The organism is Klebsiella sp. Shm-1, assembly GCF_040804525.1.
GTDB classification, from domain to species: domain Bacteria; phylum Pseudomonadota; class Gammaproteobacteria; order Enterobacterales; family Enterobacteriaceae; genus Klebsiella; species Klebsiella pneumoniae.
In genome coordinates this window covers 2,167,587-2,278,313 of record NZ_CP161823.1, presented here as the reverse complement: position 1 = coordinate 2,278,313, position 110,727 = coordinate 2,167,587, and the positions used below count along the sequence as shown (strand labels likewise).

General features: G+C 58.1%; 110 protein-coding genes, 3 tRNA genes and 8 pseudogenes (2 of these 121 running past the window's edge). 76 read left to right on the top strand and 45 right to left on the bottom strand.

What is annotated here, in order from left to right; all coding sequences use genetic code 11:
- Together AB1E37_RS11130 and cybB are read right to left on the bottom strand one after the other, a co-directional pair.
- Positions 1-273, bottom strand: partial view of a metal/formaldehyde-sensitive transcriptional repressor gene (locus AB1E37_RS11130; protein WP_002907563.1) — the 5' portion only. Its footprint begins 3 nt before the window's first position; only the first 273 of its 276 coding nucleotides appear in the window; its start codon is at positions 271-273; the stop codon falls past the left edge of the window.
- Between the two features lie 105 nt (positions 274-378).
- Positions 379-906: a cytochrome b561 gene (cybB, locus tag AB1E37_RS11125; protein ID WP_002907640.1), complete on the bottom strand. Its 528-nt coding sequence runs from the start codon at positions 904-906 to the stop codon at positions 379-381.
- A gap of 259 nt (positions 907-1,165) precedes the next feature.
- Here cybB and AB1E37_RS11120 point away from each other — a divergent pair, with 259 nt between their 5' ends.
- Positions 1,166-1,528, top strand: a complete 363-nt coding sequence (locus tag AB1E37_RS11120; protein ID WP_004143806.1) for a hypothetical protein — start codon at positions 1,166-1,168, stop codon at positions 1,526-1,528.
- A 9-nt stretch (positions 1,529-1,537) separates the two neighbouring features.
- On the opposite strand, the gene AB1E37_RS11115 is transcribed toward AB1E37_RS11120, so the two are convergent.
- Both AB1E37_RS11115 and AB1E37_RS11110 read right to left on the bottom strand, forming a co-directional pair.
- Positions 1,538-1,723 (bottom strand): hypothetical protein, encoded by a 186-nt coding sequence (locus AB1E37_RS11115; protein ID WP_002907644.1) that lies wholly within the window; start codon positions 1,721-1,723, stop codon positions 1,538-1,540.
- A 243-nt stretch (positions 1,724-1,966) separates the two neighbouring features.
- On the bottom strand, positions 1,967-2,350 hold the full coding sequence (locus AB1E37_RS11110; RefSeq protein WP_004143807.1) for a helix-turn-helix domain-containing protein: 384 nt from the start codon (positions 2,348-2,350) through the stop codon (positions 1,967-1,969).
- Between the two features lie 274 nt (positions 2,351-2,624).
- Between AB1E37_RS11110 and AB1E37_RS11105 the strand changes: the two genes are divergently transcribed.
- Entirely contained in the window at positions 2,625-3,779 is a 1,155-nt protein-coding gene (locus AB1E37_RS11105) for an MFS transporter (RefSeq protein ID WP_004898591.1), read from the top strand.
- 157 nt (positions 3,780-3,936) lie between these two features.
- On the top strand, positions 3,937-4,938 hold the full coding sequence (gene add / locus AB1E37_RS11100; protein ID WP_004151209.1) for an adenosine deaminase: 1,002 nt from the start codon (positions 3,937-3,939) through the stop codon (positions 4,936-4,938).
- Between the two features lie 35 nt (positions 4,939-4,973).
- On the opposite strand, the gene AB1E37_RS11095 is transcribed toward add, so the two are convergent.
- The gene (locus AB1E37_RS11095) at positions 4,974-6,014 is read right to left on the bottom strand and encodes an oxidoreductase (protein WP_002907650.1); all 1,041 of its coding nucleotides are present in this window, start codon (positions 6,012-6,014) and stop codon (positions 4,974-4,976) included.
- Positions 6,015-6,204: 190 nt separating this feature from the next.
- Here AB1E37_RS11095 and blr point away from each other — a divergent pair, with 190 nt between their 5' ends.
- The 13 genes from blr (at position 6,205) to gstA (ending at position 18,221) form a co-directional block, all read left to right on the top strand.
- The gene (gene blr / locus AB1E37_RS11090) at positions 6,205-6,342 is read left to right on the top strand and encodes a division septum protein Blr (protein WP_004898594.1); all 138 of its coding nucleotides are present in this window, start codon (positions 6,205-6,207) and stop codon (positions 6,340-6,342) included.
- Between the two features lie 115 nt (positions 6,343-6,457).
- On the top strand, positions 6,458-7,828 hold the full coding sequence (locus AB1E37_RS11085) for a GH1 family beta-glucosidase (RefSeq protein WP_032447627.1): 1,371 nt from the start codon (positions 6,458-6,460) through the stop codon (positions 7,826-7,828).
- A 216-nt stretch (positions 7,829-8,044) separates the two neighbouring features.
- Positions 8,045-8,260, top strand: a complete 216-nt coding sequence (ydgT, locus tag AB1E37_RS11080; protein WP_002907652.1) for a transcription modulator YdgT — start codon at positions 8,045-8,047, stop codon at positions 8,258-8,260.
- 75 nt (positions 8,261-8,335) lie between these two features.
- Positions 8,336-8,776, top strand: coding sequence for a DUF2569 domain-containing protein (locus AB1E37_RS11075; protein ID WP_002907654.1), 441 nt, complete (start codon positions 8,336-8,338; stop codon positions 8,774-8,776).
- 78 nt (positions 8,777-8,854) lie between these two features.
- The gene (rsxA, locus tag AB1E37_RS11070) at positions 8,855-9,436 is read left to right on the top strand and encodes an electron transport complex subunit RsxA (RefSeq protein WP_002907658.1); all 582 of its coding nucleotides are present in this window, start codon (positions 8,855-8,857) and stop codon (positions 9,434-9,436) included.
- Positions 9,436-10,014 (top strand): electron transport complex subunit RsxB, encoded by a 579-nt coding sequence (gene rsxB / locus AB1E37_RS11065; RefSeq protein ID WP_004143816.1) that lies wholly within the window; start codon positions 9,436-9,438, stop codon positions 10,012-10,014. The genes rsxA and rsxB overlap by 1 nt, the downstream gene beginning before the upstream one ends.
- A complete protein-coding gene (rsxC, locus tag AB1E37_RS11060) occupies positions 10,007-12,370 on the top strand; it encodes an electron transport complex subunit RsxC (RefSeq protein WP_048332658.1) in 2,364 nt (787 codons plus the stop codon). The genes rsxB and rsxC overlap by 8 nt, the downstream gene beginning before the upstream one ends.
- On the top strand, positions 12,371-13,423 hold the full coding sequence (gene rsxD, locus AB1E37_RS11055; protein WP_004898599.1) for an electron transport complex subunit RsxD: 1,053 nt from the start codon (positions 12,371-12,373) through the stop codon (positions 13,421-13,423).
- Between the two features lie 10 nt (positions 13,424-13,433).
- Complete coding sequence (gene rsxG, locus AB1E37_RS11050; protein ID WP_002907731.1) at positions 13,434-14,054, top strand: electron transport complex subunit RsxG; 621 nt, start codon at positions 13,434-13,436, stop codon at positions 14,052-14,054.
- Positions 14,055-14,056: 2 nt separating this feature from the next.
- Positions 14,057-14,755 carry an electron transport complex subunit E gene (locus tag AB1E37_RS11045; RefSeq protein ID WP_002907733.1) on the top strand — a complete coding sequence of 233 codons (699 nt, stop codon included), beginning with the start codon at positions 14,057-14,059 and terminating at the stop codon, positions 14,753-14,755.
- A gap of 1 nt (position 14,756) precedes the next feature.
- Entirely contained in the window at positions 14,757-15,392 is a 636-nt protein-coding gene (nth, locus tag AB1E37_RS11040) for an endonuclease III (RefSeq protein ID WP_002907734.1), read from the top strand.
- Between the two features lie 607 nt (positions 15,393-15,999).
- A complete protein-coding gene (dtpA, locus tag AB1E37_RS11035) occupies positions 16,000-17,505 on the top strand; it encodes a dipeptide/tripeptide permease DtpA (RefSeq protein ID WP_004151206.1) in 1,506 nt (501 codons plus the stop codon).
- Between the two features lie 110 nt (positions 17,506-17,615).
- Positions 17,616-18,221 carry a glutathione transferase GstA gene (gstA, locus tag AB1E37_RS11030; RefSeq protein ID WP_002907736.1) on the top strand — a complete coding sequence of 202 codons (606 nt, stop codon included), beginning with the start codon at positions 17,616-17,618 and terminating at the stop codon, positions 18,219-18,221.
- A gap of 42 nt (positions 18,222-18,263) precedes the next feature.
- Here gstA and pdxY read toward each other — a convergent pair whose 3' ends face one another.
- From pdxY to AB1E37_RS11005, 5 genes and pseudogenes are all read right to left on the bottom strand, one after another.
- A complete protein-coding gene (gene pdxY / locus AB1E37_RS11025; RefSeq protein WP_004898602.1) occupies positions 18,264-19,124 on the bottom strand; it encodes a pyridoxal kinase PdxY in 861 nt (286 codons plus the stop codon).
- 61 nt (positions 19,125-19,185) lie between these two features.
- Complete coding sequence (gene tyrS / locus AB1E37_RS11020; RefSeq protein ID WP_002907740.1) at positions 19,186-20,460, bottom strand: tyrosine--tRNA ligase; 1,275 nt, start codon at positions 20,458-20,460, stop codon at positions 19,186-19,188.
- Positions 20,461-20,584: 124 nt separating this feature from the next.
- Positions 20,585-21,241, bottom strand: coding sequence for a pyridoxamine 5'-phosphate oxidase (gene pdxH, locus AB1E37_RS11015; protein ID WP_002907742.1), 657 nt, complete (start codon positions 21,239-21,241; stop codon positions 20,585-20,587).
- 57 nt (positions 21,242-21,298) lie between these two features.
- Positions 21,299-21,622: a C-type lysozyme inhibitor gene (gene mliC / locus AB1E37_RS11010; RefSeq protein ID WP_002907744.1), complete on the bottom strand. Its 324-nt coding sequence runs from the start codon at positions 21,620-21,622 to the stop codon at positions 21,299-21,301.
- Positions 21,623-21,714: 92 nt separating this feature from the next.
- Positions 21,715-22,248, bottom strand: a pseudogene (locus AB1E37_RS11005) (anhydro-N-acetylmuramic acid kinase); the annotation flags it as partial.
- A gap of 16 nt (positions 22,249-22,264) precedes the next feature.
- On the opposite strand from AB1E37_RS11005, the pseudogene slyB reads away from it, so the two are divergent.
- Positions 22,265-22,582: pseudogene (slyB, locus tag AB1E37_RS11000) on the top strand (outer membrane lipoprotein SlyB); the annotation flags it as partial.
- A gap of 222 nt (positions 22,583-22,804) precedes the next feature.
- Positions 22,805-24,166, top strand: coding sequence for a GGDEF domain-containing protein (locus tag AB1E37_RS10995; protein WP_004898607.1), 1,362 nt, complete (start codon positions 22,805-22,807; stop codon positions 24,164-24,166).
- Between the two features lie 33 nt (positions 24,167-24,199).
- On the opposite strand, the gene slyA is transcribed toward AB1E37_RS10995, so the two are convergent.
- Positions 24,200-24,640, bottom strand: coding sequence for a transcriptional regulator SlyA (gene slyA, locus AB1E37_RS10990; RefSeq protein WP_004143833.1), 441 nt, complete (start codon positions 24,638-24,640; stop codon positions 24,200-24,202).
- Positions 24,641-24,812: 172 nt separating this feature from the next.
- Here slyA and AB1E37_RS10985 point away from each other — a divergent pair, with 172 nt between their 5' ends.
- From AB1E37_RS10985 to AB1E37_RS10975, 3 genes are read left to right on the top strand one after another with little or no spacing between them, the layout of a single operon-like run.
- Positions 24,813-25,049 carry a DUF1656 domain-containing protein gene (locus tag AB1E37_RS10985; RefSeq protein ID WP_004143834.1) on the top strand — a complete coding sequence of 79 codons (237 nt, stop codon included), beginning with the start codon at positions 24,813-24,815 and terminating at the stop codon, positions 25,047-25,049.
- 10 nt (positions 25,050-25,059) lie between these two features.
- Complete coding sequence (locus AB1E37_RS10980; RefSeq protein ID WP_004143835.1) at positions 25,060-25,956, top strand: HlyD family secretion protein; 897 nt, start codon at positions 25,060-25,062, stop codon at positions 25,954-25,956.
- Positions 25,956-27,980: an FUSC family protein gene (locus AB1E37_RS10975; RefSeq protein WP_004898611.1), complete on the top strand. Its 2,025-nt coding sequence runs from the start codon at positions 25,956-25,958 to the stop codon at positions 27,978-27,980. Before AB1E37_RS10980 ends, AB1E37_RS10975 begins: the two co-directional genes overlap by 1 nt.
- Here AB1E37_RS10975 and sodC read toward each other — a convergent pair.
- The 3 genes from sodC to AB1E37_RS10960 form a co-directional block, all read right to left on the bottom strand.
- Positions 27,973-28,494 (bottom strand): superoxide dismutase [Cu-Zn] SodC, encoded by a 522-nt coding sequence (gene sodC, locus AB1E37_RS10970; protein ID WP_004898612.1) that lies wholly within the window; start codon positions 28,492-28,494, stop codon positions 27,973-27,975. The two genes, AB1E37_RS10975 and sodC, sit on opposite strands and share 8 nt — an antisense overlap.
- A 69-nt stretch (positions 28,495-28,563) precedes the next feature.
- Entirely contained in the window at positions 28,564-29,460 is an 897-nt protein-coding gene (locus tag AB1E37_RS10965) for an aldo/keto reductase family oxidoreductase (protein ID WP_284302548.1), read from the bottom strand.
- 48 nt (positions 29,461-29,508) lie between these two features.
- Positions 29,509-29,751: a DUF1289 domain-containing protein gene (locus tag AB1E37_RS10960; RefSeq protein ID WP_004189722.1), complete on the bottom strand. Its 243-nt coding sequence runs from the start codon at positions 29,749-29,751 to the stop codon at positions 29,509-29,511.
- A gap of 139 nt (positions 29,752-29,890) precedes the next feature.
- Between AB1E37_RS10960 and AB1E37_RS10955 the strand changes: the two genes are divergently transcribed.
- The 4 genes from AB1E37_RS10955 to rnt all read left to right on the top strand — a co-directional run bounded on the left by AB1E37_RS10955 (position 29,891) and on the right by rnt (position 32,912).
- Positions 29,891-30,490, top strand: coding sequence for a TetR/AcrR family transcriptional regulator (locus AB1E37_RS10955; RefSeq protein ID WP_004175857.1), 600 nt, complete (start codon positions 29,891-29,893; stop codon positions 30,488-30,490).
- 53 nt (positions 30,491-30,543) lie between these two features.
- Positions 30,544-31,641, top strand: coding sequence for an alkene reductase (locus AB1E37_RS10950; protein WP_002907763.1), 1,098 nt, complete (start codon positions 30,544-30,546; stop codon positions 31,639-31,641).
- Between the two features lie 78 nt (positions 31,642-31,719).
- Complete coding sequence (gene gloA / locus AB1E37_RS10945; RefSeq protein ID WP_002907764.1) at positions 31,720-32,127, top strand: lactoylglutathione lyase; 408 nt, start codon at positions 31,720-31,722, stop codon at positions 32,125-32,127.
- 137 nt (positions 32,128-32,264) lie between these two features.
- Positions 32,265-32,912 carry a ribonuclease T gene (gene rnt / locus AB1E37_RS10940; RefSeq protein WP_004898618.1) on the top strand — a complete coding sequence of 216 codons (648 nt, stop codon included), beginning with the start codon at positions 32,265-32,267 and terminating at the stop codon, positions 32,910-32,912.
- A 47-nt stretch (positions 32,913-32,959) separates the two neighbouring features.
- Here the strand turns inward: rnt and AB1E37_RS10935 are convergent, their stop codons facing one another.
- Positions 32,960-33,307 (bottom strand): Grx4 family monothiol glutaredoxin, encoded by a 348-nt coding sequence (locus AB1E37_RS10935; RefSeq protein WP_002907768.1) that lies wholly within the window; start codon positions 33,305-33,307, stop codon positions 32,960-32,962.
- Positions 33,308-33,647: 340 nt separating this feature from the next.
- On the opposite strand from AB1E37_RS10935, the gene AB1E37_RS10930 reads away from it, so the two are divergent.
- Entirely contained in the window at positions 33,648-34,520 is an 873-nt protein-coding gene (locus AB1E37_RS10930; protein WP_004898621.1) for a C40 family peptidase, read from the top strand.
- On the opposite strand, the gene AB1E37_RS10925 is transcribed toward AB1E37_RS10930, so the two are convergent.
- Positions 34,475-34,960 (bottom strand): AraC family transcriptional regulator, encoded by a 486-nt coding sequence (locus AB1E37_RS10925; RefSeq protein ID WP_004184275.1) that lies wholly within the window; start codon positions 34,958-34,960, stop codon positions 34,475-34,477. The two genes, AB1E37_RS10930 and AB1E37_RS10925, sit on opposite strands and share 46 nt — an antisense overlap.
- 469 nt (positions 34,961-35,429) lie before the next feature.
- Between AB1E37_RS10925 and sodB the strand changes: the two genes are divergently transcribed.
- On the top strand, positions 35,430-36,011 hold the full coding sequence (sodB, locus tag AB1E37_RS10920) for a superoxide dismutase [Fe] (RefSeq protein WP_002907771.1): 582 nt from the start codon (positions 35,430-35,432) through the stop codon (positions 36,009-36,011).
- Positions 36,012-36,073: 62 nt separating this feature from the next.
- On the opposite strand, the gene AB1E37_RS10915 is transcribed toward sodB, so the two are convergent.
- Both AB1E37_RS10915 and AB1E37_RS10910 read right to left on the bottom strand, forming a co-directional pair.
- Positions 36,074-37,240, bottom strand: a complete 1,167-nt coding sequence (locus AB1E37_RS10915) for an MFS transporter (protein WP_002907773.1) — start codon at positions 37,238-37,240, stop codon at positions 36,074-36,076.
- A 167-nt stretch (positions 37,241-37,407) separates the two neighbouring features.
- Complete coding sequence (locus tag AB1E37_RS10910) at positions 37,408-37,500, bottom strand: YnhF family membrane protein (RefSeq protein ID WP_002907776.1); 93 nt, start codon at positions 37,498-37,500, stop codon at positions 37,408-37,410.
- A gap of 292 nt (positions 37,501-37,792) precedes the next feature.
- On the opposite strand from AB1E37_RS10910, the gene purR reads away from it, so the two are divergent.
- Positions 37,793-38,818 carry an HTH-type transcriptional repressor PurR gene (gene purR / locus AB1E37_RS10905; protein WP_002907778.1) on the top strand — a complete coding sequence of 342 codons (1,026 nt, stop codon included), beginning with the start codon at positions 37,793-37,795 and terminating at the stop codon, positions 38,816-38,818.
- On the opposite strand, the gene punR is transcribed toward purR, so the two are convergent.
- Positions 38,745-39,749: a DNA-binding transcriptional activator PunR gene (gene punR, locus AB1E37_RS10900; RefSeq protein ID WP_002907780.1), complete on the bottom strand. Its 1,005-nt coding sequence runs from the start codon at positions 39,747-39,749 to the stop codon at positions 38,745-38,747. The genes purR and punR overlap by 74 nt on opposite strands.
- A gap of 112 nt (positions 39,750-39,861) precedes the next feature.
- Here punR and punC point away from each other — a divergent pair, with 112 nt between their 5' ends.
- Together punC and cfa are read left to right on the top strand one after the other, a co-directional pair.
- Entirely contained in the window at positions 39,862-41,043 is a 1,182-nt protein-coding gene (gene punC, locus AB1E37_RS10895; protein WP_002907785.1) for a purine nucleoside transporter PunC, read from the top strand.
- A 292-nt stretch (positions 41,044-41,335) separates the two neighbouring features.
- Complete coding sequence (gene cfa / locus AB1E37_RS10890; protein ID WP_002907788.1) at positions 41,336-42,484, top strand: cyclopropane fatty acyl phospholipid synthase; 1,149 nt, start codon at positions 41,336-41,338, stop codon at positions 42,482-42,484.
- Positions 42,485-42,520: 36 nt separating this feature from the next.
- Here the strand turns inward: cfa and AB1E37_RS10885 are convergent, their stop codons facing one another.
- Entirely contained in the window at positions 42,521-43,156 is a 636-nt protein-coding gene (locus tag AB1E37_RS10885; protein WP_002907792.1) for a riboflavin synthase, read from the bottom strand.
- Between the two features lie 229 nt (positions 43,157-43,385).
- Between AB1E37_RS10885 and mdtK the strand changes: the two genes are divergently transcribed.
- Both mdtK and asr read left to right on the top strand, forming a co-directional pair.
- The gene (gene mdtK / locus AB1E37_RS10880; RefSeq protein WP_004148609.1) at positions 43,386-44,759 is read left to right on the top strand and encodes an MdtK family multidrug efflux MATE transporter; all 1,374 of its coding nucleotides are present in this window, start codon (positions 43,386-43,388) and stop codon (positions 44,757-44,759) included.
- A gap of 175 nt (positions 44,760-44,934) precedes the next feature.
- On the top strand, positions 44,935-45,273 hold the full coding sequence (gene asr, locus AB1E37_RS10875; protein WP_004175849.1) for an acid resistance repetitive basic protein Asr: 339 nt from the start codon (positions 44,935-44,937) through the stop codon (positions 45,271-45,273).
- 139 nt (positions 45,274-45,412) lie between these two features.
- Here asr and AB1E37_RS10870 read toward each other — a convergent pair.
- Positions 45,413-45,990 (bottom strand): annotated as a pseudogene (locus AB1E37_RS10870) (TIGR00730 family Rossman fold protein).
- A 254-nt stretch (positions 45,991-46,244) separates the two neighbouring features.
- Between AB1E37_RS10870 and AB1E37_RS10865 the strand changes: the two are divergent.
- The 3 genes from AB1E37_RS10865 to AB1E37_RS10855 all read left to right on the top strand — a co-directional run bounded on the left by AB1E37_RS10865 (position 46,245) and on the right by AB1E37_RS10855 (position 46,483).
- Positions 46,245-46,321: transfer RNA gene (locus tag AB1E37_RS10865), tRNA-Val, on the top strand.
- Positions 46,322-46,325: 4 nt separating this feature from the next.
- Positions 46,326-46,402: transfer RNA gene (locus tag AB1E37_RS10860), tRNA-Val, on the top strand.
- A 4-nt stretch (positions 46,403-46,406) separates the two neighbouring features.
- Positions 46,407-46,483, top strand: a tRNA-Val gene (locus tag AB1E37_RS10855).
- A 584-nt stretch (positions 46,484-47,067) separates the two neighbouring features.
- Here AB1E37_RS10855 and AB1E37_RS10850 read toward each other — a convergent pair.
- Positions 47,068-47,358 carry a hypothetical protein gene (locus tag AB1E37_RS10850; protein ID WP_004898633.1) on the bottom strand — a complete coding sequence of 97 codons (291 nt, stop codon included), beginning with the start codon at positions 47,356-47,358 and terminating at the stop codon, positions 47,068-47,070.
- A gap of 825 nt (positions 47,359-48,183) precedes the next feature.
- Positions 48,184-48,936 (bottom strand): SDR family oxidoreductase, encoded by a 753-nt coding sequence (locus AB1E37_RS10845; RefSeq protein WP_004898636.1) that lies wholly within the window; start codon positions 48,934-48,936, stop codon positions 48,184-48,186.
- Positions 48,937-49,034: 98 nt separating this feature from the next.
- Between AB1E37_RS10845 and AB1E37_RS10840 the strand changes: the two genes are divergently transcribed.
- Positions 49,035-49,961: an AraC family transcriptional regulator gene (locus AB1E37_RS10840; protein ID WP_004898638.1), complete on the top strand. Its 927-nt coding sequence runs from the start codon at positions 49,035-49,037 to the stop codon at positions 49,959-49,961.
- Here the strand turns inward: AB1E37_RS10840 and AB1E37_RS10835 are convergent.
- Positions 49,958-50,842, bottom strand: a complete 885-nt coding sequence (locus AB1E37_RS10835) for a LysR substrate-binding domain-containing protein (protein ID WP_004898640.1) — start codon at positions 50,840-50,842, stop codon at positions 49,958-49,960. The genes AB1E37_RS10840 and AB1E37_RS10835 overlap by 4 nt on opposite strands.
- Positions 50,843-50,998: 156 nt before the next feature.
- On the opposite strand from AB1E37_RS10835, the pseudogene AB1E37_RS10830 reads away from it, so the two are divergent.
- Positions 50,999-51,513 (top strand): annotated as a pseudogene (locus tag AB1E37_RS10830) (hypothetical protein).
- A gap of 7 nt (positions 51,514-51,520) precedes the next feature.
- The gene (locus AB1E37_RS10825) at positions 51,521-52,357 is read left to right on the top strand and encodes an MBL fold metallo-hydrolase (RefSeq protein WP_029884586.1); all 837 of its coding nucleotides are present in this window, start codon (positions 51,521-51,523) and stop codon (positions 52,355-52,357) included.
- A gap of 87 nt (positions 52,358-52,444) precedes the next feature.
- Here AB1E37_RS10825 and AB1E37_RS10820 read toward each other — a convergent pair whose 3' ends face one another.
- Entirely contained in the window at positions 52,445-52,594 is a 150-nt protein-coding gene (locus tag AB1E37_RS10820) for a hypothetical protein (protein ID WP_004210118.1), read from the bottom strand.
- A gap of 401 nt (positions 52,595-52,995) precedes the next feature.
- On the opposite strand from AB1E37_RS10820, the gene AB1E37_RS10815 reads away from it, so the two are divergent.
- The 3 genes from AB1E37_RS10815 (at position 52,996) to AB1E37_RS10805 (ending at position 54,486) form a co-directional block, all read left to right on the top strand.
- Positions 52,996-53,430 (top strand): winged helix-turn-helix domain-containing protein, encoded by a 435-nt coding sequence (locus AB1E37_RS10815; RefSeq protein ID WP_004898643.1) that lies wholly within the window; start codon positions 52,996-52,998, stop codon positions 53,428-53,430.
- Positions 53,431-53,475: 45 nt separating this feature from the next.
- On the top strand, positions 53,476-54,192 hold the full coding sequence (locus AB1E37_RS10810) for a hypothetical protein (protein WP_004898645.1): 717 nt from the start codon (positions 53,476-53,478) through the stop codon (positions 54,190-54,192).
- An 84-nt stretch (positions 54,193-54,276) separates the two neighbouring features.
- A complete protein-coding gene (locus AB1E37_RS10805; RefSeq protein WP_002907807.1) occupies positions 54,277-54,486 on the top strand; it encodes a YdgH/BhsA/McbA-like domain containing protein in 210 nt (69 codons plus the stop codon).
- Positions 54,487-54,796: 310 nt separating this feature from the next.
- Here the strand turns inward: AB1E37_RS10805 and AB1E37_RS10800 are convergent, their stop codons facing one another.
- Positions 54,797-55,432 (bottom strand): carbonic anhydrase, encoded by a 636-nt coding sequence (locus AB1E37_RS10800; RefSeq protein WP_002907811.1) that lies wholly within the window; start codon positions 55,430-55,432, stop codon positions 54,797-54,799.
- A gap of 249 nt (positions 55,433-55,681) precedes the next feature.
- On the opposite strand from AB1E37_RS10800, the pseudogene AB1E37_RS10795 reads away from it, so the two are divergent.
- A pseudogene (locus AB1E37_RS10795) lies at positions 55,682-56,312 on the top strand (LysE family transporter).
- Between the two features lie 4 nt (positions 56,313-56,316).
- On the opposite strand, the gene AB1E37_RS10790 reads toward AB1E37_RS10795, so the two are convergent.
- A complete protein-coding gene (locus AB1E37_RS10790; RefSeq protein WP_004180180.1) occupies positions 56,317-57,087 on the bottom strand; it encodes a DeoR/GlpR family DNA-binding transcription regulator in 771 nt (256 codons plus the stop codon).
- Between the two features lie 91 nt (positions 57,088-57,178).
- On the opposite strand from AB1E37_RS10790, the pseudogene AB1E37_RS10785 reads away from it, so the two are divergent.
- From AB1E37_RS10785 to AB1E37_RS10745, 9 genes and pseudogenes are all read left to right on the top strand, one after another.
- Positions 57,179-57,560 (top strand): annotated as a pseudogene (locus tag AB1E37_RS10785) (VOC family protein).
- A 31-nt stretch (positions 57,561-57,591) separates the two neighbouring features.
- Positions 57,592-58,275, top strand: a complete 684-nt coding sequence (locus AB1E37_RS10780) for a CatA-like O-acetyltransferase, family 1 (RefSeq protein ID WP_032436488.1) — start codon at positions 57,592-57,594, stop codon at positions 58,273-58,275.
- 344 nt (positions 58,276-58,619) lie between these two features.
- Positions 58,620-60,323, top strand: a complete 1,704-nt coding sequence (locus AB1E37_RS10775) for an ABC transporter substrate-binding protein (protein ID WP_032436490.1) — start codon at positions 58,620-58,622, stop codon at positions 60,321-60,323.
- Between the two features lie 43 nt (positions 60,324-60,366).
- Entirely contained in the window at positions 60,367-61,326 is a 960-nt protein-coding gene (locus AB1E37_RS10770) for an ABC transporter permease (protein WP_004175825.1), read from the top strand.
- Positions 61,323-62,273 (top strand): oligopeptide ABC transporter permease, encoded by a 951-nt coding sequence (opp4C, locus tag AB1E37_RS10765; protein WP_074187645.1) that lies wholly within the window; start codon positions 61,323-61,325, stop codon positions 62,271-62,273. The genes AB1E37_RS10770 and opp4C overlap by 4 nt, the downstream gene beginning before the upstream one ends.
- Positions 62,270-63,250 carry an ABC transporter ATP-binding protein gene (locus AB1E37_RS10760; RefSeq protein WP_004210098.1) on the top strand — a complete coding sequence of 327 codons (981 nt, stop codon included), beginning with the start codon at positions 62,270-62,272 and terminating at the stop codon, positions 63,248-63,250. Before opp4C ends, AB1E37_RS10760 begins: the two co-directional genes overlap by 4 nt.
- Positions 63,247-64,218, top strand: coding sequence for an ABC transporter ATP-binding protein (locus AB1E37_RS10755; protein ID WP_032436491.1), 972 nt, complete (start codon positions 63,247-63,249; stop codon positions 64,216-64,218). The genes AB1E37_RS10760 and AB1E37_RS10755 overlap by 4 nt, the downstream gene beginning before the upstream one ends.
- 286 nt (positions 64,219-64,504) lie before the next feature.
- Positions 64,505-64,765 (top strand): annotated as a pseudogene (locus tag AB1E37_RS10750) (anti-virulence regulator CigR family protein); the annotation flags it as partial.
- A gap of 117 nt (positions 64,766-64,882) precedes the next feature.
- A complete protein-coding gene (locus AB1E37_RS10745) occupies positions 64,883-65,371 on the top strand; it encodes a DinB family protein (RefSeq protein ID WP_032436493.1) in 489 nt (162 codons plus the stop codon).
- Between the two features lie 36 nt (positions 65,372-65,407).
- On the opposite strand, the pseudogene AB1E37_RS10740 reads toward AB1E37_RS10745, so the two are convergent.
- Positions 65,408-65,503 (bottom strand): annotated as a pseudogene (locus AB1E37_RS10740) (transcriptional regulator); the annotation flags it as partial.
- 13 nt (positions 65,504-65,516) lie between these two features.
- On the bottom strand, positions 65,517-67,049 hold the full coding sequence (locus AB1E37_RS10735; protein ID WP_048332659.1) for an MFS transporter: 1,533 nt from the start codon (positions 67,047-67,049) through the stop codon (positions 65,517-65,519).
- Between the two features lie 116 nt (positions 67,050-67,165).
- On the opposite strand from AB1E37_RS10735, the gene AB1E37_RS10730 reads away from it, so the two are divergent.
- Entirely contained in the window at positions 67,166-68,083 is a 918-nt protein-coding gene (locus tag AB1E37_RS10730) for a LysR family transcriptional regulator (RefSeq protein WP_004898663.1), read from the top strand.
- Positions 68,084-68,144: 61 nt separating this feature from the next.
- Here the strand turns inward: AB1E37_RS10730 and AB1E37_RS10725 are convergent, their stop codons facing one another.
- A complete protein-coding gene (locus AB1E37_RS10725) occupies positions 68,145-69,671 on the bottom strand; it encodes an APC family permease (protein WP_004898666.1) in 1,527 nt (508 codons plus the stop codon).
- Between the two features lie 14 nt (positions 69,672-69,685).
- Positions 69,686-70,456 (bottom strand): SDR family oxidoreductase, encoded by a 771-nt coding sequence (locus AB1E37_RS10720; RefSeq protein ID WP_004898667.1) that lies wholly within the window; start codon positions 70,454-70,456, stop codon positions 69,686-69,688.
- Positions 70,457-70,884: 428 nt separating this feature from the next.
- On the opposite strand from AB1E37_RS10720, the gene AB1E37_RS10715 reads away from it, so the two are divergent.
- From AB1E37_RS10715 to AB1E37_RS10705, 3 genes are all read left to right on the top strand, one after another.
- On the top strand, positions 70,885-71,940 hold the full coding sequence (locus tag AB1E37_RS10715) for a phosphotransferase enzyme family protein (protein ID WP_223203120.1): 1,056 nt from the start codon (positions 70,885-70,887) through the stop codon (positions 71,938-71,940).
- Positions 71,930-73,267 (top strand): aspartate aminotransferase family protein, encoded by a 1,338-nt coding sequence (locus AB1E37_RS10710; RefSeq protein WP_004898670.1) that lies wholly within the window; start codon positions 71,930-71,932, stop codon positions 73,265-73,267. Before AB1E37_RS10715 ends, AB1E37_RS10710 begins: the two co-directional genes overlap by 11 nt.
- Positions 73,268-73,359: 92 nt before the next feature.
- Positions 73,360-74,142, top strand: a complete 783-nt coding sequence (locus AB1E37_RS10705) for a DeoR/GlpR family DNA-binding transcription regulator (protein ID WP_004898673.1) — start codon at positions 73,360-73,362, stop codon at positions 74,140-74,142.
- A 15-nt stretch (positions 74,143-74,157) separates the two neighbouring features.
- Here AB1E37_RS10705 and AB1E37_RS10700 read toward each other — a convergent pair whose 3' ends face one another.
- From AB1E37_RS10700 to AB1E37_RS10685, 4 genes are all read right to left on the bottom strand, one after another.
- Complete coding sequence (locus AB1E37_RS10700; RefSeq protein ID WP_004898677.1) at positions 74,158-75,147, bottom strand: isopenicillin N synthase family oxygenase; 990 nt, start codon at positions 75,145-75,147, stop codon at positions 74,158-74,160.
- A 20-nt stretch (positions 75,148-75,167) separates the two neighbouring features.
- Positions 75,168-76,586, bottom strand: a complete 1,419-nt coding sequence (locus AB1E37_RS10695; RefSeq protein WP_029602310.1) for an amidohydrolase family protein — start codon at positions 76,584-76,586, stop codon at positions 75,168-75,170.
- An 11-nt stretch (positions 76,587-76,597) separates the two neighbouring features.
- The gene (locus AB1E37_RS10690; protein WP_023285233.1) at positions 76,598-77,587 is read right to left on the bottom strand and encodes an ABC transporter substrate-binding protein; all 990 of its coding nucleotides are present in this window, start codon (positions 77,585-77,587) and stop codon (positions 76,598-76,600) included.
- A gap of 294 nt (positions 77,588-77,881) precedes the next feature.
- Entirely contained in the window at positions 77,882-78,781 is a 900-nt protein-coding gene (locus tag AB1E37_RS10685) for a LysR family transcriptional regulator (RefSeq protein ID WP_032447631.1), read from the bottom strand.
- A gap of 206 nt (positions 78,782-78,987) precedes the next feature.
- Between AB1E37_RS10685 and AB1E37_RS10680 the strand changes: the two genes are divergently transcribed.
- Genes AB1E37_RS10680 through AB1E37_RS10645 form a run of 8 tightly spaced genes read left to right on the top strand, consistent with a single transcriptional unit; the run spans position 78,988 to position 86,673 of the window.
- Positions 78,988-79,956 (top strand): PDR/VanB family oxidoreductase, encoded by a 969-nt coding sequence (locus AB1E37_RS10680; protein WP_032447632.1) that lies wholly within the window; start codon positions 78,988-78,990, stop codon positions 79,954-79,956.
- Between the two features lie 11 nt (positions 79,957-79,967).
- The gene (locus AB1E37_RS10675) at positions 79,968-81,251 is read left to right on the top strand and encodes a hypothetical protein (protein WP_032447633.1); all 1,284 of its coding nucleotides are present in this window, start codon (positions 79,968-79,970) and stop codon (positions 81,249-81,251) included.
- Positions 81,241-81,720, top strand: coding sequence for a RidA family protein (locus AB1E37_RS10670; RefSeq protein WP_002908128.1), 480 nt, complete (start codon positions 81,241-81,243; stop codon positions 81,718-81,720). The genes AB1E37_RS10675 and AB1E37_RS10670 overlap by 11 nt, the downstream gene beginning before the upstream one ends.
- Positions 81,717-82,598, top strand: a complete 882-nt coding sequence (locus tag AB1E37_RS10665) for a creatininase family protein (RefSeq protein WP_004151186.1) — start codon at positions 81,717-81,719, stop codon at positions 82,596-82,598. The genes AB1E37_RS10670 and AB1E37_RS10665 overlap by 4 nt, the downstream gene beginning before the upstream one ends.
- Positions 82,598-83,581, top strand: a complete 984-nt coding sequence (locus AB1E37_RS10660; RefSeq protein WP_023286532.1) for an ABC transporter substrate-binding protein — start codon at positions 82,598-82,600, stop codon at positions 83,579-83,581. Before AB1E37_RS10665 ends, AB1E37_RS10660 begins: the two co-directional genes overlap by 1 nt.
- A complete protein-coding gene (locus tag AB1E37_RS10655; RefSeq protein WP_032418872.1) occupies positions 83,578-84,408 on the top strand; it encodes an ABC transporter ATP-binding protein in 831 nt (276 codons plus the stop codon). The genes AB1E37_RS10660 and AB1E37_RS10655 overlap by 4 nt, the downstream gene beginning before the upstream one ends.
- Before the next feature lies 1 nt (position 84,409).
- On the top strand, positions 84,410-85,225 hold the full coding sequence (locus tag AB1E37_RS10650) for an ABC transporter permease (protein ID WP_004145364.1): 816 nt from the start codon (positions 84,410-84,412) through the stop codon (positions 85,223-85,225).
- Positions 85,226-85,251: 26 nt separating this feature from the next.
- The gene (locus AB1E37_RS10645) at positions 85,252-86,673 is read left to right on the top strand and encodes an FAD-binding oxidoreductase (RefSeq protein WP_032411686.1); all 1,422 of its coding nucleotides are present in this window, start codon (positions 85,252-85,254) and stop codon (positions 86,671-86,673) included.
- Between the two features lie 54 nt (positions 86,674-86,727).
- On the opposite strand, the gene chrA is transcribed toward AB1E37_RS10645, so the two are convergent.
- From chrA to AB1E37_RS10625, 4 genes are all read right to left on the bottom strand, one after another.
- Positions 86,728-88,095 (bottom strand): chromate efflux transporter, encoded by a 1,368-nt coding sequence (chrA, locus tag AB1E37_RS10640; protein WP_032447634.1) that lies wholly within the window; start codon positions 88,093-88,095, stop codon positions 86,728-86,730.
- A complete protein-coding gene (locus tag AB1E37_RS10635) occupies positions 88,064-89,023 on the bottom strand; it encodes a chromate resistance protein ChrB domain-containing protein (protein WP_077254972.1) in 960 nt (319 codons plus the stop codon). The genes chrA and AB1E37_RS10635 overlap by 32 nt, the downstream gene beginning before the upstream one ends.
- Before the next feature lie 128 nt (positions 89,024-89,151).
- Entirely contained in the window at positions 89,152-90,345 is a 1,194-nt protein-coding gene (locus tag AB1E37_RS10630) for an MFS transporter (protein WP_024264441.1), read from the bottom strand.
- Between the two features lie 186 nt (positions 90,346-90,531).
- A complete protein-coding gene (locus tag AB1E37_RS10625; RefSeq protein WP_004175772.1) occupies positions 90,532-90,780 on the bottom strand; it encodes a tautomerase family protein in 249 nt (82 codons plus the stop codon).
- A gap of 60 nt (positions 90,781-90,840) precedes the next feature.
- Between AB1E37_RS10625 and AB1E37_RS10620 the strand changes: the two genes are divergently transcribed.
- Together AB1E37_RS10620 and AB1E37_RS10615 are read left to right on the top strand one after the other, a co-directional pair.
- Entirely contained in the window at positions 90,841-91,302 is a 462-nt protein-coding gene (locus AB1E37_RS10620) for a helix-turn-helix domain-containing protein (protein ID WP_004175770.1), read from the top strand.
- 177 nt (positions 91,303-91,479) lie between these two features.
- Positions 91,480-92,697 carry an MFS transporter gene (locus AB1E37_RS10615; RefSeq protein ID WP_004189586.1) on the top strand — a complete coding sequence of 406 codons (1,218 nt, stop codon included), beginning with the start codon at positions 91,480-91,482 and terminating at the stop codon, positions 92,695-92,697.
- Positions 92,698-92,779: 82 nt separating this feature from the next.
- Here AB1E37_RS10615 and AB1E37_RS10610 read toward each other — a convergent pair whose 3' ends face one another.
- Positions 92,780-93,688, bottom strand: a complete 909-nt coding sequence (locus tag AB1E37_RS10610) for a DUF535 family protein (RefSeq protein WP_004200167.1) — start codon at positions 93,686-93,688, stop codon at positions 92,780-92,782.
- A 289-nt stretch (positions 93,689-93,977) separates the two neighbouring features.
- Here AB1E37_RS10610 and AB1E37_RS10605 point away from each other — a divergent pair, with 289 nt between their 5' ends.
- Positions 93,978-94,118, top strand: coding sequence for a hypothetical protein (locus AB1E37_RS10605; RefSeq protein WP_002908189.1), 141 nt, complete (start codon positions 93,978-93,980; stop codon positions 94,116-94,118).
- A gap of 45 nt (positions 94,119-94,163) precedes the next feature.
- Here the strand turns inward: AB1E37_RS10605 and AB1E37_RS10600 are convergent, their stop codons facing one another.
- Positions 94,164-95,054, bottom strand: a complete 891-nt coding sequence (locus AB1E37_RS10600) for a LysR family transcriptional regulator (protein WP_004189584.1) — start codon at positions 95,052-95,054, stop codon at positions 94,164-94,166.
- 140 nt (positions 95,055-95,194) lie between these two features.
- Here AB1E37_RS10600 and AB1E37_RS10595 point away from each other — a divergent pair, with 140 nt between their 5' ends.
- Genes AB1E37_RS10595 through AB1E37_RS10570 form a run of 6 tightly spaced genes read left to right on the top strand, consistent with a single transcriptional unit; the run spans position 95,195 to position 100,919 of the window.
- Positions 95,195-95,902 carry a CoA transferase subunit A gene (locus tag AB1E37_RS10595; RefSeq protein WP_023282679.1) on the top strand — a complete coding sequence of 236 codons (708 nt, stop codon included), beginning with the start codon at positions 95,195-95,197 and terminating at the stop codon, positions 95,900-95,902.
- Between the two features lies 1 nt (position 95,903).
- Positions 95,904-96,560 (top strand): CoA transferase subunit B, encoded by a 657-nt coding sequence (locus AB1E37_RS10590; RefSeq protein WP_002908192.1) that lies wholly within the window; start codon positions 95,904-95,906, stop codon positions 96,558-96,560.
- Positions 96,561-96,569: 9 nt separating this feature from the next.
- A complete protein-coding gene (locus AB1E37_RS10585; RefSeq protein ID WP_004175759.1) occupies positions 96,570-97,751 on the top strand; it encodes an acetyl-CoA C-acetyltransferase in 1,182 nt (393 codons plus the stop codon).
- Positions 97,752-97,762: 11 nt separating this feature from the next.
- Positions 97,763-98,686, top strand: coding sequence for a 3-hydroxyacyl-CoA dehydrogenase family protein (locus AB1E37_RS10580; protein WP_023282682.1), 924 nt, complete (start codon positions 97,763-97,765; stop codon positions 98,684-98,686).
- 44 nt (positions 98,687-98,730) lie between these two features.
- Positions 98,731-100,125: a GntP family permease gene (locus AB1E37_RS10575; RefSeq protein ID WP_020323796.1), complete on the top strand. Its 1,395-nt coding sequence runs from the start codon at positions 98,731-98,733 to the stop codon at positions 100,123-100,125.
- 23 nt (positions 100,126-100,148) lie between these two features.
- Positions 100,149-100,919 (top strand): 3-hydroxybutyrate dehydrogenase, encoded by a 771-nt coding sequence (locus AB1E37_RS10570; protein WP_002908202.1) that lies wholly within the window; start codon positions 100,149-100,151, stop codon positions 100,917-100,919.
- 19 nt (positions 100,920-100,938) lie between these two features.
- On the opposite strand, the gene AB1E37_RS10565 is transcribed toward AB1E37_RS10570, so the two are convergent.
- Positions 100,939-101,811 carry a LysR family transcriptional regulator gene (locus AB1E37_RS10565; protein ID WP_004145376.1) on the bottom strand — a complete coding sequence of 291 codons (873 nt, stop codon included), beginning with the start codon at positions 101,809-101,811 and terminating at the stop codon, positions 100,939-100,941.
- A 106-nt stretch (positions 101,812-101,917) separates the two neighbouring features.
- Here AB1E37_RS10565 and budA point away from each other — a divergent pair, with 106 nt between their 5' ends.
- The 4 genes from budA (at position 101,918) to AB1E37_RS10545 (ending at position 106,216) form a co-directional block, all read left to right on the top strand.
- Positions 101,918-102,697 (top strand): acetolactate decarboxylase, encoded by a 780-nt coding sequence (budA, locus tag AB1E37_RS10560; protein ID WP_032447637.1) that lies wholly within the window; start codon positions 101,918-101,920, stop codon positions 102,695-102,697.
- A 9-nt stretch (positions 102,698-102,706) separates the two neighbouring features.
- Positions 102,707-104,386 (top strand): acetolactate synthase AlsS, encoded by a 1,680-nt coding sequence (gene alsS / locus AB1E37_RS10555; RefSeq protein WP_004175750.1) that lies wholly within the window; start codon positions 102,707-102,709, stop codon positions 104,384-104,386.
- 23 nt (positions 104,387-104,409) lie between these two features.
- Entirely contained in the window at positions 104,410-105,180 is a 771-nt protein-coding gene (locus tag AB1E37_RS10550; RefSeq protein ID WP_367777084.1) for a (S)-acetoin forming diacetyl reductase, read from the top strand.
- 394 nt (positions 105,181-105,574) lie between these two features.
- Positions 105,575-106,216: a hypothetical protein gene (locus AB1E37_RS10545; protein WP_004145379.1), complete on the top strand. Its 642-nt coding sequence runs from the start codon at positions 105,575-105,577 to the stop codon at positions 106,214-106,216.
- Between the two features lie 128 nt (positions 106,217-106,344).
- Here the strand turns inward: AB1E37_RS10545 and AB1E37_RS10540 are convergent, their stop codons facing one another.
- The 3 genes from AB1E37_RS10540 to AB1E37_RS10530 form a co-directional block, all read right to left on the bottom strand.
- On the bottom strand, positions 106,345-106,881 hold the full coding sequence (locus AB1E37_RS10540; RefSeq protein WP_004184321.1) for a GNAT family N-acetyltransferase: 537 nt from the start codon (positions 106,879-106,881) through the stop codon (positions 106,345-106,347).
- Between the two features lie 75 nt (positions 106,882-106,956).
- Positions 106,957-110,073 carry a multidrug efflux RND transporter permease subunit KexD gene (kexD, locus tag AB1E37_RS10535; RefSeq protein WP_004151177.1) on the bottom strand — a complete coding sequence of 1,039 codons (3,117 nt, stop codon included), beginning with the start codon at positions 110,071-110,073 and terminating at the stop codon, positions 106,957-106,959.
- A 37-nt stretch (positions 110,074-110,110) separates the two neighbouring features.
- Positions 110,111-110,727, bottom strand: the 3' portion of a protein-coding gene (locus AB1E37_RS10530; protein ID WP_004151176.1) for an ABC transporter six-transmembrane domain-containing protein. Its footprint extends 268 nt past the window's final position; only the last 617 of its 885 coding nucleotides appear in the window; the start codon falls outside the window, past its right edge; its stop codon occupies positions 110,111-110,113.

Sequence of the window (110,727 nt, the reverse complement as noted above, 5' to 3'; positions counted from 1 at the left end):
TTTTAAATAGGATCGTAGCAGATGACCGACCTCTGCCATTCTCGCGGCCCGCTGCTCAGGGGTGGTGTCGCCGCTGACCAGCTCGTCCTGCAGGTGGATCTCCACCATTTCGCCCATCAGGCCGTTCGCCGCCCCGCGAATCGAGGCGATCTGCTGCAGAATAGTCATACAGGGCTCGCCGGACTCCAGCGCGCGCTCAAGGGCTTCGACCTGGCCGCGGATGCGTCTTACGCGGCTGAGCGCCCGTTTTTTATCTTCAGGTGAATGTGGCACGATTACGCCTCCGTATCATATAGGGGGGTATACTATATTCTATTAGCGGTGAAGGCAAAAAAAAACCCCGTCGCGGGACGGGGTCAGGAAGTGAAAGAGGATGATTTAGCGCTTACGAGGCATCATTCGCAGCAGAGTATTATCCTTCCACCAGTAATGATGGAGCAGCGCGGCGAGAGCATGCAGGCCAATCACAAAGTACCCGGCATTGGCCAACCATTCATGGATCGCCTTCAGGGTATCCACCCGCTCAAAATCGCTCTGCGGGGCATACGGCATGGTCAGACCAAAGGCATACCAGGGGTTACCGCGCCAGTACATCATCACCATGCCGATCAACGGCAAGGCAATGAACAGCAAATAGATCGCCAGGTGACCAAGATGGGCGAAACCGGTCATCATCGGCGATGGTTTCGGTACGATCGGCGGCGCCGGCGATTTCAGCCGCACCAGCAGACGCGCCACCATCAGCACGAAAATGGTGATCCCGCAGGAAACATGCACCATATTAATCAATGGCCGTTCACTGCGGGGAAAAAACCCGCGCAGCTCCATCGCCGCATAGGCTACTACTACCAGCAAAAAAACCAGCCAGTGAATCCCAATCTGCAGGCCGGAATATTTATCGCGCATGGCATATCCTTTATGGAAAGTATGATGCTGCCAACATAGCGGCGTTCCCTTAAATTTTCATTAACCTTTACGTAGAATTAACAATTAATTACCGCTTTCTGCCGAGCCGCTATGCCACGCTTAGCGCACGCTCTTTCCTGGCCGAACGACAAACCTTCCACCGGTCATTACAAAATTACACAGTTTTGTTACTTACCGCGCTACTGCCGCCGCTATAGTACAGAATGTCTGGCAGACCACACGGCCCTGGGAGATAAGAATGAAGGAAATCGGCTTACCGTTATTGCTACTGACCGCTCTGGCCAGTCCGGCTTTTGCTGCAGACTGTCAGCCAAACGGCATTGGCGGCTCTTTTTGCATTAACGATGACGGTACGACTACCGACACGGTGCCTAACGAAGTCAACGGCATGGATACGTACTCGAATAATGGCGGCTATACCAGTTCCCTGCCCGATCGGTCAGGGGCGGATGAAGCACTGGAAGGTTCATCGCTGTCGACGCAGCAAGGCGTCGGCAGCGGACAGAGCGACAGTGCGCTGGCAGGTCGCGACTGGCATTCGCCCGCCAATCTGAATGATGGCGCCGCCACCTCCAGTATGAGCCTGCTGGATAAACCCTGAGGCCAGCGGCTAAGCGAGACTCCAGCCTGCGGCGCCGATGGCGAGGGCGAAAAGCAGGCAGGCCAGCGCCGTCTTACGTAACAGCATGGTATAGAATGAAATTGCGACACCAATGAATACCACCAGCAGAATCGGCCACATGCTTAATAACAACAGCAGAAAACCCTCAATATTGTTATGGATTACGCTCTCCACATCCGCATCCTTGCCTCATCGTCGATAAAGTAAGCAGAATTTAATATGTAACATGAATACATTCAAATAAAATATAATTGTAAATGGTTATGCACCGCCTCCTGCGGTTGGCGGTGGGTCACTTTCACGCGTCCGGAGCTTTGGCATCAGAAGCAGTTCGCAAAAAAACACGTCAGGATTGTTCCATGACCCTTTAGCGGCACGCTCGTATTCTCGCTGGTATCCTGCAAATTCTTCACGCCATTATTCGGCGCGGGTATCTGACACAATGCGCCGGCGATGACAGTCGCCTGGTTGCAGTTTATCCCCCTGAGCGGAACGCACATCCAGATACTGAAGGGGCTGGCCGTGCGCGTTATCCAGCAGGACCGAATAGGTTTCCCCTTGCTCAAACATATAACGCTCTCCCCATTGCCGCAGCGCCACAACAATGGGAAACACGGAGCGCCCCTTTTCAGTCAGGACATATTCCTTGTATGCGCTGCCATCCGATGCCGGTAAAATCTCGAAAATACCGATATCAACCAGATGCTTCAGCCGCGAGGCAAGGATATTTTTGGCCAGCCCCAAATTTTTTTGAAACTCGCTGAATCTCCGCACATCGTCAAATGCTTCGCGGATAATCATCAGGCACCAGCGTTCACCAATTGATTCCAACGTTCTCGCCACCGGACATTCACTGGTTCTAAGTGATTCCTGCTTTGCCATCTGCGCGCTCCTTATCAATTTATCTACTGATCTAGCTTAATCCTCACCTTTACCAGTTGCAAAAAAAAACCACTAAGGCTAATTCTATAGGCACACTAGTTTTAAAAAGCAACCAGACAGAGAATCTCTTATGAAATGTAAGGCAAGTAGATGTACCGGCCAAAGGATCCAAACTGCGTCAGTCCCTGACACGATGCTGACCACAGGGATAACGGCGTTGTTTTCACTAACCTGCGCGCTGGCAGTAGCCAATGTTTATTCAGCACAGCCTTTACTCGACTCGATGGCGGTCAGCCTGAAGGTGTCGCCAGGCATTATTGGCAGCGTCATCACCGCTACGCAGGCGGGCTATGCCATTGGCCTGCTGTTCCTGGTTCCGCTCGGGGACTGGTTGAACCGTAAATACGTGGTGATGAGTCAACTGTTGCTTTCAGTAGCGGCGTTAGTCGCGGCAGGGTTATCCCCCAATATAGCAACTCTGCTTGGCGCCATGCTGATCGTCGGCCTGATGGCCGTGGTGGTGCAGGTGCTGGTGGCCTGGGTGGCAATACTGGCGACGCCGCAGAAACGAGGCCAGGCGGTGGGTACCCTGACCAGCGGCATTGTTTCAGGTATCCTGTTATCTCGGTTTATCTCAGGCGCGATAGCCGATATCGCCGGCTGGCGAGCCGTGTATCTCACGGCTGCCTGTCTGATGTTGGTGATTGCCGGGATCGTCTGGAAAATCATGCCTTCGCCCCCGCAGCAGCCGCAGCCGCAAAAGCCGACTTACCTTTCCTTATTGAAGTCCGTGTTTCAGCTGTACCTCACCGAGCCGCAACTGAGAAAGCGCGGGATCCTGGCGCTATTTATCTTCGCCGCTTTCAGCATGCTATGGACGACCATGGTCATGCCGCTCACCGCCCTTTCCCTCTCGCACACCCAGACGGGGATGTTTGGCTTAGCCGGCTTCGCTGGCATGCTGGCCGCCGCCAGAGCGGGCAAGTGGGCTGACCAGGGATGGGCTCAACGCACTACCGGCCTGGCGCTGGCGCTGCTGACCATCTCATGGCTTCCTATCGGCTATGCCGAAACCTCTCTGCTCTGGCTGATAGCTGGCGTCATTGCGCTGGACTTTGCGGTACAGGCCGTTCATGTCTCCAGCCAGAGCCTGATCATTGCCGCCAGGCCTGCAGCGGCAAGCCGCCTGGTTGGGGCTTACATGTGTTTTTATTCGCTGGGCAGCGCGGCAGGGGCTATCGTTGCCACACAGCTTTATTCCCACTGGGGATGGCAGGCGGTCTGCCTTGCGGGCGCCGCGGTCAGCGCGTGTGCATTTCTGATCTGGTCAGGATCGCGTCAATCATGATATTCGTTCTGCGTTTTAAAGGGGCCAGTCAAAAAGACCGTAACACTGACCTGATTGCTGCCAGCTATTTGTATCGCATACATTTTTTCAATGCTTTTAAACAGTTATGTTCATGTTGTATAATGACGTGCACTTTAACTAAAAAAAGAGTGCGACCATGATTGATTCCTCATTGCCATTAACCGACATTCATCGTCATCTTGACGGTAACATCCGGGCCCAAACCATCCTCGATCTTGGCCGCGAATTTAATATCGCTCTTCCCGCAACCACCCTCGACACGCTGCGTCCGCACGTCCAGGTCACCAGCCTTGAGCCCGATCTGGTTAGTTTCCTCGCCAAGCTCGACTGGGGGGTAAAGGTCCTGGCCTCGCTGGAAGCCTGTCGCCGCGTGGCGTATGAGAACGTCGAAGACGCGGCGCGAAATGGCCTGCACTACGTTGAGCTGCGCTTCTCTCCCCGCTATATGGCGATGACCCACCGGCTGCCGGTCGACGGCGTGGTAGAGGCGGTAATTGCCGGGGTTCAAGAGGGATGCCGCGATTTCCAGGTCGACGCCCGGCTGATCGGTATTCTGAGCCGCACCTTCGGCGAAGCCGCGTGTCAGGAAGAGCTGGCGGCGCTGCTCGCCCACCGCGAGGGCATCACTGCCCTCGACCTCGCCGGCGATGAGCTCGGCTTCCCGGGTACGCTGTTCCGCAACCATTTTAACCAGGCCCGCGACGCCGGGTGGCATATCACCGTCCACGCGGGCGAAGCGGCCGGCCCGGAAAGTATCTGGCAGGCCATTCGTGAGCTGGGCGCGGAGCGCATCGGCCATGGGGTTAAAGCGGTAGAGGATCCAGCCCTGATGGACTACCTGGCCGAGCACCGCATCGGGATTGAATCCTGCCTGACCTCGAACGTGCAAACCAGCACCGTGGCCTCCCTGGCCCAGCATCCGCTGAAGCAGTTCCTTGAGCACGGCGTGCTGGCGAGCCTCAACACTGACGATCCGGCGGTCCAGGGTGTGGACATCATTCACGAGTATACCGTGGCGGCGCCGGCGGCAGGGCTGAGCCGGGAGCAGATCCGTCAGGCGCAGATCAACGGCCTGACCCTGGCGTTCCTCGGCGAACAGGAAAAAGCCGCCCTCATTCAGCGGGTTGCCAAAGGCTGATAACCGGCCCGGCAGCCGTGCTGCCGGGCTCCTCCTCAGACCAGGCTGAGCGTGGCGCGATGTCTGGCCGACTCGATACCCAACTCAATCAGGGTCATTATCTGAATCGCCTCGCTGGCCGGGACCGGGTTTTCCCCTACGCCGTTAAGCGCGTCGCGGATAGCGGCATAGTAGGCGGGATAATTACCCGGTAGCGTCAGCCATTTCTCCTGACTACGTTCATCCCCTTCGGCGCGGGTCAGGGTACCGTCGCGCATATCATATCCCCAGTCCTCCTGCGGCAGCCGTTCACCGTTTTTTAGCCGCTCCTCCTGCGGGTCAAGACCGTACTTAATATAGCTGGCCCGCGAGCCGTGGACGATAAAGCGCGCGCTCTCCGCGGCGGCGAGTAACGTACCATGCAGTACTACCCGCCGCTGCGGATAGGCCAGCACGGCGTGAAAATAGTCGGTGGATTGCGCGCCGGGCCGAAGCTGCGCGAGGTCCACCGTGATGCTTACCGGCAGGCCAAACAGCACCACGACCTGGTCGAGCAGATGCGGCGCGAGGTCATACCATATGCCGCTGCCAGGACCTGCCTGCTCACGCCAGCGCTGGCGCACCTGTGGTCGGAAGCGATCGAAATGCGACTCGAAGTAACACACCTCCCCCAGCTGACCTTCGTTGATCAACGCGCTGACCGTTAAGAAATCGCTGTCCCAGCGCCGGTTATGAAACACCGAAAGTATCCGACCGCAGTGCTTCGCCAGGCTTTCCAGCTCGCGAGCTTGTGACAGTGTCACGGTAAAGGGTTTATCCACCACAACATGCTTTCCCGCCTCCAGCGCCGCTTTCGCCAGCGGAAAGTGGGTGTCGTTCGGGGTGGCGATGACCACCAGATCGATATCCGGGTCGTCCAGCAGATCCCCCGGCGCACTCATTACCTTCACGCCAGGCCAATCGGCATGGACCTTATCGGCGTCGCTGCTGGCGACCGCCTTCAGCGCCATACCCGGCGTGCCGCCGATCAACGGCGCATGAAACGTTTTGCTGGCGTAACCGAACCCCACCAGCCCCACCCGGATCGCATCGCTCATCTTACCGCCTCGCTTATGCAACTGATATCAACACCAGGTTAATGAGAATAATTTTACAAACCGTGAGCAAAACTTATCATTCCTTACTTTGCGACTTACATGCAAGTGTGAGAAATCAGACAGATACCCCTTGTGATCTGCTGACCATCGAGTAACATTTCACGCTGTGTTCAAAGGATATTCAAGTGTTATGACAACTGTTTTTACCCGTATTGTAGAACTTATTGGCTGGGTTGTTTTTGGTATTTCGGCACTGCTTTTGGTTATCGCACACCATATAGATAACTATCAGTCCCCACCGCCAGCGGATGTGGTGCACACGAAGTAGCTCCGCGTTAAAACAGTGACCCGCCTCGCAACTGTGCAACCGGTTTCAGAAACCGGTTGCACGTATGCTCGCGCTTTTATTACACTCCCTTTATCATCAGACAGGGAGCTTTTTCATGGCCGCTTTTCCGCACAATTTCTTATGGGGTGCCGCTACCGCAGCGTATCAGGTTGAGGGAGGACACGACGCCGACGGTAAAGGACCGTCAATCTGGGATATCTACTCTCATCTGCCGGGTACCACCTTTGAAGGCACCACCGGCGATATTGCCGTCGACCACTATCACCGTTTTCGCGAAGACGTGGCGTTAATGGCCGAAATGGGCCTGCAAAGCTATCGATTCTCCATCTCCTGGCCCCGCCTGCTGCCCGCCGGGCGCGGTAAGGTGAATGAAGCGGGAGTCCAGTTTTACAGCGATCTGATCGACGAACTGCTGGCGCACAATATTGAGCCGATGATCACCCTCTATCACTGGGATCTGCCGCAGGCCCTGCAGGATGAGGGTGGCTGGGAAGCGCGCACTACCGCCGAGGCCTTCGCCGAGTACGCCCGCCTGTGCTATGCGCGCTTTGGTTCACGGGTGAAGCTGTGGGCTACCTTCAACGAAACCATTGTCTTCATTGGGCACGGCTACATTAACGGCCTCCATCCCCCGGCGGTCCGCGATCCGGCGCGTGCTATTCAGGCCTGCCACCACGTATTTATCGCCCATGCGCTGGCGGTGAAGGCCTTTCGCGAGATGGCTGTGGCCGGCGAGATTGGCTTCGTCAACGTACTGCAACCGCATACCCCGCTCACCGACAGCGAGGCGGACATTAAGGCCACCGAACTGGCTGACGCCATCCATACTCACTGGCTGTACGATCCGGTGCTGAAAGGCACCTATCCTGCCGACCTGCTGGCGCAGACCCAGGCGCTGTGGGGGGTACCTCGCTTTGCTCCAGGCGACGACGCGCTGCTCCGTGACAACCGCTGCGACTTTATCGGTCTGAATTACTATCGCCGGGAAACGGTATCTGCCCAGCCGCCTGAGATCGCTACCGGCGGTGAGCCTGGCGTGGAGGGATTATTCTATTTCGTGCGTAATCCCCAGAGTACATATACCGAATGGGGCTGGGAAATCTGGCCGCAGGGGCTAACTGACGGCATTATGATGATTAAGGCGCGCTATGGCGATATTCCGATATATATCACCGAGAATGGCCTCGGCGCGATGGACCCGATTATTGACGGGGAAGTGGTCGACGACCCGCGGATTGATTATCTCAGCAGCCATATTGGCGCCCTCGAAAAAGCGCTGGCGCTGGGGGCAGATGTGCGCGGCTATTACCCCTGGTCATTTATCGATCTGCTGAGCTGGCTCAACGGCTATCAAAAGCAATATGGTTTTGTCTATGTCGATCACCAGCAAAATCTGGCGCGGAAACGAAAGAAGAGTTTTTATTGGTACAAATCTGTTATTGCCAGTCACGGCGAACAGCGTTAATCTTCTCTTGCGGGCGCCATTCGGCGCCCGGTCTGATTTTAGAATATTCTTAAACTTCTCCCTGCTCTTCAAGGCTGGCTTTGCCCCTTGTCATGGGTTTATATAACCTGATTCATTCCACGCGGCCCCAGCAGAAGGCGCCGTTGGTTGAGAGTAGGTTTAGTGAATGCTGATAATATTCAACGCAATAATTCCGATTATAAAATGGATACGAAAATGACCGTGCTGGACTACTTATTAAAATTTCGCAAAATCAGTTCGCTGGAAAGCCTTGAAAAACTATTTGATCACCTTAACTACTCCCTGACTGACACCCAGGAGATCGTGAATATGTATCGCGCCGCCGATCATCGTCGCGCAGAGCTGGTCTCCGGTGGTAAATTGTTCGATGTGGGCCAGGTTCCTAAATCCGTTTGGCGATTCGTGCAGTAAGGCTGTCATCCTTCACGCCAGTTGCTTATACTTCCCGGCCTGATTTTATTCACTGGCGTTGAATAGGGGAGAAACATGACGTCTCAATCTGCAGAGCGCATCGGCGGATGGCTGCTGGCTCCGCTGGCCTGGTTGCTGGTGGCGCTGCTGAGCGCCTCGTTATCGCTGCTGTTTTTTGCCAATGCGCTGATGTCGCCGCAGACCTATACCCTACTGCGCGCCATGAGCGCGGGCCATATGGCGCTGTGGGTCGCCTCGCTGCTGTTTGCCCTCGCCATGTGGTATTACACGCTCTGGCTGACTATCGCCTTTTTCAAGCGGCGCTCGGTGGTGCCGAAACACTACATTATCTGGCTGCTCATCACCCTGCTGCTGGCGATAAAGGCTTTTGCCTTCTCGCCGGTCTCGGATGTGCTTGCCCTGCGTCAGCTGCTGTTTCCGCTGCTGGCCGCTGCGCTGCTGGCGCCCTATTTTCGCCGTTCGCAGCGGGTAAAACGGACTTTTGTTAATCCGTAATACCCCCACACTTAACCTGTTGTCGCTGGTATCGTTTTATTCGATAATAAGCGGCTTTTTTTCGTTTCAGGTCGCATGATGGCTGATTATTTACTGCTCTTTATTGGTACAGTCCTGGTCAATAACTTCGTTCTGGTGAAGTTTCTTGGTCTGTGCCCGTTTATGGGGGTTTCCAAAAAGCTGGAAACCGCAATGGGGATGGGGCTCGCTACCACCTTCGTGATGACCCTGGCCTCTATTTGCGCCTGGCTGATTGATACCTGGATCCTTATCCCGCTAAATTTGGTTTATTTGCGTACCCTGGCCTTTATTCTGGTTATCGCCGTGGTGGTTCAGTTTACTGAGATGGTGGTGCGTAAAACCAGCCCGGCGCTCTATCGCCTGCTGGGGATCTTTCTACCGCTGATCACCACCAACTGTGCCGTACTCGGGGTAGCGCTGCTGAATATTAATCTGGGCCACAATTTCCTGCAGTCGGCGCTGTACGGCTTTGCCGCCGCCGTCGGCTTCTCGCTGGTAATGGTGCTGTTCGCGGCGATCCGTGAACGCCTGGTGGTGGCCGATGTCCCCGCGCCGTTTCGCGGTAATGCCATCGCGCTGATTACCGCCGGTTTAATGTCTCTGGCCTTCATGGGCTTTAGTGGTTTGGTGAAGTTGTAATGAGCGCAGTCTGGATAGCCGTGATCGCCATCAGCCTGTTAGGGCTGATTTTCGGCTTAATACTGGGATACGCCTCGCGTCGTTTCGCGGTGCAGGACGACCCGGTGGTGGAAAAAATTGATGAGCTATTGCCGCAGAGCCAGTGTGGGCAGTGCGGGTACCCTGGGTGTCGCCCCTATGCGGAAGCAGTCGGCGTACAGGGTGAGAAAATAAACCGCTGCGCGCCGGGTGGCGAAGCGGTGATGTTAAAAATCGCCGCCTTGCTGAACGTCGACCCGCAGCCTGTCGACGGCGACGCACAGGAAGCGGAGCCGGCCCGCATGCTCGCGGTAATTGACGAGCCGAACTGCATTGGCTGTACCAAGTGTATCCAGGCCTGTCCGGTGGATGCCATCGTTGGGGCGACCCGCGCCATGCATACCGTGATGAGCGACCTGTGCACCGGCTGCAATTTGTGCGTCGCCCCCTGCCCGACCCAGTGCATTTCACTCGTTCCGGTGGCCACCACCCCGGAGACCTGGAAATGGGATCTGCATACGATCCCGGTGCGAAATATTCCTGTGGAACAACATGTTTAAGCTATTTTCCGCTTTCCGAAAAGACAAGGTCTGGGATTTCAACGGCGGTATTCACCCGCCTGAAATGAAAACCCAGTCTAACGGCACCCCGCTGCGTCAGGTTTCCCTGCCGCAGCGCTTTGTTATCCCGTTGAAGCAGCACATTGGCGCCGAGGGCGAACTGTGCGTTAAAGTGGGCGACCGGGTGCTGCGCGGCCAGCCGCTGACCCGCGGCTGGGGAAGAATGCTGCCCGTTCACGCCCCGACTTCCGGCACCATTGCCGCCATCGCTCCGCACACTACCGCGCACCCGTCGGCGCTGGCGGAGATGAGCGTGATCATTGACGCCGACGGCGAAGACCGCTGGATCGAGCGCGATGGCTGGAGCGACTATCAGACCCGCACGCGTGAAGCGCTGATCGAGCGTATCCACCAGTTTGGCGTTGCTGGCCTCGGCGGCGCAGGCTTCCCCACCGGCAGTAAACTGCGCGGTGGCGGAGATAAAATTAAAACGCTGATCATTAACGCCGCCGAGTGCGAGCCCTATATCACGGCGGATGACCGCCTGATGCAGGACTGCGCGGCGCAGATTGTCGAGGGTATCCGCATCCTCGCTCATATACTGCAGCCTGAAGAAGTGCTGATCGGCATTGAAGACAATAAGCCGCAGGCCATCTCAATGCTGCGGGCGGTGCTCTGCGACGCCCATGGCATTTCGCTGCGCGTGATCCCCACCAAATATCCCTCCGGTGGCGCCAAGCAGCTCACCCAAATTCTCACCGGCAAACAGGTACCGCACGGCGGTCGTTCATCGGACATTGGCGTGCTGATGCAGAACGTCGGTACGGCTTATGCGGTGAAACGCGCGGTGATTGACGGTGAGCCGTTAACCGAGCGCGTGGTCACCCTCACCGGCGAAGCGGTAACCAGACCGGGCAATGTCTGGGCGCGTCTTGGCACGCCGGTGCGCCATCTATTGAACGATGCCGGCTTCTGCCCCAGCGCCGAGCCAATGGTGATCATGGGCGGCCCGCTGATGGGCTTTACCCTGCCGTGGCTCGACGTCCCGGTGGTGAAGATCACCAACTGTTTGCTGGCGCCTTCCGCCAGCGAGATGGGCGAACCGCAGGAAGAGAAAGGCTGCATTCGCTGCAGCGCCTGCGCTGACGCCTGCCCGGCCGATCTGCTGCCGCAGCAGCTGTACTGGTTCAGCAAAGGTCAGCAGCACGATAAAGCCACTGCCCATAATCTGGCGGACTGCATCGAGTGCGGCGCCTGCGCGTGGGTATGTCCAAGTAATATTCCGCTGGTGCAGTACTTCCGTCAGGAAAAGGCCGAGATCGCGGCGATTCGTCAGGAAGAGCAGCGCGCTGCGGAAGCCAAAGCCCGATTCGAGGCCCGACAGGCGCGCCTGGAGCGTGAGAAAGCCGCGCGCGCCGAGCGGCATAAAAAAGCCGCCGTTCAGCCTGCCGCCAAAGATCAGGAGGCGATTAGCGCCGCCCTGGCCCGGGTACGGGATAAACAGCGCGATGCCGCGCAGCCGATCGTGATCCAGGCCGGCGCCAAACCTGACAACAGCGAGGCAATTGCCGCCCGCGAAGCGCGTAAGGCTGAGGCCCGGGCGCGCAAAGCGCAGCAGCAGGCCGCGCCGGTGGACGCCCCGGCCGCCGAACCGGTCGACCCGCGCAAGGCGGCGGTGGAAGCCGCCATCGCCCGCGCCAAAGCGCGTAAAGCCGAACAGCAGGCCGCGCCGGTGGAAGCCCCGGCCGCCGAACCGGTCGACCCGCGCAAGGCGGCGGTGGAAGCCGCTATCGCCCGCGCCAAAGCGCGTAAAGCCGAACAGCAGGCCGCGCCGGTGGACGCCCCGGCCGCCGAACCGGTCGACCCGCGCAAGGCGGCGGTGGAAGCCGCTATCGCCCGCGCTAAAGCGCGTAAAGCAGAACAGCAGGCCGCGCCGGTGGACGCCCCGGCCGCCGAACCGGTCGACCCGCGCAAGGCGGCGGTGGAAGCCGCTATCGCCCGCGCTAAAGCGCGTAAAGCAGAACAGCAGGCCGCGCCGGTGGACGCCCCGGCCGCCGAACCGGTCGACCCGCGCAAGGCGGCGGTGGAAGCCGCTATCGCCCGCGCTAAAGCGCGTAAAGCAGAACAGCAGGCCGCGCCGGTGGACGCCCCGGCCGCCGAACCGGTCGACCCGCGCAAGGCGGCGGTGGAAGCCGCCATCGCCCGCGCTAAAGCGCGTAAAGCCGAACAGCAGGCCGCACAACAGGATCTCGCGTCAGCCGCAGCCAATGACGACCCGCGCAAAGCGGCCGTCGCCGCGGCTATCGCCCGCGTTCAGGCGCGTAAAGCAACACAGCAGGCAGTTAACGAGGAATAAATGGTTTTCAGAATCGCAAGCTCCCCCTATACCCATAACCAGCGGCAGACCTCGCGTATTATGCTGCTGGTGCTGCTCGCCGCTGTGCCTGGCATTGTGGTCCAGACCTGGTTTTTCGGCTGGGGCACCGTACTGCAGATTGTCCTCGCCGCCCTGACGGCCTGGGCGACCGAAGCCGCTATTCTCAAACTGCGTAAACAGCCTGTTGCTGCCACGCTGAAAGATAATTCCGCCCTGCTCACCGGCCTGCTGCTGGCGGTGAGTATTCCGCCACTGGCCCCGTGGTGGATGGTGGTGCTCGGCACTGCCTTTGCCGTAGTCATCGCCAAGCAGTTGTACGGAGGCCTGGGCCATAACCCCTTCAACCCGGCAATGATCGGCTATGTCGTGCTGCTGATTTCGTTCCCGGTGCAGATGACCTCCTGGCTGCCTTCCTATGAGATAGCCGCCCATATCCCGGCATTCAGCGACGCGCTGCAGATGATCTTCACCGGTCATACCGCCGCCGGAGGCGACATGGCCAGTCTGCGGCTGGGTATCGACGGCGTCAGCCAGGCCACCCCGCTGGATACCTTTAAAACCTCCCTGCATGCCGGACATAGCGTTCAGCAGGTGCTCCAATTGCCGGTCTACGGCGGCGTGCTGGCAGGTCTGGGCTGGCAGTGGGTGAATATCACCTGGCTGGCAGGCGGCCTTTTCCTGCTGTGGCAGAAGGCGATCCGCTGGCATATCCCGGTCAGCTTCCTTGTTAGCCTCGGCCTGTGCGCCACCCTCGGCTGGATTTTTTCGCCGCAGAGCCTGGCCTCACCGCAGATGCATTTGCTCTCCGGGGCGACCATGCTTGGCGCCTTCTTTATCCTGACCGATCCGGTGACGGCCTCAACAACCAACCGCGGCCGTCTGATCTTTGGCGCCCTCGCTGGCCTGCTGGTCTGGCTCATCCGCAGCTTCGGTGGTTATCCGGACGGCGTGGCGTTTGCCGTTCTGCTGGCGAATATTACCGTGCCGCTGATCGATTACTACACGCGCCCGCGCGTATATGGCCACCGTTGAGAGAGCAATGATGTTAAAAACGATGCGTAAACACGGCGTCACGCTGGCGCTGTTTGCCGCCGGTTCCACCGGGCTGACGGCGGCGATCAATGAGCTGACCAAAAGCACCATCGACCAGCAGGCGGCCCTGCAGCAAAAGGCGTTATTCGACCAGGTTTTACCTGCCGACCGCTATAATAACGATCTGCTTAAGAGCTGCTATCTGGTCAGCGCCCCGGCGCTGGGCAAAGGCCAGCATAAAGTGTGGATCGCCAAAAATAACGATCGACCGATCGGCGCGGTGATGGAAGCCACCGCGCCGGACGGCTACTCCGGAGCAATACAGCTGCTGGTTGCCGCCGATTTTAGCGGCACGGTCCTCGGCACCCGCGTAACTGAGCATCATGAAACGCCGGGCCTGGGGGATAAAATCGAACTTCGCCTGTCGGACTGGATTACCCATTTTGCCGGGAAAGTCATCCACGGCCAGGGCGATAGCCACTGGGCGGTCAAAAAGGATGGCGGCGATTTTGACCAGTTCACCGGCGCCACCATCACCCCCCGGGCGGTGGTCAATGCCGTTAAGCGCGCAGGCTTATATGCACAAACGCTGCCTGCGCAACTTCCTGAATTCACCGCCTGTGGAGAATAACCATGAGCGAAGTTAAAGACGTCATCGTCCAGGGCCTGTGGAAAAATAACTCCGCCCTGGTTCAGCTGTTAGGTATGTGTCCTCTGCTGGCGGTCACCTCGACCGCCACCAACGCCCTCGGGCTGGGTTTGGCCACCACCCTGGTGTTAACCCTGACCAACCTGACCATCTCCAGCCTGCGCCGCTGGACGCCGGCGGAGATCCGGATCCCCATCTACGTAATGATTATCGCCTCGGTGGTGAGCGTCGTGCAGATGCTGATCAACGCCTATGCCTTCGGCCTCTATCAGTCGCTGGGGATTTTCATCCCGCTTATCGTGACCAACTGCATCGTGGTCGGCCGCGCCGAAGCCTTTGCCGCCAAAAAAGGGCCAGCGCTGTCGGCACTGGACGGTTTCTCGATCGGCATGGGCGCTACCTGCGCGATGTTTGTGCTGGGCTCCCTGCGCGAGATCCTTGGCAACGGCACCCTGTTTGACGGCGCCGACAGTCTGCTTGGCAGCTGGGCGAAGGTTCTGCGCATCGAGGTTTTCCACACCGACACACCTTTCCTGCTGGCTATGCTGCCGCCAGGCGCCTTTATTGGCCTCGGCATGATGCTGGCGATTAAATACCTTATCGATGAACGTAGCAAACAGCGGAAGGCGCAAGCGGCCCGGGCCGTCTCTGTCGCCCCGTCCGACGTGACAGGGAAAGCATAATATGAACAAAGCCAAACGCCTGGCGATCCTCACCAGGCTGCGGGAAAACGATCCCCACCCCACTACCGAACTGCATTTCAGTTCGCCGTTCGAGCTGCTGATTGCCGTTCTGCTTTCTGCACAGGCCACCGACGTAAGCGTCAACAAAGCGACAGCCAAACTCTATCCGGTGGCCAATACGCCCGCAGCGATGCTGGCCCTGGGGGTGGATGGGGTAAAATCGTATATCAAGACTATCGGCCTGTTTAACAGCAAAGCGGAAAACGTCATCAAAACCTGCCGCATCCTGTTGGAGCAGCACAATGGTGAGGTGCCGGAAGACAGAGCAGCGCTGGAGGCGCTGCCCGGCGTGGGCCGTAAAACCGCCAACGTGGTGCTGAATACCGCCTTTGGCTGGCCGACCATCGCCGTGGACACGCACATCTTCCGCGTCTGCAATCGGACGCAGTTCGCCCCGGGCAAGAATGTTGAACAGGTGGAAGAGAAGCTTCTGAAGGTGGTCCCCGCCGAGTTTAAGGTCGACTGCCATCACTGGCTGATCCTGCATGGGCGTTATACCTGTATTGCCCGCAAGCCGCGCTGCGGCTCCTGCCTGATTGAAGATCTTTGCGAATACAAAGATAAAGTCTACGCCTGACTGTCTCGTCTCTATTGCGGTCATAGCTTAACTCTGGGTTATGGCCCGCATTCATCTATTTCACCGGCTATTAACACCACATAATCATCATGATTATGGATGATTATCCGGTTATATAACAAACAACTAGTTCATTCATTTTTTATCAGCGCAAAATTTCTATGCATTTGTGATCCAGATCATGCTCGCAACTTTATGTTGATTGAATGTTACTGGAATGGAAATAAATGTCAGGCAATACAACGGATGAGTAAAGATTGTCAGGATAATGACCCATGATTTTTTAAGATAATGGACCATATCACTATGCTTACGCCAGATCAGTAGAATATATCGCCTTTTCCCGGCAAACCGGCGAACCCGAAAGATAAAAATACCAACGATATCGAAACGGTAAAATTTAACGCTGTATAACATTCATATGTCCGGAGCATTATACCACCCTGATTATGTGTAACAGATTATTACAAAAGCCTTGCCTGATGCGCCAGGATAGTGAACATTACTTGCCGTTTTCCCTCCAAGAATAACTATAAAGGCGGCGGTCCAACGAGATTGCGCCCCGAACACCCCCCAGTAAATATGGGATGTAAAAAAAGAGGTATATGTGTCTACTGCAAACAATAAACCAGCAGAAAGCGTGAGTCTGAACGCTTTCAAACAACCACGCGCGTTCTATCTCATTTTCTCGATCGAGTTGTGGGAGCGTTTTGGTTACTACGGCCTGCAAGGGATCATGGCCGTTTACCTGGTAAAACAGCTGGGTATGTCGGAAGCGGATTCCATTACTCTGTTCTCCTCCTTTAGCGCGCTGGTTTATGGCCTCGTCGCCATTGGCGGCTGGCTGGGTGATAAAGTGCTGGGTACCAAGCGTGTCATCATGCTGGGCGCTATCGTGCTGGCGATTGGCTATGCGCTGGTGGCCTGGTCCGGCCATGACGCCGCTATCGTCTATATGGGTATGGCGACCATCGCCGTCGGTAACGGCCTGTTTAAAGCCAACCCGTCCTCCCTGCTTTCTACCTGCTATGACAAAAACGACCCACGTCTGGACGGTGCATTTACCATGTACTACATGTCCATCAACATCGGTTCGTTCTTCTCTATGCTGGCAACCCCGTGGCTGGCCGCACGTTTTGGCTGGAGCGTAGCGTTTGCCCTCAGCGTGGTGGGGATGGTGATCACCATTATTAACTTCGCCTTCTGTCAGAAATGGGTTAAACAGTACGGCTCTAAACCGGACTTTGCCCCGGTACACATGGGTAAACTGCTGGCGACCATCGCTGGCGTGGTGGTGCTGGTCGCTATCGCCACCTGGCTGCTGCACAACCAGGGTATCGCACGTATGGTGCTGGGCGTCGTCGCACTGGGTATCGTCGTGATTTTCGCCAAAGAAACCATAGGCCTGAAAGGCGCTCCGCGTCGTAAAATGATCGTCGCTTTCCTGCTGATGGTAGAAGCGATTGTCTTCTTCGTGTTGTACAGCCAGATGCCGACCTCGCTGAACTTCTTCGCCATCCGTAACGTGGAGCACTCGATCCTCGGTCTCGCCTTTGAACCGGAACAGTATCAGGCGCTGAACCCGTTCTGGATCATGATTGGTAGCCCGATTCTGGCCGCCATCTACAACAAGATGGGCGACCGCCTGCCGATGCCGCACAAATTTGCTATCGGTATGGTACTGTGCTCTGGCGCATTCCTCGTCCTGCCTTTAGGGGCGAAGTTCGCCAGCGACGCCGGTATCGTCTCGGTCAACTGGCTGATTCTGAGCTACGCGCTGCAGTCTATCGGTGAACTGATGATTTCCGGCCTCGGCCTGGCGATGGTCGCTCAGCTGGTTCCTCAGCGTCTGATGGGCTTCATCATGGGCAGCTGGTTCCTCACCACGGCAGGCGCGGCGATCATCGCCGGGAAAATCGCTAACCTGATGGCAGTCCCGGAGAATGTCACCGATCCGCTGGTGTCGCTGGAAGTCTACGGTCACGTATTCCTGCAGATTGGTATCGTCACCGCGGTTATCGCCGCCCTGATGCTGCTGACCGCGCCGAAACTGAATCGTATGACTCAGGACGACAGCGCGGACATTAAAGCACGCGAAACCGCGGCTGCCTGACGCCGCAGGGAAAACTAATTATTTTTAAGCCGCTAACGTTAGTTTAGCGGCTTTTTTTTTACCCCTGGCAGGACTAACATACAGAAAACTGCAGCCACGAGGAGTCACGCATGAAACTGTTCTACAAACCCGGCGCCTGTTCCCTTGCCTCGCATATTGCCCTGCGCGAAAGCGGTCTGGATTTTACCCTGCAGAGCGTGGATCTGGCCCAAAAACGGCTGGAAAACGGGGAAGACTATCTGCTGATCAACCCGAAAGGTCAGGTACCGGCGCTGCTGCTGGATGATGATATCCTGCTCACTGAGGGCGTAGCCATCATGCAGTACATCGCAGACCAGGTGCCGGATCGTCATCTGCTGGCGCCGGTGGGCTCGATTGCGCGCTATCAGACTCTCGAATGGCTGAACTATGTGGCCACCGAGCTGCATAAAAGCTTTACCCCGCTGTTCCGCCCGGATACCCCGGAGGACTATAAGCCTGTCGCGCGGGGGCTGCTGGAGAAAAAGCTGCAATACGTTGATGCAGCGCTGGCAGACAAACAGTGGCTGACCGGCCATCGCTTCACCATTGCCGATGGTTATCTGTTTACGGTGCTGCGCTGGGCCTATGCTATAAAACTGGATATGGCTGCCTATGGTCATATCGGCAGCTGGATGACGCAGGTGGCAGCGCGTCCGGCGGTGGCGGCCGCACTGGCGGCTGAAGGCTTAAAATAAGGCCTGAACCTGCCCGGCGGACCGTCGGGCAGGCCCTGGGAGTTACAGCCGGGTGGCGCTGAAGCAGTGCTCCGGTACGGCGATGCGATCCTGCGCCGCTACTACCTGTAGTTCGTATTCCTGCATATTTTTGGTGGCGAGCATAATCTCGTACACCGCGGCGGTGACGTGTTCCAGCGCATCGCGCAGACTTGCCCCCTGCAGCAATTTAACCAACAGCAGACCGCTGGTCACATCGCCGACGCCCACCGGCTGACGCAGGCCGAAATCCACCAGCGGCCGACTAATATGCCAGGCTTCTTTGGCCGTCACCAGCAGCATCTCAAAACGATCCATACTCAGACCCGCACGGGCAAGATGCTTAACTAATACCACTTCCGGCCCCTGGGCAATCAACTCCCGCGCGGCGGCCACTGCCTCGCTGACGCTGGCGACCGGATGACCGCACAGGATCTCCAGCTCAACCAGATTCGGCGCAATAATATCGCTGGCCGGCAGCGCATAGCGCACGTGGAACTCCGCCACGCCCGGCGCGACGATGCAGCCCTTCTCCGGATGACCCATCACCGGATCGCAAAAATATTTCGCCGCCGGATTGGCCGCCTTAACCTGACGCACGATACCGAGGATATGCTCTCCCTGCTCAGCGGAGCCAAGATAGCCGCTCAGTACCGCATCGCAGGTCTGCAGTTTGTCGATGTCGGCAATCCCCTGAACGATCTCCGTCAAATGCGAAGGCGGCATGACGCAGCCGGTCCATTTGCCGTACTGCGTATGGTTAGAGAACTGTACGGTATTCAGGGGCCAGACATTGGCGCCCAGACGGCGCATCGGAAATTCGGCGGCACTGTTGCCGGCATGGCCAAACACAACGTGAGACTGAATGGCGAGGATGTTCTTCATTTTCTTACCACAACCCTAAAAAGAAAAAGGGCGTGGTTTCCCACGCCCTGGCAGTATTTTTTTATTTCCAGCAGACCAGGCAGTAATTTTTCTTACCGCGACGCAGCAAGGTGTAGCGGCCAAACAGGCGATCGCTGTCACTGAATACATATTCCGGGTCGGCCTGTTTTTCGCCGTTGATGGTCACCGCGTTAGAGGCAACGGTTTTACGCGCCTGACCGCGGGACGGCTGCAGCTCGGAATCAACCAGCGCCTGCAGCAGATCGGCGCCTTTTTCCATTTCGATCATCGGCACGCCATCCTGGGCCAGCTGTTCGAAGTCTGCTTCGCTCAGGTCGCTCAGGTTACCGTTGAACAGGCTTTCGGTAATGCGCTTCGCCGCTTCCAGGCCTTCTTCGCCGTGAACAAGGCGCGTCACCTGCTCTGCCAGCACGTACTGGGCGCGCGGCGCTTTACCGCTGTTTTTGTCTTCTTCTTCCAGGGCATTGATCTCCGCAATGTCCATAAAGGTGAAGAATTTGAGGAAGCGATAGACATCAGCATCCGCGGTGTTGATCCAGAACTGGTAAAATTTGTACGGACTGGTTTTCTTCGGATCCAGCCACACGGCGCCGCCTTCGGTTTTACCGAATTTGGTGCCGTCCGCTTTGGTGATCAGCGGTACGGTCAGGCCAAACACCTGATTCTGATGCAGACGACGGGTCAGATCGATGCCGGAGGTGATGTTGCCCCACTGGTCAGAGCCGCCGATCTGCAGCGCCACGCCGTGCAGCTTGTTCAGGCAGGCAAAGTCGTAACCCTGCAGCAGATTGTAAGAGAACTCGGTAAAGGAGATACCCTGATCGTCACGATTCAGACGCTGCTTCACCGCTTCTTTGTTGATCATCTGGTTAACAGAGAAGTGTTTACCGATATCGCGCAGGAAGGTCAGCACGTTCATGCTGCCAAACCAGTCATAGTTATTCGCCGCGATCGCCGAGTTGTCGCCGCAGTCAAAATCAAGGAACGGAGCCACCTGTTTGCGGATTTTATCCACCCACTCCTGCACGGTATCCTCGGTGTTTAGTTTACGCTCAGCGGCTTTGAAGCTTGGGTCGCCAATCAGACCGGTTGCGCCGCCCACCAGCGCCACAGGTTTATGACCTGCCTGCTGGAAGCGTTTCAGGCATAACAATGGAACAAGATGCCCCAAATGCAAGCTGTCAGCGGTAGGATCGAAGCCGCAATAGAGCGCGATCGGGCCTTGCGCCAGTCGCTCTGCTAACGCTTCCTCGTCCGTCACCTGGGCTACCAGCCCCCGCTCTTGCAATTGTTTAATCAAGTTACTGCTTGCCATCAAATTCTCCATGTATAAACGACTGCACCTCTGCCGGTACACGACTTTTCGCCAGATGCGAAAAGTACATAGAATAAAGCGCCGGCCCTTTCAGCGCCAGCGCTTCGATAACTAATTTCGGCGTTTACGGCGCCAGACGGTCTATTTTCCAGGCGCCGCTATCGCGCTGGTATAAAAAGCGATCGTGCAGACGGTGTTCTCCCCCCTGCCAGAACTCCATCTGCTCAATGCTGACGCGGAATCCGCCCCAGAAGCTCGGCAACGGCACTTCACCCTGCTGGAACTTCTGCTTCAGCTCGAGGAATTTGCTTTCGAGGATGCCGCGGGCTGAGATCCGGCTCGACTGCTTCGAGACCCAGGCGCCAATCTGGCTGTCGCGCGGACGGCTGTGGAAATATTTGACCACTTCCAGCGTCGACAGACGCTCCGCTTTGCCGATTACCATCACCTGGCGCTCCAGCATATGCCACGGGAAAAGCAGGCTGACCTGCGGGTTGTTTTCAATTTGATGCGCTTTGCGGCTGCCGAGGTTGGTATAAAACACCAACCCTTTTTCGTCGTAGTGCTTCAGCAGCACAATGCGCTGGTAGGGCTGGCCGCGCTCATCGACGGTGGCAACCACCATGGCCGTCGGGTCGGCAAGTTTCGCATCGCAGGCCTGACGCAGCCAGCGTTCAAACAGCGGCAGGGGTTCAGCAGGAAGATCGTGGCGACGCAAACCGCCACGGGTGTATTCACGGCGCAAATGCGCAATTTGCTGGAGTTCGTCGTTATCAGACATGGCCATTGAGGATGTAGTCATAAGGTGGCGTTATTGTGCGCCCCCCGGACAGAAATCTCAACGTTTGGCCGTCTGCAGCTGACAGTTATCAAGGACGATGCGGTCGCGCTTATAGACGGTGGCGGTATCGCCTTTTGACCAGAACACATAGACGCCGTCGGTGTAGCGCGCCCCGGAAGCCGACAGCCCCTCAGACAGGTTCAGTTGCTGATTATCATAGATAAAACTGACCTGCTGGCGTGCGTTATTGCGATGGACCGTCAATGGTTTCTGGTCGCATTGATACTCCAGCGTGTCCGTCTGCATCCGCTCGACAAATTGGTTGTAGTAGCTACAGCCCGCCAGCATAAAAGGTACAACTGCGATAAGAATTTTTTTCATTCGTTTGCCTTCGACTTTCCCGGTCACGGCGGGCACTCCGCCCTCCGCTTAACTTGTCCAGTTTACCGGTCGCATCGTATTTAAGATTTCAGTTAACTCCGATTCTGCGGCGGGTTAGCCGGAAAAATGGCGCCCAGCACCGAGGATTCGCTGGCGCCGGTCACGGAGGGCAGATTGCCCGGCAGACCAGCCAGCGTTCGCCAGGCCAGCCAGGCAAAGGCCAGCGCTTCCATATCATCGCCGCTGATCCCCGCCTCATCGGTGGTGGAGACCTCTGTTCCCGGCAGCAGCGCCGCCAGGCGCGCCATTAACAAGGGGTTACGCGCGCCGCCGCCGCACACTAACAAACGCTCGCAGCCGCCGCTTAACAATACCTGCTCACTGATGGTGACGGCGGTCAATTCCGCAAGCGTAGCCTGAACTTTATAGCCCATTGGGCGTCCCGCGTAGCCCCCGGATAGCGGGCCATATGCGGCTGCTGGCGCCAGCAGCCAGCCGTATATTGAAATATGGGCCAGCAGCGCCCGACCGTGCTTTTCGGCGCCGTTATCACCAATTTGCAAGGCAAACCACGGATCGCTCAGCATGTCCTGCAGCAGCGGCAGCAGCACTTTACCTTCGCTAGCCCGTGTGGAATGCGCCGTACAGATCCAGAGCGGCGACGATAGCAATGCCATCGGGGCCATTGGCGGTGCGGTACTGGGCGGGTTCCTTGGAAACACCATCGGCGGCGGTACCGGACGCTCTCTGGCTACGGCGGCAGGTGCGGTCGCGGGCGGCGTAGCCGGTCAGGGCGTTCAGGGCGCGATGAATAAAACGCAGGGCGTTGAACTGGAAATCCGTAAGGACGATGGCAATACCATTATGGTAGTGCAGAAACAGGGCAGCACTCCGTTCTCCGTTGGTCAGCGCGTGGCCATTGCCGGCAGCGGCAGCCAGGTCACCGTCTCTCCGCGATAATTTCCCTTACGATGCGGCCGGTTGCGCCGCATCGTATTTTTCAGCCACGTTTATTTCGCCGTAATAAATTCGTAGTAACCATCAGACATCTTTATTTTAATATTCCATGAATCATTGCGCCTGCGCAATATCTTATCTGCCCGCCCCTATTACCCTCAAGAACATAAATTAGCCCTGGTGACTCATCGTCGCTGCCGTTGCCTTTTATGTGGAATATTGCCTATGCCCGAACATGTGCATCATATCGTTAAACGTCTAATCCTTTATATTTGCATTTGTTTACTGGCCGGGATTGGCATTTCCGGGATGACTGCGTTTTTTCATACCAGCTTAAGTAGTACTTCCTCAATATTATTTCCGCTGCTGACCAGTTTCCTGATGGTTTTTCATATTACCATTGCCTGTTTTATGGGCATGAAATACTGGAGCAGCAAGCGGCGTCTGTACCTTACTCCAGTCTCTTTCGGGTTTGCCTGCTCAGCGCTGCTGATGCTTGGCACGCTCAGCAGCTATCCGGACTGGCTTACCTGTAATCCGGCCCCGGTCGTTAATCAAAATGACGCCGTTATCTATTATTTCTTCCGCAATATAATGATGGCTGTGTTATTCATGTCATCTATTATTTTGTACTATTTTCGCCAGCGCATCATGCATTCGTGGAAAGCACACATTCTTACATTTACAGCATGTATTCTTTTTACGTTGACCATTATTGTTTTATCATGGCTATACTCCAGCCATTCGCCGTGGCTGAGCGTCAATTTTATCGACGATCTGAGCCATACCTTTACCCCGTTGTGGCAAAGTATTATCGGCTGGCTGCTGATGGCAGTTTGGTTCATCACGCTGATTTTATTAATTAGCTTGAGTAAACTGCGTAATATTTTTTGGTTCAGCGGCGCTTTTTTTTGCAGCGCTTATTTGTTCACGCTTTTCCAGCTGCTCTCCACCGCAGGGGAGCTGGATCAGACCTGGTACCAGGCGCGTTTTTTCGAAACGCTATGCACCTTGTTCCTGATTCTGGTGCTACTGGTTGACGTCTTTATCCTCTATCGCGAGTCTAACCACAAATATGTTCATTCGTATCAGAATTCGATCCGCGACCCGTTGACCCGCCTCTACAACCGCAGCTTCTTCTACGACACCCTTAACCAACAGCTGGCGAAGGTGAATGCCCAGCATCCGCTGTCGGTGCTCATCAGCGACCTCGACCATTTCAAACGCATCAACGATAGCTACGGCCATGTCGCGGGCGACAAAGTGATCCAGTTCGCCGCCTCGGTGCTGGAAAGCCATTCGCGGGTAGATGACGCCGCCGCACGCATCGGCGGTGAGGAATTTGCTCTGCTGCTGGTCAACACCGGTGAAAAAGAAGCGCAAGCGATCGCCGAGCGTATCCGCCTGGCGGTCAGTGCCGGGGAGAGCCATTTACCGGAGCGAATGACCATCAGCATGGGGGTGTATACCACCTACGACAATAGCGTGACAGCGGAAGCGTGCGTTCAGCGCGCGGACGAAGCCATGTATGAAGCAAAGAATAACGGACGTAATCAGGTGATCGTCTGGCATCGGCAGGGAGGGTGAAAAAAGGCCCGGATTAGCCCGGGCCGCAAAGAATTAATCTTTAGCCTGGAGATCGAGGATATTTTGTTCAAGTTTACGGATTAAGTGGAGCAAGGTTTCCACTTCCTGCTTCGAGACCCCTGAGAGGATTTCATCACGGGTCTTACCTATCACCTCTTCCATCTCGTTGATCAGCGGTTCGGCTTTTTCCGTCAGCTTGATGCGTTTGGCCCGCCGATCGCTTGCGCAGGTCTGGCGAGAAATGAGCCCTTTCTCCTCCAGCTGATCGAGCGTGCGCACCAGCGACGGCTGTTCAATACCGATAGCTTTCGCCAGCTGGATCTGCGACTGCTCAGGCGGCAGCTGGTGGATGTTATGCAGCGTGACCCAGTGGGTCTGCGTTAACTCCAGAGGTTTCAGGCGATGGTCGATTAGCGCGCGCCAAACGCGAACTAAACGTGCCAGATCAGAACCAAGTGGCGATTCCAATTTCATCTCCTTATAATTAGCTTGCTAAGTTATTATACTGATTTTAGAATAGTGTGCAGCATTTGAATTATCAAAACAAATGAATTACTTGATTCAACAAAAACCAAAACAATGATTTACACTGTTAAAGAGTAGCACGTCCTGAGGTTACCCCTGTAATGGCAAAGGATTTTTGCTTGTGAAACTGAGTCTTAACACATCCGGATTGCCGCTGCAGGACCTGGTGTTCGGCGCATCCGTCTATTTCCCTCCGCTGTTCAAAGCCGTCTTGTTGGGTTTCTTTATCTGGTTGTTTTTACATCGCCAGCTGCGTGACTGGATGTATGCGGGCGACATCTGGCACCCGCTACTAATGGATCTCTCACTGTTCGCGCTCTCGGTCTGTCTGGCCCTGGTATTACTCATTGCCTGGTGATCTCCCTGTTATGAAAAGATTAAAATATCTGTCAACGCTGCTGGTCGCGGCCGTCGCCCTGATTGCCGCATGGTTGTTATGGAATTTCTACACTCAGTCACCCTGGACCCGCGACGGCAAAGTGCGCGCCGAGCAGGTTGGGATCACCCCTCAGGTCTCCGGCAGTATTCTGCAGTTGAACGTAACCGATAACCAACGGGTCAAAGCCGGGGAAGTATTGTTTACCATCGACGACACCCCCTATCGCATCGCGGTGCTGAACGCCCAGGCGCAGCTGGCGAAAGCCCAGGCGGAGGTGGCGAAAGCGCAGGCGGAGCAAAGCAAGGCCGCCAGCGAGGCTCGCCGTCGCCGAAGCCTGTCGCAAAATGCCATCTCGGCTGAAGACCTTGAGAACGTCAATACCGCCCTGAATACCGCCACCACCACCCTGGCTGCCGCCAGAGCGGGGGTCGGCGTAACCGAAGCGGCGCTGAAACATGCGCAGTGGCAGCTCAGCCAGACGGTTGTCAAAGCGCCGGTGGATGGCTGGGTGACCAACCTTTCCACCCGCGTCGGTGATTACGCTACCACCGGCCATCCGGTCTTTGCCCTGGTGGACAGCCATTCGTTTTACGTACTGGGCTACTTCGAAGAGACCAAACTGCGCCACATTCGCATCGGCGATCCGGCACAAATTATTCTCTATAGCAATCAGCAGACGCTAAAGGGCCATGTCGCCAGCATCGGCCGCGCGATTGTCGACCAGAGCGTGGAACAGGGAACCGGGCTGGTGGCCAACATCAAACCAAATATCCCCTGGGTTCGTCTCGCCCAACGCGTTCCGGTGCGAATTGCCTTTGATACGCTGCCGGCCGATGTCACCCTGGTCTCCGGCACCACCTGCACTGTCTCAATTGGCGGGCAGTAATGAACCTGCAGACCCTGTCGTGGCGCACACTCCCCTGGGTTAAAGCCACCCGGCCGCAGTGGCGGTACGCATTGCGCAACGGCATCGCGATGTGTCTTGCGCTGAGTATCGCCTATGCGCTGGATCTTGATGAGCCCTACTGGGCGATGACGTCCGCGGCGGTGGTCAGCTTTCCCACCGTCGGCGGCGTGATCAGTAAAAGTTTTGGCCGCATCGCAGGCAGCCTGCTCGGCGCCTGCGCCGCCCTGCTGCTTGCCGGTCATACACTCAACGATCCCTGGCTGTTTCTGTTCAGTATCTCCGGCTGGCTGGCGCTCTGCACCTGGGCCTGCGCCCTGTTCACCAACAACGTCGCCTACGCCTTTCAGCTGGCGGGCTATACCTGCGCCATCATCGCCTTTCCGGTGATTAACATCAGCGACAGCTACGAGCTGTGGGTCATCGCCCAGTCGCGCGTCTGCGAAGTCATCGTCGGGATCCTCTGCGGCGGGCTAATGATGATGATCCTGCCAAGCACCTCCGACGGCAGCAACCTGCTGACGGCCCTGAAAACCATGCACGCCCGGCTGCTGGAGCACGCCAGCCTGCTGTGGGTGCCGGAGACGACGGATGCCATTCGCACCGCCCATGAGAGCGTGATTGGCCAGATCCTGACCATGAACCTGCTGCGTATCCAGGCCTTCTGGAGCCACTACCGTTTCCGTCGGCAGAATCCTCTGCTGAACTACCTCCTGCATCAGCAGCTCAGAATGACCAGCGTCATCTCCAGTCTGCGACGGATGCTGCTGAACTGGCCTGACGCGCCGGCGAACACTCGCCAGGTACTGGAGTCGCTGCTCGCCGAGCTCGCCACCCCTCATGCCGACAGCTATCACGTTGCGCGGATCCTGGCGCCGCTGGCGCCGCGGCAGGATGCCGATTACCGGCACATCGCTTTCTGGGCGCGATTGCGCTATTTCTGTCGCATTTACCTGGAGAGCAGCCGCTGGATCCGCCGCGTTGAAAATGCCTCGGCGATCGCCGAGTTCAATGTGCCCGCCGCCCCGCCGTTAGCCCGCCATACCGATCAGGCGGAGGCGTTGCTCAACGGTGTCCGTACCTTTTGCGCGCTGGTGGCGATTGGCGCATGGGGGATCAGTACCCAGTGGACCAGCTGCGCGGCGGCCCTGACCCTGGCCTCCATCTGCTGCGTGCTCTACTCCGTATCCGCCTCGCCGTTTCGCTCGCTGACATTGCTGATGCAGACTCTGGTCCTGCTGTCGCTATTCAGTTTCGTGGTGAAGTTCGGCCTGATGGTGCAGGTAACCGACCTGTGGCAGTTTCTGCTGTTCCTGTTCCCGCTCCTGACCACCATGCAGTTATTCAAACTGCAGTGGCCCAAATACGCCGGCCTGTGGGGACAGCTTATCGTCTTTATGGGCTCGTTTATCGCCGTCACCAACCCGCCGGTGTACGATTATGCGGCCTTTTTCAATGATAATTTGAGCAAGATTGTCGGGGTAGGCTTTGCCTGGCTGGCCTTTGCGGTACTGAGTCCGGGCTCGGACGCCCGCAAAGGGCGACGCCATATCAGAGCGTTACGGCGTCACTTTGTCGATCAGCTCAGCCGTCATCCTCAGCACAGTGAGCATGAATTTGAATCGCTGGTCTATCACCACGTCAGTCAGCTCAGCCAGAGTAAGGATGCCCTGGCGCGCCGCTGGCTGTTGCGTTGGGGCGTCGTGCTGCTCAATTGCTCGCACGTCGTCTGGCAGCTTCGCGAATGGGAAACCCGCTCCGATCCTCTCGCCCAGGTGCGCGACCTGTGCATCAACCTGTTACGCGATGTGATGAGCGAGCGCGGCGTGCAGCAGCGCCCGCTGGCCTCCACCCTGCAGGAGCTGCAGCGGATCTGCGACGCCCTGAACCACCATCATCAGCCGGCGGCGCGGGAACTGGCCGCCGCGATTTGGCGACTGTACTGCGCCTTGTCGCAGCTGGAACAGGCCCCGGTGGCCGGCACAATTGGCGAAGGAACTACTTAATCACCCCGCAGGCAAACCGTTCGCCGCCGCCGCCCAGCGGCTGCGGACTGTCGGCCATGTTATCCCCGCCTACGTGGACCATCAGCGCTTTCCCTTTCACCTCCGCCAGCGTTTTCAGGCGCGGAGCAATAATCGGCTGGTCGGCTACGCCCGCATCGTTGACCACCAGCAGGGGCAGGTCGCCAAGATGCCCGGCCCCCAACGGCCCTTCGTGTTTGCCGGTATGCTGCGGATCGTAATGTCCGCCCGCCGCCCCGGCGGCCACGGCTTTACCTTCTTTCATCGCCGGCTGGCAGCTGCCTTCGTCATGAATATGAAACCCGTGCTTACCCGGCGGTAGCGCCCGCAGAGTGGGGGCGAACTCGAGTCCGCGGTCGGTTTCGGTGATTTTGACGCTGCCGATGGTCTGACCGACGCCCTGGGTGGTCACGAGATTAAGTTGCACATCTTCACTAACGGCCTGTGCGCCAGCGCAAAATGCGAGGGATAAGATCGCGAGAATACATCGTTGCATAACACCTCCGGATGGCTGTCTCCCTGTTAAGTGTAAACCAGGAACGCCTTTCCGGAGGGGAAATGCCCGTTACGGTACGTCGTACCCGAGCGCGGCTTTACGGATGCGGAACCACTGCTGACGGGTCATGCTGAGTTTTTCAGCCACAATCGCCGAGCGCACGCGCTCGATTTTGCCCGAGCCAATAATCGGCAGCGGCTGCGACGGCAGACGCAGCACCCAGGCATAAACTACCTGTTCGATGCTGTCGGCGTTAAGCTCGTGCGCCACCTGCGCCAGCTCATCGCGCAGCGCCTGGAAGCCCTCTTCGTTAAACAGGCGACCACCGCCAAGACAAGACCACGCCATCGGACGAATACGCAGTTGCTGCAGCTGATCGAGAGTACCGTCGAGCAGCAGCGGCTGATGCACCGGTGAAATTTCGACCTGGTTGGTGGCCATGGTAAACGGCAGACGTGACTGCAGCAAGGTGAACTGGGCGGGGGTAAAGTTCGAGACGCCAAAATGGCGCACTTTACCGCTATGATGCAGCGCGAGAAAAGCTTCGGCTACCTCGTCGGCGTCCATCAGTGGGTCCGGCCGGTGGATCAGCAGCAAGTCGAGATGGTCCGTCGCCAGATTACGCAGCGATTGCTCGGCGCTGAGCACGATGTGATCGCGGTCGGTAATGTAGTGGCCAATGGTGTTCTCAGCGCGCGCCCGGGTGGCGATACCGCATTTGCTGACGATTTCCATCCGGCTACGCAGATGCAGCGCTCGCTTCAGCGCTTCGCCAAAGGCAGCCTCACACTGATAATCGCCATAGATATCGGCGTGATCGACGGTGGTTACGCCTAAATCGAGATGCTGCTCAATAAAGCTGACCAGCTCGCCAGGCGACATTTTCCAGTCCATCAGACGCCAGTAGCCCATCACAAAACGTGAAAATTCCGGCCCCTGGGGAGCCATAGCAATACGCTGAACCATAACCGCTTCCTCAATAAAAAAGTGCTCTGAGTATACGTAATTTTTGGCTTAAAACAGTGAGGGTTGCTGCGGTTCTTCCGCCGGCTCCGGCCTGTTCGCGCGTATTTTGCGCAGCAGCCGTTGGCGGCAAAGACGCAAAACCTCCTGTTTCTGCGCATCGCTCATCGTTTGCCAGTTAAAACGTTCCTCACGGCTGCGGAAACAGCCGCGACAGTAGCCGCGCTCATCGGTCTGACATATTCCCCGGCACGGGCTCTGCACCGGGAAAAATTCTAACTGCTCTGCCACCACACGCCTCCTGTCCCCTCGTCTCCTTTCATTGAAGACGTTTCCCCGCGCCGACGCAAATTTTGTTCACTACGTGCTGCGCCAGCTAACATTTTTCCGCCGACGCTTGCATTAGACCAATCGGTCTACTACAGTGTGCAGCATGAACAGACACAGCGATTGCGATACCCGAGAACATATCCTGGCCACCGGCGAGCAGCTTTGCATGCATCGCGGTTTTACCGGAATGGGCTTGAGCGAACTTCTGAAGACGGCGGAGGTGCCCAAGGGCTCCTTCTACCACTACTTTCGCTCTAAGGAAGCCTTCGGCGTCGCGCTGCTTGAACATCACTACACCGGATATCTGCAGCGCCTGGTCGACCACTTCGATCATGGCGACGGTAACTATCGCGATCGCCTGCTGGCCTACTATCAGCACACGCTGAATCAGTTCTGCCAGCAGGGGATTATTAGCGGGTGTCTTACTGTCAAGCTATCCGCGGAGGTTTGCGATCTGTCGGAAGATATGCGCGCCGCCATGGATCGCGGAGCCAGCCAGATTATCGCCCTGCTGGGCGACGCGCTGGAGAAAGGACGTCAGGAAGGCAGTCTCGCATTTGACGGCGAGGCCATGACCCTGTCGCAGGTGCTGTATTCCCTGTGGCTCGGGGCCAACCTGCAGGCCAAAATTACGCGTAGCGCAACGCCGCTGGAAAGCGCCCTTGCCCACGCCAAACAGATTATTGCAGCGCCTGCGGTATAACAGGCGTTTTTATTTCATCAGTTACTAGACGACCGGTCTACTCAGGAGTCACTATGTCGGAAGCAAAATTATTCAGCCCACTGAAAGTCGGTGCGGTCACCGTCCCTAATCGCGTATTTATGGCGCCGTTGACGCGTCTGCGCAGCATTGAGCCGGGCGATATCCCTACTCCGCTGATGGGCGAATACTACCGCCAGCGCGCCAGTTCCGGGCTGATCATCACCGAAGCGACGCAGATCTCCGCGCAGGCCAAAGGCTACGCCGGCGCGCCTGGGCTGCACAGCCCGGAGCAGATTGCCGCCTGGCAGAAAATCACCGCCGGCGTTCATGCCGAAAACGGTCATATCGCCGTCCAGCTGTGGCACACCGGGCGTATTTCCCATAGCAGCCTGCAGCCTGGCGGCGCCGCCCCGGTAGCGCCTTCCGCGCTGAGCGCGGGCACCCGTACCTCACTGCGTGACGAAAACGGCCACGCCATTCGCGTCGACACCTCAATGCCCCGCGCCCTGGAAACCGCAGAGATCCCAGGGATCGTCAACGATTTCCGTCAGGCGGTCGGCAATGCCCGTGACGCCGGCTTCGATCTGGTTGAGCTGCACTCAGCCCACGGCTATCTGCTGCACCAGTTCCTCTCGCCATCGGCGAACCAGCGTACCGATCAGTACGGCGGCAGCGTGGAGAACCGTGCCCGTCTGGTGCTGGAAGTGGTTGACGCCGTGAGTCAAGAGTGGAGCGCCGAGCGCATTGGCATCCGCGTGTCGCCGATTGGCAGCTTCCAGAATGTGGATAATGGCCCGAACGAAGAAGAAGACGCGCTGTATCTGATTAGCGAGCTGGCGAAACGCGGTATCGCCTATCTGCACATGTCCGAGCCGGACTGGGCGGGCGGCAAACCTTACAGTGAAGCTTTCCGTCAGAAAGTCCGCGACCGCTTCCCGGGGGTGATCATTGGCGCTGGCGCTTACACAGTAGAAAAAGCCAACGATCTTATCAATAAAGGGCTGATTGATGCCGTGGCCTTTGGCCGCGATTACATCGCCAACCCGGATCTGGTGGCTCGCCTGCAGAAAAAAGCGCCGCTTAACCCGCAACGCCCGGAATCCTTCTACGGCGGCGGCGCGGAAGGCTACACCGATTACCCGACTCTGTAATCCCTCCATTGATAGCGGCGACGTATCGCCGCTATACTCAACGTTCTGATCTATCAAATAAACTGCATAGGGGACATTATGCGCTTACTCCACACCATGCTGCGCGTTGGCGACCTGCAACGTTCTATCGACTTCTATACCAACGTGTTGGGCATGAAGCTGCTGCGCACCAGCGAAAACCCGGAGTACAAGTACTCCCTCGCCTTTGTCGGCTACGGCGAAGAGAGCGAAACCGCGGTGATCGAACTGACCTACAACTGGGGCGTGGACAGCTATGAGCTGGGCACCGCCTACGGCCATATCGCGCTGAGCGTCGATAACGCCGCCGAAGCCTGCGAACGGATCCGTCAGAACGGGGGCAACGTCACCCGTGAAGCCGGGCCGGTAAAAGGCGGCACCACCGTCATCGCCTTCGTGGAAGATCCGGACGGTTACAAAATCGAGCTCATTGAAGAGAAAGATGCCGGTAAAGGTCTGGGCAACTAACGCTTCCCCACGCTGGCATATTTAATGCCATGGCTCGCCCGGGCGCTACGGCGCCCGTTGTTTTCACCCCTGCCTGCTGCAAGCCGCGGCAAAATTTGCCATAATGCGCGCTACTTTTTTCCAGCTAAGAGAATCTGATGTCCGAGAACGCTCAACTGAATGGTCTATGCGGCCGTTTCCGCGGTTTTTATCCGGTGGTGATCGATGTTGAAACCGCAGGATTTAACGCCAAAACCGACGCCCTGCTGGAGATCGCCGCCATTACGTTGAAGATGGATGAGCACGGCTGGCTGATGCCCGATGAAACGCTGCATTTCCATGTTGAACCTTTCGAGGGCGCCAATCTGCAGCCCGAAGCGCTGGCTTTTAACGGGATTAACCCGCATGACCCGCAGCGCGGGGCCGTCAGCGAATACGATGCCCTGCATGCCATCTTCAAAATGGTGCGCAAAGGGATGAAAGAGAGCGACTGCAGCCGGGCAATCATGGTGGCGCACAATGCCACCTTTGACCACAGCTTCACCATGACCGCCGCCGAACGCGCGGGACTTAAACGCAACCCTTTCCATCCGTTTGTTACCTTCGACACCGCCGCGCTAAGCGGGCTGGCGCTGGGCCAGACGGTGCTGTCGAAAGCCTGTATTGCCGCGGGTATGCCGTTCGACGGCGCGCAGGCTCACTCCGCCCTGTATGATACCGAGCAGACGGCGCAGCTGTTTTGCGAGATCGTGAACCGCTGGAAGCGTCTGGGCGGCTGGCCGCTGCCCGTAGCCACCCCGGAGTGATAAAAAAAGCGACTTCCAGGAAGTCGCTTTTTTACTGATGGCGGGAATTACTCCGCTTTTGGCTCGTCGGTATGGTACTTTGCCGCCGTCTCTTTGATCAGCTGCTGCAGTTCACCGCGCTGGTACATTTCGATGACGATATCGCAGCCGCCCACCAGTTCACCGTCTACCCACAGCTGCGGGAAAGTCGGCCAGTTGGCGTATTTAGGCAGCTCGGCGCGGATATCTGGGTTCTGCAGAATATCAACGTAAGCAAAACGTTCGCCACAGGCGGACAGCGCCTGAACGGCCTGGGCAGAGAAACCGCAGCTTGGCAGCTTCGGCGACCCTTTCATGTACAACAGGATCGGGTTTTCAGCGATTTGGCGTTGGATCTTTTCTAAAGTCGAGCTCATTGTCGTGCTTCCTTAAACTTCTTTCTACGGCAGTAACTTGTCATTGTAGCGTCCTGTAGGCAGGACGGATAATAACATTTTTTTCACTATTCATATTTTATCTTCTGTTGCGCGAAGTTGCCTTAAAAATATCATTTTGCGGTCGCAGGCGGGCGCTCATTGCGCATTTTCTGTGCGAGGCGGTCAATGTCTGACGCGTTTTCTTGCAATCGTTAACCAATCGACATTTTTGATACAAAAGAATATTAACTTTCCGGCTTTTTATGCTTTAGAATCATTCCGGTTTGTCATTCATCGTCAGGCATTTGTACATGTCTGTAATTAATCAGGGGATTGCTCAGTGGCGCGGCTAAACAAAATCGCGATATCGCTCTGTGCATTACTGTTCACGTCTATCTCATTCACGCCACTGGCTCAGGCATCAGGGCATACGCACGCCTCCGCTTCGCCAAAAGCGTTGCCCGCGAAAAGTGGCTCAGAGCGCAAGAAAAAAGCAACCAGTCAAAAAACTAAAACCACCGCTAAAACCACCAGTAAAAAGTCCTCGCGCACCCGGCTCCCTACCCGCACTACCGCAGCAAGCCAAACCGCACTTCATCGTCAGGCCGCCGGCGCGACGAAAAAATGCGTGCTGCGTAAAGGTTATAAAAAGCAGTGCGCGAAAACGGTCGCCGCCAGCGCCGAGCCGACCCTGGCGCTAAACAGCGTCAAAAGCAAGTGCGTGGTGCGCAAGGGCTATAAAAAACGCTGTAAGCCCGAGGCCAGCGAAGCGAATTTAACGATCGCCGACGCCCACAAGGTCCGGGTGCAAAAAGCGCAAAATACCGCGATGAATAAACTGATGGGCCAGTTGGGTAAACCCTATCGCTGGGGCGGCACCTCGCCGCGCACCGGGTTTGACTGCAGCGGGCTGGTCTATTACGCCTATAAGGACCTGGTAAAGATCCACATCCCGCGTACGGCCAACGAAATGTACCACCTGCGCGATGCGCGTCCGGTGGATCGTGATGAACTGCAGAGCGGCGATTTAGTCTTCTTCCGCACCCGCGGACGGGGCGCTGCCGACCATGTCGGCGTCTACGTCGGCAACGGAAAATTCATTCAGTCGCCGCGCACAGGTCGTGATATTCAAATCACCTCCCTGAGCGAGGATTACTGGGTTCGCCATTATGTCGGCGCTCGTCGCGTCATGACGCCGAAAACCATTCGCTGATCCCGGTCTGCCGCTGCGGCGGCAGACCGCCTCTCCTGCTCGATCTCCATCCCCACCCGCAAGGGATATTGCATATTGCTCTCTTTGCCCGGCGTATCACGACGATAGCGGGTCGGCGACATGCCAAAGTGACGGTGAAAGGTCCGGCAGAAAGCGGCTTGTCCCTCGTATCCCAGGCACTGAGAAATACTCTGTATCGACGCCTGCGTCTGCGTTAAATAGATTGTCGCAATCGTCATCTTTCGTCGGCTGACGTAGCTCGCCAGCGTGCAGCCCGTTACCATGGCGAATTGTCGCTGGAAGTACCAGTGTGAGTAGCCGGACTTTTTCGCAATCGCGCTCACCGACAGGGTGTCGAAAATATGTGCTTCGATCCAGTCAACAATCCCCTGCACCACCGGGATCATTTTCGCGCTCACCACCTCATCTGTTTTTGCCATCGTCGTCATCCTGGGGAAATTACTGCTGGCGGCTATATTTGTCATACAAATTAAAAAATAGACAATGAATTATTGGCATAGCGACGATTGCCTGAGCGCATATTTTTATTAATCGTTTGATATTAAAGTTTTATTTTTTGTCCAGCGCAATGCGTGACAGCGGCGAAGCAGAGTAGTTAATCGCCATGCGAGTTCGCAAATCCGCAGAGGGCATCTCCTTATACAGGGTTGCAACAATTTTGGCGGCTTATCACCCACTCCTGCAGAAAACGGTTAAGCCTTCACCACATGCACCGGTGATAATAGCCTTTATCGTTGTAAGGCTTTTCACTGCTTGCGGCAAATGTTAACATTCTCAATACAATAACACGCCCGGGACGCGACAGCGTCGGGCGGTCAGAACACGATTCAGGTGAAAACCTCATCCTGTCAATGTGAGATAAAACAAAAAGTTATAAGGAGAGTAGCAATGTCGTTTGAATTACCTGCATTACCATATGCAAAAGACGCCCTGGCGCCGCACATTTCCGCAGAAACCCTGGAATATCACTACGGTAAACACCACCAGGCGTATGTCACTAACCTCAACAACCTGATCAAAGGCACTGCGTTCGAAGGCAAGTCCCTCGAAGAGATCGTCCGCACGTCTGAAGGCGGCGTATTCAACAACGCAGCGCAGGTCTGGAACCACACCTTCTACTGGAACTGCCTGGCGCCTAACGCCGGCGGCGAACCGGAAGGCGAACTGGCGGCCGCAATCGCCAAATCTTTCGGCAGCTTCGCGGATTTTAAAGCCAAATTTACCGATGCCGCGGCGAAAAACTTCGGCGCTGGCTGGACCTGGCTGGTCAAAAATGCCGACGGCAGCCTGGCTATCGTCTCCACCAGCAACGCCGGCACCCCGCTGACCACCGACGCGAAGCCGCTGCTGACCGTTGACGTTTGGGAACACGCCTACTACATCGACTACCGCAACGCCCGTCCAAGCTACCTGGACCACTTCTGGGCGCTGGTTAACTGGAAGTTTGTTGCGGCTAACCTCGCGGCATAAACGACAAACCGCAGCGGGGTCTCCCCGGCTGTGGTTTTTTTTTGCCCTTGCCCAGCCGATGATTACTGGCTGGCGAAAGCCTCTTCCGGCTGCGCTCGCCCGCTAAACCAGACCAGCAGCAGCGCCAGACCAGCGATAATCGCGCCCATCACCGGCACAAACGCATAGCCCAGTCCACCAGAGATCACCGCCCCACCGGCGGCGGCGCCCAGCGCGTTGCCGAGGTTGAACGCGCCGATATTCACCGAAGAAGAGAGCCCCGGCGCCTCATGCGCTACGCGCATAACCCGCATCTGCAGCGGCGGAACCACCGCAAAGGTTGCTGCGCCCCAGACAATCATGCTGATGGCCGCCCCAGCCTGGGATTGCGCCAGCAGCGGGATCGCCAGCATGATCGCCATCAGCAGCAGCAGAAAGCCCTTCAGCGTGCCGGAAACCGACCGGTCAGCAAATTTGCCGCCCAGATAGTTGCCTAGCGAAAAACCGACGCCAATCAGCACCAGCATCGCGGTTATAAACAGCGATGAAGCGTGGGTCAGCGTATTGAGCACTGGCGAAATGTAGGTATATAGCGTAAACATCGCCCCGGCGCCCAGCACGGTGGTCAGCAACGCGGATAGCACCTGCGGGCGCAGCAGGACAGAAAGCTCTTTTTTGACATCAGGACGTTCCCCCGCGCTGCCCTTGGGCAGGGAGAACCACAGGCTAACCATCGCCAGCAGGCCTAATCCCGCAGTAGCAAGGAAGGACATCCGCCAACCGATGGTTTCGCCAAGCCAGGTGGCCGCCGGCACGCCGCCAATGTTGGCGATGGTCAGGCCCATAAACATAGTGGCTACCGCGCTGGCCTGCTTATGCTTTGGCACGACGCTGGCCGCCACCACCGATCCCAGGCCGAAAAAAGCGCCGTGGTTGAGGCTGGTAATAATGCGCGACAGCAGCAGCGTGGTGTAATCCGGCGCGATGGATGACAACAGGTTGCCGACGGTGAAGATCCCCATCAGAAAAATCAGCGCATTGCGCCGTGCGCGATGCGACAACAGCAGCGTCATCAGCGGTGCGCCGACCATGACGCCGATGGCATACGCACTGATCAGCATTCCCGCTACCGGTATCGAGACGTCCACACCTTTCGCAATCACCGGCAGCAATCCCATCGGGGAGAACTCGGTGGTACCGATGCCAAAGGCGCCGATCGCCAGCGCAAGTAAAGGAAAGTTGATTTTCATTCAATGACTCCATCAGACCGTCAGAGAGGACGGCGTAACATCAGAAGTCAAAAGCATGACATCAATCACAAAAAAACAAAAGTGAACGAAATGACAAAAGATTTTTGCAGAATTGATAATAATGGCGGGATATGGGGAGGAAGCGGCGCTCCTCCCTCAGCGAAACATTAGTGCAGTATGGCGGTCAGGCTGAAAGCGACAATCACGCCGAGAGCAATAATCGTGGTGATCAGCGAAAACTTTAAATTGGTATCCATCATTTTTCCCTCTTGTTATCCCCACACCAAAAGTGAGCTTGTTCATTTTTGCACAAAAAATCGCAAAAATCTTCCGGGATTTAGGGCGATGCACATTTTTGCTCTTCCACTTTGCCCCAAGATCGGACAAAATCCCACGCTAATTTAAAAGCGTATCGGCCATTGACCCCTTCCTGTCGTTCTGTGTCGTTTTCCCGACGTGATGCAATGTTGAAAATTGTATTCAGGGTGTGTGTAGGCAAACGTTTACGTATCGATGATCAGGCGATCAGGTCAAGGCATGGAGTGAGATGTAATGGCAACTATTAAAGATGTAGCGAAACGCGCAAACGTTTCCACTACAACTGTGTCACATGTAATTAACAAAACCCGTTTCGTTGCCGAAGAGACGCGTAATGCGGTATGGGCGGCGATCAAAGAGCTGCACTACTCGCCGAGCGCCGTGGCGCGCAGCCTGAAAGTCAATCACACCAAATCGATTGGCCTGCTGGCGACCAGTAGCGAAGCCGCCTATTTCGCTGAAATTATTGAGTCCGTTGAAAAGAGCTGCTTCCAGAAGGGCTATACTCTGATCCTCGGTAACGCGTGGAACGATCTGGAAAAACAGCGCGCCTATCTGTCGATGATGGCGCAAAAGCGCGTAGACGGTCTGCTGGTGATGTGTTCCGAGTATCCGGATTCGGTATTGAGCATGCTGGAAGAGTACCGCCATATCCCGATGGTGGTGATGGACTGGGGCGAGGCGAAAGCCGACTTCACCGATGCGGTGATCGATAACGCCTTCCAGGGCGGCTATATCGCCGGACGCTACCTGATTGAACGCGGCCATCGCGAAATCGGCGTGATCCCGGGCCCGCTGGAGCGCAACACCGGCGCGGGGCGACTGGCCGGCTTCATGCAGGCGATGAAAGAGGCGCATATCAGCGTGCCGGAAAACTGGATTGTGCAGGGCGACTTCGAGCCGGAGTCCGGCTACCGCGCAATGCAGCAGATCCTAAACCAGCAGCACCGCCCGACGGCGGTCTTCTGCGGCGGCGATATCATGGCGATGGGCGCTATCTGCGCGGCGGATGAAATGGGACTGCGGGTGCCGCAGGACATTTCGCTGATCGGTTATGATAATGTGCGCAACGCCCGCTATTTCAGCCCGGCGTTAACCACCATTCATCAGCCGAAAGATTCCCTGGGCGAGGCCGCATTTAACATGCTGTTGGATCGTATCGTCAACAAGCGTGAAGAGTCGCAGTCTATCGAAGTGCACCCTCGTCTGGTTGAGCGCCGCTCGGTAGCGGATGGCCCGTTTGTCGATTATCGTCGTTAAGGCATCTGGCGGGCGCGGATCTCTCCGGCGCCCGCAGCCACTCCCGATTCAGCGTGTCGCTGTCCCCCAGATAGTCAAGCATCCAGTTCAGCGCCGGTGAGGCATCGTTCTGCTGCCACGTCAGGCAGCAGGCGGCATCCGGGAACGGATTTTCCAGCGCCAGCGCAGTCCACTCGCCGCGATCTATCCATGGACGGGCGAAATGGCTCGGCACCATGCCGACGCAGAGTCCTGCCGACAAACAGGTTGCTGATGATTCCCAGTCAGGGACGACTACCCTCTTCTGGTTATCCAGCAACCATGTTGTCCGTTTAGGCAACGAGCGCGAGGTATCCTCCCGCACCAGCGACGGCCAGTTACGCAGGACGTCGTCGCTCAGGGGTCCCTCCATCTTTGCCAGCGGATGATCGCTCGCCACCACGCAGTCCCAGCTCAGCATCCCCATATCGCGGAACGCATAGCGACCGCCGACCGGAATAGATCGCGTTGCGCCAATCGCCAGCTCAACGCGGCCGTCGGCCAGCGCATCCCATACGCCATTGAATACTTCCTGAAAGACGATCAGTTCGACGTCGGGAAAATGGCGATAGAAATCGACGATCATCTGACGCATCCGCGCCGGTTTCACAATATCATCCACTGCGATCGACAACTGTCCGCGCCAGCCGTTCGCAATTTGCTGACACTGCTGGCGGGTGATCTGCATTTTTTTGATAACAGAGCGCCCTTCCTGTAAAAACCAGACCCCGGCGGGGGTCAACTCCACATCACGATGGCGACGCTCAAATAAGGGAACGGCGAGCCACTCTTCGAGCTGACGCACGGTATAGCTGACCGCGGAAGGCACCCGGTGAAGCTCCTGCGCGGCCGCGCTGAAGCTGCCGTTACGGGCGACGGCATCAACCACTTCCAGAGAGTATTCAGACCACATTTTCTGCCTGCAAAATTTTTGAATGCATGTGACAAATATTAGCGTTTCACAAGCCACAATGCACTCCCTACACTCTGCGGCATCGTACCTGTACACCAACTATGAGAACGTTATGTCACAACCCGGGAAAGGATTTTTAGTCTGGCTGGCCGGCCTGAGCGTGCTGGGCTTTCTGGCCACCGATATGTACCTGCCGGCGTTTGCCGCCATGCAGCAGGATCTCAACACCTCCGCCGCCTCCATCAGCGCCAGCCTGAGCCTGTTCCTCGCCGGCTTCGCGCTGGGCCAGCTGTTCTGGGGACCGCTGTCGGACCGCTATGGACGTAAACCGGTGCTGCTGAGCGGCCTGGCGATTTTCGCGGCCGGCTGTCTGGGGATGCTGTGGGTGCACAACGCCACCCTGATGCTGGCGCTGCGCTTTCTGCAGGCGATTGGCGTCTGTGCCGCGGCCGTTACCTGGCAGGCGATGGTCGCCGATTACTATCCTGCCCAGCGCACGAACCGCATCTTCGCCACCATTATGCCGCTGGTAGGACTGTCGCCGGCGCTGGCCCCGCTGCTGGGCAGCTGGCTGCTGGTGCACTTCGAGTGGCAAGCCATCTTCGCCACCCTGTTCGCCATCACTCTGCTGCTGATGCTGCCTGCCCTGCGCCTGAAGGCAGCCGCGAAGTCAGTAGTAGTGACGCAGCAAAAGATCACCTTTCTCGCGCTGCTGCGCTCCCGGGAATACAGCGGCAACGTCCTGATCTACGCCGCCTGTTCCGCCAGCTTCTTCGCCTGGCTTACCGGTTCACCTTTTATCCTGCATGAAATGGGCTATGGCCCAACCGCTATCGGCCTGAGCTATATTCCGCAGACCATCGCCTTTCTGGTGGGAGGCTATGGCTGTCGCGCGCTGCTGCAGAAATGGTCCGGTCAACAGATGCTGCCGTGGCTGCTGGTGATTTTTGCCGTCAGCGTAGCCGCCACCTGGCTGGTGGGCCTGCAAACCCATGCCTCGCTGGTGGCGTTAATGATCCCGTTCTGCATGATGGCGGTGGTCAACGGCGGGATCTACCCCATCGTGGTTGCTCAGGCGCTGAAGCCTTTTCCGCAGGCGACCGGCCGCGCGGCGGCGCTGCAAAATACCCTGCAGCTTGGCCTGTGCTTCCTGACCAGTCTGCTGGTATCCGCGCTGATCGCCACGCCGCTGCTGACCACCACCAGCGTAATGCTGGTTTCGATTGGCTTAGCCGGAATAGGCTATCGCCTGCAGCAGACGCCGGAGCTGACACCCCACTCTTCCCACGCGTAATGCCCGTCGCCAGGGCCCGGACCAGTCGTTAGCATGCTAAGAAATTTTTATTGAAAGCCAGTACTTAGCGTCCTATACTGGATCCGGGTTCACATAAATAGAAAATAGTTACAGATTAACGGATGCAGGATGCCTCCGTTTCACCATGGAAGGCCTTTCGGCAAGGGTTATCTCCCTTCCTCTGTTTACGTCGGATAGCGACTTCACGGATTATCCGTGAGATTTCTCACAAAGCCAAAAAAGCGTCTACGCTGTTTTAAGGTTCTGATCACTTGGGCGTGATGGAGAAGCTATGAGTTCATCGTGTATAGAAGAAGTAAGTGTACCAAATGATGACTGGTACCGGATTGCAGCTGAATTATTAGGCCGTGCGGGAATTGAAATCAATGGCTCCGCGCCGTCCGACCTGCGGGTTAAAAATCCTCTCTTTTTTAAACGGGTTTTGCAGGAAGGTTCGCTGGGTTTAGGCGAAAGCTATATGGACGGCTGGTGGGAATGCGAGCGTCTGGATATATTCTTCCACAAGGTGTTACGCGCCGGGTTGGAAAAGCAGCTCCCACACCATTTCAAAGACACACTCCGCATCGCAGGCGCTCGTCTGTTTAATCTACAAAGTAAAAAACGTGCCTGGATTGTCGGTAAAGAGCACTACGACCTCGGCAACGATCTCTTCAGCCGGATGCTTGATCCCTATATGCAATATTCCTGCGGTTACTGGAAAGAGGCGCAGAGCCTCGAGGCCGCCCAGCAGGCTAAGCTGGATCTCATCTGCCGCAAACTGGAGCTGGAGCCAGGCATGCGGGTACTGGATATTGGCTGTGGATGGGGCGGTCTCGCCGAATATATGGCGCGAAATTATCAGGTCAGCGTCGTGGGTGTAACCATCTCCGCCGAACAGCAAAAAATGGCCCAGGCGCGTTGCGCCGATCTCGATGTAGAGATTCGTCTCCAGGATTATCGCGATCTGCACGACAGCTTTGACCGCATCGTCTCCGTTGGCATGTTTGAGCACGTGGGGCCGAAAAATTACGCTACCTACTTTGAGGTTGCCGACCGTAATTTGAAACCCAACGGCCGCTTTTTACTGCACACCATTGGCTCCAAGGTCACCGACCATAACGTTGACCCGTGGATCGATAAATATATCTTCCCGAACGGCTGCCTGCCTTCCGTGCGTCACATTGCCGAAGCCAGCGAGAAGCATTTTGTGATGGAAGACTGGCACAACTTCGGCGCCGATTACGACACGACCCTGATGGCCTGGTATGAGCGTTTCCTCGCCAGCTGGCCGGAAATTGCCGATAACTATTCTGAGCGTTTCAAACGCATGTTTACCTATTATCTGAACGCCTGCGCCGGCGCCTTCCGCGCCCGCGACATTCAGCTCTGGCAGGTGGTGTTCTCGCGCGGTATTGAACATGGACTGCGCGTCGCCCGTTAAATAACACTCCCCCGCTTATCGGCGGGGGATTTTTTTTCAGGCTTCATTGACCTTAGCCGCCATCTCTTTCGCGGCCAGCACGCGTTCGACCGTATCGACAACCGCCTGGGTCTGCGGATCAATCTCAATATTGACGCGATCGCCCAGTTTTTTCGCTCCCAGGGTGGTCCGCTGCAGCGTCTCCGGAATAAGATGCACGCAGAAACGGGTCGCCGTCACCTCACCCACCGTCAGACTAATGCCGTCAATACCGATGAATCCTTTATAGAGGATGTATTTCATCAGCGTTGGATCCTGCACTTTAAACCAGATCTGACGGTTATTTTCGGAAGTCAGAATCTTCACGATTTCCGCGGTGGTCATAATGTGGCCGGACATTAAATGCCCGCCGATTTCATCACTAAATTTCGCCGCTCGCTCGACGTTCACTTCATCGCCGACCTGAATATCGCCAAGATTGGTAATCCGCAGCGTCTCTTTCATCAGATCGAAGCTGATGCGCGCGCCGTTGATTTCGGTCACCGTCAGGCAGCAGCCGTTGTTGGCTACCGAGGCGCCGGTTTCCAGCCCCTCCAGCATATGTGCCGGTAACTCAACCACGTGAGTGCGAAAATTGGGTTTATCATCAATGGAGACCACTTTCGCGGTTCCCTGAACAATACCAGTAAACATGTTTGGCTCCTGTTGAAAATCATGACGGTATCATTACCGCTTTCGCTATCGGGAACAATAACAGGAGGGCAAAGCGGTTGCCAGCGCGCTTCGTGCCTCGACTCTTTTTTCACTGGCTTAATAGCCAATCCTCGCTACAATAGACTGGAAATTCCTCATTTTTATCCCCTTGCTGCCAGTTACGGCGGCTTTTTTAGTCTCAAAATAACAACAATTCGAAGGTGTTCACGTGCAGAAGTATTTCGTTGAAGCGCGTCAGTTATTAGCTCTGGCTATACCCGTCATCCTTGCGCAGGTGGCGCAGACGGCGATGGGTTTTGTCGATACCGTGATGGCGGGTGGCTACAGCGCCACGGATATGGCCGCCGTGGCCATCGGGACCTCCATCTGGCTGCCGGCGATCCTCTTCGGCCACGGCCTTCTGCTGGCGCTGACCCCGGTGGTGGCGCAACTTAACGGATCCGGGCGGCGGGAGCGTATCGCGCCGCAGGTGCGTCAGGGCTTCTGGCTGGCCGGCTTTGTCTCGGTGCTGATCATGGTCGTGCTGTGGAACGCCGGATACATCATCAGCTCCATGCATAACATCGATCCGCTGTTGGCAGAGAAGGCGGTTGGCTACCTGCGCGCGCTGCTGTGGGGCGCGCCGGGCTATCTGTTCTTCCAGGTCGCTCGTAACCAGTGTGAAGGGCTGGCAAAAACCAAGCCCGGGATGGTCATGGGCTTTATTGGATTACTGGTCAACATTCCGGTGAACTATATTTTTATCTATGGTCATTTCGGCATGCCCGAGCTGGGCGGCGTCGGCTGCGGTGTGGCGACGGCCTCCGTTTACTGGGTGATGTTCGCCAGCATGCTGTGGTGGGTGCGCCGGGCGCGTACGATGCGCGATATCCGCTGCGCCGAGCGCTTCAGCGGCCCTGATTTTGCCGTCCTGTTACGGCTGGTGCAGCTGGGGCTGCCCATTGCTCTGGCGCTGTTCTTTGAAGTCACTCTGTTTGCCGTCGTCGCGCTGCTGGTCTCCCCGCTCGGGATCATTGACGTCGCTGGTCATCAGATCGCGCTTAATTTCAGCTCGCTGATGTTCGTTCTGCCGCTGTCGCTGGCGGCGGCGGTCACCATACGCGTCGGCTTCCGCCTTGGCCAGGGCTCAACGATCGATGCCCAGGTTTCGGCCCGCACCGGCGTGGGCGTGGGGGTCTGCCTGGCGGTATTTACCGCTATCTTTACCGTCCTGATGCGTAAGCAGATTGCGCTGCTGTATAACGATAATCCCGAGGTGGTTACGCTGGCCTCGCACCTGATGCTGCTGGCGGCTATCTATCAGATCTCCGACTCTATTCAGGTGATCGGCAGCGGCATTCTGCGCGGCTATAAAGATACGCGGTCTATCTTTTTCATTACCTTTACCGCGTACTGGGTGCTGGGTTTGCCGAGCGGCTATCTGCTGGCGCTGACCGATATGATTGTGCCCCGCATGGGACCTGCCGGTTTCTGGTGCGGATTTATCATCGGTCTGACCTCCGCCGCCATCATGATGATGCTGCGGATGCGTTTTCTGCAGCGCCAGCCTTCCAGCATCATCTTACAGCGCGCTGCGCGCTAACTTGTCTAAGCCCGCCGCTCCGGCGGGCTTTTTCGTTCTTCGCTATAACGGCGCGTTGTACATTCCGTTACTCCCTGACACCAAAGACTCACTGATAGCCTCCCGGCAGGCGCTTATAGTGTTGCCAACAGCCCCGCAGTGGGGTTACTCAAGAAACCAAGTCGAGGATTTCAGAATGAAAAAAGTATTAGCTTTGGTCGTTGCCGCTGCTATGGGTCTGTCATCAGTTGCTTTCGCTGCCGATGCGGCAAGCACCACCCCGAGTGCAGCAGCCAGCCATACTACCGTTCACCATAAGAAACATCACAAAGCGGCCGCGAAACCGGCAGCCGAGCAGAAAGCGCAGGCGGCGAAGAAACACCACAAAGCCGCTGCAAAACCGGCTGCTGAGCAAAAAGCCCAGGCGGCGAAGAAACACCATAAAGCCGCTGCTAAACCGGCAGTAGCGCAGAAAGCGCAGGCGGCGAAGAAACACCATAAAACGACGCACCATGCAGCTAAACCGGCGGCATAATGGTCAGGGCGTTAAGGTGATAAACCGGCGCTGAACAGCGCCGGTTTTTTTCAGGAGGACATCATGCTGCAACGCTATCGCTTCGAATTGCTGCTGTTACTGCTCATCGTCTGCGCGCTGTTTACCCTGCGCTTGATGTTTAAATAGCTGTCTGCTGAACCCATTTACGGGCCGGCGGCGTATAGTCGCGAAAACCGGCGATAATCTCGTCTGCCGAGGTAGCGAACGGCAGCATCTCCGCGTAGCGCGGGTGCATAAACCCTTCCCGTACCATGTTATCGACCATCGCCTGAAGCGGATCGTAATAACCCTTAATATTCAGGAACGCGCACGGTTTCTCATGGATCCCCAGCTGCGCCCAGGTCCATTGTTCGAAAATCTCCTCGAGCGTCCCCGCCCCGCCCGGCAGGGCAATAAAGCCATCCGCCAGCGCCGCCATTTTGGTTTTCCGCTCGTGCATATCCTCGACCACATGCAGCTCGTCAAGCCGCGGTGGGCAATTTCCCGCTCCACCAGGCCGCGCGGCATCACGCCGATCACCACGCCACCGGCCTCCAGCGCCGCATCGGCGACCGCCCCCATCAGACCAACTTTGCCGCCGCCATAGACAAGCGCCAACCCCTGCTGCGCCAGCGTACGTCCAACCAGACGGGCGGTTTCGAGGTACAGCGGATGTTCGCCAGCTGAAGAACCGCAGAAAATACCAATCGATTTCATCTTCGTTATGACTCCTTCTCTTCTGGTGGCCGATAATTTAACACATCGGCAACCCTTCCGCGCAGGTTTGGACTGCCTGAAAAATGAGAGCCGTGATGCTCGCTGGCGAAGAAATATCCTTGTGGTTCAGTAAAATATATCCGGAATGAGTAAAAGTTCCGCAATCGCATGCAATGTGCAAGAAAAGTGACGTTTACCTCTTGCCACATCCCCTCCCTGCCGCTAATATGCGTCCCCGTTGTCACCACAACATTGCGTTCGTAGCTCAGTTGGTTAGAGCACCACCTTGACATGGTGGGGGTCGTTGGTTCGAGTCCAATCGAACGCACCATAATGCGTTTATAGCTCAGTTGGTTAGAGCACCACCTTGACATGGTGGGGGTCGTTGGTTCGAGTCCAATTAAACGCACCATAATGCGTCTGTAGCTCAGTTGGTTAGAGCACCACCTTGACATGGTGGGGGTCGATGGTTCGAGTCCATTCAGACGCACCAATCATTTTTCTTTGTGTAATTCCTGAATTTTATCACCTGCTCCCCGTTGGTATTGCTGACTTAAAATGTTGTGTATTGGCAAAGCGTTTTCCTTGCATAGTCCATACTAGTCCACATGAGTGCTAAGGAAGCCAACCCTTTTACTGAGCATCAAAAATCGATCAACAGACCACGCCGTTTAATGTCTTAATGATAATCATTCCATTCATCATAAATATATGCATATGCAAATCGATATATCAGATACCCCACCAGGAATTCCACAACTGAAGTAAACCCCAGAGAAATTTATATTCATTTACTGAGAAAAAAAAAAAAAGAACCAGCCAGCCAGCGCGATACCTGAAGCACCTAATCCCATCCCAGCCCCTCTGATAACACGGGAAAGCAGGATGAGTAATGTTCGTTTTATATTCATAATCCACCAAAGAAATATTCACATATATTGTTAAATTCTGCTGGATTCTTATCACCGACCATACGCGCTGTTTCGAAAGGTTTTACAATATCCTCAACAAGAAAATACAGAAGATCCAGATCTCGCAGATTTTGCAGTTTATCATGCAGTACCGGATTTCTGCGCTTCAGATATCGGGACGTGTATATTGCTCTGGATGTTTCAGCTCCAACGGATAATAATAATCCGGCAAGACTTCCTGCAAAAATGCGGACACTCCTCTTGAGGCGTTCCCCTCTTCCTCATCCCGCCCCGCGTCAGGTGCTGCGGCTTCGGTCCTGCCGCCATATGGGTTAACTGTTGCTGATTCAGCAGGCTGTCGATATTGCGCCCCCCGGTGAACAACCATCCGGTAGCGTGACTGCCCCAGCGGTTGCTTTACCAAACTGGTTGCATCGTTTATCAGCCTGTTCCTCATCGCTTCACTCCATCTATTCTGGCGTTAAAATTCATCATTACGTCCTCCATTCGTTACCCTTCGCCATCCCACCCACTGGCCGCGCTATCGCACCCGCCTGCTTTCGCGAACGCTACCGCCCGTCGCTGTCTCCCTACAGGACCCCAAAGCGCACTGGGTAAGGCAGAACGGTGATCTTTTATTTAACGCCCGGAATAACAGTCGCTCAGCAATACATGCACAAGGAAATCCCGTTCGTATCCACATCCTGCCGGAGTAAGTCCAGTTTTAATTCAGTGGCATCTCGGTTCAGATCGGGAGTAACTGCGTAATACTGACAAAGACGATAAGCAGAATAAAACAAATAAACTGACAATATTTTGTAAGACGAGAGATGGAGGCCGTCTGGACGCAGGCGGAAGCGGTGGCTTCGTAACAACAATATTCCATACTGAAAACTATTCCCTGGTGTAAAAAAGCGAGCGCGCGGTACAACCGGGAGGAAACCATGCCACAGTAAAATAAAGAAAGTCCAGCCCCGACCGGGCCAGACTAACTTTTTAAGATTAACGCCCGAATTACATTGAGAATTTACATATAAATGACCTGAGCCATTGATCATCTAATAATATTGCGGACGGATCGCACACATCCAGAATAAGCTGCGAAAACGCACCATGAAATACATTGCTGTCCTGATTTATATCAGTAAATCCCCCCGACCGTTATATCGTATAACAGCTCATATTATCCAGGCGATCCTGACAGGGATAATATTCCCCGACCATAAAGCGCAGCGGCAGCTTGCGCACCCACCGTCTGACAGACAAGTCCCGCATATTGCCTTCAGACAAGGCGATGACTGGCCTGCGCCATCGCCAGGGCGTCTTCCCCTGCCGGCAGCCGCGAAGGGGCATCAGCATCATGCACCATTCGCCAGACGGCCTGAGCGACATCCGTCGCCTGCGTCACGCTGGCGTTATCCTGCATGCTGTCGAAGATCTGCTGGCCGAGCGCCGCATAGCTCTCCGGGAGCTGCCCCATCGTCCGGCGGGCGTTTTCCCCGAACCGGGTCTGCGGGGCGCGTCCCGGGAGGATCAGCCCGACGCGAATATTAAAAGCACGGAGCTCCAGCGCCAGCGACTCTGTGAAGGCATTCACCGCCGCCTTACTCGCGGTGTAGACAGCCAGCAGGGGCATCGGTTGCAGGGTGACCGCCGAGGTAATATTAACGATGGTCCCGCTTCGGCGCGCTCTGAACCGGGGGATCACCGCCTGGGTCATGGCAATCGTTCCCAGGGTATTGGTGGCAAACAGGTTGGCTATCGCCTCGCGCGGGGCGCCCTCGAGGGCATTAAGCATCCCCACCCCGGCGTTGTTAACCAGCACATCAATCTCTCCAGCCTCGGCAATGGCCTCTGCGATACTCTGCGCCGAAGTGACGTCAAGACGTACCAGCCGCAGGCGGTCGCTGGCGGGTAACACACCTTCCTGCGGAGCGCGCATCGTGGCAATAACCTTCCAGCCTTGCTCGAGAAAATAACGCGCCGTCTCCAGGCCAAAACCCGATGAACAGCCGGTGATCATTATCGTTTGCATATCTCTGTCTCCGAATGGCTTCTTCCTTTTCATCATAGACAGGCCGTGCCGGACGATATAGGGTCAATAATCCATCATTCTTTAGCAGGAGTCCGGAAATGAGCGATCCGCTGGCGGAGGTCATCGCGATGTTAAATCTCAGAGCGGTGCTGACCAAAACCATCGAGGGGGCGGGAGACTGGCGAGTCCGGCGCTCGGATCAGGGGTTGTCATTTTATGGCGTCGTGCTGGAAGGCGGCTGTCGGCTGGAAATTGACCAGCATGAGCCGCAGATCCTGCGCGCCGGGGATTTTATTCTGATCCCGGCGGCGTACCGCTTCTCGCTAACCAGCCTGACCCCGCCTCCTTCACCGGCGCTGGAAACCATCCCGGTGCAACTGGCGGAGGGACACTTTCGTCTGGGCGCCCTCGACAAGCCTGCGCAGATGCAGGCGCTGATTGGCCACTGCGCTTCCGGTTCAACGAACGCCAGCCTGCTGGCCTCGCTGTTGCCAGCCTTTGTGGTGGTCCGCAATCAACCGCGGCTGGCCATCTTTGTCGGGCTGCTGAAAGAGGAAGCGCAGGCGGATCGCGCGGGCAAATCTTTCGTTCTGGCGCGAATGGTTGAGCTGCTTTTTATCGAGGCCATCCGTTCCTCCGGCACGCTCGCGACCCCCGGTCTGATGCGCGGGCTGAGCGACCCGCGGGTCGCCCAGGCAATCCGTCTGCTGCATCAGGCCCCCGCCAGACGCTGGACGGTCAACGCCCTGGCCGCCGACTGCGCGCTGTCTCGCTCGACGTTATTTGAACGCTTTACCGACCTGACCGGGATGACCCCGATGGGCTATCTGTTAGGCTGGCGAATGACCCTGGCCATGCAGTGGCTGAGCGAGACGGGCATCAGCATTGCGGATATCGCCGAGCGCATCGGCTATGGCTCGGCCAGCGCGTTCAGCGTAGCTTTTACCCGTTATACCGGGATATCGCCGGGCAAATATGCCCGCCAGCGGGCGGCGCTAAATGTCTCCCGGCCAGCTCTGACTTAACCTGCCGCAATCTCCGTCTGCAGCCAGCGCTCAAACATCTGCAGCGCTGGCTCCCCCTCCCCGCCGCCGGGTTTGATCAAGCAGAAGCGCTTAGCCAGCGTCGGGGAGCCCGGCCACGGGGCAACCAGCATTCCGGCGCTCAGCTCGCTTTCCACATACATCTTCGGCACCAGGGCCACACCCTGCTGGCTAAGTACCGCGGCGATCGCCATCTCATGCAGATCGTAGCGCGGTCCCTGAGCGGGGTTATCCAGCGCCAGACCGCACTCGCGGGCATAGTGCAGCCAGGCATCCGGGTTTTGCCGCCGGTGAATGCGCGTTAGCCGGTTAAGCAGCCCCGGAAGATCGTCATCTGTCAGCAGCGCAGCATGGCAGACCGGCAGCAAATACTCCGCAAATAAAAACGTCACCTCCATTCCGGTCCACGCCGGGTGTTCAAAATGGATAGCGGCATCAAATCCGCTTCCCGGCAGAATGAAGGGATCGCTGCGGGCGGCGATATTGACCACGATATGCGGATGCTGCGCCGCAAAGCGCCCGAGCCGGGGAATTAACCAGCGGCTGGCGAAGGTGGGGAGCACGGCGATCTCCAGACTGCGGCCATCGACGGGCATCCCGCTGACGTCATGGGTGTCCCGTTCCAGACGAGCGAGGATCTCGCGGACCTGACGAGCGTAGCGGGCGCCTGCCGGATTGAGCCGCACCCGGCTCCCCGTCCTGTCGAAGAGTTTACTGTCGAGGAGCGCTTCCAGACGGGCAATCTGCCGGCTGATGGCCCCTTCCGTTAACGCGAGCTCCGCCGCCGCGCGGGCAAAGTTGCCGTGACGAGCCGCGGCCTCAAAAGCCAGTAGCGCAGCGCTGCTGGGGATTTTACGACGCATAGCCAATGCTCCTTGTGCAGGCTCACCGAAAGTCAGTGACAGAATATCACTACGCCTTGAATTAACATCGTTTTTCAGCGCCATTTTTAGCCGATAGGATGATGAAAACTCACTAAAGCGCCTTGTGCGCCACATCATCTGTTCATCGAGGTCACTATGCTCTATGTCGTCGAATGCGCCTACACCGATCCCCAAAGCGAAGCGGCGTGGAATACCTTTTACAATCAGGAAAAACTACCGGCGCTGGTCTCTGTGCCCGGTTTCTACGCCTCCCAGCGCTTCCGCGCTCTTAGCGAGGGCTGCCCCTGCTACCTGGCGCTGCACGATATCCACGATGCTACCGTCATCGACAGCGATGCCTACCGCCGCAACGGCGGCGGCATTTTGCCCGCTGGCAATCGGCGATCGCCGACTGGCATCGCCATCTCTATCTAACGAATAATACGCTGCGGGAGGTTGCCCCGGATGAAGTGCTGCTGCTGGGCGATACCGCGGAGGACTTGCCCGTCGCTGCGCCGATACTCCTGCAGCCAGGCGGCCTGGCGACCGAACAAAGCCGGTATGCCGCCATCGTCTCACGAGACAACCTGCATCACCTGGCCACGACTGCCGCCGTCTTTATCTATCAGCCCATCACCGCCCGGTTACGCAACCCGGCGCAGCGCGCGTGAGGTCGCCATGTCACCTGCTCCCTTTTATACGTTGACCGCTGGCGACCTGACGGTGACTGCCGTGAGTGATGGTCTGATGTCAGCGCCGCTGTCCTTACTCTCGGGTATCTCACGGGAGGAGGCAGAACATCTGCAGCGGCATTCAGGATTAGCCTCACCAGAGACCATTGCGATTGGCGCCTATCTGATCCGCGGTCGCGGGAATACGGTGCTGGTGGATACCGGCACCGGCGGAGCCAATGGCGTTGGCGGCGAACTTATCGCCAATCTGGCGCGGCTCGGCGTTGGTCCCGAGGAGATCGACGCCATCCTTCTCACCCACGCCCATCCGGACCATATCGGCGGCCTGCTGTCCGCCGCTGGTACGCCAGCGTATCCCAACGCCACGGTGTTCCTGCCTACGCGGGAAAGCGCTTACTGGCTGGCAACATCCACGTTCGACAACGCCAGCGATCGCGGCCGGCGCAACGTGCTGCTTGTTCGCCGTGTACTGGCGAACTGCGCGGCGCATATCAGCGGGGTTGATGATGAGGAGGTGATCGCCGGGATCCGCCCGTGCCCTCTGCCCGGCCATACGCCCGGGCATACCGGGTATCGTCTCGAAGCGGGCGATACCTCGCTGCTGATCTGGGGGGATATCGTCCATTTCCCGTCCATTCAGTCTGCGCGGCCAGAAGCCTCGGTCGCCTTCGACGTCGATCCTGAACAGGCCCGGCGTACCAGGGAGATCCTGCTGCACCAGGCCGCCAGCGAACGGTGGTTGATTGCCGGTATGCATCTTGGCCTGCCGGGATTCGCCAGAGTGGAGAACACCGCTTCAGGCTATTGTCTGCGCTCGGTGTGATCGTTGAGCAGAACAATGACCACAGTAAAACCCCGGTCGTGGCATGAGCACGACCGGGGCGTTTTGTCCGGGAAAGTGGACGAGCCGTTAACCGCGGCTCTTCCAGCCTTTTTTACTTTTGCAGCTGGCTTTGGTGGCGACCCACGGGTGACGTAGCTGAGTCAACTGAAGATCCTGGGAGGCCGGGCTGGCCGACCAGCGTTTGTTGCACAGAGGCTTACGAGTTGTAATGACCATAAAAACGCTCCTGAAAAGTAATGAACCATTCCCTGGGTAGTTCCACAAGTTCAGAATTAGCGTATCACCGCGTAACGGAAGTTATTTCAATCTTTGTTTTAGAATGTAAATGGTCATCGCCCTCTGAAATAGCTTAAATTGATCCAAATCAATTTAAGTGCATTTATTTTTCGATGCCACCTATATTTTCAAGCGCTTACCTTCGCCAGTCGCCTGATTAAGACTTTTCCTATACCGCATAATACAACACAATCAAGCGATATTATCAGATTTTTATTCTAGTTATGTATGGCTGTGTGGTTATTTGTTTTGATTATTCTAACTGATAAAATTCACTTGGTCAGTCAGCAGCGGGCAGGTACTCTGCACCGGCAAGAAGAGGATTTGTCAGGGAGTGGTGGATGACTAAAGGCTATAAACTACTTGGCTATAAGTTAGCGGATAATATTTTCTACTGCCTGCATCATCGGGAAATTATCACGCTGCGCGGGACACGGACGCAAGTCCAGCTACGCAGCACCATGGCCTGTTTACTGGAGTACCTGCTGGCGCACGGCAGAGAACGTCTGGTCAGCGATGAAGAGTTAATGATTAACGTTTGGGAAAAAAATAATCTCCGCCCTTCCGCGCAGCGCCTATGGCAGGTTATTCAGAGCTTAAAGTCTCGCTTACACCAGGCTGGCGTGGAGAGCGCGTTAATCATCCGCGTTAAGTGCGCGGGGTATTATATTAGTAACGTTTACGTAGCCGAAATTTATTCATACAAACCGCCGGGGATGATGAATTATATAAACACTTCGCCTGCTGATATGAATAAGCTTCTGGTACGCAGCTAATCCCCTCCCCGCGCCGTTTACATCGCCAGCAACAGGGTTTATTCGTTGAATATTTTAATTCACAGCAATAATATTTATTTTAATATCGGTATCGCCCAGTGTTTTCGGGATATTCAGAAAACAGCGCCCGAATTAAAGGTTATTCACTCCCTGCCCCTCAGCCATCTTCCAGAACTGTCCGGGCTGGATGTGATTATTTTGTCACTGGAAAACTATCATGATTACCTGGCTGCCGCTGAAATCGCTCAGCACTTTCAGGGCCTGGTCATTGGCTTTACGTCAGCCGGCAACGTAAGGCGCGGACGCCCCTTTTTCGCGGATACCCTACTGTGGGTCAGTCAGCGCGAAGCGGTACGTGAAGTGAGCCGCCTTCTGCGCTGCCTGGCCGAGCGCCGCTGGCCACTCGTGCCGCGTCACCAACGTCAGAGCGTTTCTTTCCGTCAACGAGCCCCGCTCAACCGCCTGGAGATGCGGATGATTGATGCCACCATGAAGGGTCAGTCGGTTCATCAAATGGCCGCTACGCTGGGGATTAATCGCAAGCGGGTCTATAACGGCCTGGAAAGGATTAAAGTGAATTTCCGCCTGGTCAGTCATAGCCATTTTCATCATTTCATGACCGACAGGCTCTCTTTTAGTCGCCTGTCTGCCGACCTCCGATGCCTGACCACAGCAGCTAATGCAACCCTGCCGCCGCGCGTAGCCTCGAGGCTGGCGGAAAATCATTCATATTATTTGAAAGAGTTTCGCAAATTGTTTTGATTTTAGGCTCCAGCAATCAAGCGTATTCTTTATCACATCAGGGCAACAGGCCCTTTATCAGACACCAAATTAAGGAATACGACCATGAAATTCATCAAAACTTTCGTTGCTGTTGCTGCGCTGTCTCTGTTCTCTGCTGCCAGCTTTGCTCAGAGCGTCAGCGCCACTGCCTCCACGCTGGACCGCGCGGAAGCTAAAATTGCCGCCCAGGCCGCAGAACAGGGTGCATCCTATAAAATTACCAGCGCCCAGTTTAACAACCGTGTTCATATGACGGCTGAACTGAGCAAATAAACCCTTGCCCCTGAACGTTTCCTAAAGCGCCGCCTGGACGGCGCTTTAGTTTTTCCCCTTCCTGACCTTTCCCGGCAGGTCCATGCGGCATTCGCCGGATCCCGGACAATACTGACTCTCAGCACAAAAAAGCCTGATAACAATAAATACCCGATTGGCTGGATTATCTGCGGCTTGTCGGCGTAAAGCGGAGTGGTCTGTCGCCGCGAATCAGTCGGAGGCCTTCCGCTGTCTGCAAAGCGGCGCCCATTTTGGCAAAATTTGCGTGGCGTGGTGAGAGTTTGTAGGGCCTCCGTGCCCTGGAAAGACTTTATTCGAAAAAGACGTCCGGATTTTCCGACAGCGAAACAAAGGATTTCGTGTTTTTATCCAGCGCCTGAATATCGCCGGTTTCGATGTCGTAGAACCAGCCATGCAGGCGCAGGGTATGGTCGCGCAGACCAACCGCCACCGAAGGATGGGTCTTGATGTTATTCAGTTGGGCGATGACGTTTTCCTGCACCATGCCGTTGACCTTATCGGTTTCGCTAGCCCAGGTTTTCTTTTCCACCACCGCTTTCGCGGCATCGGCATAGCGTAGCCAGTGAGACACCGCCGGCATCGGCTCAAGGCACTGACAGGTGGCGATCGCTTTCATCGCGCCGCAGTTGGAATGGCCGCAGATCACGATATCCGTCACGCCCAGCGCAACCACGGCATATTCGATGGTCGCGGAAACGCCGCCCGGCTCCGGCCCGAAAGACGGCACGATATTCCCGGCATTACGAATGACAAAGAGCTGTCCCGGCTCCTGCTGGGTAACCAGTTCCGGCACCAGACGGCTGTCAGAACAGGAGATGAAAAGCGCTTTGGGATTCTGGCTGGAGGCCAGGCTGCGGAAGAGTTCTTTACGCTGTGGGAAGATCTCTTTCTGAAAGTTGAGGAAGCCCTCAATGATATGTTGCATAGCAGTGTCTCTTCTCTGTAGTTATTACGGTATGACAAAGATCACAGTTATTCAGTTTACCATCGATGACAAGAATGGGAATCGTTATTCAAACAGTTGCGCAGAAAACGCGCGCCGCCAACGCCTGCTTCTCCCCGTCTAATACACACCTTTTTGACGTGCTTTCCTGAACCAGTTTGCTACTCTGTCTGCTCCAACCGTCCACACGTTACCGACCGCCTGCCTGCGGCGGACATAACAGGAGTCGCTATGTTCCTCTCCAGCCTGATGGCCATTGCCGCGGTGCTGATCATGGGCGTGATCAGTCCCGGCCCAAGCTTTATTTTTTGTCGCGCGCAATGCCGTCGCTCGCTCGCGTCTGCACGGTATGGTGACCGCCCTCGGTACCGGCGCCGGTGCGGCCATTTTCTCCATTATGGCGATGCTGGGCCTGCAGAAGGTACTCACCGCGGTGCCGGAGCTGTTTATTGGTTTGAAGGTGGCGGGCGGGCTCTATCTGCTGTGGCTGGGCTATAAAATTTTTCGCGGGTCGGCGCAGCCGATGGACTTTTCCGCCAGCGGGATGGCCGGCAACCGCTCTTTGCTGAAGACCTTCCGCGACGGGCTGTATACTCAGCTCAGCAATCCCAAAACGGCGCTGGTGTTCGCCTCAATTTTTACCGCCCTGCTGCCGGCGCAGATCCCCACCGCCTTCTATTACATCGTGCCGCTGATGAGCTTTCTGATCGACGTCAGCTGGTATTCGCTGGTGGCGCTGGTGCTGTCTGCCGACCGCCCGCGGCGCGTCTACCTGCGGCTGAAGCGGCGGATCGACATCGCCACCGCGACGGTGCTGGGGGCGCTGGGCCTGCGGCTTATCGCCACCTCCCTCACCCGCTAGCGGGTTACACGGTATAGATGCGAATATCGTGCTGCTGAAAGGCAACGCGATATTCGCGACTGATATTCTCTTCCACCACCAGCACATCGATATCGCTGCTGGCGGCCACCACAAACCGCGCTGCTGCCGGAATTTTATCCGAAGTCAGACCAACAATAATCTCGCTGCACTGTTTAATGACCGCTTTCTTGAACTCGCAGTCGGCATAGTCAAAGCCGGTCAGGCCCGACTCTGGCGCCATCGCGCAGCCGCCGATAAACCCCTGGTCGAATAACATGCCCTGCACCTGAGCCACCGCCGCGGCGCCGACGCAACCGCCGCTCGCGCGCTGTACCTGGCCGCCAAGGATCACCACGTCATACAGCGGTTTTTTCACCAGTACCGCGGCGATCTCCGGGGAGTTCGTTACCACCGTCAGCGCCAGCTCGGTGGGCAGCGCCTCGGCCATCGCCAGATTGGTGGTCCCGGTATCAATGAAAATAGTGCCGCCGGGCTTCACCAGCCGGGCACACTGTTGCGCGATCCTTAGCTTTATCGCGCGGTTTTTATCTTTCCGCTGACTGTAATCCCCCGCTTCCGGCAGACTCAGCACCGCCCCGCCATACACCTTTTTACAGAATCCCTCGCGGCTGAGCTCATGCAGATCGCGGCGGATGGTATGCTCCGACACCTGAAGACGCGCCGCCAGCTCCGCGCACACCACTCTGCCGTTTTCCTGCAGGATCTGGCAAATCAGCGCTTGTCGCTGTTGAGGGAAAGCAGCATAATCGAGCATAACACAATCCTTAAATGATCAAAACCGAGCAGTAGCAAGCATGATCGTCTGCCCTGCTCTGGTTGTCAACGTTCCTGCCCGGAGGTTTACCATGAAAATTGCCCATTTCGCCCTGTGGACCCAACAGCTCGACGTCCAGGCCCGCTTCTGGGTGGACTTCTTTGCCCAGCATCAATGAAAAATACCTTAGCCAGACCAACCCCGGCTTTGCCTCCTATTTTGTTACTATCGACGACGAGGTGGTGATCGAGCTGATGACCAAGCCTGGCCTGCAGCAGGCCAGCGCGGATAACAACCATACCGGCTGGGCGCATCTGGCCCTCTCGGTGGGCGGGGCGGAACAGGTCGATGCCATCGCCCAACGCGCCGGGGCCGCCGGAATACTGATTTCGCCGCCGCGCACCACCGGCGACGGCTATTATGAGGCGGTGATCGCCGATCCCGATGGCAACCTGATCGAAATCGTCGCATAGTCAGCAGAACGCCAGTATTCAGGAGGCATCCATGGCACATTACCGGATTATCGACACCGCATCCTGGCCCCGCCGGGATCATTTCACTTTTTACCGCCAATTCGCCAACCCCAGCTTTAATCTCTGCGTGCCGATAGCGGCGCAGCGTCTGTACGAATGTGCGAAGGACCGTCGGGTCTCGTTTTTTCAGCTCGCGCTCTATGCCCTGCTGCGCGCGGCCAACGGGGTACCGCAGCTACGCCAGCGAGTGCGGAACGATGAGGTGATTGAATATGACAGTCTGGCAGTAATGACGCCGGTGATGACCGTCGGAGAGGGATTCCGTCAGGTGTGGTGCGACAATGCCCCCGAGTTCACCGCCTTCAGCGCCGCGGCCACGCCGAAGATTGTCGCGGCAAGAGAGACATCCCCGGCGCCGCTCATCGTCGATGGCGAGCATTTTATCTGCGCCAGCTGTCTGCCATGGCTCCACTTCACCTCGATGACCCATGCGGAATATGCCGTCGGCGCGGCGGTCCCCGCGCTCACCTGGGGAAAATTGCAGAATGGCGTTATCCCGGTGGCCGGGCGGTTTAACCATGCCTTCGTCGATGGTCTCCACGCCAGCCGCTTTTATGCCCTTGTCGAAGAGGGATTTAATGACCCCGAGCGGCTCTGGTTGCCGCTAACCGAAACCGCACCCTCCCTGCTGCCCCCAGCGGTGAAGGAGCGTTAACGTCTGCCCGGAACTGACCGCCAGGGAGCCTTACTCCCTGCATGGTGGTCGGTACGGGGCCACTATCATCGTTCCCTTTCAGCCGGCGAATACCGCGCAGGTGTGACGCCTGTTCAGAACCTCGCGATTGAAAAGCTGGGTCGCAGACAGCATGCTGACCAACCATCATCAGACAGCGGAAACCACTGCTTCATAGCCATAAAATGGGATTATATTGCCGATCCTTTGCTAAGGATAATTAGTTATAAATCATAGCGTTTCAGTGTTAGACAGGGCGAAGTGCGCCTCTTATCTTTCGTCATGAATTGTAAATAACCACGCAATCATTTGATGAGGTAGCACTTTTGTCCAGATTACAACAAGGATTAAAAACCAGACAAACCCGCTTCGCCCTGGCGCTAAAAGTGGCCCTGCTCGGCGGCGTGGTAGCATTTTCTTCTGCTGTCTTTGCTGAGGGTCTCCTGAAAGAAGGTATCACCCCGGCCACTGACGCCAGCCAGATCCCGGCCAGCGCCAAACTGCGCACAGACACGGTGGTGGCCGGGATCTCCGAGCCGCAGGGGATCTTTAACCCCTACTTTTTCGTCAACGGCTGGGATGAGAACGTGACTAACGTCATTTTTTCACGCCTGATCGACTGGGACAGCCAGGGCAAGCTGGTCCCGGGACTGGCGGAGAGCTGGACGGTCAGCCCGGATAACAAAGTCTATACCATCAAATTGCGCCCTGGTCTCACCTTTAGCGACGGCTCACCGCTGACGGCGGAAGATGTCGCCTTTACCCTGACGGTCCTGCTCGACCCCAGCTATGATGGCGATACCGACATCACCCTGGCCAATATCGCCGGCGGGGCGGACTACAAAGCCGGCAAGGCTGACAGCGTCAGCGGCCTGAAGGTCATCGACCCGCTCACCCTGCAGGTGACCACCACGCAGCCAGGCGCCACCACGCTGGCCAAAATTGGCGGGCCTGTACTGTCGAAAGCCTGGTACGGCAAAGGGTATCAGCGGGGGAATCTCGACTATCTGCGCTCACTGCACGGCAAGCCGCTGGGCAACGGCCCTTACGTGTACGACAAATATATTCCCGGTCAGGAAATACGCTTCCATGCCAATAGCCATTTTTACCGTGGGACGCCGCCAACGCCGCGCTTTATCTATCGCGTGACCAATCCGTCCACCAACTTCCAGCTGTTCCAGACCGGGGAGACCGACTACGACGCCTTTACCTCGCGCCCCGACGATATTGAGCAACTGAAGATGCTCGGCTTCGCCAATATTAATCTTTACGGCTCCAGCGACTACAGCCAGGTGGAATTCAACGTGCATCGCCCGGCGCTACAGGATAAGCGGGTGCGCCAGGCGCTGATTTACGGTCTGGATCGGCAGAAGCTGATCGACGTGGTCTATCAGGGGTACGGCAAAGTCGCCATCGAGCCGATCGCGCCGATCTCCTGGGCCTTTAACGCTGAAGGCGTCAACCCTTACCCTTACGATCCGGCCCAGGCGAAAAAGCTGCTGGATGAGGCCGGCTGGAAAGCTGGCGCCGACGGTATCCGCGCCAAAGACGGCCAGCGCCTGGAGCTGACCCTGCTGGTGAGCAAGAAGGTACTCAACGATGCGCTGATCCCCATCGCCAAGGAGAACTGGCGGCAGATCGGCGTGCTGCTTAAGCCGCAGGTGGTGGATTTCAACGCCCTGATGGCGCAACGCAAAGCCGGAAATTACGATTTGGCCTCGTTCAGCACCAGCACCCTCAACGACCCGCACGACGGGGTATGGGATTTCTACAGCAGCGAAGCTAAAGAGTCCGGCTACCATAACGCGGAAGTCGATAAGCTGATTAACGCCGGCAACGCGGTGCTCGACATTGAACAGCGCAAGCCGATCTACCACCAGCTGTATAAAGTGCTGGCCGACGATCCGCCGGTGATCCTGCTCGGCTATCGCGAGATCCTTTCCGCCAGCAGCGCCCGCGTCAGCGGCTTTAAGCCGGATATCTACAACGGCCTGACCGGCAGCCTGCCGGATGTAAAAATCGTCAAATAAATCCCTGGCCGCCGGGTTAACCGGCGGCTAATGTGAGACCGTCATGAGAAATTTCATCCTGAGGCGCCTGCTGCAAACGCTGCCGATGCTGCTGCTGGCCTCCTTCATTATTTTTTTGCTGTTTGCCAAAACCCCCGGCGACTTTATCGATGGCAATATCACCCTGACCGCCGCCCGCGCCGCGGAGCTGAAGGCGATCTACGGCCTCGACCAGCCGCTGTTGACCCGCTACCTCCACTGGCTGGGACAGTTGCTGCGCGGTGATTTAGGCTTTTCGCTGCAGTATCAGATCCCGGTCAGCCAGTTGCTCAACCAGTACATCTGGAACTCTTTTCTGCTGGCCAGCGTCGCGCTGGTCTTTTACTGGGGCATCGGCCTGGCGGTCGGCGTGGTTTCTGCCCTGCGACCCGGCTCCTGGTTTGATCATCTGGTGAGCGTCGCGGTGTTTGCCGCCATGTCGTTCCCCACCTTTTTCCTCTGCCTGCTGCTGATTAAATGGTTCGCCGTCGATCTCCACTGGCTGCCGGTAGGCGGGATGACCAATACCGGCAGCGACGAGAGCGGCTGGCAGTATGTGCTGCAGGTGGCTGCCCACCTGGCGCTGCCGGTGCTGGCGCTGGTGATGCTGCAGGCGGGCAGCCTGACGCGCTATGTGCGCGCCAGTATGCTCGACGTGGTGAAAATGGATTTTATCCGTACCGCCCGTGCCAAGGGGTTGCAGGAGCGCACGGTGATCCTCAAACATGCCCTGCGCAACGCCCTGCTGCCGATTATCACCCTGCTGGGCTTCGAGCTGCCGGGGCTGTTCTCCGGGGCGATCATTACCGAAAAGGTATTCAACTGGCCGGGGGCGGGCCACATTCATATCGACTCGCTGGCCGCCCGCGACTATCCGGTACTGATGGGGTTTACCCTGTTTCTGGCGGTGCTGACGATCGTCGGGAATCTGCTCGCCGACGTGCTGTACGCCTGGGCCGATCCGCGTATTCGGGTGAGGTCATGATGATCCTGTCTTACTTAGCTTCCCGTCGCCGCCAGCGGCAGGCGGCTATCCCGGCGCTGGCGCACATTACCCCCTCTCCCTGGCGCCAGGGGTGGCGACAGCTGCGCCGTAACCGGCTGGCCATGTTCTGCCTGCTCCTGCTGGCGGTGATGGCGGTGTGGTGCGTGCTGGGGCCCGTCTGGTCGCCGTGGAGAGATGATGCCACCGACGCCCTGAGCATCAACCAGCCGCCCGGGGCGGAACACTGGCTGGGGACCGATTTCCTCGGTCGTGATGTCTACACCCGCCTGCTGCTGGCCGGGCGCATCTCGCTGGTTATCGGCCTGCTGACCATGGTGATGTCGGTGTGCCTCGGCTACCTGCTCGGCGCCCTCTCGGGTTACGTCGGCGGATTAACCGACAAACTGATCATGCGCGTGGCCGACCTGGTGATGACTATCCCTGGGTTACCGCTATTGATCGTCGCCGGGGCGATGCTTTCCGAGCTCGATTTTTCGCCGGACTCGCGCATTTATATGGTGGTGGTGATGCTCAGCCTGCTGGAGTGGCCCCGACTGGCGCGGCTGGTGCGCGGGCAATGTCTCTCCCTGCGCGAACGCGATTTTATGCTGGCCACCAAGGTGCTGGGCCTGTCGGCGCGTCGACGGCTGTTTGGCCACCTGCTGCCGAATACCATTCCGATTCTGGTGGTGATGGCGACCATGGCCGTCGCCAACGCCATTCTCAGTGAATCCGCGCTGAGCTATCTCGGCCTCGGCGTGGTGCCGCCGACGCCGTCGTGGGGCAATATGATGGATGCCGCTAACAGTCTGATCGATTTCCAGCGTCGCCCCTGGCTGTGGATGCCGCCGGGCATCGCCATCTTTATCACCGTGATCGCCATCAACGTGCTGGGCGATGGCCTGCGCGATGCCATGGATCCCAATATGAAACCGAGGCTGAAATGACCACGCCGTTAGTCTCCTTTGATCATCTTTCCGTCTCTTTCGCCGGCGAACGCTCTCGCGTGCGCGCGGTGCAGGAGGTTTCTTTCACCATTCAGGCCGGGCAAACCGTTGGCGTGGTGGGTGAATCCGGCTGCGGCAAAAGCGTCACCGCCATGGCGCTGATGGGCCTCCTGCCGCCGCAGACGGCGCGCATCGACGGCGGCGAGATCCGCTTCGCGGACCGCGATCTGCTGCGGCTGAAAGCCAGACAGATGGCCGATCTGCGCGGTCACCAGCTGGCAATGATTTTTCAGGAACCGATGTCGGCCCTCAACCCGGTGTTGACCATCGGGGAGCAGCTATGCGAACCGCCGATCCGCCACCTCGGCGCCACGCCGAAAGCCGCCTGGCATCAGGCCATCCAGCTGTTAAGCGAGGTCGGCCTGGCGCGCGGGGACAGCCTGATGACCCGCTATCCTCACCAGCTTTCCGGCGGCATGCTGCAGCGGGTGATGATCGCCATGGCGCTGAGCTGTCGGCCCAAACTGCTGATCGCCGACGAACCCACCACCGCGCTCGACGTGACCGTGCAGGCGCAGATCCTACGCTTGCTGCGGGATCGGGCCCGGGCCAGCCAGATGGCGATGATGCTGATTACCCACGACCTGGGGGTGATCGCGCAGATGGCCGAGCAGGTGGTGGTGATGTATGCCGGACGAATTGTGGAACAAGGCGCCACCGCGGAAGTGCTACGGCATCCTCAGCATCCCTACACGCGGGGGCTGATCGCCTCCCGACCGGTGCCCGGTGAGCGGCGTCGGCGGCTGTACTCAATTCCCGGCCAGGTGCCGGATCTGGCCGCCCTGCCGGCGGGCTGCGCCTTTGCCGGGCGCTGCGAGCGGGCGACGGCGCGCTGCCGGGAGGCGATTCCGCCGCTGCTCGGCGACCGCCAACGTGCTGCCTGCTTTTATAGCGAATTTGCGGAGGTGACAGCATGAGCGAACGCTATGTCATTGAAGTGGATGGATTGAAAAAATATTTTCCGCTGCGCGACGGCCTGTTTGGTCAGCAGACCGGCGAGCTTCGCGCGGTGGACGGCGTCAGCTTTAATATCCGTCCGGGCACCATTTTTGGCCTGGTGGGCGAGTCCGGCAGCGGTAAAACCACCGTCGGCCGGACCCTGCTTGGCCTGTACGAGAAGAGCGCCGGCAGCGTGAAATTTCACGGTCAGGAGCTGGCCGACCTGACCGCGCCTGCCCTGCGCGCCATCCGGCCCAGAATGCAGCTGGTGTTTCAGGACCCCTATAGCTCGCTGAACCCGCGGCTGCGTATTGGCGACGCGATTGGCGAAGCCATGCTGCAGCACAAGCTGTGCACCCGCGATGAGCTGTATGACCGGGTGATCGCCGTGATGAAGATCTGTGGCCTGGCGCCGGAACACTATGCCCGCTTCCCGCATCAGTTCTCCGGCGGCCAGCGCCAGCGGATCGGTATTGCCCGGGCGCTGATCCTCAATCCGGATTTTATCGTCGCCGATGAGCCCATCTCGGCCCTTGATGTGTCGATTCAGGCGCAGATCATCAATTTGTTTTCCGACCTGCGCGACGAGCGCGGCGTCACGTTCCTGTTTATCTCCCACGACCTCGGGGTGGTGGAGCATTTATGTGACGATGTGGCGGTGATGTATCTCGGGCAACTGGTGGAAAGCGCCAGCCGCGATGCGCTGTTCAGCCGCCCCCTCCATCCCTACACCCGCGCCCTGATGGCTGCGGTGCCGACCCTCGACCCGCACAGCGAACCGCAGGCGCTGGTGCAAGGCGAGATCCCGGATCCGGCCAATCCCCCCGCCGGCTGCCGCTTTTCATCCCGCTGCCCGCTGGCCAGCGAACGTTGCCGCAGAGAGTCTCCGGCGCTGCGCGAGGTGGCCCCGGGCCATCGGGTCGCCTGCCATTGGGTCGCATCCTGAGCGCGGTCGATGGGGTTATTTATTTCTAAACAACCGACCGATTGTGCGCGGCAGCGCCAGGATTTACTATCCGCCCCGTCTTGTGAGACGCGCGATAAATGAAGCGGAACATCTTTGTACTCTTTTGCCCAATGGCTTCGGGCATTTTTTCTCCACGCCCGGGAGCGATCCTCCCGGCAAGATATTTAGCGGGGCGCGGTCGCCCGTCTGTCAAAACGCAGCAATGGAATTGCTCGTCCGCGTCCCGCTACCCTTTTCCCGCCGCTAATTAAATAAGGGCAAAAAAATTAGCTTCTCACGGGCGCGCTCCCTTGCCGTGAACTACGGTCTGGTCGGCTATCAGGCGCTGCCGCCGGGTATCGCCAAAAATGTCGCCCGCGGCAAACCGCTCCCTCCGGGGATCGCCAAAAAGACCCTGCCAGCTTCTATGATTAACGACCTGCCCTATTATCCGGGCTATGAATGGCGGGCGGTCGGCGATGATCTGGTGCTGGTGGCCCTGAGCACCGCGATCGTCACCGCCGTGATTAACGGTGTATTTGACTAAATCACCTGCTTATTGAAAAGCCTCGCCTCGGCGAGGCTTTTTTGTGCCTGATGCCGGTGAGTGACGGTTCACCGGCATAACCAGTATGATAACGGTTCAACCAACCCGGGACCGACTATGGACAAAGACACAGTAGTAACGCTGTTGAAATACAAGCGCTGGATTGACTTTGCCACCTTACAGGCGATCCGCGCGATTGACGGAACGGTACATGGCGAAAAGCGTCACCTGACCATCAGGCTGATGAACCATATCCATGTCGTTGATATGATTTTCCGGGCGAACCTGCGCGGCAGGCCGCACGGCTACACCGCGCTGAATACCCCTGAGACGCCAACCGTTGATGAGCTGGAAACGGCCATGACCGCCTGTACGGACAAATACATTCAGTACGTCAGCGCCATGACCCCCGCCGATTTCCACGAACGTATCGCCTTCAAATTTGTCGACGGCGGCGACGGCAATATGACCGCGATGGAGATGCTGAACCACATGCTCTTTCACGGCGCCTATCACCGCGGCGCGGTGGGCTGGATGATTGGCGAATGCGGCGGCGTGCCGCCGAAAGAGGTGCTGACCGTTTTCCTGCGCGACCATCATTCCTGACCGAGCGAAACCATTCGCCGTCGATTACGCGGAGAATCAGCAGGAGCTCTGCCTGATGTCGAGTAGGGGTTTTCTGGTACAGGGCGCTAAGGTGGGTTCCGATCGTGGCGATAGATACGCCCAGATGTAAGGCTATCAAGGGGGTTCAGGATCCACTGTCGCGGGTTTGGATAGCGCCCCCCTTCCGGCATAGCGTCAGCCAGATCATCAGGGCGCACAGCAGGGTGACGACCGCCAGCCCGCTAAACAGTAGCGTATAAGCAGAGTCATAGCTCTCGCGCAGCACCCGGAGGGAAAAATCAGGCAAAAGCGCAGCCGCCTGCGGCATATTGCCGGCCCCCAGCCAGCCTGCGGCGCGGTGAATCACCTCGGGGGCATACCCGTGAACGCGACTCTGCAGGGTCAGGGTATTGCTTGCCGTTAATACCGCGGAGACGACCGCCAGGGCGATCCCCTCGCCGGCAACGCGTACGGTGTTGAACAGGCCTGCCGCCATACCGGCTTTGGCGACCGGCACAGCGGATATCGCCAGGCCATCCATCAGTCCCCAGGGAAGCGCCGCCCCCGCCCCACAGAGGATCAGCGCCAGCACCAGCTGCGGGAGGTGGTTACGGTGAAAAGCATCGCCCAGCAACAGCAACCCGGCGGAGGCCATCATCAGTCCCGCCGTGGACACCTGCCCCGGTGAAAACCAGCGGGTGAGCAGGGCCGCAACGGATGGGAAAACCAGCATCGGCGTGGTCAGCGCCATCAGATACAGTGCGCTCTGCGACTCACTCATCCCCTCTCCGCCCATAAAATGCAGTGGAACAATAATCAGCAGGACCACGTAGCAACAGCAGGTGGCGACAGGCAACAACAGTACGCCGACAAAACGCGGATGACGCAGCAGGGAGAGTTCCAGCACCGGGTTGTTCACCCTCCGGCAGCGTACGACAAACGCCACGAACAGCCCCCCCGACGCGATGAGCAAGGCCAGCGTGGTCAGGGATAAAAAACCGCGGGCCGGAATGACCATAAGCGATGCAGTAAACAGCATCAGGGCCAGCGTAAACAGGGTTAAGCCCAGGTTGTCGGGTGTCCGCGGCTCGCTTTTTTCTGTCGCAGGCAGAGATACCAGGCCTATAAGCAGAACCCCTGCCGAGAGCAGCGCAAACAGGGCGTATACGCCGCGCCAACCCACCGCGTCGGTCATGAAGCCGATCAGCAGCGGACCGAACGCCAGGCCGGCGCCGAACACCGTGCCGAGGATGCTGAATGCCCTGGTCCGCTGGGCGCCATCATACAGCTGGGCCAGCGCCGCGCTGCCGCTGGCTAAAATCATCGCCGCGGCCAGGCCCTGCAGCGCCCTCAACACGCCTGACAGGAAGAGATTGTGCGTCAGACAAAACAGCAGGCTGCTCAGGCAAAACAGCGCGGCGCCGGCGATAAAAATACGTTTTCTGTCGATGGCATCCGCCGTCACCCCTGCGGCCAGCAAAAAGCTGCCGAAAGTCAGCATAAAGCCATTGGTCAGCCACGACAGCGCAGCGGGAGAGCCGCCCAGCGACTGCTGTATCGCGGGGGTGGTCATGACGCCGCCGGTAAAACTTAACGGCAGCAGCAAGGCCGCCATAAAGACAGAAAGCGCGGCCAGGGCGCTGGCGTATCGGGAAGGTGTTCTGGCGGTGAGTAACATCGGGCGGCCCTCATCAGTCGGCAAGGAATAAATAAACTGTCGCCATCCTATTGCGGATGTTAATGCCGATAAATAGACTGAAAATATCTTCTTAAGAGACATAAGGTTTATAATCGATGGACAGCCTCACCTCGCTGACGTCCTTTGTCCGCACCGCCGAAACGCTAAGCTTTGTTCAGGCCGCCAGGCTGCTGGGCATATCTGCCTCGGCGGTGGGTAAGAATGTCGCCCGGCTTGAGCATAAACTGGGGATCCGGCTGTTCAACCGCAGCACCAGAAACGTCAGCCTGACGGCGGAGGGGGCCGCATTTCTGACCCGCTGTCAGAGTATCCTGGAGCAGATCCAGGAGGCCGAGTCAGAGCTGACCAGCAGTCTCTCACAGCCCACCGGCAAACTGAGGATTTCACTGCCCGTCATTGGCTACCGCCTGTTGCTCCCCGCCCTCACCGCCTTTAGCCGTCTTTATCCGCAGGTTGAACTGGATCTCGACTTTAGCGACCGGCTGGTCAATCTGATCGATGAGGGAGTTGATGTCGCTATCCGCAGCGGTGAATTAGCGGACTCCCGCTTGATCGCCAGAACGCTGGGAGGTTTTCGTTTTGTGCTCTGCGCCAGTCCGACCTATCTGGCGGAATACGGCGTTCCCGGCTCACCAGCGGAATTGGCGGCACACAAGTGCATTTTTTTCCGCTTCCCCGCGACGGGGCTGATCCAGCCCTGGGAACTGCGCGGTATGCGACTGACGGGAGATTTCAGGGCCGCTGCCGTGATGACGGTCAATAACATTGAGGCCGCCATTCGCTTAAGCGCGGCGGGGATGGGCATCGCTTATGTGCCTGATTTTGTCGTGCGCGAGGCAATGGATGAGGGACAACTGCAGGAGGTGTTGCCCGGCTGTTGCGTCAAGGATGGGCATTTCTCGGTCCTGTGGCCCGCCAGCCGCTACCTGTCACCGAGAATACGCTGTTTTATCGATTTTATGGCTGCGGCAGAGGTACCTTTGTCACCAGCATCGGCGCCCCCTTCCCTCTGAAAAGCCCTGCGCCGGATATCCTGCCGCCCGGCCAGCGAAAGCCGGCGGCAGGTGCGCATCATCAATCATCCGTCAGTACAATGCGTCCTATAACCCGGTACTTTTGCGCATCAAAGAGGTAAAACCAGACCGCGATGGCGGCGCCAAAGCAGAAGCAGGCCAACACGATCCACGGAATGGCATGATAAAAGGAGGAGCTGGCGGCAGCGCCCGCGGCAAACGCCATATTTTTGAATAACAGGTAGACGATATAGATCATCCCCATCCCCCCAAGCAACGGCGCAACGCCTGTTTTAAACCAGTGTCCTTTGCCAATATTTTCTTTATTGCCGTGGAAGTAAACGATCACCGCAAAGGCGCAAAGCGCCTGGACAATCATAATGCCCATCGTACCCAACAGCGCCAGCAGGGTGTAAATATCCGCGTAAGGATCTTTACCGGTGATAAAGAATAGCAACACAATCAGCGTGGCGATAACGGTCTGCACCGTAGAGGCAACATGGGGGGAGCCGTGGCGCGAGTGTGAACGACCCAACGTGCGCCCGGCAAACGGAAACAGATTTTCCCGCCCGAGCGCGTAGAGATAGCGCGCCGCGCAGTTATGAAACGCCATCCCGCAGGCAAAAGAGCCAGTGATCACCAGCAGCTTAAACACCCCGACCGCCCACTCCCCCAGATACTGGCGAGCCGGACCGTAGAAAATCTCTCCTGCGCGGTTAGGATCCTGCGCAAGGGCAATAGCCTGCTCCGGTCCCGTTCCGGCAATCGCCATCCACGAAATGAACACGTAGAACACGCCGATACCAATCACGCCCAGCAGGGTAGCCAGGGGAATGATCTTTTTCGGGTTCTTCGACTCTTCACCGTACATTGCCGATGACTCAAAGCCCACCCATGACCAGAAGGCGAAGAATAATCCAATTCCGGCACTGGCGCCGACCACCCCTTTCGCCGGGGTAAAGGCGTTCAGCGGGTTGATCGACTCGGGGACAAAACCCTGTGGCCCTCCGCCATGGATCAGCACCGCCACCGCGACGGCGGTGAGGATCAATATTTCCAGTACCAGGCACAGGCCGAGCACCCGGGAAGTGAGCGAAATATCGAAATAGCTCAGCACTCCGGTAGTCATTAGCATGGCGAAGGCTAAGATGAGCCAGGGGATATGTACGCTGAAGACCGTATTGATTAAATCCTCACAGAAAAAGGCGAAGATCCCGACCAGCGCAGCCTCAAAGACAATGTAGGTCATGGTCACCGTCACTCCTGACGCCATGCCAACGATCCGCCCAAGGCCGTGTGAAATAAAGCCATAAAATGCGCCGGTAGCGGTAATAAACCTGGCCATCTGCGCATAGCCGATGGCAAACAGGGCAAGGATAAGGGTGGCGACCATAAACCCCGCGGGCGCAAACTGACCATTACCACTACCCACCGCGATCGGCACATTGCCCAGCATCGCAGTGATCGGCGCTGCCGTGGCGATAGTCATAAACAGCACCCCGCCAAGGCCTACCGCATTTGGCCGCAGCCGCTGCACAACATGTTTTTCCGCCGCTGGCGCGGGATTGGCAAGAATTTCATTGCTCATGATGAACGCTCCGTTCAGTTCAGGCACGCGGCGGATTCAGGCAGGATCTGCCCACCGTCAACAATTAGCGACTGGCCGGTGATGTAGCCAGCCTGACGGGAGGCGAAGAACAGCGCTGCCGCAGCAATATCTTCCACCGTTCCGAGGCGTTTGAGCGGCACGGCGCTGGCCATCCCGGCGATATAGTCCTCGCCCATATCCCTCAGCCCTTCCGTGACGATATTCCCCGGCAGGACGGCATTGACGGTAATGTTGTCGCCGGCCAGTTCCAACGCCGCGCTACGCATAAAACCCAGCTGGGCCGCTTTGCTGGCGGCATAGTGAGCCCAGCCCGGATAGCCCGTTACCGGCCCGGTAATCGAAGAGGTGAGGATGATGCGACCATACTCTGCCCGTTTCAGCCATGGCAGCGCCGCCTGGACAGTTAAAAAAGTCCCTTTACTGTTGATCGCCTGCACCTCATCCCACTGCTGTTCGCTCATGTCTGCCAGCGGCGCCGAAGGAAAAATCCCCGCGTTGCAGCAGACAATATCCAGACCACCCCACTGCTGTGCGGCTTCTGCCACACAGGCTTTTACCTCTTCGGCATGACTGACGTTGCAGGTCAGACCGCGTAGCGTTAATCCCTGCTCCGCCGCCTGGCCGATCGCGCTATCGATACGCGATGGTGTGCGGGCGGTAATGGTCACCTTCGCCCCGGCGCGGGCAAAGCCGAGTGCAATGCCAAGACCGATCCCACTACTCCCGCCGGTCACCAGCACATGTTTGTTCATAAAATCTGACATCATTTTTCCCCGTCTGTGAAAGTTCTGCGATCCCATCCGTTTGGCCTGGCCGTGCAGCGATCTCCGTCGCTGGCAGGAAAAGAATAATCACGTAAATGTTGAATGTTCAACATTTTAAAGTGAGATTTCAGCATAAAAATAATGCGCTATGATTGGGCACAAGACTGGTGCAATAGACAGATTAATTTATCTATATATATCAATGAATTAATAACAAACTTCACGCTTTGATTACGCCTGAATGAGAAAAACACACATTATACGTTCCGTTATGGTGCAACCGGCTGAATCCAGCCAACTAAATCACACTAACTTGCTGTTAATAAAATAATTAATAAACAAAAAGCATAATTAAAGCGCAACAGAAAACAAAAAAAACCTCACACATCTTGCAAATCCCGCAACCACAACATAAAAATGTGTTAAGCGTGTCATTTCAAATTGAGGACAGCATGTTTAACGACGAGTATTTAACAACACTTACCCTGAAGCTGCGGCCGCTCCTGCCCCGCTGGGGCCTCAGCGAAGGCGCAGAGATTGGCCTGCTGACGGTTTCAGAAAATGCCACGTTTCTGGTCAGCGATAAGATGACGCAGAGAAAGATCGTGCTGCGAGTGCATCGCCCAAACTACAGCTCAGCGGTGGAGATCCATTCTGAGCTGATGTGGCTAAACGCCCTGCATGCCCGGGGAGATATCAACATCGCCGTACCGCTTGTACTGGATGATGGGACCTGTATCGCCAGCCTCATCGACGGCGAAACGGTCACCCACGTCGTGGGATTCACCTTTGTTGCGGGCAGCGAACCTGATACCGGTAGCCATCTCACCGGCTGGTACCATGCCCTGGGACGGGTTGCGGGAGAACTGCACAGGCACAGCGAAGGCTGGGTAAAACCCGAGGGTTTTCATCGCAAGGTGTGGAACACCGAGACGATTATCGGACGTCATGCCTGGTGGGGCGACTGGCGGAAGATGACGCAACTGAGCGCCGACGATATTACGCTGCTGGAGGCGGTGGAGGCCACAGTGGTCGCAAGACTGGAAGCGTACGGACAGGGCGCCGACCGCTATGGGCTGGTGCACTGCGACATGCGGCTGGCCAACCTGCTGGTGAATGAGAATTCGCTGACGGTGATTGATTTTGACGACTGCGGCATCTGCTGGTTTGGCTGGGATTTTGCCACCGCCGTCAGTTTTATTGAAGACGACCCGGCCCTTGCGGACTACCGCGCTGCGTGGCTTGCGGGCTACCGTAGCGTCCGTCCCTTCAGTCAGCAGGACGAAGTGATGCTTCCGGTGCTGGTGATGCTGCGCCGCTTACAGCTGACGGCCTGGCTGGCCAGCCATAGTGAGACAGCCACCGCCCGTCGCTACAGCCCGCAATGGGGCGCCATCACCGTACGCCTGGCCCAGGCGTTTCTCCTCCAGGCGTCACCGCTTAGCGCTACCGTTAACTGCAAGGAACCTGCTGATGAACAATAAAACCCCCATTCTTCAACTGAACCGTTTTGACGCGCTGACCGGCGTGGCCGACGAAAACCTGAGCCGACAAATTGCCCGTCGCCACGCCACCCAGGGGACCGGTTCGGTGCTGTTTTATCCACAACCGATCGTCATGGCGTCGGCCTCCGGAGCCTGGATGGAGGACTCCGCCGGCAACCGTTATCTGGATATGTATAACAACGTGCCGGGCGTGGGGCATTGTCATCCGCATATTACCCAGGCGATGGTGCGCCAGGCCGGGTTACTGAACACCAACACCCGCTATCTGTTCCCGGTACTGGAGCAGTACGCGGACAGCCTGCTGGCGACGTTCCCCGCCGGGCTGTCGAATGTGATATTTACCTGCACCGGCAGCGAGAGCAACGACATCGCCCTGCGGATGGCCCGCTTTATCAGTGGTCGGCAGGGGATCATCGTCACCGAGAGTGCCTATCACGGCAATACAACGGCGGTGATGGAGGTCTCTCCCTCCGGGCACAAAGAGGCCCTCCTGCCCCCGTGGGTGCATACCATTCCCGCCCCTGACCTGCGCAGGCTGTCAGCGGGCCAGACGCTGTCTGACCTCTTCGCCGCCGACGTTGAGCGCGCCATGGACGAGCTGGATGAGCGGGGCTACGGCTGCGCGGCGCTACTGGTGGATACCATTTTTTCCAGCGACGGCGTTTTCGCCGATCCGCCGGGATTTCTGGCTCAGGCGGTAGCCCGCGTACAGGCCCGGGGCGGACTGTTTATCGCCGATGAAGTCCAGCCGGGCTTTGGTCGGACAGGCTCTCATTTCTGGGGCTTCCATCGTCACAGTGTGCAACCGGATATCGTCACGCTCGGCAAGCCAATGGGGAACGGTTTTCCCATGGCCGCGGTGATCACGCGTCCGGCTATTCTGCAGGCGTTCAGCGAAAAGACCGAGTACTTCAACACCTTTGGCGGTAACCCGGTGGCTGCCGCCGTGGGCCTCGCGGTACTGGAGGTGATTGAACAGGAGGCCCTGATGAACAACGCCCAGCGCAACGGGGACTATCTGCGTGCCGGACTGCGCCAGCTGGCCCAGGATTTCCCGGCCATCGCCGACATTCGCGGCGCCGGACTGTTCAACGCCATCGAGTTTGCCCGGCCAGACAGCGGAGAGCCGGATCCGCAGCTGACGAGTCGCGTTATCTATCACCTGAAGCTTGAGGGCGTGCTGATTGGCGCGGCCGGTCGCTTTGGCAACAGCCTGAAGATCCGTCCGCCGCTGTGCTTCAGTCGCGATGATGCAGATTTCTTCCTCGAGCGGCTGGCGAAAGTCATGGGCCGCCTGAACGGATAGTCTAACCGACAGGGCAAACATCCAGTTTGTTTGCCCTCGGCGTGCAGGTATATTAACGGCATCAGCGACTTCAGGGAGAGTAACCAGCGTTCATGTCGAAGAGAAAAGAAGACCGTCAGCAACAGATCCTGCGCGAACTGGCTGAGACCCCGACCCTGCGGATTGGGGATATGGCGCGCACCCACGGTGTCTCTACCGAAACCATCCGTCGCGATCTCGACGAACTTACCCGCCGGGGCGTACTGAACCGAACTTACGGCGGTGCGGTGCGGGCCATGAACAGTGAACCGACGGTCACGGAGCGCCACCAGCTGTTTACCGAAGAGCGCGAGCGCATCGCCCGGGATGCCGTCCATTGTATGCGCGAGGGCAAAATATTCATGATCGGCTCCGGCGCCACCACGGTACATGTTGCCCGCCGGATGGCCAGCGAGCTGCGGGATATCACGGTCATCACCCACGCCTTCGGCGTCGCAACGGTGCTGTCGATGAATCCAACCATCCGGGTGATCGTCGCTCCCGGGGAGTACTGCGCTACCGAAGGGGCAATGACCGGTGCGCAGACGCTTCAGTTCCTCAGCCAGTTCACGGCGGACTATACGTTACTGGGGGCCAGCGGTATCGCCGCCGATGGGCCAAGCGAGGCGTTAATCGACAGTGGAACGGTTTACCGGGCGATGATCCAGCGCGCCGCGAAGAGCATTGTCGTCGCCGACCACTCGAAGTTCGACCTCACCTATCCCTACCACTACGCGGGCTGGTCGGGCATCAGCCGTTTAATTACTGACCAGCCCCTGCCCGACCATCTCGCTACTGTACTCGGCCGGGAAAAGGTGGTCGTGGCGCGTGGTCATGCCGCTCCTGAACAGCAGTGACCCGCGCCGGTACGTTTACCCTTTGGCAAAATTGGCCTGGATCCTCTGCTGCAGATAATCCTCGGCGCTGATGGGCGGGTACTTCCTCTGCGGCCCGAGGATCTCGACATCTTTATTGGCCTGGCAAAAAAACGCCAGGCTGTAGCGCGGCCCCTGATATTCATGGGGCAGCGGATTTCTCACCCGATGGAAGTTAGACGGCAGCTGGTCGTCGCTCCAGCGCATCAGCATATCGCCGATATTGCAGGTGATCACCTCCTCGCGCGGCTCAATGCTGGTCCACTGCTGGCTTTCGCGGTCTTTACCGGGACAAACCTGCAGGCCGCCCTGGCCGGGGCGCTGGAACAGCAGCGTCAGGCAGTCAAAATCGGTGTGCGCGCCGGCCCGCCACATCCCCTGCTGCGACTGCTCGGTTGCATAGTAATGCAGCATGCGCAAGGTGCTCTGATAGGTGTCACGCTGCGGATCGTGCGCGGTGGTAAAAAACGATTCCGGAAAACCGAGCTTTAAAGCAAAGCAGGAGAGGATCTTCATCCCCAGCTGCCAGCACTGCGACTCAAACCCGAGCATTGTCTGCTGGAATGCTGGCAACTCCCGATCGCTGGGCCAGCGCCCGGCCATCAGAGGCCGGGTTATCTGATACGACTCTTTTTGATCCGGAGTGCGAGTCGACGGCCGAACCTGCGCTTTGCTTTCCCAGCCGGCGTTACCGGCCAGCGGATACTGGCGCTTCACCTCGTCGGGCAGGTCGAAAAACGCCTCGGTCATGCTGAACGCCTGGCGGATATCCGCCAGCGGAATACCGTGATGGCTGACCTGGAAGAAGCCAATCTCCACCGCCGCCTCCCACAGTTGTTCGGCAATGTCATTTTTTCTTGCGGCAAAGTTCGACAGGTCGATACAGCGCACTTCGCGGGCGAAGATCTCTTCGCCCTCGGCGCCCATCAGCGCCTCTTTTTCCAGTTCCTGTAAGGCGTAGCGTTGATTCTGGGTGGTTGCGTTCATCGTCATTATCCTGTTATCAGTTACACAGCGGCGCGCTGTTGGAGGGTACGGACGGCCGCCAGCGCGTCGTGACGCATCGCGTCAAGGTCAAGACCGGGAATGGCGTCGTCTTCCACGATGGGGCGGCCATTGAGCAGTAGCGCCTTCAGCGCGGCGCGCCCACCGCAGGCCACCGGCCCAATGGCCATATCGTGCAGGCCGAAGTAGCGCGGATCGTCCAGCCGGTAAATGGCGAGGTCCGCCTGCATGCCGACCTGCAGGGTGCCGCTCTGCGCTAAGCCGAGGATCTGCGCCCCGCCGGCGCTGCCCCAGCGCACCACATCCTCCACCGTGGCCGCATCGGCCCCACCCTCAAAGGTGCCCCCCGCGTAGCGCGGCTGCGCCAGCATCCCCTTGCGCGCGCGCTGCAGCAGCCATGCGGCATGGGCTTCGCTTTGCATATCCGCCGCTTCATTCGAGGCGGCGCCGTCCACCCCCAGCGAGACCGGGACCCCGGCCTGCTCTAACGCCAGCAGATCGGCGATGCCGCTGCCCAGCCGGCCGTTGCTTTGCGGGCAGTGGGCGATGCCGGTTCCGGTACGGCCCAGCAGGGCAATCTCCTCCGGCAGCAGCTTCACCAGATGGGCAAACCACACGTCATTTCCCAGCCAGTCATGCTCCGCGCAGAACTGCACCGGCGTCATGGCGAATTTCTGCCGCGCGGCGTCAAGATAATCGACGGTTTCCGATAAATGGCTGTGCAGCCGGATCCCCAGCTGGCGGGCCAGCTTCGCCATCTCCCGCAGCTGGGCGCCCGGCGCGGAGTGCAGGACGGTAGTGGGCGCCATCACCACCCGGCGCAGAGAATCGGGCCGGGGGTCGTGATAGCGGCTGACCAGCCGTTCGATATCCGCCATATAGCCGTCGAAGGTTTCCGGACGCAGCGCCACCGGCAGATCCTGCTCCACCGCCCGGCCCTGGGTCGCCCCACCCCGGCACAGAACGATGCGCATCCCCAGCGCTTCCCCTTCGCTGAAGACAATCTCCGAGGTATCGAAAGGCATATCCGGCCAGTACAGGTAGTTGTGATCCGCCACGCTGGCGCAGCCCGAGCGCAGAAGCTCCACCAGGCCAATGCGCACCGCCAGACGAAAAGTATGTTCATCGAAAGCCGCGCGAAAGCGGTACGGCGTGGCGCTCAGCCAGGCCGTCAGGCTCTGGTTCAGCCCCTGCGGCTCGCCCTTCAGCAGCGACTGAAAAAGATGGTGGTGCGTGTTCACCCACGCCGGATAGATCACGCAGTCGCGGGCATCAATCAGTCGCTCTTCCGGCAGCGGCGTCAGGCTGCCGATGGCGGCAATCTTGCCGTCGCGGATGCGAATATCCGGCCCGGCCAGCCGCGCCGCCTCTCCGGGCAGACCGCTGAGGATGGCATGGGCATTTTTAATCATTAATGACATGGCGTTGCTCCTCAGGGTTTAACCTGCATGGCCTGAACAAATTCGGTAGTGTAGGCCTGTTTCCAGTCGGTGGCCGCCGCCAGCAAACCGGCGCTGACCATAAAGTCGCGGGTCTTCTGCCAGCGCGCGTCGGTCATCGTCCCCCAGCCCTGGCTGGCGGCATCCCCGCCGTCGATCAGGTGATGCTCACGGATCTGGGTCACGCCCCAGGCGAGCAGATCGTCGGTCATTTTCGGGTTGTCCTGCTTAATCAACGCATTGCCCGGCGCCGGATCCTTGAGATAGCTCACCCAGCCCTCCATTGAGGCGCGGACAAACTTCGCCATCGCCGCTTTACGCTCGGCGATGGTATCCGGGCGGGCGATAAGGATGCCGCCGTAGGGGGGATAGCCGTGCTCGGAAAAGAGGAAGAAGTTCGCCTTCACTCCGGCCTTCTGCACCTGGAACACCTCGGAGCTGACATAGGCCTGCTGGGCGACAGCGTCATCGACGACAAAGGGTTGAATATTGAAGGTATAGGGGCGAACCTGCGCGTCGCTCAGCTGGTATTGCGCCTTCAGCCACGGCCACCACGTCGCCTGACCGGAGCTGGAGACCAGCAGGGTTTTGTCTTTCAGCCCCTGCAGGGAGGTGACATCGGCATGGGTCAGCAGCCCCTGGGGATCGTACTGAAATGGCGCGGCAATGGCCTTTGCCTGGAAGCCGCGCTGAATGCCTTCCAGCAGCTGCAGGTCGTAACCGATGATCACATCGGCCCGCTTCGACAACAGCAACTGCATGCCGTTGACCTGCGGTCCGCCGGAGCGGATCTCGACGTCGAGACCATATTTTTTGTACAGCCCGGTGGCCTGAGCCTGATAATAACCCCCCTGCTCCGCCTGGGCGTACCAGGAGGTCAGCAGAACGATTTTCTCCTCGGCCTGAACGGCCAGCGAGACACTGCCGAGAGCCATCAGGCCCAGCCAGCGTATGCCCCGGGGAAGGCGTGCGCCTGTTTTCATATCCCTCTCCTCTTTACGCCGGGAGGGGGAGCGAGCGAATGTGGCTCAGCCTCCCATCCCGGTCAACATTGAACCGCGACATGGTGACTGAGCAATGTCCCGTATGGATAACCCGTACTGACCGCTTCTACTCACACTCAGCTATACAAAAACAATGCCAGATTTAAACGCCTGCGAGCGGCCGCGAGAAATCGCCTGCGCCGCCCCCCTTGGGCATGCAACCTTTGATTCATGCCCACAAGAAACGCACCATAATGGTGCGCTAATGAATGATTTTAGTGCCTGCCCGACATTTCACAGCTGGCTGAAGAGCATCTCCAGCTGGTTCAGCATCATCGAGGCGGCAAGGGAAAGCTGGCGGGCGGGCGAGACGCACAGCGCCAGGGTGAAAGGCTTAAGCTGCGGATCGGTTAGCGGCACAAACGCCAGCTGGCCGGACTCAATTTCATCGAGAATATCCAGCCGGCACAGGATGCCGATGCCCATCTGCTCTTTGATCAGGGTGCGGATCATGTGAATGTTATTCGATACCGCCACCTCCATTACCTCGTTGCCGCTGATGTTCACCAGCGCCTCCACCGGCTCGCTGATCATCAATGGGGCGGACGGCAGGATAAAGGGGTAGTCGAGGCACTGACTAAAGCGCACCGCGCTGCGGCTGGCCAGCGGATGGCCGGTGGGCACCACAATCCCCATATTCATCTCGGCAAACGCCCGGACCTGCAGTTCACGAGAGGTCTGGGGATTGAGCATGATGCCGAAATCCGCCTCGCCGGAGATCAGCGCCTGCTGGATGTGGATATTGTTGATGGTGGTCAATGTAAAAGAGATGTTGGGATAATGTTTATGCACCTCTTTGAGCATCGTCGAAAAGAAATGCCGGTTAATGGCATCGATGGTGGCGATGCGCACATGCCCCCGCCGCAGCCCGCGCAGATCGTCCAGCTGCTCGCAGACCCGGGTAAAGTCCTTTTTCCAGTTATTGGCCGCGTGCAGGAGCAGCTCCCCGGCGGCGGTCAGCCGCAGGCCGGTGGGATGGCGCTCGAAGAGCGGCATCGCCAGCTCCTGTTCCACGCGCAAAATCTGACGGTCGATGGAAGACGCCGACACATGCAGCGCCTCTGACGCTTTACGAAACGATCCCTGACGGGCCACTTCGGTGAAATAGAGCAGAAATCGGGAGAAGGCAAACATGGTTTGGGTGCTCTCTTTTTTGCAACGGGTTGTGCGAATCAAAGCTCTGGACGCAACAGTTTTATCACAATACCGTAGCATTCATAGCGGAGAAACGATCGTTTCACCCATTTTCTTGCACGCCGGACAGTTCACCGCGAAGGGAGTTATCTCTTCGCCGCCCCTGGCCGCCCTGCAGACAGCGGAATGAGGGAGAGAAAACGGTAATGCACAGCCACGATCTTATTTCGGTCTCGGTCGGGGAAATACGCCCCAATGGACAGGGAAACCTATCCATAATTTTGCAGGCGGCGGCCGGGGAAATATTACCGGCCTACTCCGCCGGAGCGCATATCGATATTATTATTCCCGGCGTCGGTCCGCGGCAGTATTCCCTGTGCGGCACGCCTGACCGCAGTAATACTTATGAAATTTGCGTCAGGCTGACTGATGCTTCCACCGGCGGCTCACGCTATTTGCACCAGCAGCTCAAAGCCGGCGATCGGCTCGCCATTTCGCCGCCGCGCAACCATTTTCCCCTGCCGCAGGCCGGGCGCTACCTGCTGTTTGCCGGCGGTATCGGCATCACGCCTTTGCTGGCGATGGCTGAAGCGATTGCCGCCAGAAAGGGGGCGCTGGAGCTGCATTATTATGTCGCCAGTTCGCGCCAGACCGCCTTCTCCCCGCGCCTGAACCAGCTGACTGCGAACGGCACGGTGGCCATTCACTGCAGCGAGGAAGGCGCGTCGCTTCGCCAGCGGGTCCCCGAATGCTTAACTGTGCCCCACCCTGATACCGCAGTAATAGCCTGCGGCCCGGAGGGTTTTATTCAGAGACTGCGGTCGGTCATGGAGGAATATCGCTGGTCGCCGTCGCAGTTCGTATTCGAGCGTTTTACTCCCGCGGCGGAAAATAATACTGCGGCGAAAAATGCGTTTTATATTGAGCTGGCCTCCAGCGGGCAGCGCCTGCAGGTGGCCGCGGATCAAACCATTGCTCAGGTATTACAGCACGCCGGGGTGGAGGTAATGCTCTCCTGCGAACAGGGAATGTGCGGCTCCTGTATTACCGGGGTCCTCGACGGGATCCCCGAGCACCGGGACAGCGTGCTGACGGCGGAAGAGAAAGCTGGCAACGACCAGATCACGCTCTGCTGTTCGCGGGCGAAATCGCCGGGTCTGGTTTTGGATCTGTGAGGAGACTGACGATGACGCTCCCCTCCTCTTGCGCGCCGCTCACCGGTATCAGCCGCGCCCGACTCCCGGCCTGGGCGCTGCCCGACGGCTGGCCGACGCAGGCCAACGGTGAACCGCTGCTGGCGGACCTGGCCTTTCGCGACGGCCGGATCGCCGCACTGACCCCAACCGACCAGCCGACTCCCGGCCTGTGGGACCTGGCGGGAGCCCTGACGCTCCCCGGCCTGGTGGAACCCCATGCCCATCTGGACAAGACATTCACTATTGAACGCTGCCGTCCAGCGCAGGCCGGGCTGCTGCCGGCGATCCACGCCATGCATGAGGATCGCCGACACTGGTCCAGGGCGGATATTCAACGCCGAGCGTCCACCGCGCTGGCCCGGGCGGCAGCGAATGGCGTGACCCATTTGCGCAGCCATGTCGACTGGTTTACCGCCGACGCGCCGGACGCCTGGCAGGAGATCGCCCGCCTCGATACCGTCGGCCTCACCCTGGAGCGGGTGGCGCTGGTCCCGCTGCCCCTGTTTCGCGAGCTGGCGCAAGCGGAGGCCATCGCCCGGACGGTCGCCAACAGCGGAGAGCGCTGCCTGCTGGGCGGCTTCATCCACTCCTCCAACTGGGACGCCACCGCCATGGAAAATCTGCTGTACAGCGCGGCCCGCTGGGATCTGGATCTGGATTTGCATATTGATGAGGAGCTCAGCGAAGTGTCTCAGGGGCTGACCTGGCTGGCGGATCATCTCTCCCGCCACCCTTTTCCCGGGCATATCTGCTGCAGCCACGGCTGCGCGCTGGCCGCCGGCAGCGACGAACAGGCGGTGCCGATCCTGCGCCAGCTGGCGGCGCACGGCGTCACCCTTATCGCTCTGCCGATGACCAACCTGCTGCTGCAGGATGCGACATTCGGCCGCACGCCGCGCCAGCGGGGGATCACCCTGCTGCACGAGGCGCAGGCCGCTGGCGTGGCCACCCTGCTCGGCTGCGACAACGTGCAGGACGCTTTTTGTCCGGCGGGCAGCTACGACCCGCTGGACACCCTGGCCTGCGGCCTGTTCAGCGCCCAGCTCAGCGACCTGTTTGACCGGCAGTCGCGGCTGATCTGCGATCGCGCGGCGTTAACCGGTTCGCCGGCAGACGCGACGCCCTTTGCCATCGGCGCGGCGGCCAGCGTGGTGATTTTCCCGGGTAGCGACCGTTTTACCTGGCCTTTAAACAGCGCCGCCCGTCTGGTGGTTAACCACGGCAGGTTAACCCACCGGCGCGTGTGGCAGGAGGAGATGGCACATGAGTCTTGAAGCAGGCGCGGGGGCGCCGCTGGCGCGGTATGCCGCCTGGCGCAGAGCCGGCGATTTTATCTTTCTCTCCGGCATTATTCCGGTCAATCCCCTGACCGGCACCATCGTCAACGGCTTTCAGGATGTGCCTGAGCCGGTGCGGGAGCTGCTGGGGGCAACCGGCGAATTTTCGACCGATGCGAAACAGGGCCCGATCCTCGCCCAGAGCTGGTACGTCCTGGAAAGCATCCGCCGCACCGTGGCGTCCGCGGGAGGGCAGATGAGCGACGTTATCAAGCTGGTGCAGTACTTTCGCAACCTTGACCATTTTCCCTATTACAGCCGGGTCAGGAAGCTGTTTTATCCCGACCAGCCGCCCGTTTCCACCGTGGTGCAGGTGAGCGAAATGCTGCCCGACGCCACGGTACTGATTGAAGTTGAAGCGACCGTCTGGTTGCCCCCGTCATTTAACTCCGAGGCTCCGCGATGATTAACGGTTACATTCCTGCCGCGCGCTTTCTCCCTTTTCTGAGCTGGACGGACGTTGCCGCCCTGCCGGATAAAAGCAATACGGTTATCGTCCTCCCCACCGGAGCGATCGAACAGCACGGCCCGCATCTGCCCTGCTCGGTGGACAGCGTGATCTCTTCCGGCGTGGCGGGCCATGCCCTCGCCAGGCTGCCGGCGACGATCCCGGCCTACGCCATTCCGCCGATCGTCTACGGTAAGTCCGAGGAGCATCTGCATTTTCCCGGCACCCTGACCCTTAGCGGCGATACGCTGCTGCATACCCTGCTGGAGATCGCCGAATCTCTCTATCGGGCCGGTTTTCGCAAGCTGCTGATGATCAACGGCCACGGGGGCCAGCCGCAGATCCTGCAGATCGCCTGCCGGGAAATGCGCCTGCGCCACGGGGATTTCATCGCCATCCCCCACGACGTGTTCAATGTGCCCAACTGCGAAAAACAGTTTCTCAGCCCGCATGAACAGCGGATGGCGATGCACGCCGGGCATAGCGAAACGGCGCTGATGCTGGCGCTGGCGCCGGAGTGCGTCCATATGGAACGGGCCGTCGCTAACTTCCCCCCGGAATTCCCCTGCCCAACCCTGTCGAAAGGCCGCCCGGCGGCGGCGTGGGCGTCGTATGACTTTGGCCCCAGCGGGGTGATTGGCGACCCGACCCCGGCGACGCGGGAGCAAGGCGAAGGGCTTCTCGACTCCCTCGCCGCCAGCTGGGCGCAGGCGATCATCGAGATCCACCGCATGGCCTGGGTCGAACGTCGCGAACCGACCTGGGGCAAACAGCACTGGCACGGCTTTGTGCAGTCCCTACCACCTTCTTTCGCTGCTGAATCCAGGGAGCCCTGATGAATACCAGATTGACGCCCGTTTTTACCCTGCTGACCGTGGCCGCCCTCGCGACCTCAGCCTCCTGCTTCGCGGCGGAGAAGTTTACCTTTCTCACCAACTGGTATGCCCAGGCCGAACACGGCGGGTTTTACCAGGCCCAGGCCACCGGGCTGTATCAACACGCCGGTCTCGATGTCGAAATTAAAATGGGCGGCCCGCAGATCAACGTCATGCAGCTGATGGCGGCAGGTCAGGCGGACTGCACCCTTGGCGACAACGGCCAGGCGCTGGAGACCTGGCAGGCCGGGGTGCACGCGGTGACCGTCGCCACCGTGTTCCAGCACTCGCCGACGGTGTTTATCACCCATGACAAGGTGGAGAACCCGGCGGAACTTAAAGACAAAACCTTCCTGCTCGCCACCGAGGCCTATACCTCCTTCTGGCCGTGGGCGAAAAGCGAGCTGGGTCTGGCTGGCAGCAAAGTGCGCCCCTATACCTTTAACGTTCAGCCGTTCCTCGCCGATAAAAATCTGGTGCAGCAGGGCTACGTGACCTCGGAGCCGTTCTCCGTCGCCAAAGGCGGACAGCCGTTCTATGTCTATCCGCTCAGCGACTGGGGCTACCCGCCCTACGGCAACTCGATTATCTGTATGGCCGACACCATCCGCAAACGTCCGGCGGCGGTGGCGGCCTTCGTCAAAGCCTCCATGGAAGGCTGGAAAAGCTACCTGCGGGATCCCGCCCCCGGCAACAGCCTGATCGGCAAAGCGAATCCGCAGATGGGCGCCGAGCAGATCGCCTTTGGCATTGCCCAGATGAAGCAGTACCAGCTGGTGACCGGCGGCGATGCTAAGACCGGCGGCATCGGCATCATCACCGAGCCGCGGCTGAAGAAAACCTGGGACATGCTGGTGAAAAACAAACTGATCGACGCCAGCAAGGTGCCGTTTGAGCAGACTTACACCCTGGAGATGGTCAAAGACGCCGGAGTGATGCCATGAATACCGCCCCGAAACTGACCGTGATGAGCGATACCCGCTTTATACCCGCCGCTGCCACCCCGGCCATCGAGGTGCTGTCGGCGGAGAAAATCTACAGCAACGGCACCCGGGCGCTGCTGCCCGTCAACCTGACCATCAATCAGGGGGAGTTTATTACCCTGCTCGGCCCGTCCGGCTGCGGTAAAAGCACCCTGCTGAAGATGGTCGCCGGCCTGGTGGAGCCCAGCGACGGCAAGCTGATGCTGTGGCGGCGCGACAGTCGGGAAAAGGCCCAGCATCCGCTGTCGTTCGTCTTCCAGGAAGCCACCCTGATGCCGTGGAGCAGCGTGCGCAATAACGTCAGGCTGCCGCTGGATCTGGCCGGCGTGCCGCGGGCGGAGGGCAATACCCGGGTGAATGAAGTCCTTGAGCTGGTGGGCCTCGGCAAGTTCGCCGACGTCCTGCCGCGCGAACTCTCCGGCGGCATGCAAATGCGCGTCTCCATCGCCCGCGGCCTGGTCACCCGACCAAAGCTGCTGCTGATGGATGAGCCCTTCGGCGCGCTGGATGAAATTACGCGTAACAAACTCGACAGCGACCTGCTGCGTCTCTGGCAGGAGCAGAACCTGACGGTAGTGTTCGTCACCCACTCGATCCACGAAGCGGTGTTTCTCTCCCAGCGGGTGATCATGATGGCGGCCCGTCCCGGACGGGTGGTCGAAGATATCGCCATCCGCGAGCCGTTCCCCCGCAGCGAGGCGTTCCGCGTCAGCCCGGCCTTTTCCCTGTATGCCCGTCAGCTGCAGGACAGTCTGTTGCAGGCCAGCCAGTCTGGTATGGAGCCATAATATGAAAACCACAACCGCAACGCCGTGGATCCAGCATCCGCGTTTTCTCAAAATTCTCTATCCGACCCTCGTCGCGGTGGCGATGGTGCTCCTGTGGCAGGGCGCGGTGAGCTATTTCCGTATCCCGGCCTTTCTGGTGCCGTCGCCGCTGGTGATGCTGGAAAGCCTGTGGACGCATCTCACGCCGCTGCTGCTGGCGCTGCTGTTCACCCTCAAGATCACCCTGATCTCGTTTCTACTGTCGATTGTCATCGGCGCCGCGGTGGCGTTTATCCTGGTGCAGAACCGCTTTGTGGAAACCGCCCTGTTTCCCTACATCGTGTTTTTGCAGGTGACGCCGATCGTCGCCATCGCCCCGCTGATCATCATCTGGGTGAAAGATGCCACGCTCTCGCTGGTGGTGTGCGCCACCCTGATGGCGGTGTTTCCCATCATCTCCAATACCACTCAGGGACTGCGCAGCGTCTCCCCCGGCCTGCTGAGCTATTTTCGCCTCAATCACGCCAGCCGCTGGCAAACGCTGGTGCGGCTGCGTATCCCCTCGGCGCTGCCCTATTTCTTCGGCGCGCTGCGTATTTCCAGTGGGCTGTCGCTGATTGGCGCGGTGGTGGCGGAGTTTGTCGCCGGGACCGGCGGGACCAATACCGGGCTGGCCTATCAGATCCTACAGGCCGGCTACCAGCTGGATATCCCGCTGATGTTTGCCGCGCTGCTGCTGATCTCTCTCGCCGGTATCGCGCTGTTTGGCGTGATGTCCTGGGTCTCGCGCCGGGCGCTCAGCGCCTGGCATGAAAGCGAAGCCGTGCAATCTCATTAATGTTCTGCTGACGAACAGGAAAAAGAATGATGACTGATGAACAGCGTCAACACGCGGTCGCGGCGATCCAGCAGGCACTCCCGGCGCTGGAGTGGACCTTACAGCCGGCGAAGATCAAACGGCTCTCCCGCGATTTTCACTGGTTCAGTCCGCTACTCACCGAGCAACTGGCGGGGAAACAGGCGGACGCGGTGGTTCGCCCGCGCGATGAAGAGGAGCTGCGCCAGCTGGTCTGCGCCTGCGCGCAGCACCAGCTGCCGCTGACCCTGCGCGGCAGCGCCACCGGCAACTACGGACAGCTGGTCCCCCTCGAAGGCGGGCTGCTGGTGGATATGACCGGGCTCAACCAGATCGTCGCCCTCGGCAACGGCACAGTGAGGGCCCAGGCCGGCATTCGCCTGGCGGACATCGAAACCGCCGCCCGCCCGACGGGCTGGGAGCTGCGCTGTATGCCATCGACCTATCGACTGGCGAGCCTGGGCGGTCTCTACGGCGGCGGGTTCGGCGGTATCGGCTCCATCAACTATGGGCCGCTGGCGGCGCCCGGCAATGTGCTCAGCGTCAAAGTGATGACCGTCGAGCCGGTCCCCCGCGTGCTGACCGTCCCGGCTCCCGAAGCGCTGCTGCTGCATCACGCCTACGGCACCAACGGCATTATCCTGGAGGTTGAGCTGGCGCTGGCGCCTGCGCACCAGTGGATTGAACGTCTGGACGTGTTTGACGATTTCGCCGATGCGCTGAACTATGCCAACGCCTGCGTCCGCTCGCCGGGGCTGGTGAAGCGCCAGGTGGCGCTGCTGGCCACGCCGATCGCTGACTATTTTAGCCACCTCAACGATCGTTACCGCGCCGGGCAGCATGCGGTTATCAGCCTGATCGCCGAGGAGAGCGAAGGACTCTGCGCCAGCCTGTTACCGCGCCATCGCGGGAGCAACGCCATCCGGCAGGCCAGCGAGGAGGCCCGGACGCGCAACGGCTCGTTAATGGAATACTGCTGGAACCACACCACCCTGCATGCGCTCAAGGTGGACAATACGCTGACCTATCTGCAGACGGCGTTTGATCCGCTGCGCTATCCGCAGCAAATTTTACAGATGGAGCAGCACTTCGCCGGGGAGGTGATGTCCCATATTGAATTCCTGCGCGATATCGAGGGCAATCTCACCGCCAGCGGTCTGCAGCTGGTGCGCTATACCACGCCCGAACGTCTTAACGCCATCATGCAGATATTTCGCGACAACGACGTCAAGATTAACAACCCCCACGTGCTGCAGGTTGAGGACGGCAAACAGGGCGTGATTCGTCCCGACGTCGTGGCGGTGAAACAGTCTCTCGACCCGGCGGGATTGCTTAACCCCGGCAAGCTGCGCGGCTGGGCGCTGCGCGACCAGCTGGAACTCGACAGCAACCCGCTGACGCGGGCCACCCGCGAAAGCCCCACGACCTGATGGTCCCCGGTCCGGTTGGGCGCTAACGGGTCGCTGGCCCGTTGCCGCCCAACCTCATCCTGCGCCGGACAGTCCCGCCATATGGACGATAAGCCCTACTGCGGCGGCGGCGGCCAGTACCCAGGTCAGCTTCCACTTATAACGAAACAGCAGCCCGGCGGCGCCCAGGGCTATGGCTGCGGACCACGGGTCGAAACCGGATGGTCCCCAGACGCTATGCCAGATAAAAAACAGCGCCAGATTCAGGATAACGCCCACCACCGCGGCGGTGATGGCGGTCAACGGCGCGGTAAATCCCACCTTATTATGGGTCGTTTCAATAAACGGCCCGCCGGCGAGAATAAAGATAAACGAGGGTAAAAAAGTAAACCATGTCACCAGGCACGCCGCCGCGATGCCCCCCAGCAGCACATCATCGACGCCCAACACCGCTTTGGTGTAGCCGCCGACAAACCCGACAAAGGTCACCACCATGATCAACGGTCCGGGGGTCGACTCCCCAAGGGCGAGGCCATCCATCATCTGCCCTGCCGTCAGCCAGCCATAGTGGGTCACCGCCCCCTGGTAAACATAAGGTAGGACGGCATATGCCCCGCCAAAGGTCATCAGCGCGGCTTTGGTAAAGAACCAGCTCATCTGGGTCAGCGGATGCGCCCAGCCCAGCATTAGCGTCAGGGCGGCCATCGGCACCAGCCACAGCAGCATCCCGGCGATCAGCACCTGAGAGGTGCGCCGCCAGCTGAAAATGGCATGGGCCGGGATCGGCGTCGTGTCATCAATGATGGCGGCTCCGCCAGGGTGACTCTGCGCACGGTGGGCGTCGGCTTTGCCGAATATCGTCGGCGCCAGCCGTCCGCCGATAAAACCCACCAGTGCCGCGGCGAGGACGATCAGCGGAAAAGGAACGTTCAGCGCAAAAATAGCGACAAAGGCCGCGGCGGCGATGGCCCAGTAGGCGCCATTTTTCAGCGCCCGCGAGCCGATGCGGTGCGCCGCCTGCAGCACGATCGCCGCCACGGCGGGTTTGATGCCATAAAAAATCCCCGCCACCACCGCGACATCTCCCCAGACGAGGTAGATCCACGTCAGGGCGATGAGCAACACCAGCGAGGGCAAGATAAACAGCACCCCGGCGATGACGCCTCCCCAGGTTTTATGCATCAGCCAGCCGATATAGGTCGCCAGCTGCTGAGCCTCCGGGCCCGGCAGGACCATACAAAAGTTGAGCGCGTGCAGGAATCGCCCTTCCGAGATCCAGCGTCGGTTATCCACCAGCTCCTGGTGCATCATGGCGATCTGCCCGGCAGGCCCGCCGAAGCTGATGAAGCCGAGCTTCAGCCAGAAGCGAATTGCCTGCCAGAAGGGGACGGAAGCGACGACGGAAGGGCTGTCACTCTGCGGAAGAACGACCGTTTTGCTCATGATTACCAGACCTCATTTCACAGGACTTCAGTAAGCCGTCGAACAGCGAGCAGGCTGCCGCCAGCAGTTGGTCATCGTCCGTAATGGTTTCCCGCAGCCCTGCCAGAATGCTTTCCACCCCCGCCGCCTCCGGGGTCGGTTCCCCACCGACGTCCAGGAAGTGGATCAGCCGCCCCAGGGCGTCGGGGATCGCGGCCTCCAGAGCAAAGCGCCGGACCAGAATTTCGAAGGTCACCCGCGTGCCGACGTGGCTGAACGGCGCCCCGTCAAAATCAAAACCGACCGCCGTCGCCGGACAGGTCTCGGGCGCGGCCAGCCACAGGAACCGCGCCTCGTCGTCAATAAAGCGCCGGATAAGCCAGGCGCTGGCCAGACGATCGACCCACGGGCGTCGGCGGGTGGCCCACAGCCGGCCGCGAAAGGCGCCTCTGTCCAGCAGGCTCAGTTCGCCCGCCACCGACTGCGGCTCGTTCGGCGATAGCCGCTGATTAATGACCTGCTCGATAGTGGCCAGTCGCTCAGCGGCTTGCTCCCGGGCGGCCCCCGGAAAGAAATCAATGGCCTCGATCCGCCGGTAGTCACGCTGAATTTTACGCAGTTGTTTGAGCTGAGCCGCCAGTTCGTCGTTGGATAACGTCCCCTGCAGCGCCTGCAGATCCTGCAACAGCGCGTCGTACTGTTCACGACGATCGAATAGCGGCCTGAGCGCCTCTTCTTCCGCCGCCTCAATCGTGAAAACATACCCGGTCCCCCCTTCCGCGCGGATCGCCTGGCAGGTGCTGAGGAAAGTGTCATAGCCCTGGCGCACGTCGGGCAGCAGATAGACCCCATCGCGCAGGACCACCGCCCCGCTCTGCTTCAGGGTTCGCCAGACACGCATGCGCAGCGTGGCTTGAGACGTTGTCAGGTTAAGGATCAAGAGATGCATTGTCATGTTGTAGAGATTACTACAGCATGTAGCGTCTGTGACGTTTTTACGCGCAAGGAGTCAGATGAATTTCAGCAATGCATAGCTGAAAAAAGCAAAAGACGGCCTGCGCAGCGGCAGGCCAGGCGCTAAGCGCGGGATGGGGATAAGGGGCGCAGCAGCAGGGTCAACAACGCCACCGCAACCGGGACCAGGGAGCCCCACAGCACGGCGTTCCAGCCGAAGGCGTTGAGCAGAACCCCGGACGAAAACGACCCCACGATCATCACGCCGAAGACCAGAAAATCGTTGAGCGACTGAACCTGGGTCTTCTCTTCCGGGCGGTGGAAATCGATGATTTTCGCCGAGGCGCCGGTGAAGCCAAAGTTCCAGCCGATGCCGAGCAAAATCAGCGACAGCCAGTAATGATACACGCCGAGACCGCTGAGACCGACCGCCACCGACGCGGCGGTGATCAGCAATCCCGCCGCCGCCATTCGCACTGCGCCGAAGCGCTGGATCAGCCGGCCGGTGAAAAATCCCGGGCCGTACATCGCCATCACATGCCACTGGATCCCAAGGTTGGCGGCCTGCTGGGAAAGACCGTGCATATGCATGGAGAGCGGCGCGGCGGTCATCAGAAAATTCATCACCATATAGGCCACCGCGCCGCTGAATACCGTAGTGGCAAAACCCGGCTGGCGGACAATCTCGCGCAGCGGCCGCCCTCCGCGCACGCTGGCCGCGGTGGGCTCCGCCGGCGTCACCCCTCTCAACAAAAAGGCGGCCAGCACTGCAACCAGCGCCTGAGCGAGGAAGGTGACGGCGAAGGTATGTGCCGGCCAGAGGTGCATGGTGCCGGTGACCAGCATCGGGCCAATGATCCCGGCGGCCACACCGCCGCCCATCACCAGCGACAGCGCACGGGCGCGACGCGCCGGGGCGACGCCGTCGGTGGCGGCAAAACGAAAACTGAGCGCCACGGCAGCATAGGCGCCGCCAAGCATCGCGGCGAGACAAAACAGCAGAAAAGAATTCAGCACTACCGCCAGGGCGGCCGCCAGTCCGGTCACCATCCCGGCGCCGGTGCCGAGCCTGAACGCCGCTTTGCGGCCCCGCGTTCGCGCCAGCGCGCCGAAAGGCAGAATGGAGGCCGCCATCCCCAGCACAAACAGGGTGATCGGCAGCGTGGCCAGCGACGGGCTGGGGGCAATCGCGTTACCCACTATCGCGCCGGTAGCGTAGAAGACCACCGAGTTGGCGCCGGCCAGCGCCTGAGCGGCAGCCAGGCGAAAGATGTTTTTGTTCTGCACCGCCAGCGGCAGCATGTGTTCTGTAGACATCCGTTGTTTTCACCGGTTTGAGAGTGGCGCCAGGCTGGCCGTCTGGCATCGCGCCCTGTTTGTTGGGTTCCCTGACCGTTACCTTAGCCGCAAAATACGCTTTTGCACCATAGCGAATCGCAATATTACCCGGCGATCTGGCCCCTCTTCTGCGTCAGATCGCCGGGCCGGGCTTCGCCGCGCGTTTTATTCCGGGGATCCGTCGCGCCGCGCGGCGGCAAATTTCGCCGCGATCATTGCGGCCGTCGGCTGGACGCCGCCCAGACTCCACTGCTCCGGGTCATGTTCGTCAATGCGGATCCAGACGGACTGACGGAACTGCGGATCGCCCTGCCCCTCAATCTCCACCAGCAGATCGGTCATCCGTCGCAGCAGCTCACTTTTCTGTTCCGCGGTCATGATCCCTTTAATGGTTTGCACGTTAACAAATGGCACGCTATGCTCCTTAGCATCTAAGTCTAAAATTCAAACTCAGAGTAGAAGGTCAATCTCGCGATGTCAAAAAATAAATCACTGCCCTACCTCGACCCGGCGCTGTGCGGCCTGGCGGAAGGAGCCAAAATACTCGGCGACCGCTGGGTGCTGCTGATCCTACGCGAGGCGTTTTACGGCGTGACGCGCTTTGAAACGTTGCTGTCGCACACCCATATTACCCGCCAGACGCTCACCACCCGGTTAAAAACCATGACCGAAACGGGATTGCTCAACAAAGTGCCCTACCGGGAAGCCGGCTCCCGCGAACGGTATGAATATGTTCTGACTGATAAAAGCCGTAGCCTGGCGCTGGTGCTGTTCGCCCTGATGGAATGGGGCCACCAGCACGTGCTGCACAGTGCGCCGCATATAGCATTGGTGGACAGCGCCAGCGGCGAGGCTGTCCATCCGGGGTTTATTACTGCCAGCGGCACCGTGGCGAGCCCCGCCGCCCTGCAGATCGTCAAGGCAGACGAACGCTAATAGCGCCGCTACAGAACTTTCGTACGCCTCTGGCGAAAGCCGCCGCAAGCGGGTATGTTGCATAGCCACGGTACCCGACGAGCGCGGGACATTTTTGTTTCATCGAACTGTGCGATAAAGGATGAAGGTATCCGGTGACCATTCCGACGCGCAGATCGCGCATGCTAAAGGTAGAAAATGTCGCTTCGTTCTCTGCGGGCTTTATGTCTGACCAGCTTTTTTATTGCCGACGTGCGCGACGGCCTCGGCCCGTTTCTGGGGATCTTTCTCACCCAGCGTCACTGGCAGGCGGAGGACATTGGCCTGCTGATGTCCGTCGGCGGTATCGCCGGCCTGCTGGCGACCCTGCCCGCCGGCTTCATCACCGACAGCTCGCGGCATAAGCGCTTGCTGCTGGCCGGGGTCTGCCTGGTGATCACCCTCACCACCCTGCTGCTCTGGTTTAGTCAGAAGACCAGCGTGGTCGCCCTCTCGCAAGTCGCCAGCGGCATCTGCGCGGCCTTTGTCGGACCGCTGATCGCCGGGATTACCCTCGGTCTTGCCAGACAGCGCGGCTTTAGCGCCCAGATGGGGAAAAACGAAGCCTTCAACCACGCGGGAAATTTCTTCACCGCGCTAATGGCCGGGGCTATCGCCTGGTACTGGGGCATCGGCGGCATTTTCATTCTGATGGCCTGTACCACGCTGCTTACCCTGGTCGCCCTGCTGGCGATCCGCGGCGGCGATATCGACGATGATGCCGCCCGCGGCATCGAAGCGGCATCCACGCCCTCCCTGCCGGGGTTTGCCATCCTGTTCCGCCATACGCCGCTGCTGATCGCCGGCGTAACCCTGATGCTGTTCCATCTCGCCAATGCCGCACTGTTGCCGATGCTGAGCATGCGGATCGCCGCCGCGCCGGGACACCTCAATCCCGGACTGTTTGCCGCCGCCACGGTGATTATTTCGCAGGTGGTGATGATCCCGGTGGCCATCCGGGTCGCCGGCAGCATCGACAAATACGGTTACTGGCGATGCATCCTGCTGGCGCTGCTGATCATGCCCATCCGGGCGGCGCTGGCGGCGTCCAGCGACGCCCCGGCGATGATGGTCCCGGTGCAAATTCTTGATGGCCTGGCGGCAGGGATTTTGGGGGTGGCGGTGCCCAGCTTTATCGTCTCGCTGCTGCGCGGCAGCGGGCACGTTAACGCTGGACAGAGCGTGGTGATGCTGATGCAGGGCGCCGGGGCGGCAATGAGTCCGGCGTTAACCGGGTCTATCGCCGGGCACTACTCCTATGCCACCGCCTTCGGCGTGCTGAGCGTTATCGCGATTGTCGCCCTGATGGTATGGTGGCGCAGCGCTCCGCTGCTCACCGTCTCCGCGTCACCGCCAGTCGGCGAGAGCGGGCAGTAACCTACGGCACAGCGACCTGGGGAGAGAGGAAATCGCCAGCCGGGCAGCAGCCCCCTGCTGCCCGCCTGACGTGTGAGTGGCGTTAATTCACCCGCGCAGGCAAGGTAATTTGCTGCAGGGCGTTCGCCATATTAATCTGAATCAGCTCTTTAAGACCTTCGCGCTTAATAAACTGGCTCCGGTGCTTACTTTTCACCTCTTCAATACTCTTTTTGATCTCTTGCGCCGGCAGTTTATACCAGCCGCGAGCCTGTTTCTCACCGCCCATTTCCAGCCACAGCGATGAATAACTGGCTTTCACCAGATCGCTTTTCACGTGATAATCAGAATCGATGGCGTAGACCGTGGAGATGTTGAAATATCGCAGCAAACCATACAGCACGCTCATGATGATATTTTTCGGCCGCGCGCCATGCAGCTCTTTAGTCAGCACCTTCACTTCGTCATTGGTGATATCTTTCCCGCCCTGGATGCCGCCGATATAAGCGCGGCCATCGTCGGTGCAGGAAAAACAGACGCTATAGACGCGCCGGTCGCCAAGAAACAGCTGCAGCATCAGCTCCCCTTCCTCCTGAAACGGCGAGGCCAGCAGCTTAACGTCAAGCTTATCGCCATTTTTCAAGGGAATAGAAAACATCTCGCGGCCAAAATCCGCGACATTGTAGAGCTGCGGCAGCACATCAGGGTGAAACGTTTTCTCGATGAAATTCAGTGAACCATGGGCAATATCCAGTTTGCGTCGTTTTGACAGCCGTTTATTGAGATACGCTTTAAACGGTTTATCCTCAAAAGGCACCAGTCCTTTGGTCACCGCGGTCAACCGCGCGCACTGATATTTCGCACAAAGTCCTTGATATTCTCTGTATTTACCTCCTGCGAGCGAGAGCTCTCTGCATTTTCGTAAAACTTTTTTATAGCTTATTTTGACCTGACCGATCACTTTATTATGTTTACGCCATTCTTTGATGGCGCCTGCAACAGTATGTTCCATTGATTAAGATCCATAGATTCATCCATAATCGCGGCCATATTAACATAAAAGCGTTTCGTCAACGCTTAATTACTCCTTCGTTGTCCTTTCATTTAATATTTAGGCAGGAAATTATCCTGGCGACGTTATTTGTCGTTAAACTTATTCTGTCAACGATGAATTATGGTAGGTAACGCCCTCCGCTCAGCGACTTAACGCTCTGTGCCTTCGGCGCGAAGCGCGGCTACAACCGCTGGCGGTTATGCCCTATACTTGACCCTGATTCAAAACCAGCAACGATAGGTAACTTATGGAAATTGATCTCGACAACCTGGTCTTCAGCGGCCTGGATGAAGCGGAAGAGCGCAACGCGGAGCGTCTGGAAGAAGCGGACAAAAAAGCCCAGGCGATCGTTGCCGACGACGACTGCGGCGACGCCTGCAAAATCTGATTGTCAAACCGGCCAGCAGGCCGGTTTTTTTTTGACGCCCACACCTCAGGTGGGTAAAAACCCTTTCAGCGTATCCAGCAGCGCCTGCGCCGCCTTCGACAGCGGCAGATGTCCGGCATGGATCGCGCCGACGCACTTCTCAATCGGCGGATCGCTGAGCGGGATGCAGACGGCGCCCAACGATGCCATCTGCGTTTTACACAGCGCCGGCACCGCGCTGCCCCCCAGGCCGCTGGCCACCATCCTCCCCACCGTCACCAGCTGATGACTCTCCAGCGCCACATCCAGCTGACGTCCGCTGCGCGCCAGCGCCTCCTCCAGCATCAGGCGTACCGCCGAGGGGCGCTGCAGGGTAATAAAGTCGAGGGTCAACAGCTCCTGCCAGGTGAGCTGCTTTTTCTTCGCCAGCGGGGATTGTTGGGGAACGATCGCCACGAAGCGGTCCACCGCCAGCGGGGTAAACAGCAGGTTGTGGTTGGGCGATGGCTCGAAAGCGATGCCCATCTCCACCCGCCCCTCGCGCACCATCTCGATCACCTGCTCATTAATCACGTCATGCACCGTAACGTTCACCCCGGCATAGCGGTCGCGGAAGGCTTTCAGCGCCTCCGGCAGAACGTTGGCGGCAAACGACGGCATCGCGGCGACCGAAATTTTACCCCGCTGCAGGGTAAAGCTCTGACGCATGGCCTCCTCGACGTTATCCCAGTCGGCCAGCAGCTGACGGGCCATCGGCAGAAAGAGTTCCCCCTCCTGGGTGAGGGTCACTTTGCGGGTGCTGCGCTGCAGCAGCGCGCCGCCCAGCGCCTCCTCCAACCCTTTGATGGTCAGGCTGAGAGCTGGCTGCGACAGATTCAGCCTTTCGCTGGCGTGGGCGAAATTCAGAGTGTGAGCTACCGCTAAAAACGCGCGTAACTGTTTGACACTCATTCTCATTTTTCATCCTGTTAACTAATTGAAAAAAATTAGTTAACAGGAAATTAATTAAAATTCCAAATGAGTGAGTCACAAATTCAAAATTATCAAATCAGTCGCCTGCGCCAATGATAAGGCTATCGCAAGGCAGGAGAGACAAGATGGCAGGACTGGATAAACGCGTTGCCAGTTACGAAGCGGCGCTGGAAGGGTTAACGGACGGCATGACGCTGCTCGCCGGCGGCTTCGGCCTGTGCGGCATTCCCGAGAACTTGATCGCCGAGGTGCAGCGTCGCCAGGTGCAGGGGCTGACGGTGGTCTCCAACAACTGCGGGGTCGACGGTTTCGGTCTCGGCATGCTGCTGGAGTCGCGCCAGGTCAGCAAGGTGGTGGCCTCTTACGTCGGGGAAAACGCGCTGTTTGAACAGCTGGTGCTCAGCGGCGAGCTGGCGGTAGAACTCACCCCGCAGGGAACGCTGGCGGAAAAAATCCGCGCCGGCGGCGCTGGCATCCCCGGCTTTTACACCGCCACCGGGTATGGCACCCCGGTCGCCGAAGGCAAAGAGGTGCGCCAGTTCGACGGAAGACACTACATCCTTGAAGAGGCGATCCGCGGCGATTTCGCGCTGGTCAAAGGCTGGAAAGCCGACTGGTACGGCAACGTGGTCTATCGCCACACCGCGCAGAATTTCAACCCGCTGATGGCCACCGCCGGGCGCATTACGGTGGTGGAGGTGGAAGAGATTGTGCCGCCGGGCAAACTGCCCCCCTCCGCCATCCATACTCCGGGGATCTATGTCGACCGGCTGATCGTCGGGCAATTCGAAAAACGTATTGAACAGCGCACCCTGCGCGCCGGAGGGCACTGAGATGCTGACCCGTGAACAAATGGCGATGCGCGTCGCCCAGGAGCTGCGCGACGGCGACTACGTCAACCTCGGGATCGGTATCCCGACGCTGGTGGCCAACTACATTCCCGCCGGCATTGAAGTGATGCTCCAGTCGGAGAACGGCCTGCTGGGGATGGGCGAATTTCCCGATGAGGAAACCATCGACGCCGACATGATTAACGCCGGTAAACAAACCGTCACCGCGCAAACCGGGGCGGCGATCTTCGATTCCGCCCAGTCGTTCGCCATGATCCGCGGCGGCCACGTCGACCTGACCGTTCTTGGCGCCTTTGAGGTCGACGTCGCGGGCAACATCGCCTCATGGATGATCCCTGGAAAAATGGTCAAGGGGATGGGCGGCGCCATGGACCTGGTGGCCGGCGCGCAGAACATCATCGTGGTGATGACCCACGCCTCAAAAAACGGCGAATCCAAACTGCTGCCGCAGTGCACCCTGCCGCTCACCGGCGTGGGCTGTATTCGCCGGGTACTCACCGATCTGGCCCTGCTGGAGATTGTCGACGGCGCGTTTGTCCTGCGCGAAGTGGCCCCGGGGGTCAGCCCCGACGAGGTGATACGTAAAACGGCGGGACGGCTGATCGTCGCCGACGACGTGCGCGAAATGCGCTTCAGTTAAGGAGAGACCATGACCGATATTGCCATTGTTGCTGCAGTACGCACCCCGGTAGGCAGCTTTCGCGGCGCCTTCGCCCCTCTTTCCGCCGTCGACCTCGGCGCAGCGGTGGTGCGCGGCCTGCTTGAACGCTGCCAGCTGCCCGCCGCAGCGGTCGACGAACTAATTTTCGGCCAGGTGCTTACCGCCGGCTGCGGGCAAAACCCGGCGCGCCAGACCGCGCTGCGGGCCGGCCTGCCGGTCGACACTCCGGCGGTCACCGTCAATCTGGTGTGCGGCTCCGGACTGAAAGCGGTTCAGCAGGCGGTGCAGGCGATCCGCTGCGGCGACGCCGGGATCGTTATCGCCGGCGGCCAGGAGAGTATGAGCAATGCTCCCTATCTGATGCATGGCGCCCGCGACGGCCTGCGTTTCGGCCACGCCAGCCTGCAGGACAGCATGATCCAGGACGGCCTGTGGGACGCCTTTAACGACTACCACATGGGCATTACCGCCGAGAACCTCGCCGACGCCTTCGACATCAGCCGCGAGCGCCAGGACGCCTTCGCCGCCAGCTCCCAGCGCAAAGCGGCGGCTGCTATCGCCGCCGGGCGCTTTCGTGAGGAGATCGTTCCGGTCAGCGTCCCGCAGGGCAAAAAGCCGCCGCGATTCGTGACTGACGATGAGCAACCGCGCCCGGAGACCAGCGAGCAGCAGTTGGCCCAGCTGCGCCCGGCGTTTCGCCCGGCTGACGGCAGCGTCACCGCCGGGAATGCCTCGTCGCTGAACGACGGCGCCGCGGCGGTCCTGCTGATGCGCGTCGATAAAGCGCGCGAGCTTGGGCTGCCGGTGCTGGCGCGCATTGTCAGCTCAGCGGTCGCCGGGGTCGACCCATCGGTGATGGGCATCGGCCCGGTGAGCGCCTGCCGCCAGGCGCTGCATCGCGCCGGCTGGACGCTGGACGAGGTGGACCTTATCGAAGCCAACGAGGCTTTTGCCGTCCAGGCGCTGGCCGTCGGTCAGCTGCTTGAGTGGGATAGCGAGAAGGTCAACGTCAACGGCGGCGCCATCGCCCTGGGCCATCCCATCGGCGCCTCCGGCTGCCGGATCCTCGTCAGCCTGGTGCATGAGATGCAGCGCCGGGGCGCCAGCAAAGGGCTGGCAACCCTGTGCGTCGGCGGCGGCCAGGGCATCGCCATGACCCTACAACGTTAACAGGAGCCACTATGTTTACACCACGCCTGGCGGTACTCGGCGCGGGACTGATGGGCGTCGGTATCGCCTGCCATTTCGCCCGTCACGGTCACGCCGTCCGCCTGTATGACACCGACCCGCAGCGTCTCGCTGAGGTTCCGGCGGTGGCCAGCGCCATCCTGCGCGAGCTGGAGGCCAGCGGTCAACAGGATCCCGCCGACCGCGACGCGGTGCTGGCCCGTCTGACCCCCACCCCGACGCTGAATGCCCTGGCCGATGCCACGCTGCTGATTGAAGCGATCCCCGAGCGGCTGGCGCTGAAGCACGCCCTGTACGCCGAGCTGGAAACGCTGATCGCCGACGAGACGATTATCGCCAGCAACACCAGCGGCCTGCCGCCGGATCGGCTGGCGCAGGGCATGCGCCACCCTGAACGGTTGCTGATCGCCCATTTCTGGCATCCGCCGCACCTGATCCCGCTGGTGGAAGTGGTGCCCGGGAGCGCCACGCTGCCTCATCTGGCACGCCAGGTGAGCGACTTTTGCGCCGCCTGCGCGCTGGAGGCAGTGGTGCTCAACCGCGCCGCGCCGGGCTTTGTCGGCAACCGGCTGCAGTTCGCCCTGCTGCGCGAAGCACTGCATATCGTCCACAGCGGCATCGCTTCCCCGGAGGTGGTGGACCAGGTGATGCGCGCCTCGCTGGGCCGCCGCTATGCGATGGTCGGCCCGCTGGAGGCTGCGGACATGACCGGCCTGGCGACGGTCCAGGATATCTGCCAGCACCTGCTGCCGGAGCTGGCCAGCGGCACGGAGATGATGTCGCTGGTGGCGGAGAAAGTGGCGCGAGGCGACACCGGCGCCCGCAGCGGGCAAGGCTTTTACCGCTGGGACGAGGCCCGGCACCAGCGCATCCAGTCGCGCCGGGAACACCAGCTGCGCTTCGCCCTGAAACCCTAGTATCGCGTTCTGTACCCCTACAATAACAATGAGAGTGAGACGTCGTGATGAGTGTGATAATAGCCCTGGCCGCGCTGGCGTTACTGATGCTGGCAGCCTACCGTGGATACAGCGTGATCCTCTTTGCGCCGATCGCCGCCCTCGGCGCGGTGCTGCTCACCGACCCGGGCGCGGTCGGCCCGGCCTTTACCGGCCTGTTTATGGAAAAAATGGTCGGCTTTGTGAAGCTCTATTTCCCGGTGTTTCTGCTGGGCGCGGTATTCGGCAAGCTGATTGAGCTGTCGGGATTCTCTCGTTCGATTGTCGCCGCCGCCATCCGCATCCTTGGGCGCCGCCACGCGATCCCGGTGATCGTGCTGGTGTGCGCCCTGCTGACCTACGGCGGGGTGTCGCTGTTTGTGGTGGCCTTTGCCGTCTACCCTTTCGCCGCCGAACTATTTCGCCAGAGCGGGATCCCCAAACGGCTGATCCCCGCCACCGTCGCCCTCGGGGCATTCTCGTTTACCATGGACGCCCTGCCCGGCACGCCGCAGATCCAGAATATTATTCCCACCAGTTTCTTCGGCACCAACGCCTGGGCGGCCCCCTGGCTGGGGCTTATCGGCTCGCTGTTCATTATCATCTTCGGTTTGCTGTGGCTGGAGCGTCAGCGCCGCAAAGCGCAGGCCCGCGGCGAAGGCTATGGGACCGACCTGCAAAATGAGCCGGAGACCCCGGATGACATCGATCTGCCGCATCCGCTAATCGCTATCGCCCCGTTGCTGCTGGTGGGGGTGCTGAATTTGCTGTTCACCCACTGGATCCCGCAGTGGTACGGCGCCAGCCATGAGCTCAACCTGCCGGGCCTGGCGAAGCCTGTCGTCACCGAAGTGGGGAAAATCACCGCCATCTGGGCGGTGCAGGCGGCGCTGCTCTCCGGCATTGTGCTGGTGCTGGTTTGCGGCTATCGCAATATCCGCGGCCGGCTGGCGGAGGGAAGTCGGACGGCGGTGGGCGGGGCTATTCTCGCGGCGATGAACACCGCCTCTGAGTATGGCTTCGGCGCGGTTATCGCCGCCCTGCCGGGTTTCCTGGTGCTGTCAAAAGCCCTCGCGGCCATTCCCAATCCGCTGTTAAACGAGGCGATCAGCGTCACGGTGCTGGCCGGGATCACTGGCTCGGCCTCCGGGGGGATGAGCATCGCCCTGGCGGCGATGTCCGAGACCTTTGTCGCCGCCGCCCACGCCGCCAATATTCCGCTCGAGGTACTGCACCGTGTCGCCGCCATGGCCAGCGGCGGCATGGACACCCTGCCGCACAACGGGGCGGTGATCACCCTGCTGGCGATCACCGGCCTGAGCCATCGCCAGGCCTACGGCGGCATTTTCGCCATCACGGTGATCAAAAGCCTCGCGGTACTGTTTGTCATTGCCACGTTCTATGTGACCGGCATTGTCTGATACCAGATTGAAGGAGTAATACAATGAACTTACACGGTAAAACGGCGCTGGTCACCGGCTCCACCAGCGGCATCGGTTTAGGGATCGCCAAAGTGCTTGCGCAGGCAGGCGCCCAGCTGGTGCTCAATGGCTTCGGCGACAGCAGCCACGCCCGGGCTGAAGTCGCCGCGCTGGGCAAGATCCCCGGCTATCACGACGCCGACCTGCGCGACGTCGGGCAGATCGAGGCGATGATGCGCTATGCCGAAAGCACCTTCGGCGGCGTCGATATCGTGATCAATAACGCCGGCATCCAGCACGTGGCCCCGGTGGAGCAGTTCCCGGTGGACAAATGGAACGATATTCTCGCCATCAATCTCTCCAGCGTCTTCCACACCACCCGCCTGGCGCTGCCGGGTATGCGCCAGCGCAACTGGGGGCGCATCATCAACATTGCCTCAGTGCATGGCCTGGTGGCGTCGAAAGAGAAATCGGCCTACGTCGCCGCCAAGCACGCGGTGGTCGGGCTCACCAAAACCGTGGCCCTGGAAACCGCGCGCAGCGGCATCACCTGCAACGCCATCTGCCCTGGCTGGGTGCTAACCCCGCTGGTGCAGCAGCAGATCGACAAACGCATCGCCGAGGGGGTCGACCCGGAGCAGGCCAGCGCCCAGCTGCTGGCGGAAAAACAGCCCTCCGGGGAGTTTGTCACCCCGCAGCAGCTGGGCGAAATGGCGCTGTTTCTGTGCAGCGATGCCGCCGCCCAGGTGCGCGGCGCCGCATGGAACATGGATGGCGGCTGGGTGGCGCAGTAAGCCGCTGGCGCCGCGAAGATCAGAACATCGCCAGAAAGCGTTTCACCGTACGCGAGCGCTCGAAGCGCCGCCAGGCGATGGCGATATCGGTCTTCAGCGGCGCCCCGCTAAGCGGGTGATAGCTGACGTTCGGCTGCTGGATGCAGGTCATCGACTGCGGAACCAGCGCGAAGCCGAAGCCAGCATTGACCATGCTCAGCGACGACGAAATTTGCGACGACTGCCAGGCGCGCTCCATATCGATCCCGGCGCGCAGGCAACTGTTATACACCAGCTCATACAGCCCGGGGGCCACCTCCCGCGGGAAGAGGATCGGCGCCACGTCGCGCAGCTGCTCCAGGGCCAGGGTCGGCTGCGTCGCCAGCGGGTTATCGCGCGGCAGCGCGATAACCATCGGCTCCTCATCGATAATCCGCAGATTAAAGGCTTTACTGCTCTCGCACGGCAGGCGGACGAAGGCGATATCCAGCTCGGCCTCGCTCAGGGCGGTCATCAGATTGGCCATATTGTCTTCCATCTGGTGCAGGGTCACCCCGGGGTGGTCGAGCTGAAAACGGTGCAGCAGCGTGAAGATTTGCGGATGGAAAGCATCAGAACTGGTAATGCCTAGCGACAGGCTGCCGTTCATCCCGCGCGCAATGCCCTTGGCCTTCTCCAGCGCCGCATCGCTCATGGCGAGGATCTGGCGGGCATCCTCATAGAAAGACTCTCCCGCTTCCGTCAGCTCCACCCCGCGGGTTAAACGCCGGAACAGCGGGGTCCCCACTTCGCGCTCAAGCCGCTGAATTTGCTGACTTAACGGAGGCTGTGAAATACCCAGCTCCTTGGCGGCCTGGGTGAAGTGCCGCGTCCTGGCGACGGCGACAAAATAGCGAAGATAACGAAGTTCCATATCGAAAACGTCTCAAACCAGCATGGTTTCTATATTGGAACTGTGAGCTGAATCGGGTCAACATTTATTTAACCTTTCTTATATTTGTTGAACGAGGAAGTGGTATATGAATCATTCTGCTGAATGCACCTGCGAAGAGAGTCTATGCGAAACCCTGCGGGCGTTTTCCGCGCAGCATCCCGAGAGCGTGCTCTATCAGACATCGCTCATGAGCGCCCTGCTGAGCGGGGTTTACGAAGGCAGCACCACCATCGCGGACCTGCTGAAACACGGCGATTTCGGCCTCGGCACCTTTAATGAGCTGGACGGGGAGCTGATCGCCTTCAGCAGTCAGGTCTATCAGCTGCGCGCCGACGGCAGCGCGCGCAAAGCCCAGCCGGAGCAGAAAACGCCGTTCGCGGTGATGACCTGGTTCCAGCCGCAGTACCGGAAAACCTTTGACCATCCGGTGAGCCGCCAGCAACTGCACGAGATGATCGACCAGCAAATCCCCTCTGACAACCTGTTCTGCGCCCTGCGCATCGACGGCCATTTCCGCCATGCCCATACCCGCACCGTGCCGCGCCAGACGCCGCCGTACCGGGCGATGACCGACGTCCTCGACGATCAGCCGGTGTTCCGCTTTAACCAGCGCGAAGGGGTGCTGGTCGGCTTCCGGACCCCGCAGCATATGCAGGGGATCAACGTCGCCGGGTATCACGAGCATTTTATTACCGATGACCGCAAAGGCGGCGGTCACCTGCTGGATTACCAGCTCGACCACGGGGTGCTGACCTTCGGCGAAATTCACAAGCTGATGATCGACCTGCCCGCCGACAGCGCGTTCCTGCAGGCTAATCTGCATCCCGATAATCTCGATGCCGCCATCCGTTCCGTAGAAAGTTAAGGGGGTCACATGGACAAACAGTATCCGGTACGCCAGTGGGCGCACGGCGCCGATCTCGTCGTCAGTCAGCTGGAAGCTCAGGGGGTACGCCAGGTGTTCGGCATCCCCGGCGCTAAAATCGACAAGGTCTTCGATTCACTGCTGGATTCCTCCATTCGCATTATTCCGGTACGCCACGAAGCCAACGCCGCATTTATGGCCGCCGCCGTCGGACGTATTACCGGCAAAGCGGGCGTGGCGCTGGTCACCTCCGGTCCGGGTTGTTCTAACCTGATCACCGGCATGGCCACCGCGAACAGCGAAGGCGACCCGGTGGTGGCCCTGGGCGGCGCGGTAAAACGCGCCGATAAAGCCAAACAGGTCCATCAGAGTATGGATACGGTGGCGATGTTCAGCCCGGTAACCAAATACGCCGTCGAGGTGACGGCGCCGGATGCGCTGGCGGAAGTGGTCTCCAACGCCTTCCGCGCCGCCGAGCAGGGCCGGCCGGGCAGCGCGTTCGTTAGCCTGCCGCAGGATGTGGTCGATGGCCCGGTCAGCGGCAAAGTGCTGCCGGCCAGCGGGGCCCCGCAGATGGGCGCCGCGCCGGATGATGCCATCGACCAGGTGGCGAAGCTTATCGCCCAGGCGAAGAACCCGATCTTCCTGCTCGGCCTGATGGCCAGCCAGCCGGAAAACAGCAAGGCGCTGCGCCGTTTGCTGGAGACCAGCCATATTCCAGTCACCAGCACCTATCAGGCCGCCGGAGCGGTGAATCAGGATAACTTCTCACGCTTCGCCGGCCGGGTTGGGCTGTTTAACAACCAGGCCGGGGACCGTCTGCTGCAGCTCGCCGACCTGGTGATCTGCATCGGCTACAGCCCGGTGGAATACGAACCGGCGATGTGGAACAGCGGCAACGCGACGCTGGTGCACATCGACGTGCTGCCCGCCTATGAAGAGCGCAACTACACCCCGGATGTCGAGCTGGTGGGCGATATCGCCGGCACTCTCAACAAGCTGGCGCAAAATATCGATCATCGGCTGGTGCTCTCCCCGCAGGCGGCGGAGATCCTCCGCGACCGCCAGCACCAGCGCGAGCTGCTGGACCGCCGCGGCGCGCAGCTCAACCAGTTTGCCCTGCATCCCCTGCGCATCGTTCGCGCCATGCAGGACATCGTCAACAGCGACGTCACGTTAACCGTGGACATGGGCAGCTTCCATATCTGGATTGCCCGCTACCTGTACAGCTTCCGCGCCCGCCAGGTGATGATCTCCAACGGCCAGCAGACCATGGGCGTCGCCCTACCCTGGGCCATCGGCGCCTGGCTGGTCAATCCTGAGCGCAAAGTGGTCTCCGTCTCCGGCGACGGCGGCTTCCTGCAGTCGAGCATGGAGCTGGAGACCGCCGTCCGCCTGAAAGCCAACGTGCTGCACCTGATCTGGGTCGATAACGGCTACAACATGGTCGCTATCCAGGAAGAGAAAAAATATCAGCGCCTGTCCGGCGTCGAGTTCGGGCCGATGGATTTTAAAGCCTATGCCGAATCCTTCGGCGCGAAAGGGTTTGCCGTGGAAAGCGCCGAGGCGCTGGAGCCGACCCTGCGCGCGGCGATGGACGTCGACGGCCCGGCGGTAGTGGCCATCCCGGTGGATTATCGCGATAACCCGCTGCTGATGGGCCAGCTGCATCTGAGTCAGATTCTGTAAGTCATCACAATAAGGAAAGGAAAATGAAAAAAGTCGCACTTGTTACCGGCGCCGGCCAGGGGATTGGTAAAGCTATCGCCCTTCGTCTGGTGAAGGATGGATTTGCCGTGGCCATTGCCGATTATAACGACGCCACCGCCAAAGCGGTCGCCTCCGAAATCAACCAGGCCGGCGGCCGCGCCATGGCGGTGAAAGTGGATGTCTCCGACCGCGACCAGGTATTTGCCGCCGTCGAACAGGCGCGCAAAACGCTGGGCGGCTTCGACGTCATCGTCAACAACGCCGGCGTGGCGCCGTCCACGCCGATCGAGTCCATTACCCCGGAGATTGTCGACAAAGTCTACAATATCAACGTCAAAGGGGTGATCTGGGGCATCCAGGCGGCGGTCGAGGCCTTTAAGAAAGAGGGTCACGGCGGGAAAATCATCAACGCCTGTTCCCAGGCCGGCCACGTCGGCAACCCGGAGCTGGCGGTATATAGCTCGAGTAAATTCGCCGTACGCGGCTTAACCCAGACCGCCGCTCGCGACCTCGCGCCGCTGGGCATCACAGTCAACGGCTACTGCCCGGGGATTGTCAAAACGCCAATGTGGGCCGAAATTGACCGCCAGGTGTCCGAAGCCGCCGGTAAACCGCTGGGCTACGGTACCGCCGAGTTCGCCAAACGCATCACCCTCGGCCGCCTGTCCGAGCCGGAAGATGTCACCGCCTGCGTCTCCTATCTTGCCAGCCCGGATTCTGATTATATGACCGGTCAGTCATTGCTGATCGACGGCGGGATGGTGTTTAACTAATAAAAAAAGCTCTGACATGGCTTGCCCCTGCTTTCGCGCAGGGGCTTTTTTTGGTTTGGGTGTAAGTGTAAGCATCCCGGAGAAACGAAGCATCGATATTTGAGGGCTTCTGGCGTTCTCACTTACGCTTCGACACGACGTGGGCAATCTGACTGGGATGAAGGTCTGATTTGAGCGAGGAGCGGAAGTTCGGGAACGGGATAGCTCCATTGATGACTTTATGCTACGTGTTAAACCACAGGTAATGGAGTTGCTGCCGGAGAAAGTAGTATTCTTTAGACTGAGATCTTTTGAAAGGAACTGTAGTTGCTATAAAATTGAGGAACCAAATTTTTTAGCTTTTAAAAAATAAAATATTATCTCTTTTAGAAATTAGATAAGCAGGAGAAAAGCTATGATATCGATAATAAAGGACCTATTTAGTAACCAAGTGGGTTCCGCAGTCATTCTTACTATCATTGGAGCGATTACAAAAAAGTATATTCAGTTTCATCGCAGAGACTTTTTTTCACGCTCATCCTCCGAGCAGATAAAAGCAGTCGAATGGCTTAGAACCTCTTCTGTACCCATCTCCGATCCGTTAGCAAAGGCGGAACAGCAGTTCCGCCTACAGTCGTTCGGACTGCATAGAGATTGGCATTTATCTTATAAAATCATATGCTTGAGTTCCGATTATGCACAGTCATTAATTCCGTCCTTGAAGGCAGTCTTGCGTTATCAGGGCATGTACACAATTACTAACGGGAATATATACCCTCATAAATTCCATAAGTGGATAATACCTTTTGTGTTAATATCGTTGCTATTATATATCGGTGCTGAGATATACAGAGGTTCTTCACAGAGTGATGGTATAGAGATTTTGAAATCTCTATACGTCGTTATTGTGGCTTTTATAGTATGGTGTTGGGTCGCTGCTTGTGCTCTGAGAGTATCAAGCATCAGTAAAAAGCTCAATGCCTATATCCCACCCGCAAACGATTTTAAATCCAAGACATACGATTTCAGTTCAATACTCAATAATAGATATCCCTAGCCTGGCTGATCTGCTTCCCGTAAATACTGATACCTGGCAGTAAGCGAGATCCGCTTCTGGCACGGCGCGAACTGTTAACTGAGCCAAAGGTCCGCCATGAGCGAGGAGCGGACATTTTTCTTCGTCCTCTACTTCGTCCATTCTTTATGCAGTAACGCATAGATGTATGTGTCGTCATACCTTGCCTTACCCTCCTCGTTTTCAAAGGAGACAAATTCTTTAAAACATCCTTCACGTCGCATAAGTAGTCGCTCGCATAGTTTTTGAGAGGAGTAATTATAATCTTCCACCCAGGCATACAAACGTCTGGCGCCTTTTACTTTAAATAAATAATCAAACAGTGCAGCAACTGACTCGCTTGCATATCCCTGATGTTCAAAACGTTGATTAAAATGCCAGCCTACTGACCAGGTATTGTTGTCTGGTTCGTTGCTATTGTCCGCAAAAAGATGTCCGATTAACGTATCGGTTTCTTTTAGACAAACGGCAAACTGTGTTGGGTCAGAGGCTCGTTTAGCCACGTCGACCTCTGCCTCAGCGAGTGAATGTAACTTTTCATCCTTAAAGCAAGGAGTACGTGGTGAAGAGAGGTAATTGAAAAGAGCTGCCGCATCCTCTTCCTTAAAATGGCGAATGATTAATCTTTGAGTGGTAATGATGGTCATAATGTCCTTGATAATGTAATGCCAGCCAGTTCAGCAAGAAGTCTGCTTTAAACTGGCCGGAACACAGGGCAGAGATTAGCCGTTCCGGCTATTCCCCAGTCTGTATTTTCGCATGCCTGTAAATCGTGTGATCGTCACGAAAAATACCGGAACAAAGAAAATGGCCAGTAGCGTTCCGCTAATCATCCCGCCGAATACACCGGTACCAATCGCATGCTGCGTGCTGTCGCTGGCTCCACTGGCAAGCATCAGCGGAACAACACCTAATGTGAAAGCCAGAGAAGTCATCAGAATTGGCCGTAAGCGTAGCTTTGCAGCCGTCAATGTCGCGTCAATAAGGCTCTTTCCTTCTTTCATCAATTGTCTCGCGAACTCGATAATCAGAATCGCATTCTTGGCGGAAAGTCCAATCAGGGTTATCAGACCCACTTTGAAAAAGACGTCATTCGTCATATTTGTAACGGATACGGCCAGCACAGCGCCGAGCAGCCCCAGAGGAACAACGAGCATGACCGCAAAGGGAATGGACCAGCTTTCGTAAAGAGCAGCCAGCACCATGAATACCACCAGTACCGAGAGCACAATAAGACCCGGAAGCTGTGATGCAGACTCTTTTTCCTGTAACGAACTTCCCGCCCACTCACCGGCGAACCCCGGTGGTAAGTGCTTAGCCAGATTGTCCATTGCCGCCATTGCGGTACCTGACGATTTTCCCTGTGCGGAACTCCCGGTTATGCGTATGGCAGGATATCCCTGATAGCGTATCAGTTGCTGCGGTGCAACATTCCACGAAAGCGTCACAAAAGTGGATAATGGAAGCATCTGCCCCAGACGGTTTTTAACAGACAAAGCCAAAAGTTGTTCAGGCTGCATCCGGTATGGCGCATCCGCCTGGACGATAACCTGCTGAACCCGACCATTATTGGTATAGTCATTAACATAATTGGAACCTGCTGCAACGGAAATGGTTTGATTTATTTCATCAAACGAAACCCCCATGGCTTCCGCTTTTTCCCTGTCGACATGCAGGGAAAGGCTTGTTCCCTCACCAAGTCCATCAATATAGACATCGGCAAGGTGAGGATTATGATTTGCCTGTACAATAAGCTCATCGGCCGCCTTTTTGAGTGCCTGATAGCCTTTCCCCCCTCTGTCCTGTAAATAATAAGTGAACCCGGATGAGGTTCCCATATCAGAAATAGCCGGAGGCAGCAGACTCATTGTTACGGCGTCCGGCACGTTTGCCATTTGGGACCGAATATGGTCAGCTTCTTCCTGTGCCGTGGTTCCTTTGCGTTGTCTCCAGTCCTTGAGGGTGGTGAATGCCATGGCCGAATTTTGGCCTGACCCTGAAAAACCAAATCCCAGAATCATAATGTTACTTTCTACCGCCTGCCGATGGGCGATCTCCTCTTCAAATGTATCGACGACCTTAAGCGTCCGCTGCATCGTGGCATCAGAAGGAAGCTGGATTGAGGACATAAAATAACCCTGATCTTCATCGGGTAAAAATGATGATGGTAAGGTGGACAGCCCGGCAAACAATGCCAAACATAATGCAGCGTAGATCATCATCATACGGCCAGTACGCTTCAGTACAAATCCCAGACCAGTGGCGTAAAACGAAGTCAGGCGATGAAAGTGAGCGTTAAACCACGCTGAAAATACGCTGCTTTTACCCTGATGAATACCATGTGGTTTGAGCAGGGTTGCACAAAGCGCAGGCGTTAACGTCAGCGCCAGGAATGCCGACAGTAAAATGGATATCGCCATCGAAATGCTGAACTGTCGATAAATAATACCCACAGAACCGCTGGCAAAGGCCATTGGTATAAACACCGCAGTGAGCACCAGCGTAATACCAATGATTGCCGGCGTAATTTCACGCATCGCTTCTCGCGTTGCATCCTGTGGAGACATTTTTTTGTCTTCCATCAGTCGTTCGACGTTCTCCACCACAACAATAGCATCGTCAACAATAATCCCGATGGCCAGTATCATTCCAAACATGGTTAAAATATTGATGGAATAACCGCTTAATAGCATTACGGTAAATGTGCCGAGCAGCGCCACGGGTGCCACAATCGCAGGAATAAGCGTACAGCGTATCTTGTGAAGGAAAAGCAGCATCACGAAAAAGACCAGAACCATGGCTTCAACAAATGTCTCAACTACCTTCAATATCGATAGCTTTACAAATGGAGCCGTATCGAAAGGCACGGTGAATGTCATTCCCTCGGGAAGCACACCGGACAGTTCTGTTAACCGCGCGCGGATACCCGACGCAGTACTAATCGCATTTGCGCCAGGAGACAACTGAATGGCGGCAGCCGTTGCAGGCACGCCATTTTCACGGATGCCAAATGCGTAACTTTGCAACCCGGATTCCACGCGGGCAACGTCTGCCAGTGTCACCCGGGCGGCTGAGACCTGTGATTTAATCGTGATATTGCGAAATTCTTCAACCGAAGAGAGCTGCCCTTTTACCGTTATTGGATAGGTCACCTCTTGACTGCTCGTCGCGGGTTCATCTCCGGTTCTGCCCGGTGAAACAATCACGTTTTGTTGACTGATGGCGCTTAATACATCCGTAACAGAGAGCCCATAGCTGTGTAATTTCATCGGGTCCAGCCATATGCGGAGTGCCTTTTCTCCGCCAAAAAGCTGGACTTTACCTACACCAGGTACGCGACGGAGTTCATCAGTAACATTCCTTGCAAAATAATCGCTTAAGTCAGCTTCCTGATAGGCTCCGCTTGGCGATTTTAACCCCACCATCATTAAAAAACCGGAATTAGCTGCCTCAACATTTATCCCATTCTGTCTTACCGACTGCGGCAGGCGAGATTCCACAATTTTAATTTGGTTTTGCAGATCCATCTGGGCGAGTTTGATGTCGGTGCCGGGTTTGAAAGTTACCGTAATTGACGCCATCCCTGTCGTGTCACTGGAAGATTCAAAATAGAGTAAATTGTCAACACTCGAAATTTCACGCTCGATCAGAGACACGACGGATGTGTTCATCACTTCCGGGCTAGCTCCAGGGTAACTCACTGAAATGATAATACCGGGTGGCGCAACTTCAGGGTATTGCGCAACCGGTAAACGAGGTATGGACAACAGTCCCGTCAGAACAATAAACAGGGCAATAACCCATGCGAAGATGGGGCGCTCAATGAAAAAGTGCGGCATCAGGTGTACTTCCAGTCAACATACAAAGGGTAAAAGTTCAGCATGGTTTTCCTGATAAAGAGGTCTCATCGTCAGTCGAAACCCGTTTACCGATATCCCTGAGCTGGGAAAATTTCTCAAGAAGTTGTGGTGCGTCATCAAGGCTTGTTGCAAACATCCACATATAGGTCATGACGGAATAAATATGTCCGGCATTAATTCCGGATTCCATGCTCATCCTGATAATGGTCATGGAAAAGAGAGCAGAAACCAGAAGGCCTATTGATAAATATCCCCATGCCTCTCTGTCGGATAACACCACGCGCAGACGAGCAAGTGTGTCATAATGTCGCTTAAGAGCACCAAAAGACGCCTTATTAACATAATCGACCTCTTTCTCAAGGCGATTATTCAGCCGTCTGTAGAATGTCTCATTTTTGCTGGCATAGCTTGAGACAAAACACATCAGTATTGCCACGATGATCAAACAGGCTATACCTGTCCAGAATTCAATCCATAACAGCATAATTGCTGCGCCGAAAAGGGAAATGATCGAGGTGATCAATACGGGAAGGTGCAACTCGAAGAAATCTACAAATTCACGCGACAGAGTGACTCTCGCAGCAATAGTCGAGTGATTAAGTGAATATTTTCGCTGGGATAATACTACAGTCA

What these genes read in the sequence shown, in the direction of transcription:
- rsxG (WP_002907731.1), top strand. Translation starts at nt 13,434, where the DNA reads ATGTTAAAAACGATGCGTAAACACGGCGTCACGCTGGCGCTGTTTGCC.
- AB1E37_RS10570 (WP_002908202.1), top strand. Translation starts at nt 100,149, where the DNA reads ATGAACTTACACGGTAAAACGGCGCTGGTCACCGGCTCCACCAGCGGC.
- AB1E37_RS10745 (WP_032436493.1), top strand. Translation starts at nt 64,883, where the DNA reads ATGGACAAAGACACAGTAGTAACGCTGTTGAAATACAAGCGCTGGATT.
- AB1E37_RS10630 (WP_024264441.1), bottom strand. Translation starts at nt 90,345, where the DNA reads ATGTCTACAGAACACATGCTGCCGCTGGCGGTGCAGAACAAAAACATC.
- AB1E37_RS10730 (WP_004898663.1), top strand. Translation starts at nt 67,166, where the DNA reads ATGGACAGCCTCACCTCGCTGACGTCCTTTGTCCGCACCGCCGAAACG.
- AB1E37_RS11105 (WP_004898591.1), top strand. Translation starts at nt 2,625, where the DNA reads ATGCTGACCACAGGGATAACGGCGTTGTTTTCACTAACCTGCGCGCTG.
- ydgT (WP_002907652.1), top strand. Translation starts at nt 8,045, where the DNA reads ATGACCGTGCTGGACTACTTATTAAAATTTCGCAAAATCAGTTCGCTG.
- AB1E37_RS10580 (WP_023282682.1), top strand. Translation starts at nt 97,763, where the DNA reads ATGTTTACACCACGCCTGGCGGTACTCGGCGCGGGACTGATGGGCGTC.
- AB1E37_RS10615 (WP_004189586.1), top strand. Translation starts at nt 91,480, where the DNA reads ATGTCGCTTCGTTCTCTGCGGGCTTTATGTCTGACCAGCTTTTTTATT.
- cfa (WP_002907788.1), top strand. Translation starts at nt 41,336, where the DNA reads ATGAGTTCATCGTGTATAGAAGAAGTAAGTGTACCAAATGATGACTGG.
- gstA (WP_002907736.1), top strand. Translation starts at nt 17,616, where the DNA reads ATGAAACTGTTCTACAAACCCGGCGCCTGTTCCCTTGCCTCGCATATT.
- AB1E37_RS10620 (WP_004175770.1), top strand. Translation starts at nt 90,841, where the DNA reads ATGTCAAAAAATAAATCACTGCCCTACCTCGACCCGGCGCTGTGCGGC.
- AB1E37_RS10590 (WP_002908192.1), top strand. Translation starts at nt 95,904, where the DNA reads ATGCTGACCCGTGAACAAATGGCGATGCGCGTCGCCCAGGAGCTGCGC.
- AB1E37_RS10655 (WP_032418872.1), top strand. Translation starts at nt 83,578, where the DNA reads ATGAATACCGCCCCGAAACTGACCGTGATGAGCGATACCCGCTTTATA.
- AB1E37_RS10645 (WP_032411686.1), top strand. Translation starts at nt 85,252, where the DNA reads ATGATGACTGATGAACAGCGTCAACACGCGGTCGCGGCGATCCAGCAG.
- AB1E37_RS11045 (WP_002907733.1), top strand. Translation starts at nt 14,057, where the DNA reads ATGAGCGAAGTTAAAGACGTCATCGTCCAGGGCCTGTGGAAAAATAAC.
- budA (WP_032447637.1), top strand. Translation starts at nt 101,918, where the DNA reads ATGAATCATTCTGCTGAATGCACCTGCGAAGAGAGTCTATGCGAAACC.
- punC (WP_002907785.1), top strand. Translation starts at nt 39,862, where the DNA reads ATGTCACAACCCGGGAAAGGATTTTTAGTCTGGCTGGCCGGCCTGAGC.
- AB1E37_RS10975 (WP_004898611.1), top strand. Translation starts at nt 25,956, where the DNA reads ATGAACCTGCAGACCCTGTCGTGGCGCACACTCCCCTGGGTTAAAGCC.
- AB1E37_RS11085 (WP_032447627.1), top strand. Translation starts at nt 6,458, where the DNA reads ATGGCCGCTTTTCCGCACAATTTCTTATGGGGTGCCGCTACCGCAGCG.
- rsxA (WP_002907658.1), top strand. Translation starts at nt 8,855, where the DNA reads ATGGCTGATTATTTACTGCTCTTTATTGGTACAGTCCTGGTCAATAAC.
- AB1E37_RS10980 (WP_004143835.1), top strand. Translation starts at nt 25,060, where the DNA reads ATGAAAAGATTAAAATATCTGTCAACGCTGCTGGTCGCGGCCGTCGCC.
- punR (WP_002907780.1), bottom strand. Translation starts at nt 39,749, where the DNA reads ATGTGGTCTGAATACTCTCTGGAAGTGGTTGATGCCGTCGCCCGTAAC.
- AB1E37_RS10545 (WP_004145379.1), top strand. Translation starts at nt 105,575, where the DNA reads ATGATATCGATAATAAAGGACCTATTTAGTAACCAAGTGGGTTCCGCA.
- AB1E37_RS10700 (WP_004898677.1), bottom strand. Translation starts at nt 75,147, where the DNA reads ATGAACGCAACCACCCAGAATCAACGCTACGCCTTACAGGAACTGGAA.
- AB1E37_RS11110 (WP_004143807.1), bottom strand. Translation starts at nt 2,350, where the DNA reads ATGATTATCCGCGAAGCATTTGACGATGTGCGGAGATTCAGCGAGTTT.
- rsxC (WP_048332658.1), top strand. Translation starts at nt 10,007, where the DNA reads ATGTTTAAGCTATTTTCCGCTTTCCGAAAAGACAAGGTCTGGGATTTC.
- AB1E37_RS10720 (WP_004898667.1), bottom strand. Translation starts at nt 70,456, where the DNA reads ATGTCAGATTTTATGAACAAACATGTGCTGGTGACCGGCGGGAGTAGT.
- AB1E37_RS10685 (WP_032447631.1), bottom strand. Translation starts at nt 78,781, where the DNA reads ATGTTTGCCTTCTCCCGATTTCTGCTCTATTTCACCGAAGTGGCCCGT.
- AB1E37_RS10605 (WP_002908189.1), top strand. Translation starts at nt 93,978, where the DNA reads ATGGAAATTGATCTCGACAACCTGGTCTTCAGCGGCCTGGATGAAGCG.
- AB1E37_RS10695 (WP_029602310.1), bottom strand. Translation starts at nt 76,586, where the DNA reads ATGTCATTAATGATTAAAAATGCCCATGCCATCCTCAGCGGTCTGCCC.
- rsxD (WP_004898599.1), top strand. Translation starts at nt 12,371, where the DNA reads ATGGTTTTCAGAATCGCAAGCTCCCCCTATACCCATAACCAGCGGCAG.
- sodB (WP_002907771.1), top strand. Translation starts at nt 35,430, where the DNA reads ATGTCGTTTGAATTACCTGCATTACCATATGCAAAAGACGCCCTGGCG.
- AB1E37_RS10735 (WP_048332659.1), bottom strand. Translation starts at nt 67,049, where the DNA reads ATGTTACTCACCGCCAGAACACCTTCCCGATACGCCAGCGCCCTGGCC.
- gloA (WP_002907764.1), top strand. Translation starts at nt 31,720, where the DNA reads ATGCGCTTACTCCACACCATGCTGCGCGTTGGCGACCTGCAACGTTCT.
- AB1E37_RS10690 (WP_023285233.1), bottom strand. Translation starts at nt 77,587, where the DNA reads ATGAAAACAGGCGCACGCCTTCCCCGGGGCATACGCTGGCTGGGCCTG.
- rsxB (WP_004143816.1), top strand. Translation starts at nt 9,436, where the DNA reads ATGAGCGCAGTCTGGATAGCCGTGATCGCCATCAGCCTGTTAGGGCTG.
- alsS (WP_004175750.1), top strand. Translation starts at nt 102,707, where the DNA reads ATGGACAAACAGTATCCGGTACGCCAGTGGGCGCACGGCGCCGATCTC.
- AB1E37_RS11075 (WP_002907654.1), top strand. Translation starts at nt 8,336, where the DNA reads ATGACGTCTCAATCTGCAGAGCGCATCGGCGGATGGCTGCTGGCTCCG.
- AB1E37_RS10540 (WP_004184321.1), bottom strand. Translation starts at nt 106,881, where the DNA reads ATGACCATCATTACCACTCAAAGATTAATCATTCGCCATTTTAAGGAA.
- rnt (WP_004898618.1), top strand. Translation starts at nt 32,265, where the DNA reads ATGTCCGAGAACGCTCAACTGAATGGTCTATGCGGCCGTTTCCGCGGT.
- AB1E37_RS10950 (WP_002907763.1), top strand. Translation starts at nt 30,544, where the DNA reads ATGTCGGAAGCAAAATTATTCAGCCCACTGAAAGTCGGTGCGGTCACC.
- AB1E37_RS10915 (WP_002907773.1), bottom strand. Translation starts at nt 37,240, where the DNA reads ATGAAAATCAACTTTCCTTTACTTGCGCTGGCGATCGGCGCCTTTGGC.
- AB1E37_RS10755 (WP_032436491.1), top strand. Translation starts at nt 63,247, where the DNA reads ATGAGCGAACGCTATGTCATTGAAGTGGATGGATTGAAAAAATATTTT.
- AB1E37_RS10665 (WP_004151186.1), top strand. Translation starts at nt 81,717, where the DNA reads ATGATTAACGGTTACATTCCTGCCGCGCGCTTTCTCCCTTTTCTGAGC.
- AB1E37_RS10725 (WP_004898666.1), bottom strand. Translation starts at nt 69,671, where the DNA reads ATGAGCAATGAAATTCTTGCCAATCCCGCGCCAGCGGCGGAAAAACAT.
- asr (WP_004175849.1), top strand. Translation starts at nt 44,935, where the DNA reads ATGAAAAAAGTATTAGCTTTGGTCGTTGCCGCTGCTATGGGTCTGTCA.
- AB1E37_RS10815 (WP_004898643.1), top strand. Translation starts at nt 52,996, where the DNA reads ATGACTAAAGGCTATAAACTACTTGGCTATAAGTTAGCGGATAATATT.
- AB1E37_RS10760 (WP_004210098.1), top strand. Translation starts at nt 62,270, where the DNA reads ATGACCACGCCGTTAGTCTCCTTTGATCATCTTTCCGTCTCTTTCGCC.
- AB1E37_RS10790 (WP_004180180.1), bottom strand. Translation starts at nt 57,087, where the DNA reads ATGCTCGATTATGCTGCTTTCCCTCAACAGCGACAAGCGCTGATTTGC.
- sodC (WP_004898612.1), bottom strand. Translation starts at nt 28,494, where the DNA reads ATGCAACGATGTATTCTCGCGATCTTATCCCTCGCATTTTGCGCTGGC.
- opp4C (WP_074187645.1), top strand. Translation starts at nt 61,323, where the DNA reads ATGATGATCCTGTCTTACTTAGCTTCCCGTCGCCGCCAGCGGCAGGCG.
- AB1E37_RS10770 (WP_004175825.1), top strand. Translation starts at nt 60,367, where the DNA reads ATGAGAAATTTCATCCTGAGGCGCCTGCTGCAAACGCTGCCGATGCTG.
- AB1E37_RS10885 (WP_002907792.1), bottom strand. Translation starts at nt 43,156, where the DNA reads ATGTTTACTGGTATTGTTCAGGGAACCGCGAAAGTGGTCTCCATTGAT.
- blr (WP_004898594.1), top strand. Translation starts at nt 6,205, where the DNA reads ATGACAACTGTTTTTACCCGTATTGTAGAACTTATTGGCTGGGTTGTT.
- AB1E37_RS10550 (WP_367777084.1), top strand. Translation starts at nt 104,410, where the DNA reads ATGAAAAAAGTCGCACTTGTTACCGGCGCCGGCCAGGGGATTGGTAAA.
- pdxY (WP_004898602.1), bottom strand. Translation starts at nt 19,124, where the DNA reads ATGAAGAACATCCTCGCCATTCAGTCTCACGTTGTGTTTGGCCATGCC.
- AB1E37_RS10820 (WP_004210118.1), bottom strand. Translation starts at nt 52,594, where the DNA reads ATGGTCATTACAACTCGTAAGCCTCTGTGCAACAAACGCTGGTCGGCC.
- AB1E37_RS10825 (WP_029884586.1), top strand. Translation starts at nt 51,521, where the DNA reads ATGTCACCTGCTCCCTTTTATACGTTGACCGCTGGCGACCTGACGGTG.
- AB1E37_RS10650 (WP_004145364.1), top strand. Translation starts at nt 84,410, where the DNA reads ATGAAAACCACAACCGCAACGCCGTGGATCCAGCATCCGCGTTTTCTC.
- tyrS (WP_002907740.1), bottom strand. Translation starts at nt 20,460, where the DNA reads ATGGCAAGCAGTAACTTGATTAAACAATTGCAAGAGCGGGGGCTGGTA.
- AB1E37_RS10660 (WP_023286532.1), top strand. Translation starts at nt 82,598, where the DNA reads ATGAATACCAGATTGACGCCCGTTTTTACCCTGCTGACCGTGGCCGCC.
- AB1E37_RS10935 (WP_002907768.1), bottom strand. Translation starts at nt 33,307, where the DNA reads ATGAGCTCGACTTTAGAAAAGATCCAACGCCAAATCGCTGAAAACCCG.
- AB1E37_RS10995 (WP_004898607.1), top strand. Translation starts at nt 22,805, where the DNA reads ATGCCCGAACATGTGCATCATATCGTTAAACGTCTAATCCTTTATATT.
- AB1E37_RS11120 (WP_004143806.1), top strand. Translation starts at nt 1,166, where the DNA reads ATGAAGGAAATCGGCTTACCGTTATTGCTACTGACCGCTCTGGCCAGT.
- slyA (WP_004143833.1), bottom strand. Translation starts at nt 24,640, where the DNA reads ATGAAATTGGAATCGCCACTTGGTTCTGATCTGGCACGTTTAGTTCGC.
- AB1E37_RS10565 (WP_004145376.1), bottom strand. Translation starts at nt 101,811, where the DNA reads ATGGAACTTCGTTATCTTCGCTATTTTGTCGCCGTCGCCAGGACGCGG.
- pdxH (WP_002907742.1), bottom strand. Translation starts at nt 21,241, where the DNA reads ATGTCTGATAACGACGAACTCCAGCAAATTGCGCATTTGCGCCGTGAA.
- purR (WP_002907778.1), top strand. Translation starts at nt 37,793, where the DNA reads ATGGCAACTATTAAAGATGTAGCGAAACGCGCAAACGTTTCCACTACA.
- AB1E37_RS10835 (WP_004898640.1), bottom strand. Translation starts at nt 50,842, where the DNA reads ATGCGTCGTAAAATCCCCAGCAGCGCTGCGCTACTGGCTTTTGAGGCC.
- nth (WP_002907734.1), top strand. Translation starts at nt 14,757, where the DNA reads ATGAACAAAGCCAAACGCCTGGCGATCCTCACCAGGCTGCGGGAAAAC.
- cybB (WP_002907640.1), bottom strand. Translation starts at nt 906, where the DNA reads ATGCGCGATAAATATTCCGGCCTGCAGATTGGGATTCACTGGCTGGTT.
- AB1E37_RS10840 (WP_004898638.1), top strand. Translation starts at nt 49,035, where the DNA reads ATGAGCGATCCGCTGGCGGAGGTCATCGCGATGTTAAATCTCAGAGCG.
- AB1E37_RS10635 (WP_077254972.1), bottom strand. Translation starts at nt 89,023, where the DNA reads ATGCATCTCTTGATCCTTAACCTGACAACGTCTCAAGCCACGCTGCGC.
- AB1E37_RS10600 (WP_004189584.1), bottom strand. Translation starts at nt 95,054, where the DNA reads ATGAGAATGAGTGTCAAACAGTTACGCGCGTTTTTAGCGGTAGCTCAC.
- AB1E37_RS10800 (WP_002907811.1), bottom strand. Translation starts at nt 55,432, where the DNA reads ATGCAACATATCATTGAGGGCTTCCTCAACTTTCAGAAAGAGATCTTC.
- AB1E37_RS10585 (WP_004175759.1), top strand. Translation starts at nt 96,570, where the DNA reads ATGACCGATATTGCCATTGTTGCTGCAGTACGCACCCCGGTAGGCAGC.
- AB1E37_RS11095 (WP_002907650.1), bottom strand. Translation starts at nt 6,014, where the DNA reads ATGAGCGATGCGATCCGGGTGGGGCTGGTGGGGTTCGGTTACGCCAGC.
- AB1E37_RS10850 (WP_004898633.1), bottom strand. Translation starts at nt 47,358, where the DNA reads ATGAGGAACAGGCTGATAAACGATGCAACCAGTTTGGTAAAGCAACCG.
- add (WP_004151209.1), top strand. Translation starts at nt 3,937, where the DNA reads ATGATTGATTCCTCATTGCCATTAACCGACATTCATCGTCATCTTGAC.
- kexD (WP_004151177.1), bottom strand. Translation starts at nt 110,073, where the DNA reads ATGCCGCACTTTTTCATTGAGCGCCCCATCTTCGCATGGGTTATTGCC.
- AB1E37_RS10675 (WP_032447633.1), top strand. Translation starts at nt 79,968, where the DNA reads ATGACGCTCCCCTCCTCTTGCGCGCCGCTCACCGGTATCAGCCGCGCC.
- mliC (WP_002907744.1), bottom strand. Translation starts at nt 21,622, where the DNA reads ATGAAAAAAATTCTTATCGCAGTTGTACCTTTTATGCTGGCGGGCTGT.
- AB1E37_RS10805 (WP_002907807.1), top strand. Translation starts at nt 54,277, where the DNA reads ATGAAATTCATCAAAACTTTCGTTGCTGTTGCTGCGCTGTCTCTGTTC.
- AB1E37_RS10670 (WP_002908128.1), top strand. Translation starts at nt 81,241, where the DNA reads ATGAGTCTTGAAGCAGGCGCGGGGGCGCCGCTGGCGCGGTATGCCGCC.
- AB1E37_RS10925 (WP_004184275.1), bottom strand. Translation starts at nt 34,960, where the DNA reads ATGGCAAAAACAGATGAGGTGGTGAGCGCGAAAATGATCCCGGTGGTG.
- AB1E37_RS10965 (WP_284302548.1), bottom strand. Translation starts at nt 29,460, where the DNA reads ATGGTTCAGCGTATTGCTATGGCTCCCCAGGGGCCGGAATTTTCACGT.
- AB1E37_RS10845 (WP_004898636.1), bottom strand. Translation starts at nt 48,936, where the DNA reads ATGCAAACGATAATGATCACCGGCTGTTCATCGGGTTTTGGCCTGGAG.
- AB1E37_RS10680 (WP_032447632.1), top strand. Translation starts at nt 78,988, where the DNA reads ATGCACAGCCACGATCTTATTTCGGTCTCGGTCGGGGAAATACGCCCC.
- AB1E37_RS10610 (WP_004200167.1), bottom strand. Translation starts at nt 93,688, where the DNA reads ATGGAACATACTGTTGCAGGCGCCATCAAAGAATGGCGTAAACATAAT.
- AB1E37_RS10705 (WP_004898673.1), top strand. Translation starts at nt 73,360, where the DNA reads ATGTCGAAGAGAAAAGAAGACCGTCAGCAACAGATCCTGCGCGAACTG.
- AB1E37_RS10910 (WP_002907776.1), bottom strand. Translation starts at nt 37,500, where the DNA reads ATGATGGATACCAATTTAAAGTTTTCGCTGATCACCACGATTATTGCT.
- chrA (WP_032447634.1), bottom strand. Translation starts at nt 88,095, where the DNA reads ATGAGCAAAACGGTCGTTCTTCCGCAGAGTGACAGCCCTTCCGTCGTC.
- AB1E37_RS10780 (WP_032436488.1), top strand. Translation starts at nt 57,592, where the DNA reads ATGGCACATTACCGGATTATCGACACCGCATCCTGGCCCCGCCGGGAT.
- AB1E37_RS10710 (WP_004898670.1), top strand. Translation starts at nt 71,930, where the DNA reads ATGAACAATAAAACCCCCATTCTTCAACTGAACCGTTTTGACGCGCTG.
- AB1E37_RS10955 (WP_004175857.1), top strand. Translation starts at nt 29,891, where the DNA reads ATGAACAGACACAGCGATTGCGATACCCGAGAACATATCCTGGCCACC.
- AB1E37_RS10595 (WP_023282679.1), top strand. Translation starts at nt 95,195, where the DNA reads ATGGCAGGACTGGATAAACGCGTTGCCAGTTACGAAGCGGCGCTGGAA.